The organism is Pseudonocardia yunnanensis (genome assembly GCF_039534065.1).
Lineage (GTDB): Bacteria > Actinomycetota > Actinomycetes > Mycobacteriales > Pseudonocardiaceae > Pseudonocardia > Pseudonocardia yunnanensis.
On record NZ_BAAAUS010000027.1, the window covers coordinates 1 to 113,653 of the forward strand.

101 protein-coding genes and 2 pseudogenes are annotated in these 113,653 nt (G+C 71.0%); 48 read left to right on the plus strand and 55 right to left on the minus strand.

Annotation, left to right across the window (positions count from 1 at the left end; genetic code table 11):
- Positions 1-65: 65 nt before the first annotated feature.
- Positions 66-860: a FadR/GntR family transcriptional regulator gene (locus tag ABD743_RS24765; protein WP_344724593.1), complete on the minus strand. Its 795-nt coding sequence runs from the start codon at positions 858-860 to the stop codon at positions 66-68.
- A 228-nt stretch (positions 861-1,088) separates the two neighbouring features.
- On the opposite strand from ABD743_RS24765, the gene ABD743_RS24770 reads away from it, so the two are divergent.
- From ABD743_RS24770 to fabG, 5 genes are all read left to right on the plus strand, one after another.
- Entirely contained in the window at positions 1,089-1,733 is a 645-nt protein-coding gene (locus tag ABD743_RS24770) for a PadR family transcriptional regulator (RefSeq protein ID WP_344724594.1), read from the plus strand.
- Between the two features lie 95 nt (positions 1,734-1,828).
- Positions 1,829-3,187 carry an MFS transporter gene (locus tag ABD743_RS24775; RefSeq protein ID WP_344724595.1) on the plus strand — a complete coding sequence of 453 codons (1,359 nt, stop codon included), beginning with the start codon at positions 1,829-1,831 and terminating at the stop codon, positions 3,185-3,187.
- A complete protein-coding gene (locus ABD743_RS24780) occupies positions 3,184-4,182 on the plus strand; it encodes a substrate-binding domain-containing protein (RefSeq protein WP_344724596.1) in 999 nt (332 codons plus the stop codon). Before ABD743_RS24775 ends, ABD743_RS24780 begins: the two co-directional genes overlap by 4 nt.
- Before the next feature lie 14 nt (positions 4,183-4,196).
- Complete coding sequence (gene phtC / locus ABD743_RS24785) at positions 4,197-4,910, plus strand: 3,4-dihydroxyphthalate decarboxylase (RefSeq protein ID WP_344724597.1); 714 nt, start codon at positions 4,197-4,199, stop codon at positions 4,908-4,910.
- 324 nt (positions 4,911-5,234) lie between these two features.
- A complete protein-coding gene (fabG, locus tag ABD743_RS24790; RefSeq protein WP_344724598.1) occupies positions 5,235-5,996 on the plus strand; it encodes a 3-oxoacyl-ACP reductase FabG in 762 nt (253 codons plus the stop codon).
- A gap of 16 nt (positions 5,997-6,012) precedes the next feature.
- On the opposite strand, the gene ABD743_RS24795 is transcribed toward fabG, so the two are convergent.
- The 7 genes from ABD743_RS24795 to ABD743_RS24825 form a co-directional block, all read right to left on the minus strand.
- Complete coding sequence (locus ABD743_RS24795; protein WP_344724599.1) at positions 6,013-7,344, minus strand: RNA polymerase sigma factor; 1,332 nt, start codon at positions 7,342-7,344, stop codon at positions 6,013-6,015.
- A gap of 6 nt (positions 7,345-7,350) precedes the next feature.
- The gene (locus tag ABD743_RS24800) at positions 7,351-7,698 is read right to left on the minus strand and encodes a YciI family protein (RefSeq protein ID WP_344724600.1); all 348 of its coding nucleotides are present in this window, start codon (positions 7,696-7,698) and stop codon (positions 7,351-7,353) included.
- 12 nt (positions 7,699-7,710) lie between these two features.
- Positions 7,711-8,316 carry a dihydrofolate reductase family protein gene (locus tag ABD743_RS24805; protein WP_344724959.1) on the minus strand — a complete coding sequence of 202 codons (606 nt, stop codon included), beginning with the start codon at positions 8,314-8,316 and terminating at the stop codon, positions 7,711-7,713.
- A 105-nt stretch (positions 8,317-8,421) separates the two neighbouring features.
- Entirely contained in the window at positions 8,422-9,042 is a 621-nt protein-coding gene (locus ABD743_RS24810) for a hypothetical protein (protein ID WP_344724601.1), read from the minus strand.
- Positions 9,039-9,794, minus strand: coding sequence for a MerR family transcriptional regulator (locus tag ABD743_RS24815; protein ID WP_344724602.1), 756 nt, complete (start codon positions 9,792-9,794; stop codon positions 9,039-9,041). Before ABD743_RS24815 ends, ABD743_RS24810 begins: the two co-directional genes overlap by 4 nt.
- A gap of 52 nt (positions 9,795-9,846) precedes the next feature.
- The gene (locus tag ABD743_RS24820) at positions 9,847-10,527 is read right to left on the minus strand and encodes a methyltransferase (protein ID WP_344724603.1); all 681 of its coding nucleotides are present in this window, start codon (positions 10,525-10,527) and stop codon (positions 9,847-9,849) included.
- 48 nt (positions 10,528-10,575) lie between these two features.
- Entirely contained in the window at positions 10,576-11,361 is a 786-nt protein-coding gene (locus ABD743_RS24825; RefSeq protein WP_344724604.1) for an SDR family NAD(P)-dependent oxidoreductase, read from the minus strand.
- A gap of 112 nt (positions 11,362-11,473) precedes the next feature.
- Here ABD743_RS24825 and ABD743_RS24830 point away from each other — a divergent pair, with 112 nt between their 5' ends.
- Positions 11,474-12,472: a zinc-dependent alcohol dehydrogenase family protein gene (locus ABD743_RS24830; RefSeq protein WP_344724605.1), complete on the plus strand. Its 999-nt coding sequence runs from the start codon at positions 11,474-11,476 to the stop codon at positions 12,470-12,472.
- 15 nt (positions 12,473-12,487) lie between these two features.
- On the opposite strand, the gene ABD743_RS24835 is transcribed toward ABD743_RS24830, so the two are convergent.
- Positions 12,488-13,669 carry an NAD(P)/FAD-dependent oxidoreductase gene (locus ABD743_RS24835; RefSeq protein WP_344724606.1) on the minus strand — a complete coding sequence of 394 codons (1,182 nt, stop codon included), beginning with the start codon at positions 13,667-13,669 and terminating at the stop codon, positions 12,488-12,490.
- Between the two features lie 156 nt (positions 13,670-13,825).
- Here ABD743_RS24835 and ABD743_RS24840 point away from each other — a divergent pair, with 156 nt between their 5' ends.
- Positions 13,826-14,788, plus strand: a complete 963-nt coding sequence (locus ABD743_RS24840; protein WP_344724607.1) for a LysR family transcriptional regulator — start codon at positions 13,826-13,828, stop codon at positions 14,786-14,788.
- Between the two features lie 221 nt (positions 14,789-15,009).
- Positions 15,010-16,065 (plus strand): hypothetical protein, encoded by a 1,056-nt coding sequence (locus ABD743_RS24845; protein WP_344724608.1) that lies wholly within the window; start codon positions 15,010-15,012, stop codon positions 16,063-16,065.
- A gap of 7 nt (positions 16,066-16,072) precedes the next feature.
- Here ABD743_RS24845 and ppk2 read toward each other — a convergent pair whose 3' ends face one another.
- On the minus strand, positions 16,073-17,059 hold the full coding sequence (gene ppk2 / locus ABD743_RS24850; protein ID WP_344724609.1) for a polyphosphate kinase 2: 987 nt from the start codon (positions 17,057-17,059) through the stop codon (positions 16,073-16,075).
- A gap of 305 nt (positions 17,060-17,364) precedes the next feature.
- Here ppk2 and ABD743_RS24855 point away from each other — a divergent pair, with 305 nt between their 5' ends.
- Entirely contained in the window at positions 17,365-17,889 is a 525-nt protein-coding gene (locus ABD743_RS24855; RefSeq protein ID WP_344724610.1) for a hypothetical protein, read from the plus strand.
- Positions 17,890-17,899: 10 nt separating this feature from the next.
- On the opposite strand, the gene phnE is transcribed toward ABD743_RS24855, so the two are convergent.
- The 5 genes from phnE to ABD743_RS24880 all read right to left on the minus strand — a co-directional run bounded on the left by phnE (position 17,900) and on the right by ABD743_RS24880 (position 24,506).
- Entirely contained in the window at positions 17,900-19,624 is a 1,725-nt protein-coding gene (gene phnE, locus ABD743_RS24860) for a phosphonate ABC transporter, permease protein PhnE (protein ID WP_344724611.1), read from the minus strand.
- Positions 19,621-20,400 (minus strand): phosphonate ABC transporter ATP-binding protein, encoded by a 780-nt coding sequence (gene phnC, locus ABD743_RS24865; RefSeq protein ID WP_344724612.1) that lies wholly within the window; start codon positions 20,398-20,400, stop codon positions 19,621-19,623. Before phnC ends, phnE begins: the two co-directional genes overlap by 4 nt.
- Before the next feature lie 41 nt (positions 20,401-20,441).
- Positions 20,442-21,392: a phosphate/phosphite/phosphonate ABC transporter substrate-binding protein gene (locus ABD743_RS24870; protein ID WP_344724613.1), complete on the minus strand. Its 951-nt coding sequence runs from the start codon at positions 21,390-21,392 to the stop codon at positions 20,442-20,444.
- Between the two features lie 189 nt (positions 21,393-21,581).
- A complete protein-coding gene (locus ABD743_RS24875; RefSeq protein ID WP_344724615.1) occupies positions 21,582-23,078 on the minus strand; it encodes a pyridoxal phosphate-dependent decarboxylase family protein in 1,497 nt (498 codons plus the stop codon).
- A gap of 45 nt (positions 23,079-23,123) precedes the next feature.
- Positions 23,124-24,506 (minus strand): diacylglycerol/lipid kinase family protein, encoded by a 1,383-nt coding sequence (locus ABD743_RS24880; RefSeq protein ID WP_344724616.1) that lies wholly within the window; start codon positions 24,504-24,506, stop codon positions 23,124-23,126.
- 207 nt (positions 24,507-24,713) lie between these two features.
- On the opposite strand from ABD743_RS24880, the gene ABD743_RS24885 reads away from it, so the two are divergent.
- Complete coding sequence (locus ABD743_RS24885) at positions 24,714-25,235, plus strand: NUDIX domain-containing protein (RefSeq protein WP_344724617.1); 522 nt, start codon at positions 24,714-24,716, stop codon at positions 25,233-25,235.
- Between the two features lie 33 nt (positions 25,236-25,268).
- On the opposite strand, the gene ABD743_RS24890 is transcribed toward ABD743_RS24885, so the two are convergent.
- Positions 25,269-27,902, minus strand: coding sequence for a winged helix-turn-helix domain-containing protein (locus ABD743_RS24890; protein WP_344724618.1), 2,634 nt, complete (start codon positions 27,900-27,902; stop codon positions 25,269-25,271).
- Positions 27,903-28,373: 471 nt separating this feature from the next.
- On the opposite strand from ABD743_RS24890, the gene ABD743_RS24895 reads away from it, so the two are divergent.
- The 5 genes from ABD743_RS24895 to ABD743_RS24915 all read left to right on the plus strand — a co-directional run bounded on the left by ABD743_RS24895 (position 28,374) and on the right by ABD743_RS24915 (position 33,513).
- The gene (locus ABD743_RS24895) at positions 28,374-28,922 is read left to right on the plus strand and encodes a hypothetical protein (RefSeq protein WP_344724619.1); all 549 of its coding nucleotides are present in this window, start codon (positions 28,374-28,376) and stop codon (positions 28,920-28,922) included.
- Positions 28,923-29,242: 320 nt separating this feature from the next.
- The gene (locus ABD743_RS24900; RefSeq protein ID WP_344724620.1) at positions 29,243-29,524 is read left to right on the plus strand and encodes a hypothetical protein; all 282 of its coding nucleotides are present in this window, start codon (positions 29,243-29,245) and stop codon (positions 29,522-29,524) included.
- Positions 29,525-29,642: 118 nt separating this feature from the next.
- Entirely contained in the window at positions 29,643-31,865 is a 2,223-nt protein-coding gene (locus tag ABD743_RS24905) for a phage holin family protein (RefSeq protein ID WP_344724621.1), read from the plus strand.
- Positions 31,858-32,148 carry a hypothetical protein gene (locus ABD743_RS24910; RefSeq protein ID WP_344724622.1) on the plus strand — a complete coding sequence of 97 codons (291 nt, stop codon included), beginning with the start codon at positions 31,858-31,860 and terminating at the stop codon, positions 32,146-32,148. The genes ABD743_RS24905 and ABD743_RS24910 overlap by 8 nt, the downstream gene beginning before the upstream one ends.
- 36 nt (positions 32,149-32,184) lie before the next feature.
- A complete protein-coding gene (locus ABD743_RS24915; protein WP_344724623.1) occupies positions 32,185-33,513 on the plus strand; it encodes a DUF2254 domain-containing protein in 1,329 nt (442 codons plus the stop codon).
- Positions 33,514-33,535: 22 nt separating this feature from the next.
- Here ABD743_RS24915 and cydD read toward each other — a convergent pair whose 3' ends face one another.
- Complete coding sequence (cydD, locus tag ABD743_RS24920; protein ID WP_344724624.1) at positions 33,536-36,958, minus strand: thiol reductant ABC exporter subunit CydD; 3,423 nt, start codon at positions 36,956-36,958, stop codon at positions 33,536-33,538.
- Between the two features lie 178 nt (positions 36,959-37,136).
- Here cydD and ABD743_RS24925 point away from each other — a divergent pair, with 178 nt between their 5' ends.
- Positions 37,137-38,486 carry a hypothetical protein gene (locus ABD743_RS24925; RefSeq protein ID WP_379658868.1) on the plus strand — a complete coding sequence of 450 codons (1,350 nt, stop codon included), beginning with the start codon at positions 37,137-37,139 and terminating at the stop codon, positions 38,484-38,486.
- On the opposite strand, the gene ABD743_RS24930 is transcribed toward ABD743_RS24925, so the two are convergent.
- The 9 genes from ABD743_RS24930 to ABD743_RS24970 all read right to left on the minus strand — a co-directional run bounded on the left by ABD743_RS24930 (position 38,473) and on the right by ABD743_RS24970 (position 48,503).
- Complete coding sequence (locus ABD743_RS24930) at positions 38,473-39,114, minus strand: class I SAM-dependent methyltransferase (protein ID WP_344724625.1); 642 nt, start codon at positions 39,112-39,114, stop codon at positions 38,473-38,475. The two genes, ABD743_RS24925 and ABD743_RS24930, sit on opposite strands and share 14 nt — an antisense overlap.
- A complete protein-coding gene (locus ABD743_RS24935; RefSeq protein WP_344724626.1) occupies positions 39,108-39,821 on the minus strand; it encodes a TIGR04282 family arsenosugar biosynthesis glycosyltransferase in 714 nt (237 codons plus the stop codon). Before ABD743_RS24935 ends, ABD743_RS24930 begins: the two co-directional genes overlap by 7 nt.
- On the minus strand, positions 39,818-40,471 hold the full coding sequence (locus ABD743_RS24940; protein WP_344724627.1) for a glycosyltransferase family 2 protein: 654 nt from the start codon (positions 40,469-40,471) through the stop codon (positions 39,818-39,820). The genes ABD743_RS24935 and ABD743_RS24940 overlap by 4 nt, the downstream gene beginning before the upstream one ends.
- A gap of 73 nt (positions 40,472-40,544) precedes the next feature.
- Entirely contained in the window at positions 40,545-41,615 is a 1,071-nt protein-coding gene (locus ABD743_RS24945) for an NAD-dependent epimerase/dehydratase family protein (protein ID WP_344724628.1), read from the minus strand.
- Positions 41,616-41,633: 18 nt separating this feature from the next.
- The gene (locus ABD743_RS24950; protein WP_344724629.1) at positions 41,634-43,052 is read right to left on the minus strand and encodes an NAD(P)/FAD-dependent oxidoreductase; all 1,419 of its coding nucleotides are present in this window, start codon (positions 43,050-43,052) and stop codon (positions 41,634-41,636) included.
- 41 nt (positions 43,053-43,093) lie between these two features.
- Positions 43,094-44,473, minus strand: coding sequence for a glucose-6-phosphate dehydrogenase (gene zwf / locus ABD743_RS24955; protein ID WP_344724630.1), 1,380 nt, complete (start codon positions 44,471-44,473; stop codon positions 43,094-43,096).
- Positions 44,474-44,501: 28 nt separating this feature from the next.
- A complete protein-coding gene (locus tag ABD743_RS24960; protein WP_344724631.1) occupies positions 44,502-46,112 on the minus strand; it encodes a GMC oxidoreductase in 1,611 nt (536 codons plus the stop codon).
- 536 nt (positions 46,113-46,648) lie between these two features.
- Complete coding sequence (locus ABD743_RS24965) at positions 46,649-47,749, minus strand: alkene reductase (protein WP_344724632.1); 1,101 nt, start codon at positions 47,747-47,749, stop codon at positions 46,649-46,651.
- Positions 47,750-47,777: 28 nt separating this feature from the next.
- A complete protein-coding gene (locus tag ABD743_RS24970; protein ID WP_344724633.1) occupies positions 47,778-48,503 on the minus strand; it encodes a DsbA family oxidoreductase in 726 nt (241 codons plus the stop codon).
- Between the two features lie 105 nt (positions 48,504-48,608).
- Here ABD743_RS24970 and ABD743_RS24975 point away from each other — a divergent pair, with 105 nt between their 5' ends.
- From ABD743_RS24975 to ABD743_RS25010, 8 genes are all read left to right on the plus strand, one after another.
- Positions 48,609-49,040, plus strand: coding sequence for a winged helix-turn-helix transcriptional regulator (locus ABD743_RS24975; protein WP_344724634.1), 432 nt, complete (start codon positions 48,609-48,611; stop codon positions 49,038-49,040).
- Between the two features lie 137 nt (positions 49,041-49,177).
- A complete protein-coding gene (locus tag ABD743_RS24980) occupies positions 49,178-51,019 on the plus strand; it encodes a glycoside hydrolase family 15 protein (protein ID WP_344724635.1) in 1,842 nt (613 codons plus the stop codon).
- Position 51,020: 1 nt separating this feature from the next.
- Complete coding sequence (locus ABD743_RS24985) at positions 51,021-52,406, plus strand: cytochrome ubiquinol oxidase subunit I (RefSeq protein ID WP_344724636.1); 1,386 nt, start codon at positions 51,021-51,023, stop codon at positions 52,404-52,406.
- A 12-nt stretch (positions 52,407-52,418) separates the two neighbouring features.
- Positions 52,419-53,657: a cytochrome d ubiquinol oxidase subunit II gene (gene cydB / locus ABD743_RS24990; protein ID WP_344724637.1), complete on the plus strand. Its 1,239-nt coding sequence runs from the start codon at positions 52,419-52,421 to the stop codon at positions 53,655-53,657.
- Between the two features lie 81 nt (positions 53,658-53,738).
- Positions 53,739-54,923 carry an AI-2E family transporter gene (locus tag ABD743_RS24995; RefSeq protein ID WP_344724638.1) on the plus strand — a complete coding sequence of 395 codons (1,185 nt, stop codon included), beginning with the start codon at positions 53,739-53,741 and terminating at the stop codon, positions 54,921-54,923.
- Between the two features lie 145 nt (positions 54,924-55,068).
- Positions 55,069-55,734, plus strand: coding sequence for a GAP family protein (locus ABD743_RS25000; RefSeq protein WP_344724639.1), 666 nt, complete (start codon positions 55,069-55,071; stop codon positions 55,732-55,734).
- 92 nt (positions 55,735-55,826) lie between these two features.
- Complete coding sequence (locus tag ABD743_RS25005; protein ID WP_344724640.1) at positions 55,827-56,495, plus strand: amphi-Trp domain-containing protein; 669 nt, start codon at positions 55,827-55,829, stop codon at positions 56,493-56,495.
- 255 nt (positions 56,496-56,750) lie between these two features.
- On the plus strand, positions 56,751-58,115 hold the full coding sequence (locus ABD743_RS25010; RefSeq protein WP_344724641.1) for a DUF2252 domain-containing protein: 1,365 nt from the start codon (positions 56,751-56,753) through the stop codon (positions 58,113-58,115).
- Between the two features lie 17 nt (positions 58,116-58,132).
- On the opposite strand, the gene ABD743_RS25015 is transcribed toward ABD743_RS25010, so the two are convergent.
- Positions 58,133-58,621, minus strand: coding sequence for a DUF2000 domain-containing protein (locus ABD743_RS25015; RefSeq protein ID WP_344724642.1), 489 nt, complete (start codon positions 58,619-58,621; stop codon positions 58,133-58,135).
- A 104-nt stretch (positions 58,622-58,725) separates the two neighbouring features.
- On the opposite strand from ABD743_RS25015, the gene ABD743_RS25020 reads away from it, so the two are divergent.
- Positions 58,726-59,184: an Lrp/AsnC family transcriptional regulator gene (locus tag ABD743_RS25020; RefSeq protein WP_344724962.1), complete on the plus strand. Its 459-nt coding sequence runs from the start codon at positions 58,726-58,728 to the stop codon at positions 59,182-59,184.
- A gap of 38 nt (positions 59,185-59,222) precedes the next feature.
- Here ABD743_RS25020 and ABD743_RS25025 read toward each other — a convergent pair whose 3' ends face one another.
- The 3 genes from ABD743_RS25025 to ABD743_RS25035 are packed head-to-tail and all read right to left on the minus strand — an operon-like array spanning position 59,223 to position 64,714.
- Positions 59,223-60,962 (minus strand): SulP family inorganic anion transporter, encoded by a 1,740-nt coding sequence (locus ABD743_RS25025; protein WP_344724643.1) that lies wholly within the window; start codon positions 60,960-60,962, stop codon positions 59,223-59,225.
- 18 nt (positions 60,963-60,980) lie between these two features.
- On the minus strand, positions 60,981-63,728 hold the full coding sequence (locus tag ABD743_RS25030; protein ID WP_344724644.1) for a cation-translocating P-type ATPase: 2,748 nt from the start codon (positions 63,726-63,728) through the stop codon (positions 60,981-60,983).
- Complete coding sequence (locus ABD743_RS25035) at positions 63,725-64,714, minus strand: polyphosphate kinase 2 family protein (RefSeq protein ID WP_344724645.1); 990 nt, start codon at positions 64,712-64,714, stop codon at positions 63,725-63,727. Before ABD743_RS25035 ends, ABD743_RS25030 begins: the two co-directional genes overlap by 4 nt.
- A 358-nt stretch (positions 64,715-65,072) precedes the next feature.
- Here ABD743_RS25035 and ABD743_RS25040 point away from each other — a divergent pair, with 358 nt between their 5' ends.
- The 5 genes from ABD743_RS25040 to ABD743_RS25060 all read left to right on the plus strand — a co-directional run bounded on the left by ABD743_RS25040 (position 65,073) and on the right by ABD743_RS25060 (position 69,451).
- The gene (locus ABD743_RS25040) at positions 65,073-65,552 is read left to right on the plus strand and encodes an SHOCT domain-containing protein (protein WP_344724646.1); all 480 of its coding nucleotides are present in this window, start codon (positions 65,073-65,075) and stop codon (positions 65,550-65,552) included.
- Between the two features lie 230 nt (positions 65,553-65,782).
- Positions 65,783-66,589 carry an ABC transporter ATP-binding protein gene (locus ABD743_RS25045; protein WP_344724647.1) on the plus strand — a complete coding sequence of 269 codons (807 nt, stop codon included), beginning with the start codon at positions 65,783-65,785 and terminating at the stop codon, positions 66,587-66,589.
- Positions 66,590-66,613: 24 nt separating this feature from the next.
- The gene (locus ABD743_RS25050; protein WP_344724648.1) at positions 66,614-67,654 is read left to right on the plus strand and encodes an aliphatic sulfonate ABC transporter substrate-binding protein; all 1,041 of its coding nucleotides are present in this window, start codon (positions 66,614-66,616) and stop codon (positions 67,652-67,654) included.
- On the plus strand, positions 67,651-68,493 hold the full coding sequence (locus tag ABD743_RS25055; RefSeq protein WP_344724649.1) for an ABC transporter permease: 843 nt from the start codon (positions 67,651-67,653) through the stop codon (positions 68,491-68,493). Before ABD743_RS25050 ends, ABD743_RS25055 begins: the two co-directional genes overlap by 4 nt.
- An 85-nt stretch (positions 68,494-68,578) precedes the next feature.
- Complete coding sequence (locus ABD743_RS25060) at positions 68,579-69,451, plus strand: alpha/beta fold hydrolase (protein WP_344724650.1); 873 nt, start codon at positions 68,579-68,581, stop codon at positions 69,449-69,451.
- 96 nt (positions 69,452-69,547) lie between these two features.
- Here the strand turns inward: ABD743_RS25060 and ABD743_RS25065 are convergent, their stop codons facing one another.
- The 4 genes from ABD743_RS25065 to ABD743_RS25080 form a co-directional block, all read right to left on the minus strand.
- Positions 69,548-70,297 carry a Clp protease N-terminal domain-containing protein gene (locus tag ABD743_RS25065; RefSeq protein ID WP_344724651.1) on the minus strand — a complete coding sequence of 250 codons (750 nt, stop codon included), beginning with the start codon at positions 70,295-70,297 and terminating at the stop codon, positions 69,548-69,550.
- A 94-nt stretch (positions 70,298-70,391) separates the two neighbouring features.
- Positions 70,392-71,018 carry a phosphoribosyltransferase family protein gene (locus tag ABD743_RS25070; RefSeq protein ID WP_344724652.1) on the minus strand — a complete coding sequence of 209 codons (627 nt, stop codon included), beginning with the start codon at positions 71,016-71,018 and terminating at the stop codon, positions 70,392-70,394.
- Between the two features lie 89 nt (positions 71,019-71,107).
- On the minus strand, positions 71,108-72,646 hold the full coding sequence (locus ABD743_RS25075) for a GMC family oxidoreductase (protein WP_344724653.1): 1,539 nt from the start codon (positions 72,644-72,646) through the stop codon (positions 71,108-71,110).
- Positions 72,647-72,849: 203 nt separating this feature from the next.
- On the minus strand, positions 72,850-73,560 hold the full coding sequence (locus ABD743_RS25080) for an SDR family oxidoreductase (RefSeq protein ID WP_344724654.1): 711 nt from the start codon (positions 73,558-73,560) through the stop codon (positions 72,850-72,852).
- A gap of 211 nt (positions 73,561-73,771) precedes the next feature.
- Between ABD743_RS25080 and ABD743_RS25085 the strand changes: the two genes are divergently transcribed.
- Positions 73,772-74,251, plus strand: coding sequence for an SRPBCC family protein (locus ABD743_RS25085; RefSeq protein ID WP_344724655.1), 480 nt, complete (start codon positions 73,772-73,774; stop codon positions 74,249-74,251).
- Between the two features lie 35 nt (positions 74,252-74,286).
- Here ABD743_RS25085 and ABD743_RS25090 read toward each other — a convergent pair whose 3' ends face one another.
- From ABD743_RS25090 to ABD743_RS25100, 3 genes are all read right to left on the minus strand, one after another.
- Positions 74,287-74,637, minus strand: a complete 351-nt coding sequence (locus ABD743_RS25090; protein ID WP_344724656.1) for a DUF1801 domain-containing protein — start codon at positions 74,635-74,637, stop codon at positions 74,287-74,289.
- Positions 74,638-74,770: 133 nt separating this feature from the next.
- The gene (locus ABD743_RS25095) at positions 74,771-75,523 is read right to left on the minus strand and encodes a PDC sensor domain-containing protein (RefSeq protein WP_344724657.1); all 753 of its coding nucleotides are present in this window, start codon (positions 75,521-75,523) and stop codon (positions 74,771-74,773) included.
- Entirely contained in the window at positions 75,523-76,329 is an 807-nt protein-coding gene (locus tag ABD743_RS25100) for a FadR/GntR family transcriptional regulator (RefSeq protein ID WP_344724658.1), read from the minus strand. The genes ABD743_RS25095 and ABD743_RS25100 overlap by 1 nt, the downstream gene beginning before the upstream one ends.
- 144 nt (positions 76,330-76,473) lie before the next feature.
- Between ABD743_RS25100 and ABD743_RS25105 the strand changes: the two genes are divergently transcribed.
- The 4 genes from ABD743_RS25105 to ABD743_RS25120 are packed head-to-tail and all read left to right on the plus strand — an operon-like array spanning position 76,474 to position 80,794.
- Positions 76,474-77,886 carry a (Fe-S)-binding protein gene (locus ABD743_RS25105; RefSeq protein WP_344724659.1) on the plus strand — a complete coding sequence of 471 codons (1,413 nt, stop codon included), beginning with the start codon at positions 76,474-76,476 and terminating at the stop codon, positions 77,884-77,886.
- Positions 77,883-79,439, plus strand: coding sequence for an FAD-binding oxidoreductase (locus ABD743_RS25110; RefSeq protein ID WP_344724660.1), 1,557 nt, complete (start codon positions 77,883-77,885; stop codon positions 79,437-79,439). The genes ABD743_RS25105 and ABD743_RS25110 overlap by 4 nt, the downstream gene beginning before the upstream one ends.
- Positions 79,440-79,495: 56 nt before the next feature.
- A complete protein-coding gene (locus ABD743_RS25115; RefSeq protein WP_241040667.1) occupies positions 79,496-79,723 on the plus strand; it encodes a hypothetical protein in 228 nt (75 codons plus the stop codon).
- 24 nt (positions 79,724-79,747) lie between these two features.
- On the plus strand, positions 79,748-80,794 hold the full coding sequence (locus ABD743_RS25120) for an LLM class flavin-dependent oxidoreductase (RefSeq protein ID WP_344724661.1): 1,047 nt from the start codon (positions 79,748-79,750) through the stop codon (positions 80,792-80,794).
- Positions 80,795-80,933: 139 nt separating this feature from the next.
- Here the strand turns inward: ABD743_RS25120 and ABD743_RS25125 are convergent, their stop codons facing one another.
- Positions 80,934-81,218, minus strand: coding sequence for a PASTA domain-containing protein (locus tag ABD743_RS25125; RefSeq protein WP_344724662.1), 285 nt, complete (start codon positions 81,216-81,218; stop codon positions 80,934-80,936).
- 229 nt (positions 81,219-81,447) lie between these two features.
- Between ABD743_RS25125 and ABD743_RS25130 the strand changes: the two genes are divergently transcribed.
- From ABD743_RS25130 to ABD743_RS25140, 3 genes are all read left to right on the plus strand, one after another.
- Positions 81,448-83,661, plus strand: coding sequence for an alpha/beta fold hydrolase (locus ABD743_RS25130; RefSeq protein ID WP_344724663.1), 2,214 nt, complete (start codon positions 81,448-81,450; stop codon positions 83,659-83,661).
- Between the two features lie 109 nt (positions 83,662-83,770).
- A complete protein-coding gene (locus ABD743_RS25135) occupies positions 83,771-84,037 on the plus strand; it encodes a hypothetical protein (protein ID WP_344724664.1) in 267 nt (88 codons plus the stop codon).
- A 59-nt stretch (positions 84,038-84,096) separates the two neighbouring features.
- Entirely contained in the window at positions 84,097-84,282 is a 186-nt protein-coding gene (locus ABD743_RS25140; protein WP_344724665.1) for a DUF2795 domain-containing protein, read from the plus strand.
- Positions 84,283-84,309: 27 nt separating this feature from the next.
- On the opposite strand, the gene ABD743_RS25145 is transcribed toward ABD743_RS25140, so the two are convergent.
- Positions 84,310-84,939: a protein-L-isoaspartate(D-aspartate) O-methyltransferase gene (locus ABD743_RS25145; RefSeq protein ID WP_344724666.1), complete on the minus strand. Its 630-nt coding sequence runs from the start codon at positions 84,937-84,939 to the stop codon at positions 84,310-84,312.
- Positions 84,940-85,827: 888 nt separating this feature from the next.
- Here ABD743_RS25145 and ABD743_RS25150 point away from each other — a divergent pair.
- Positions 85,828-86,727: a DMT family transporter gene (locus ABD743_RS25150; RefSeq protein ID WP_344724667.1), complete on the plus strand. Its 900-nt coding sequence runs from the start codon at positions 85,828-85,830 to the stop codon at positions 86,725-86,727.
- Positions 86,728-86,767: 40 nt separating this feature from the next.
- On the opposite strand, the gene ABD743_RS25155 is transcribed toward ABD743_RS25150, so the two are convergent.
- Positions 86,768-87,208 (minus strand): MarR family winged helix-turn-helix transcriptional regulator, encoded by a 441-nt coding sequence (locus ABD743_RS25155; protein ID WP_344724668.1) that lies wholly within the window; start codon positions 87,206-87,208, stop codon positions 86,768-86,770.
- 76 nt (positions 87,209-87,284) lie between these two features.
- Between ABD743_RS25155 and ABD743_RS25160 the strand changes: the two genes are divergently transcribed.
- Positions 87,285-87,659 (plus strand): VOC family protein, encoded by a 375-nt coding sequence (locus ABD743_RS25160; protein ID WP_344724669.1) that lies wholly within the window; start codon positions 87,285-87,287, stop codon positions 87,657-87,659.
- Between the two features lie 105 nt (positions 87,660-87,764).
- On the plus strand, positions 87,765-88,703 hold the full coding sequence (locus tag ABD743_RS25165; RefSeq protein WP_344724670.1) for an alpha/beta hydrolase: 939 nt from the start codon (positions 87,765-87,767) through the stop codon (positions 88,701-88,703).
- A 28-nt stretch (positions 88,704-88,731) separates the two neighbouring features.
- Here the strand turns inward: ABD743_RS25165 and ABD743_RS25170 are convergent, their stop codons facing one another.
- The 3 genes from ABD743_RS25170 to ABD743_RS25180 form a co-directional block, all read right to left on the minus strand.
- Positions 88,732-90,522: a CocE/NonD family hydrolase gene (locus ABD743_RS25170; protein ID WP_344724671.1), complete on the minus strand. Its 1,791-nt coding sequence runs from the start codon at positions 90,520-90,522 to the stop codon at positions 88,732-88,734.
- Positions 90,503-91,402 (minus strand): helix-turn-helix transcriptional regulator, encoded by a 900-nt coding sequence (locus ABD743_RS25175; RefSeq protein ID WP_344724672.1) that lies wholly within the window; start codon positions 91,400-91,402, stop codon positions 90,503-90,505. Before ABD743_RS25175 ends, ABD743_RS25170 begins: the two co-directional genes overlap by 20 nt.
- 565 nt (positions 91,403-91,967) lie before the next feature.
- Complete coding sequence (locus ABD743_RS25180) at positions 91,968-92,180, minus strand: hypothetical protein (protein ID WP_344724674.1); 213 nt, start codon at positions 92,178-92,180, stop codon at positions 91,968-91,970.
- A 1,158-nt stretch (positions 92,181-93,338) separates the two neighbouring features.
- On the opposite strand from ABD743_RS25180, the gene ABD743_RS25185 reads away from it, so the two are divergent.
- Entirely contained in the window at positions 93,339-96,077 is a 2,739-nt protein-coding gene (locus ABD743_RS25185; protein ID WP_344724675.1) for an ATP-binding protein, read from the plus strand.
- A gap of 512 nt (positions 96,078-96,589) precedes the next feature.
- Positions 96,590-96,934: pseudogene (locus ABD743_RS25190) on the plus strand (histone-like nucleoid-structuring protein Lsr2); the annotation flags it as partial.
- 261 nt (positions 96,935-97,195) lie between these two features.
- Here the strand turns inward: ABD743_RS25190 and ABD743_RS25195 are convergent.
- From ABD743_RS25195 to ABD743_RS25215, 5 genes are all read right to left on the minus strand, one after another.
- Positions 97,196-98,128: an alpha/beta fold hydrolase gene (locus tag ABD743_RS25195; protein ID WP_344724677.1), complete on the minus strand. Its 933-nt coding sequence runs from the start codon at positions 98,126-98,128 to the stop codon at positions 97,196-97,198.
- 228 nt (positions 98,129-98,356) lie between these two features.
- The gene (locus tag ABD743_RS25200) at positions 98,357-98,968 is read right to left on the minus strand and encodes a TetR/AcrR family transcriptional regulator (RefSeq protein WP_344724678.1); all 612 of its coding nucleotides are present in this window, start codon (positions 98,966-98,968) and stop codon (positions 98,357-98,359) included.
- Between the two features lie 129 nt (positions 98,969-99,097).
- Positions 99,098-100,615, minus strand: a complete 1,518-nt coding sequence (locus tag ABD743_RS25205) for a GMC family oxidoreductase (protein WP_344724679.1) — start codon at positions 100,613-100,615, stop codon at positions 99,098-99,100.
- A gap of 240 nt (positions 100,616-100,855) precedes the next feature.
- Positions 100,856-101,668, minus strand: a complete 813-nt coding sequence (locus tag ABD743_RS25210) for a hypothetical protein (protein ID WP_344724680.1) — start codon at positions 101,666-101,668, stop codon at positions 100,856-100,858.
- Positions 101,669-101,764: 96 nt separating this feature from the next.
- Positions 101,765-103,054, minus strand: a complete 1,290-nt coding sequence (locus tag ABD743_RS25215) for an MFS transporter (protein WP_344724681.1) — start codon at positions 103,052-103,054, stop codon at positions 101,765-101,767.
- Positions 103,055-103,153: 99 nt separating this feature from the next.
- On the opposite strand from ABD743_RS25215, the gene ABD743_RS25220 reads away from it, so the two are divergent.
- Positions 103,154-104,026 carry a LysR family transcriptional regulator gene (locus ABD743_RS25220; RefSeq protein ID WP_344724682.1) on the plus strand — a complete coding sequence of 291 codons (873 nt, stop codon included), beginning with the start codon at positions 103,154-103,156 and terminating at the stop codon, positions 104,024-104,026.
- Positions 104,027-104,053: 27 nt separating this feature from the next.
- On the opposite strand, the gene ABD743_RS25225 is transcribed toward ABD743_RS25220, so the two are convergent.
- Both ABD743_RS25225 and ABD743_RS25230 read right to left on the minus strand, forming a co-directional pair.
- Positions 104,054-104,986: an FAD-dependent monooxygenase gene (locus ABD743_RS25225; protein WP_344724683.1), complete on the minus strand. Its 933-nt coding sequence runs from the start codon at positions 104,984-104,986 to the stop codon at positions 104,054-104,056.
- 31 nt (positions 104,987-105,017) lie between these two features.
- Positions 105,018-105,596 (minus strand): annotated as a pseudogene (locus ABD743_RS25230) (FAD-dependent oxidoreductase); the annotation flags it as partial.
- A gap of 35 nt (positions 105,597-105,631) precedes the next feature.
- Here ABD743_RS25230 and ABD743_RS25235 point away from each other — a divergent pair.
- The 4 genes from ABD743_RS25235 (at position 105,632) to ABD743_RS25250 (ending at position 108,369) form a co-directional block, all read left to right on the plus strand.
- A complete protein-coding gene (locus ABD743_RS25235; protein ID WP_344724684.1) occupies positions 105,632-106,369 on the plus strand; it encodes a TetR/AcrR family transcriptional regulator C-terminal domain-containing protein in 738 nt (245 codons plus the stop codon).
- A gap of 154 nt (positions 106,370-106,523) precedes the next feature.
- Positions 106,524-106,718, plus strand: coding sequence for a hypothetical protein (locus ABD743_RS25240; RefSeq protein WP_344724685.1), 195 nt, complete (start codon positions 106,524-106,526; stop codon positions 106,716-106,718).
- A gap of 235 nt (positions 106,719-106,953) precedes the next feature.
- The gene (locus ABD743_RS25245) at positions 106,954-107,580 is read left to right on the plus strand and encodes a LysE family translocator (RefSeq protein WP_344724686.1); all 627 of its coding nucleotides are present in this window, start codon (positions 106,954-106,956) and stop codon (positions 107,578-107,580) included.
- 42 nt (positions 107,581-107,622) lie between these two features.
- Complete coding sequence (locus ABD743_RS25250; RefSeq protein WP_344724687.1) at positions 107,623-108,369, plus strand: type 1 glutamine amidotransferase domain-containing protein; 747 nt, start codon at positions 107,623-107,625, stop codon at positions 108,367-108,369.
- Between the two features lie 292 nt (positions 108,370-108,661).
- On the opposite strand, the gene ABD743_RS25255 is transcribed toward ABD743_RS25250, so the two are convergent.
- The 5 genes from ABD743_RS25255 to ABD743_RS25275 form a co-directional block, all read right to left on the minus strand.
- A complete protein-coding gene (locus ABD743_RS25255; protein ID WP_344724688.1) occupies positions 108,662-109,648 on the minus strand; it encodes an Acg family FMN-binding oxidoreductase in 987 nt (328 codons plus the stop codon).
- 15 nt (positions 109,649-109,663) lie between these two features.
- Positions 109,664-110,107 (minus strand): pyridoxamine 5'-phosphate oxidase family protein, encoded by a 444-nt coding sequence (locus ABD743_RS25260; protein ID WP_344724689.1) that lies wholly within the window; start codon positions 110,105-110,107, stop codon positions 109,664-109,666.
- Positions 110,108-110,206: 99 nt separating this feature from the next.
- Entirely contained in the window at positions 110,207-112,108 is a 1,902-nt protein-coding gene (locus ABD743_RS25265; protein WP_344724690.1) for a sensor histidine kinase, read from the minus strand.
- Positions 112,109-112,160: 52 nt separating this feature from the next.
- The gene (locus ABD743_RS25270; RefSeq protein WP_344724691.1) at positions 112,161-112,634 is read right to left on the minus strand and encodes a CBS domain-containing protein; all 474 of its coding nucleotides are present in this window, start codon (positions 112,632-112,634) and stop codon (positions 112,161-112,163) included.
- Complete coding sequence (locus ABD743_RS25275) at positions 112,631-113,527, minus strand: universal stress protein (protein ID WP_344724692.1); 897 nt, start codon at positions 113,525-113,527, stop codon at positions 112,631-112,633. The genes ABD743_RS25270 and ABD743_RS25275 overlap by 4 nt, the downstream gene beginning before the upstream one ends.
- Positions 113,528-113,653: the final 126 nt, after the last annotated feature.

Consider the following 113,653-nt stretch of genomic DNA (forward strand, 5'->3'; position numbering starts at 1 on the left):
ATCTTCGAACTCAACACCCGCCGCGTCTACCCCCGACTCGACGCCCAACTCAAAGCCGCGGGGCACTAACCGCCGTTGACCGAGCCCCCGTCCTGCACGGCCGAGCGGTCGTTGTGCCTCAGGCGCTGGGCCGTGCGGGCGAGGTGCTCGGTCATCACGGCGACGGCTGCGGTCTCGTCCCTGCGTTGCACGGCGAGGACGAACTCGCGGTGCTCCGCCGTGCCGCGGATCCCGACGTGGGGGTCCTCCTCCTGCGCGCGGATCAGCGACATCAGCATCGGTCCGTGGAACGACCGGGCGAGCATCTCGACGGCTGCGTTGTGGGTGGCGCGCGCGACCCGGACGTGGAACTCGGCGGAGAGCGCAGCGGGATAGGTCTTCTCCGCCTTCAGGTGGGCCTCCGCGCGATCGCAGATCTCCAACAGGTCGGCGATGTCCGCTTCGTCGGCGCGCTGGCACACGAGGGGCACGATCCCGACCTCGAAGACCTGCCGGGCCTCGGTGACGTCGCCGGGCTCGATCACGGAGAACGTCAGCAGGTCCGAGATGCCCTCTCCCACGAGGGCGCTCGTCGGTGCGGTGACGAACGCCCCGCCGCGGGCGCCCACGCGGATGGTGACGAGACCGTTGGCCTCGAGCCCTCGCAGCGCTTCGCGAACGGTCACCCGGCTCACGCCGAACCGCTCTCCCAGCTCCCGTTCGGAGGGCAGGCGATCGCCCGCCTTGAGTTGGCCGTCGCGGATCAGTAGGCGGATCTGGTCGACGATGAGCCTCGACACCCGCCCTGCGTTCACGCGGTTGAACATGTCGCCGTATCGGTCTGGCGCCGCCGTGTCAGGTGCGTCGGAGTGAGCGCTCATGGCCTGATGATAAGGCCACACTCACCTGGCAGAGGTCAGCCCGGCTCCGATCCCCGGTCAATCGGGCGGGTCGGCGATCTTGTCGCGGGCTTCGGTCGCCCGCCGACGTGGTGCGGCGTCACGCAGTCGTGGCGGGAAAAGCCCGGTCACACGGCTGTGGGCAACATGGGTGGATGTCGCTCGCGTGCCAGGATCGTGGCCCACGCGCGAGTGCAGGAGGTTCACCCCGTGGCGTTGCGGTATGCACTGCTGGCCTTGCTCGAGGCCACGCCGATGAGCGGCTACGAGTTGACCAGGCAGTTCGACGCCTCGGCCGCCTACGTGTGGCACGCCCACCATCCGCAGATCTACACGGAGCTGCGCCGGATGGAGGCCGACGGCCTGGTCGAGGCCGAGGAGGCGCCGCGGGGAGCCGGCGCGACGAAACGGCACTACTTCATCACCGACCCCGGCTGCGACGAGCTCCTGCGATGGGTCTCCGAGGTGGTCGAGCCCGCCCGCGAACGGGATGCCGCGTATCTCAAGGCCACCTACTTCGAGTTCGGCTCCTTCGACCTGGTCCGTCGCCACCTGCGCAGCCACCTCGAGCACTACGAGCGGATGGCGGTGCGGTGGCAGCTGCACGCCGACCAGCTCGAACGGCGCGACACGTTGCTGCTGCGCCAGCGCCTCGCGCATGCGCCACGGCATGCGCAGGCGGCGATCGTCGCGTTCAAGGTGCACGTGTACCGGGGCCTGACCGAGCGTGCCCACACCGAGGTGCGGTGGGCCCGGCAGGGGTTGGAGCTGGTCGATCGGCTCGAGAGCGAGGCCGGACTGCCGGCCGACGAGACCGTCTACCACCCGACCCCACCGAAACGGTCCACCACCTGATTCCGCCGTGGTCGCGGGTGCTCCGCCGCACTATTTTATGTACGTCTTTACGTATACGGTGACGTACATCGGCGACGGCAACGGGAGGGTCGACGATGACACGAACGGCGACCGTGAACGTCGGCGAGGTGATCGAGAAGGCCCGGCTCAACCCGGTCCGAGTGCTCTGCGTCGCGCTCTGCGCGCTGGTCGCCCTCTTCGACGGCCTCGATCTGCAGATCATCGGGCTCGCCGCCCCGTCCATCGCCGCGACGATGCACATCCCGGTGGGGGCCCTGGGCGCCGTCTTCTCCGTTGCTCTGGCCGGGTTGGCCGTCGGTGGTCTCGTGATCGCGCCATGGGCCGACCGCCTGGGTCGCAAGGCGGTGCTGGTGGCCGCGGTCGTGACCTTCGGCGTGTTCACGCTCGCCACCATCACCGCGAACACGGTGACGACGCTCCTGGTCTACCGCTTCCTCACCGGTCTCGGACTGGGCGCCGCGGTGCCCTGCGCGATCAGTCTCGCCTCCGAGGTGGTTCCGGTCCGGCGGCGCGCCGCGGTCGCCGGGCTGCTCTTCGCGGGTTTCCCCCTCGGCGGGGTGCTCGCCGGGCTGCTGGGCAGCGCCCTCATACCGGTCAGCGGCTGGCACAGCCTCTTCGTGGTGGGCGGCGTCGGCCCGCTTCTCACGGCCGTCGTGCTCGTGGTGGCGCTCCCCGAGTCGCTGATCTTCCTGGTGTCCCGCCGGGCACCACGCAGGCGGGTCGCGCGCTCGATGGCCCGGGTGGCGCCCGACGTCTCCGTCGATCCCTCGCTGCTCGTGGCCGACGCCCGCGATCGCACCGCCGGCGCTCCGGTGCGCCGGCTCTTCGCCGCCGACCGCCGGCTCGGTACCGCGCTGTTGTGGACCGCGTCCTTCGTGGCGTTCGGCGTGCTCGTCGTCAACACGTCGTGGGCGCCCACCCTGCTCGCACCCCTCGGGCTGCCGGTCGCCCGCACCGCACTGGCCCTCGCCCTGTTCAACGCCGGCAGTGTGATCGCCACGGCGGCAGGCGGCTGGTTGATCACCCGTTACGGCGCGCGCCGCGTGCTGCCCGCCGCGTTCCTGCTCGCCGCCATCGGACTCGTCGGGGTCGGTGTGCTCGCCCCGTCGGCGTCAGGGGTGGCCTCGGCGGAGGTGCTCGTCGGCCTCGGGCTGGGATGCGCGAGCTCGGGAGTGATCGCCCTGGCCGCCGTGGCCTACTCGACCGCGATCCGCTCGACCGGTGTCGGCTGGGCGCTGGGCATCGGCCGGGTCGGCTCGTTCGCCGGCCCTCTCGTCGTCGGCGCGCTCGCTGCCGCCGCGTGGGCCGTGGCCGGAGTGTTCGCCGTGCTCGCGGCCGCCTGCCTGGTGGGCGGCAGTGCGGCGGCCGCCCTCCGATCCGCCCCTGACGCCGGACCCCCCTCCCGTTCCCCCCTTCACGAAGGAGCCGCATGAGCCGCATCCCGCTGACCCTCGCCTGCTGGGACTACGACCGAACGCAGGCACTCGCCGACGGATCGGTCCGCCCGGACGGGCTGGACCTGACCTACCTGTGCCTGCCGGTGGAGGAGACCTTCTTCCGGATGCTGCGCCACCGCGAGTTCGACGCGGCGGAGATGTCGCTGGGGTCCTACGTGACGAACCTGGCCGCTGATCCCGACGGCACGGCGTTCGTCGCGATCCCGGTGTTCCCCTCGCGCGCGTTCCGGCACAACGGGATCTACATCCACAGCGGGAGCGGTATCGAGAAGCCGGCCGACCTGGTGGGCCGCACCGTCGGCGTGCCCGAGTACCAGCTCACGGCCGTGGTGTGGATCCGCGGCATCCTCGCCGACCACCACGACGTGCCGGTGTCCTCGGTGAAGTACCGGACCGGAGGGATGCACCAGCCGGGCCGGGTGGAGAAGCAGGCGCTGAACCTGCCGCCGGAGATCGACATCGCGCCCATCGCGCCGGACCGGACGCTCGCCGACATGCTGGTGACGGGCGAGATCGACGCCCTCTACGCCCCGCGCATGCCGCGCCCGCTGCTGGAGGGGCGGCCCGAGGTCCGGCGCCTGTTCGCCGACCCCCGCGCCGTGGAGGAGCAGTACGCCGCCGAGACCGGGATCTTCCCGATCATGCACGTGGTGGTGGTGCGCCGGGACGTGTACGAGGCACGGCCGTGGGTGGCGCAGTCGCTGTTCGCCGCGTTCGAGCAGGCCAAGGCGTTGACGGAGAGCCGGATGTCCGAGACCGCGGCCAACCGCTACATGCTCCCGTGGCAGTACGACGAGGTCGAGCGCACCCGGCGGGTCCTCGGCCCCGACTTCTGGCCGTACGGGCTCGAGCGCAACCGCGCCACCCTCGAGGTGTTCCTGCGCTACGCCCACGAGCAGGGCCTGACCGCACGCCGCCTCGCGCCGGACGAGCTGTTCGCCCGCGAGACCCTCGAGAGCTACGTGATCTGATGGGGACGGCGACGATGGATCTGGAGGCGGTCCGCCACGACATCGCTGACGCCTGTCGCGTGATGGCCGCCCGCGGGCTCGCCGACGGAGTGCTGGGACACGTGAGCGTGCGCGTCGACGCCGAGCACCTCCTCGTGCGCTGCCGCGGCCCGCGCGAGCGGGGCCTGGCGTTCACCGAGCCCGCCGACATCCGGCTCGTGAACCTCGAGGGGGAGGGCGACCTCGAGGGCGGCTACAGCGTCCCGAACGAGCTGCCGCTGCACACCGAGGTGCTGCGCAGCCGGCCCGAGGTCCGTTCGGTGGTGCACGCCCACCCCTTCGCGGTGGTGGCAGCCGACCTTGCAGGCCTGGCGATCCGGCCGATGCTCGGGGCCTACGACATCCCGGGCGCTCATCTGGCCGCGGGGGGCGTGCCCGTCCATCCGCGGGCCGTCCTGGTGCGCGACCGGCGCCTCGCGGCCGAGATGGTGGCGTCGATGGGCGACCGGCCCGTGGTCGTGCTGCGCGGGCACGGGCTGACCAGCACGGGGGACAACCCGGCACACGCGGTGCTGCGCGCGATCAGCGTCGACACCCTCGCCCGCATGGCGCTCGCCGTCGCGAACGCGGGCGGTACACCCGTCGATCTGCCCGACGCCGACCTCGCCGAGCTCCCCGACCTCGGCAGCGGGTTCACCGAGTCCACCGCATGGCGCCACGAGCTCGCCCGCCTCACCGGCGCTGAGTAACTCCGCGAGTCGCCCGGATGCCGGGCACGAGTCGCCTCCGGCCCGGCGATTGCTCCCGGAGGTCGTGCCCGGATCTCGCGGTCCCGTCGGTCAGTGGTCGTTGCGCGCTGACGAAACCGGTGATCTCGACCACGGCATATGGACCAGCGGCGCAGTGCAAGGTCTGATCCGGGACATACCGGCATGCGAGGCACGTGTCTCGCGCATCATCATGTCGTGGACGGCCGAGATCGAACACGGCCGCCTGGAGCTGTGCTGGAGCCTGCGACCACCGGGGCTGGACCCCCGCTGCGACGGCGCGCGGGGAGGACGAGAGGGAAGAGCATGACCACTGCGACGAACCGTGTCGCCATCATCACCGGAGCAGCGCGCGGCATCGGGGCCGCGACGGCGCAGCGGCTCGCTGCCGACGGGATGGCCGTCGCTGTGCTGGACCTCGACGAGCCCGGGGCGAAGGCCGTGGCCGAGCAGATCGTCACCACCGGTGGGCGGGCGCTCGGGGTGGCCGTCGACGTGTCCGACCCCGAGGCGGTGCAGGCCGCCGTCGACCGCGTGGCGGCCGAGCTCGGCGCGCCCACGGTGCTGGTGAACAACGCGGGCGTCACGCGCGACAACCTGCTGTTCAAGATGACCGAGGTCGACTGGGACACCGTGATGGGCGTGCACCTGCGTGGCGCGTTCCTCATGACCCGGGCCGTGCAGAAGCACATGGTCGAGGCGAAGTGGGGCCGGGTCGTCAGCCTGTCGAGCACGTCCGCGCTGGGCAACCGCGGCCAGCTGAACTACTCCACGGCCAAGGCCGGTCTGCAGGGCTTCACCAAGACGCTCGCGATCGAGCTGGGCAAGTTCGGCGTCACCGCCAACGCAATCGCGCCGGGGTTCATCGCCACCGAGATGACCCGCGCCACCGCGGATCGGCTGGGTGTGCCGTTCGAGGACTTCATCACCGCGTCCGCGAAGCAGATCCCTGTGGGGCGGGTCGGCCAGCCCGAGGACATCGCCCACCTGGTGTCCTTCCTCGTCAGCGAAGGCGCCGGGTTCATCTCCGGGCAGGTCGTGTACGCGGCCGGCGGCCCGAAGGCCTGAGAGCCGCCTCACCGGATCACCGGGGCCGGCCGCGGCGTCTGCGCCGGGGCCGGCCTCGACATATCACCACGTCAGGCCCTGCCTCTACACCCTGACCGACGTCGCCGCCGAGCTCCGGCTCGACGTCTACGTGGGAGAGCGCGACAGCCTGAAGTCGCAGGAACTCACGCTCGGCCTCGTTGCCGGTGCGGACGATCGCGGCCTCGTACGCCTCCGCAGCCTCGGCCTCGCGGCCGAGGCGGCGGAGCAGGTCGGCGCGGATGGCGTGGAACAGGTGGTAGCCGTCGAGGCCGAGATCGTCGACGAGCCCGAGCGCTGCCTGCGGTCCGTCCACCTCTGCGACCGCGACCGAGCGGTTGAGGGCGACGATCGGACTCGGCGTCAGCGCCAGCAACTGGTCGTAGAGCGTGCGGATCTGTCCCCAGTCGGTGGCGGCGGCGCACGGAGCGTCGCTGTGCACGGCGTTGATCGCTGCCTGGATCTGGTACGGGCCCGGCCGGTTACGCCGCAGGCAGCGCCGGACGAGAGCCTGGCCTTCGGCGACGAGGTCGGCGTCCCAGAGGTCGCGGTCCTGGTCGGGGAGCAGGACGAGGCCACCGTCGGCCGTGGTGCGGGCCGCACGGCGCGACTCGGCGAGGAGCATGAGTGCGAGCAGGCCGTCGACCTCCGGTTCGTCGGGCATCAACTCGGCGAGCAGCCGGCCGAGGCGGATGGCCTCGCCACAGAGGTCCTCGCGGACGAGCCGGTCGCCGGAGCCGGCCGTGTAGCCCTCGTTGAAGATCAGATACACGACGGCCAGCACGGCGTGGAGACGTTCCGGGAGATCGGGCTCGCGCGGCACCCGGTAGGGGATCCGTGCGTCTCGGATCTTGCCCTTCGCCCGGACCAGCCGCTGCGCCATCGTCGGCTCGGGCACCAGGAACGCGCGGGCGATCTCCGCCGTGCTGAGCCCGCCGAGGAGCCGGAGCGTGAGCGCGACCTGCGCCGGGGTGGCGAGCGACGGGTGGCAGCAGGTGAAGATCAGCCGCAGACGATCGTCCCGCACGGGTCCCTCCTCGGACTGCTCCGACGGCGCGTCGAGAAGGGCGGCCTGGGCGTGCCGGTCCTCACGGGACGCCTCGCGGCGCAGGCGGTCGATGGCACGGTTGCGGGCGGTCGTGATGATCCAGCCGGCCGGGCTCGGAGGGGGCCCTGTCGTGGGCCAGCGCGCCACGGCGGCGGTGAACGCGTCCTGCACCGCTTCCTCGGCGACGTCGATGTCGCCGAAGGCGCGCACCAGGACGGCCACCGCGCGACCGTGCTCCGCGCGGAACACACGCTCGATCTCCGCCGTGGACAGCACCGGCACGGAGGATCAGTCCTCGCCGTAGAGCGGCCGCACCTCGACGGGGAGCGTGAGCACCCGGGCGAGTTTGCGGCCCCACACGAGGGCAGCGTCCAGGTCGGGCGCCCTGACGATCGTGAAGCCGCCCAGGTGCTCCTTGCCTTCGGCGAACGGCCCGTCGGTGATGAGCACGTCGTCGCCCCGGGCGCGCAGCACGGTGGCCGTGCTTGCCGGGTGCAACCCCGCAGCGAAGACCCAGGCCCCTTCGGCTCTCATCTCCTCGTTGAGGGCATCGAGATCCCGCATGATCGGCTCCAAGACCTCCGGCGGGGGAGGCTCGCCGTCGGGCTGGTAGATGCTGAGCAGGTACTGCTTCATCGGAAAGCCCCCTCAGGCGTCAGCGCCGATCCGGCGGTAGGTCGCGATGAGGACGCCGGTGGTGGTCGGCACGGAGTCGACGAGCCGCAGTCTGGCGAATGCGGCGTTGTCCGTGAAGGCGCCGTCGGTGAACAGGCGCCGCCCGGAGCCCAGGACGAGCGGGTGGATCGAGAGCACGTACTGGTCGACGAGGTCGTGCCGGATGAGGGTGCGGCACAGCTCTCCGCTGCCGAGCACGACGAGGTCGTCCGCCGACTCGGCCTTGAGCTCGGCCACGGACTTCGCCGCGTCGCCGTGGAGCAGCGCGGAGTTGTTCCAGGGGAGCGGTTCGGTGAGGGTCCTCGACGCGACGTACTTCCGCCGAGCGTCGAGCACCGGGGTGAACGGGTTGTCCTGCTGCTTCGGCCAGAAGCCGGCGAAGTCCTGGTAGGTCCGCCGGCCGAAGAGAAGGGACACGTTCGGGGCGGTCATGCCCTCGCCCATCACACGGCCCATGACAGGGTCGCTGTAGGGCTGCGCCCAGCCGCCGTGCGCGAAGCCGTCGCGTTCGTCCTCGTCGCAGCGGCCCGGCGCCTGCATCACGCCGTCGAGCGTCAGGTTGCCGACCACGGTGAGCATGCCCACGGGTGGGACCTCCTCGCACTGTGGCGCCGGCCCGGTGCCGGCGTCCCACCCTCTGTACGAACGGTTCCGGGCCCGTTCGACAGATGCGGCGAGGAATTCTCAGACGGCTCGGCCCGGAATCACGTCAGCTTGCGCCCGGACCGCCGCCACGAGGCCCGCAGCATCGTCCGCGTGGAAGCGGAGCTCGGTGATCTCCGCCGTGCGGCCCCCTGTCAGCACGACGGTGACGGGCCGGTTCAGCGTGACCTCCACCGTGGTCTGGTTGGACACCACCACGTGCAGGGTGTCCCCGTCGACCTGCACCGTGTGGCCGTCGCGGCTGCGGCGCACCCGCCGGGCGCCCGCGACCGCCTCCCACGGGATGCGCACGTCGAGGCCTGCTCCGTATCGCACGCGCAGTCCCGACGGCCCGGCCGTGTGCGGGTGGACGATCACCCCGGCGAGCATCCCGAGCACGAGCACCGCGCCCCAGACGCCGAGGACCAGCAGCAGAATGCGCAACCACTGCCACGGCCACGGCACGATCAGGTCCAGCGCCACGACCTCGATGACCGACAGGGCGAGAATCACCACGATCGGCGCCAGCATCGGAGCGTGGTAGGCGAAGGCCGCGTCGCCCGGCCCGGTGTCGGGGCGCCGCAGCACCCAACGGGCGAGGCTGCGCCACCCGGCGGCCTCGAACTCTGCAGCGCGCTTCGCGAGAACCGGTAGGGGAGTCATCGCCCGCTCCAGATCCCGTACACGCGGCGGACGGCCTCGGCCTGTGCCGGGGCGAGGTCGCGGAGGAAGGCGGCGGCGAACGGATGGGCGTCGAGGTCCAGGCCCGGGTCGATTCCCGCCACGAGCTCGGCGGGGACGGCCGCGGCGAAGTCGCGCGCGAGTTCGGTGACGTCCGAGTCGTCGACCGACCGCGTGGCCAGCTCGTCGAAGCGGCGGTACAGCTCCGCCGTGCGCGCCACCACCTCCGGATCGTGCAGGACCTCTCGATACTGCTCAGCGACGAGCGCGGCGGCCCCGCTGGCGTCGAGGAGCGCGAGGAACTCGCGGTCGCGCCGGGCGGCGTCGCTGCCGGGGAACGCCGTGGTCATCCGGTCGAGCAGCTCGGCCGTGGGCATCGACACGGCGTCGTCGGCGTCCAGGGGGCCATCGGCCGCCCGGCGCAGCAGCTCCGCCAGCCGCTCTCTACGCCGCCGGATCTCCACCTCCTGACGGGCGAGGTCGGCGTCGATCTCGGCGAGGATCTCGCCCAGCTCCCGGCCCTCGTCGTCGGCGAGCACGTCAGCCGCCTCGTCCAGGCTCAGTCCCAGCTCGGTGAGGCGCCGCACCCGGGCGAGCCGCAGCACGTCACGCACGCCGTAGGTCCGGTACCCGTTGAACCGCCGTGGGGGCTCGGGCAACAGCCCGATCCGGTGGTAATGGCGGACGGTGCGGGTGGACACCCCGACCGCCTCCGCCAGCTCGCCGATGCGCATGCCGCAATCACAAACCCTGACGCTGCGACAAGGTCAAGCCCCGGGCCGGGGATCAGCGTGCGAGGCGGAAGGTGGAGTACGTCACCGTCGTCCCGCGCAGCGTCAGGTCGCGGGACGCGACCACCTCGGCCCAGAGCCCGGCCGCCGTCGCGAGGCCGAGCACATGGTCCTGGTCGCCGGAGGTGCCGAAGAAGAGCAGCACGCGACCGTCCGGCCGCAAGCGTGCATCGATGCCGGAGAAGAAGCGGCCCACCGCGGCGTAGCCCTCGTCGGCCATCGCGCACTCGAGCAGGTCCCGCGGGGCGAACCAGCGGAACGGCGGATCGATGACCATGAGGTCGAAGCTGCCCTCCACCTCCGAGTAGACGTCGCTGACGCAGAACGCGGCGCGCACCCGGTTGCGAGCGGCATTCGCCGTCGCCGCCTCGACAGCGGCCGGGTTGACGTCGACGCCGACGACGTCCGCCGCGACGCCGGCGGCGAGGATCGCGTTGACACCGGAACCGGTGCCCATGTCGAGCACGCGGTCGCCGGGGCGCACCTCGTCGAGCACGGCCCGGCCCAGCAGGTCGGACGTGGGGGTCGGGGCGAAGACGCCGGGCGGGACCACGAGGTCGAGGCCGAGGTAGGACAACCGCTGCTCCCCGACGTTGCTCAGCTCGCGGTAGGCACGCTCGTGCCAGTGTCGGAGTTCCGCGATCCGCTCGGAGGACATGGCGGGCCGGTAGGTCATGGCCGCGACGCTAGGGCGGCCACCGTCGGCGCCGCGACCGAATTGGCCTCACATGTGCATCCACCCGCCGTCGACGATCCACCGCTGGCCCGTGCAGGCCCGGCTGTCGTCGGCGGCGAGCCACAGCACCATGCGCGCGATGTCGTCGGGATGAAGGACGTGCGGCACGGCCTGGGCCGCGGCACGGTGGGCGTCCGCCTCGGGGGTCAGCCAGGTCTCCCGCTGGCGCGGTGTCATCACCGAGCCGGGCAGCACGCAGTTGACGCGCACACCGTCGGCGCCGAACTCGCGGGCCAGGGACCTGGTGAGGCCTTCGATGGCGGCCTTGGCCGTCATGTAGGCGGTGAGGTCGAGCAGGTCGATGTGAGCGCTGATCGAGCCGATGTTGATGATCGATCCGCGCCCCGCGGTGCGCATCGCGGGGGCGACGGCCTGCGCGGCGAAGAACATGTGGTCGAGGTTCACCCGCATCCGCTCGTCCCAGTACGCCGGCTCGACCTCGGTGACGGCATGGCGGGTGTCGTTGCCCGCGTTGTTGACGAGTACCTGCACGTCGCCCAGCTCGGCGGCGATCTCCCGGATCACCGCGCGGTAGGCGTCGAGGTCGCGGATGTCGCACTCGCGGAAGAGGGGCCGCGGGTGGCCGTGCGCGGTCACGTGCTCGACGAGCGCGTCCGCGGCCTGCGTCTGGATGTCGACGAATCCGACACGCGAGCCCTGCGCCGCGAACTGGGCCACGTACTCCGCGCCGAGCCCGCTCGCACCTCCGCTGATGAGGACCACTGTGTCGCGGAGGCTCGGGTAGGTCGCGTAGCCGGTCATGCCGGAACCCATCGATCGAGATTCACGGGTTGCGACTCTAACGGCGTGATCGACCCACGGCCTGGCGCTGATACTGCTGCCTGCGGTGATACAGCGCGGCGGCATCACCGGGCATGGTGGTGACATGCGTGCATGGGTGGTGGAACAGCCCGGGCCGATCGAGACCCGCCCGCTACGTCCCGTCGATCTGCCCGAGCCGGAGCCCGGGCCGGGAGAGGTACGGGTGCGGGTGCTGGCCTGCGGGGTGTGCCGCACGGATCTGCACCTCGCCGAGGGTGATCTCCCGCCGCGACGGCCGTCGACGGTGCCCGGCCACGAGGTCGTCGGAGTGGTCGACGCGCTCGGCGCCGGCGCGGATCGGTTCGCGGTCGGCGACCGCGTGGGGATCGCCTGGTTGCGGAGCACGTGCGGCCGCTGCCGGTGGTGCCGCACCGGCCGAGAGAACCTGTGCCCGTTCGCGACGTTCACCGGCTGGGACGCCGATGGTGGCTACGCCGAGCACGCCGTGGTGCCCGAGGCGTTCGCCTACCGGATGCCCGAGGGGATCGGGGACACGGAGTCGGCCCCGCTGCTGTGCGCGGGGATCGTGGGGTACCGGGCGCTGAGGCGCGCTGAGCTGCCTCCGGGCGGGCGGCTGGGGATCTACGGCTTCGGGGCGTCCGCGCACATCGTCGCGCAGGTGGCGATCGCGCAGGGAGCGACGGTCCATGTGCTCACGCGATCGGCGCAGGCACGGGGGCTCGCTCTCGAACTCGGAGCCGCTTCGGCCGGATCGTCGGACGACCCACCGCCCGAGCCGCTCGACTCCGCCGTGCTCTTCGCGCCGGCGGGTGGGCTCGTGCCGGTGGCTATGCGGGCCCTCGACCAGGGCGGCACCCTCGCGGTGGCGGGGATCTACCTGTCCGACATCCCGCGGATCAGCTACGCCGAGGAGCTGTTCCGGGAGAAGCAGCTGCGCAGCGTCACAGCCAACACGCGGGCGGACGGGGAGGAGTTCCTGCGGCTCGCCGTCGCGCTGGGGGTGCGGCCCACCGTGATGCCGCATCCCCTCGCCGAGGCCGACCGCGTGCTCGCCGATCTCGCGGGGGGCCGTGTGACCGGGGCGGCGGTCCTGATCCCGTGAGAGTGGCGAGAGGACTCAGCGGGTCGTTGTCCCGCCCCGGGACGCGAGCAGCCGCTGTGGAACGCGGAAGTGGCGGGAGAGCCGGAAGGTGATCGGCGGGCTGCTCGTCACCAGCTCCTTGTAGGCAACTGCTGCTCTGCCCGAGAGGTACCAACGGCGCGGGCTGTCGTCGGGGCGGGTGAACTGGATGACCGCGTCGCGCCGGCCGAGACTCACCGGCTGATGGATGTACCCGAACCGGAACGGGCGCCGAGTCCTGCCGGCGATCGTGCGTGCCACGTTGTCCGCCGCGTGGGCGGCGGAAGGGATCCCGCTCTGACAGGTTCCGTGCACCACGCCCCACGGCATGGCCACTGCGGCGGAGTCGCCTACGGCGAAGACCTCCGGATGTGACACGGAGCGCAGGAAGGCGTCGACGATCACCCGACCCTGCCCGTCGACGTGGAGTCCCGCCTCCCGGGCCAGGGGCGGGGCGACGAACCCGCCCGTCCAGAGGCACGCGTCGAACCGCACGAGCTCGCCGCCTGCCAGCTCCACCGCGTCCGGGAGGATCTTCCGTACCTCGACGCCGCTGCGCACGCCGATGTGCAGACGGTTCAGAGCCGCGTCGAGATGGGCGCGCGCACCGGCGCCCATCGTCGCGCCGGCTTCTCCGCGGCCGAGCAGCATCACCCGCAGGTGCGGAAACGACTCTGCGATCTCCGTGGCCGCCTCGACGCCCGTGAACCCGTTGCCGCACACCACGACGGACCCGCCCCGGGGCAGACCCCGCAAGCGGGCGGCCAGGGCTGCGGCGGCCCCCGGCCCGTCCAGCGTGTGTGCGTGCTCGGAGATCCCCGGTACGGCGGCACGGTCGGTTGCGCTGCCCGTCGCGCAGACGAGATGGTCGAAGCCGATCTGCGTGACTCCCTCGTCGGTGTCGATGTCGATACGCCGGGCGGCGAGTTCGATGCCTCGTGCCCGGCCCTGGACGAAGGTGGCGCCCGTTGCGGCAAGGAGGTCGGGCAGCGCGATCTCGGCGAGCTGTTGGCCGGTGGCGAGCTGGTGCATCCGCAGCCGTTCGGTGAACAGGGGCGACGGGTTCACGAGCGTGACCGCTCCCCTCCGCACACGGCGCGCCAGGCGGATCGCCGTCAGCGTTCCGGTGTAGCCGGCGCCCAGCACCACGGTGTGGACACGTTCGCCTCGCTCGGCCACTGGGCCACCTCCTCGCGGGTCGGGCGGACCGTCCCGGACCGCCGCGTCCAGCGAAGCAACGGTGAATGCGCGGCGTCCAACAGATCTCCGGCGGCTTGCACAACCAACGGTTGTCCGCGTAGACATCCGCCGGGCGGTGGCGGGGGGAGCAGCAGCGTGCGCGACGGCCAGGTGGATCTCGACCTTGCACAGGTCCGCGCTTTCGTCGCGGCCGCTGATGCACTGAACTTCAGCCGCGCGGCCGCTCATCTGCACCTCACCCAGCAAGCGCTGTCGAAGCGGGTGCAACGCCTCGAGCACGCGCTGGGCGGTCCGCTCTTCTCCCGCGGTGGCCGCAGCGTCGAGCTCACGGACGCCGGCAGACGATTCCTCCCCGAGGCGCGCAGGCTCCTCGTTCTCGCCGAGTCCGCGGCCGCGACGGCACGCAACGGTAACGCGCATTTGCGCGTCGACGTGTGGGGCCAGCTTCACGCGCCGCTGCGCATGGTCGGACGCGTGCTCGACGCCGACGAGGGTCTGGAGGTCGAGCCGAGCATGCGGCGTGGGCTCGCCGCGGCGACTGCCGCCCTCCTGCGCAGCGAGGTCGACGCCGCCTTCGGCCGGGTGCACGACCTCGGCACACCATGGCCACGGTCACTGCGGCACGCCCTGGTGCACCTGGACGCTCTCGGGGTTCTCGTACGCGCCGAACATCCGCTCGCCGGCACGAGCCTGCGCCCGGCCGACCTCGAGGGCACCACGTTGTGGGCGCCCGCCACCCGGGACGCCCCGGAATACAGCGGCTACATCCGCCGGTTCGCCGATTCGTTCGGGGCCCGGGTCGACGCGACGGGCACGAACCTGGGGATCGACCGTGTGATCATGCAGCTCGGCGAGCGAACGAACATGATGACGCTCGTACCGGCCGACATTCCCGTACCGGCCGGGTCGGGATGCCGCGTCGTTCCGCTCGTCGACCCGGTGCCTCGGTATCCCTGGTCCGTGGTGTGGCGACGCGACGACGCCGACCCGGCTCTCGCGCGCTTCCTGCGCTGTCTGCTCGCGGTCGGCCGCGCGGACCGGCGGTTCGACGCGAGACGCGACTGGCTACCCGAGATCGACCGCACTCCGCAACCGTGACCCGGGCGCTCCTACTGGCGGCCCACACGGTGAAACTCCGCCCCGCATCAGCACAGATTGCCGATTCATTGTGTGCAGGTGTACAGGCGTGAACGAGCCGTTGGCGGGCCGAGACCTGCCTTCTCGGCGCGCACCCGCGTCTGCTCTGCTCATCGAACCGGCCGCGGGGGATGCTGGGGGTGGGTGTGCTGGGTTCGGCGGTCCTGGACACCGTAATCGGATTGTCGTTCGTGTTCTTCCTGGTGGCGTTGCTGAGTTCGGCGGTCATCGAGTGGTGGGCGAATCTGCAGCGGAAACGTGCGAAGTTCCTGTTGCGCGGCGTGCAGGCGATGCTCGTCGAGGATCGCGGCCACCGCTCGCGGTACTGGTGGTCACCGCTCGCGTTGTGGGAGGCGGCCCGTGCGGAGGAGGCCCTCTACCAGTCGGTGCTCCGTCCGACGGTGGGGCAGGCGGCGGAGTCGGATCTGGTGCGGGTGATGGCCCATCCCCTGCTGCGGGCCCGCCGGCAGAGCGGTCCGGACGGCCGCTACACCCGGCTCCCGTCCTACCTCCCGGCCGCTGATGTGGCGACCGCCCTCGTGGACGTCCTGCTGGGCGGGCTGGCGGATGGCCGTATCGGCGAGCGGATCGCCGGGCTCCATCCGCCGGCGCTGGCCCGCTCGCTCGACGGGCTGTGGAAGCGCGCGCAGGGGGACCCGGAACGGTTCCTGACCGAGCTCGAACACTGGTACGAGGCGCAGATGGAGCGGGTGTCGGGCTGGTACAAGCGCTGGACGAAACGCGGAATCGTCGTGGTCGGGGTGCTGATCGCGATCGCGTTCAACGTCGACTCGGTTCGGATCGCCTCCGCCCTCTACGGCGACGGGATCGTCCGCGAAGCCGTGGCACAGGCGGCGGCCAACCCGGCCGTGTGCGGCACCCCGCCCCCAGCGTCAACCGACAGCGCGCCGGCCACGGACCCCGTCGGCGGAGAGGGGGAGGAGATCGCCGGGTCGGGCGCGGCCGAGTGCGCGCGGGGCGTTCTGGAGCAGCTCGACGCGGTCGGACTTCCTGTCGGGTGGCCCGCGGGCTGCCCCCTGGACCTTGCCGCGTGTGTCCGCGCTCCCGGAACGAGCCCCGCAGCGGCACCCGCCGTGACCGACTGGCTCGCCGCGGCACTCGGACTTGCCTTCACCGCGGTTGCGGCCGCCTTCGGCGCCCCGTTCTGGTTCGACGTCCTGAACCGGCTCGGATCGCTGCGCAACAACGGCACCAAACCGAAACCGGCCCGACGGTGAGCGCGGGTTACGAGGTGCGTTCGCTGACCTCGTAGACATCGGCGGGCGACCCGACGATGAGCGGGTCGGGGGTGCCGACGACGTCCGGATCCTTCGCCGGGTAGTCCAGGTTGGACAGCACCCAGCTCAGTGCGGCGATCCGACCGCGCTTCTTGTCGTTGCTCTTCACGACGGTCCACGGCGCCACTGCGGTGTCCGTGCGGGCGAACATCCTCTCCTTCGCCCGCGAGTAATCGTCCCAGCGCTCCAGAGCCGCCAGGTCGACCGGGCTGAGCTTCCACTGCCGCAGCGGGTCGATGACCCGAACCGTGAATCGCGTGCGCTGCTCGGCGCGGGAGACGGAGAACCAGAGCTTCACGAGATGGATGCCGGTGCCCACCAGCGCTTCCTCGAGCGCGGGCGTCTGCTGCATGAACTCTTCGTACTCGTCGTCGGTGCAGAAGCCCATGACGGGTTCGACGACGGCGCGGTTGTACCAGGAGCGGTCGAAAAGAATTATCTCCCCGGCTGAGGGCAGCTGGCTGAAATAGCGCTGGAAGTACCATTGCGACTGCTCGCGCGGCGACGGTTTCTCGAGGGCCACCACCCGGGCGCCACGCGGATTGAGGTGTTCCATGAATCGCTTGATCGTGCCGCCTTTACCGGCGGCGTCGCGGCCTTCGAACAGCACCACGATCCGTTGCCCGGTGTCCTTGGCCCAGGACTGCATCTTCAGCAGCTCGATCTGGAGCGCGCGTTTGCGGATCTCGTACTCGTCGCGGGTCATCCGCTCGTCGTAGGGGTAGTCCTGCTGCCAGGTGGCGACCTCGCGCCCGTCCCGCGACATGAGAAGAACCTCGTCGTCGTCGAGCTCCTGGATCGTCAGGTCGTCGAGGCCGTCGAGGAGGTCGACGGCCGCCAGTGCTTCCCGGAGCTCCCGGCGGGTCCGCTCGGAGTGACCCGCGGCCCGCGGCGTTTGGCGAAACGAGCTCACGATCTGGTCAACGGAAGTCAATCGAATCCCATCCTCGCTGCTTGAGCCGGCGACGCAGAGCCTGTGACGACCACGGCCGCGCTGTCAACAGCGGGCGCGCCGGCGTCCATGGCCGTTTCCCGTCGGGTCCGATGACCGACATAAAGGCGATCTGGCACGGACCTGCCGGCCACGGACAGGCGGAGTAGCACAATTTGTCCGAACGGCGCCACTGGTACTACCCCAGCCGGACAGTCCTACGTGTACTGATCGGACGCTTCCTGTCATCCATTGTTCAGCTTTCCCTCGTGGCATCTGCCCGTGCGGTCGTCATAATCTCACGCTTCGTGACCATTTCCTCATCACCGCCGGACCCGCGGGAACATCGACTGGCGGAGGTCACACGCGCCGTCCGGGGTGCAGCCGAGGGGTCGTCCGGCACCAGGGTGGCCGAGCATGTGCGGACGGCCCTCGACACCCTGCTGACGCACCTCGTGCGGGCCCACGACCGCTGCCAGGACGTCGCGGACCGGGACTGGGCCGACTATCGGACGCGTCTCGACATCGGCCTGGACGACCTGCGGGCCGAGATCGCCCGGAGCACCGACCCCGGCGATGAGGGGGCGGAGCTGGAGAAGGTGCTCTTCGTCCACTGCTCCCGGCTCGAACTCGACGGCTGGCGGCTCCACCTCGATGCCGTCACTCACGGCGTCGGCGATGGTGCGGGCGACCCGCGCAACGTCGAGGACCTGGTCACCTACGCGGCTCGCGAGCTCGACACGTATTCCCGAGACGGTGGCGCCACCGCCGAGCGCGCGGCGGACATCGATCGGATCATCGAGAGCGTGCGCGCCGGGTCCGCGACTCCGTAGCGCCGCAGGATCAGGAGACCGCACGGCGCAGCCACAGCGCGAGCAGTTCGACGGCCATGACCGTGGCGAACACCATCAACGTGATCGTGGTGACGACGCCGAACTCCATCACTCGCGAGGCGTTGAGCAGGTAGAAACCGATCCCGCCCGCGCCGACGATGCCCAGGAGGGTGGCCGAGCGGATGTTGACGTCGAGCTGGTAGAGCAGGTGTGCCGCGATGGCGGGCGCCGCCTGGGGCAGCGTCACCGCGACGAACACCTGCGAACGGGACGCGCCCGATGCCCGCACCGCTTGCTGCACGCGCACGTCGGTCTCCTCCAGGGAGTCGGCCACGAGCTTGCCCAGCAACCCCATCGCGCCGATCGCCAGCGCGAGCGCCCCGGCCACCGGTCCCAGACCGGTGATCACGACGAAGACGATGGCCAGTACGAGCTCGGGCACGCCCCGCACCACGACGATGACCATCCGGAACACGGCGGCGGTCTTCGGAGTGGGGCTCACGTTCCGCGCGGCGAGCGCACCGACGGGCAGCGCCAGAACGGCGCCGAGGAGAGTCGCCGCGAGCGCGATCTGCACGGTGACCGCCAGCTCGGCGAGCAGGGTGGGCAGAATCCCGCCCGTCGTCGGCGGCCAGAACAGGGCGAGCGTGGCGACCATGTCCGGGAGGCCCGTGACGATTCGCCACGGCGAGAGGTCCGCGCCGGCCGCGGACGCGACGATGACGAGCACGGTCACCCCGCCGAAGAGCGCGCCCCGTACGCGGTGCGGCGTCCACGGCGGGGTCACCCGTCGGGCATCGGGCACGGTCTCACCCGGCCCTGACAGCCCGTGCGCGCGCACGGCGTCGATGCGTCGCGCCACGGCGCGGGCCGCACCGCCTCGCCGGTGGCCCCGTTCACCGTGCCCACCGAGCAGGGACCGGCGGACGGCTCCGGACACGAGTTCCGCGGCCACGCACAGGGCCAGGACGACCAGCGCGAGCGCCGCACCCCGCTGGTAGTCGAGCCGGCGCAGCGCGTTCGCGATCTCGAAGCCCAGGCCGCCGACCCCGACGAACCCGAGCAGCACGGAGATCCGCAGGTTGATGTCGAACCGATGCAGGGCCGTGGCCACGAACGCCGGAAGCACCTGGGGAAGCACGCCGGCCACCAGCTCCTGCAGGGGGCGCGCTCCCGTCGCACGGACGGCGGTGCGCGGGCCTTCGTCGATCTGCTCGATCGCGTCGGCGTAGAGCTTTCCGACCATGCCCACCGAATGCAGCCCCATCGCGAGCACGCCGGCGAGCGCACCGAGTCCGAAGAGGCGGAAGAACACGATCGCGAGCACGACGTCGGGCACCGCCCTGGCCACCACGATCACGGTGCGGGCACCGTAGCGGGCGGTGGGCGCGGGCGTGGTGTTGCGTGCCGCCAGTACCGCGATCGGCACACTGACCAGCACCGAGAGCAGGGTCGCGCAGACGACGATCGCGATCGTCTGCCCGGTCAGCGCCACGAGCTCGCCCAGCGGCGGGAAGTCCAGCGGCAGGGTCCGGGAGAGGAAATCGGCGGCGTTGCCCATGCTGTCCACCAGCGTGGCGACATTCAGCCGGAGCTCGCCGACCGACCAGACGGCCGCACACAGCAGTGCGAGGAGAACGAGGGCGGCTGCGGTGCCCGTCCGCGAGGGCGGCGCGACCGTCGTGCCCGAATGGTGGGGACGGGGATCAGGTGGCGAGGTGTCGAGGGCGGTCACGGGCCGGATCGCTCCGTACCAGCGAGCACGGCGGGCAGCGGCGCGTCCGCGTACACGGCCATCGCGTCGGAGCGGTCGACGTCCTCGGCGGGCCGGTCGAGCACCACCCGTCCTGATCGCAACCCGACGATCCGCTCGCCGAACGCCAACGCCACCTCGACCTGGTGGAGGCTGCAGAGCACGGTGAGACCGTCCTCGCGGCTGACGTCGGCGATGAGCTGCATGACCTGTGCGGAGGACTCCGGATCGAGAGAGGCGACGGGCTCGTCGGCGAGCAGGATCCGGGGCCGCTGCAGCAGGGCCCGCGCCACTGCGACGCGTTGCTGCTGCCCGCCCGACAACGTGTCGGCGCGCTGGAACCGCTGGTCCGCGAGCCCGACACGGTCGAGCTGCTCCAGAGCGGCGCGGCGGATGCGGCGTGGGTAGCTCAGCAGCCCGAGACGCGGGCCGTACAGCCCGCCCAGTGCACCGGTGCAGACGTTCTCGAGGACGTTCGCGCTCCCCACGAGGTGGAACTGCTGGAACACGAACCCGATGCGAGTGCGCAAGCGGCGCAGCTCCGCCCCTCGGGCGCGGCCGACATCGCTGCCGAGCACCCGCACCGTCCCGGTCGTCGGCTCGTGCAGGCCGTTGATGTGCCGCAGCATGGTTGACTTTCCTGAGCCGGAAAGCCCGAGCAGTACCACGATCTCCCCGGCGCGGACGGTGAGCGTGACACCGTCCAATGCGATGACGTCCCGCGCGAATCGCTTACCGACATCCGTTAGTTCGATCATGCTGTCGCCGTGCATGCGAATCCCCTCCTGCGGCACCGGGCTCAGCCCAGGCTCGTGCAGGACTCGGCCTTGGTGACGTCGCAGACGCGGCGCACGCCGTTGTAGAAGGCATCGTCGACGGTGACGTAGCCCCAGCCGCCTTCCTCGCCGACCTCGCACGTGTCGGCCGAGGCGCAGAATCCGTTGGCGGTCAGGTAGTCGACGTTCGCCTTCTGCGTGAATGCGTCGGCGATCTTCTGCCGCAGTTGCGGGTCGACATCGCTGGCAACCGCCACGGGGGATCCGGCGATCGTCTCCGACTTCCACACCGTGCGCAGCTGGCCGGGCTTCAGCTGCCCGGACTCGATGAGCTGGGTGTCGACGATCGAGTCGTAGGCGAAGCCCGCCGCACATTGCCCGCTCGCAACGGCGAGGGCCGACGCGTCGTGCCCGCCGGCGAAGACGGGAGTGACCCCCGTGGCCGGATCCACCCCCGCCTCGATCAGGCCGGCCGTGGGGTAGAGGTATCCGGATGTGGAGTTCGGGTCGACGAAACAAACCGTCTGTCCGGCGAATCCGGCGAGATCGGTGATGGGGGAGTCGTTCACCGTGATCCCGTAGGACTGGTAGCCCGGCTCGTCGCCCTTGTTGTCGACCTGGGCTGCCACCGGCGTGATGCCGGCATCCTGGTTCTTGGCGAGGACGTAGGAGAAGGGGCCGAACCCGGCGATGTCGATCTGACCCGCGCGCATGCCTTCGATGACCGCCGCGTAGTCCGTGGCGTTCTGGAACTGGACTTTCTGGCCGGTCTCCTTTTCGAGCATGCTGATGACCGACCGATAGCTCTGCTGCAGCGATGTCGATTCCTCGGACGGCACGGCAGCGAACACCAAGGTGCCAGATTCGCCCCCGGCTGCCCCTGAACTCTCGACCGCGCTCTGACCGCAGGCGCTCAGCACGAGTAGCGCAGCGCCTGCTGCCGCGGCGACGGTACGTCGGACAGTGAATCTCATCGTGGCTCCTCCACGTCCGCTGCGCGCTGGTGGCGCGCCGGAGGCGGACGGCAGCGAGGGTGGAGCGGTCGCGTGCCCGGAGAGACACTGTGTGGTTACAGACGAACGAACGGATCAAGTCACTTCAACGGGGCAGTGAGAACAAATCAGACAAAACCTTCGGAGCGTCCGGAGCGGATCGCGCGCCGCTCATCCCGGCAGGGCGGCGGCGATCGCGTCGGCGCAGCGATCGATGTCGGCGTCTGACGTGGACCAGTTCGACACGGAGACGCGCAACACGTCCCGGTCGCCCCAGCGGGTGCCGCCGAGCCAGCACGTTCCGTCGCGCTGGATCGCCACCACCGCTGCCCTGTTGGCGGCATCGTCGCCGGGCAGGCGGACCAGCACCTGGTTGAGGACCACGTCGTTGAGGATCTCCACGCCCGGGATCAACTGCGTGAGGCGGGAGGCCATCCGCCGGGCCTGCGCGCAGTTGCGCTCGACGAGCTCGGCCACGCCCGTGCGGCCGAGGGAGCGGAGGGCGGCGTAGACGGGCACGGCCCGGGCCCGGCGCGAGGACTCGGGCACGTAGTTCGTGGAGTCGCGCTGCTCGCCGTCGGTGACGAGGTAGTCCGCGGCCATGCCCGTTGCGGCTCGGTGGGCCAGTGGGTCGGCGACGATCGCCATCGCGCTGTCGTAGGGAACGTTGAGCCACTTGTGGGCATCCACGGCCCACGAGTCGGCGCGTTCGACGCCGCGCACCAGCGCACGCGTGGCCGGTGCTGCCGCGGCCCACAGCCCGAAGGCGCCGTCGACGTGCAGCCAGGCTCCGTGCGCCGCACACGCCTGCACGACGGGTTCGAAGGGGTCGAACGTGCCGGTTGCGACGTTGCCGGCCTGCGCGCAGACGATCGTCGGCCCGTCGAGCCGGGAAAGGGTGGAGGCGAGGTCGGCGGGGTTCATGCGGCCCTGGTCGTCGGCGCTGATCAGGACTGCGGTGTCGGAGCCCAGGCCGAGCTGCCGCAGCGCGGTGAAGATGGTGGCGTGTGCCTGCTCGCCGCACACGACGTTCACGCGAGGGCCGCCGGCGAGACCCTGGCGCTCGACGTCCCAGCCGGCGCGGGCGAGCACACCGCCCCGTGCTGCGGCGAGCGCGGTGGTGTTCGCCGCCTGCCCGCCCGTCACGAAGCCGACGCTTGCGCCGGCAGGCAGCCCGAGCAGGTCGAGGACCCACTCCGCGGTGATCTCCTCGATGGCCGCGGCCGCCGGGGAGAGCGAGTGGAACGCGGCATCCTGGTCCCACGCGGAGACCAGCCAGTCGGCGGCCAGCGCGGCGGGCAGGGCTCCGCCGACGACGAACCCGAAGTACCGCGGCCCGGCGGACGCGACGATGCCCGGGTCGGCACCGACGGCGAGCGCATCGACCACGGCCTCGGCGGGAGCACCCTCGTCGGGCAGCGGCCCGCCGAGCACGGGACGTAGCGCGCTCGCATCGACCGCCGCGGCCACCGGTCGCTCGTCGAGTCCGAGGAGGAACCGCTCCGCATGCGCCACGGCCTCGCGGAGCCCGCGGGTGCGCAGGTGCGCGATCGTGCGTTCCGTCCCGCCGCTCAGGTGACCGTCCCGGCGCGGTTCCGGTCGTTGACCGTGTGTCGTCTCCGCAGCTCGCAGCCCGGCTCGTCCATCGAACTTCTCCTCGGGTCCCACGACGCCATCATGCGCTCGATCGACTGGCGGTCGTCCTCGACGAGGTCAGGCTCCCGTCGGAGCCGGCCGTCCCGCCGGGCGTCCGGCCAGCACTCGGGTGAGCGCGGTGGTTGCACCCCAGACCCCCGGCGCCGCAACGGCCGCGGGGGACGCACCCGGTGCATGCAGGGGCGTGCGCACGCGGAGCGCGCCCGGAAGCGTGCGGAAGACCAGCGGGGGTGGCAGTGCGAGCGCCTCCCCGTCGACGCCGACGTTGACAAGCTCGTCGCCGGAACGCACCACGAACTCCGGCACCGTCCACTCGTTGTAGCCACGGAAGTCCGCGATGCGTCCGGTGGCCTCGGCCGCGATCAGGCCAGGGACGTCCCGGGCGCGGTCGACCGTCATCGAGACGATCCCGAGGACGCCCGCGTCCAACCGCTCCCGGGTGCCGAAGCCGGCAAGCCGGTCGAGCCGGTAGACCCCGTTGGAGACGAGAACGATGTCGGCCGAGCGGGTGTCCGCACCGTCGGGGCCGGTGAAGCGCAGGTCGAAGCGCTGTGCGTTCGGTCCGAGCAGCTCGGGGAGCAGCTGCGCCGTGGTCGCGAGCTTGGCGTCACGATAGGCGTCGGACTGCACGACGGTGGCGTAGACGCCGAGCGAGGCGTTGTTGACGAAGACGCGCTCGCCGAGCATCGCGAGGTCGACGCGCCACTCCACCGCTGTGTCGTAGGCGTCCAGCGCGGCCACGACGTCCTCGCGGTCGAGCCCGAGGTCGAGCGCGAAGTGGTTGCGGGTGCCCGCGGGCACGCAGACGAATCCCACGTCGTGCTGTCGTGCCACGTCCGCGACCAGCGCCTGTGAGCCGTCACCGCCCGCCATGCCGATCACGTCCGCCCCGTCGGCGACGGCCTGCTCGGCCAGTGCCCGGAGGTCGTCGCCGTGGTGCAGCACGACCGGCCTGATGCCGCGGCGCAGCGCCTCGTCCTCCAGGGCGAAGTGCTTGACCTTCCCACCGCCCGACCACGGATTCATCAGGAGGACACCGTGGCGGGACGGCCCGACCGACCGGGCACCTTTCCGTACGGGAGCCAGATCTCGGCCGAGTGCGACCCGGGCGGAGACCGTCGAGAGGATCACCAGGCCGATCAGCACCGCGACCTCCACCACCGAGCCGATCAGCAGCACGACGATCCCGGCGAGCGCCAGGACCCCCGCGGCTGCGGCCGCGATCCGGCGCCAGCCCCGGTTCACCAACGCGGTCCATCCGGCGACCACCGCGATGACGACCAGCGCCAGCGCAAGCAGGACTCGCCCGGGGTTCTGCAGGATGTGCACGATCACGACCAGGAGTGCGGCGAGGAGCGCGCCAAGCGCCAGGGCGGCTGCCGCTCGTCGTCGGAGATCAGGGGGCGCGGCCGGCGTCCGGCCCGCCTTGCCGATCTGCATGGGTGCCGACCTCCTCGGTCCGAATGCCACAGATGCCCGTCGCGGGCCCCTGCTGCTACCGGATCCCACCGTGGCGGCTCCGATCCCCTCCGTCGTCACCCGGCTGGAATGAGCTGGAGAGTCACCTCAGATAGGGGATGTCCCGGTTCGCTCTCCGGACGACCGTTGCAGTACAGCCTCGTGTCGACCAGAGGGAGGCGGCAGGCGATGACGGAGATGGACGCGGGGCCCGAGTTCGTGTGGGACGACCAGGTGGCGGTGCGGAGCGTGCACTTCCACGACCCCGACGCTCCGGCGGCCACCATCGTCACGCCCTCGGTATTCGTCGCCGTCCAGGACGGGCAGGGCAGGTTCCTGCTCGTCCAGCGCCGCGACAGCGGCTCGTGGGAGTTTCCCGGAGGCCGCATGGACGTGGGGGAGACAGCCATCGAGGCCGCGGTGCGCGAGACCGCCGAGGAGTCGGGCATGCGCGTGCGGATCACCGGGCTGGTGGGGCTGTTCAGCGATCCGGCATTCGTCATCCAGCCCGTTGCGGGCGAGATCCGCCAGCCGTTCGTCGTGTGCTTCCAGGGCGTGGCCGAATGGGGATCGCCCCGCCCGGACGAGATCGAGACCACCGACGCCGGCTGGTTCGAACCGGCGCAGGTCGAGGCGATGACGCTGGAGCCCGGTGCTTGCCGCTGGATCCATCACGCGATCGCCGGGTCGAGCGAGCCGCACCTCGAATGACAGGAGTCGAATGACCACGAGCGGCCGGGCGGGTCACGCCTGGCGGACGCTGCCGCTCAACAGGCCGTGCTCGTGGGCCGCGAGCACCGCCAGTCGCCTGCTGCTCACGCCGAGCTTCGTGTAGATCGACCGCACGTGGCTCTTCACGGTGTTGACCGATACGGCGAGATCGGTGGCGATCTCGTCGAGCGACAGCAACGACGGAAGCAGCCCGAGGACGGTGAGCTCGCGCTCGCTGAGCATGGGTTCACGCTTCCCACGGCCACCCGCACCTGCGACGACCGCACGCTCGGCGAACGCGTCCGATGCCCCGAAGCTGCCCCGTTGGTGCACGAGAAGCTCCCGGATGTTCGGCCCGGCGTACGCGAACGGGCGGAGCGCGTCGAGCGGTTCGGCCACGGCCAGCGCCCTGCGGAGGGCCGCGCGGGCGGCAGATCGCTTGCCCGAGGCGACGGCGAGTGACGCCTCCAGCAGCCACGCTTCCACCACGGTCTGGGGGAGCACCATGGTGACTACCCCCTCCAGCACCGGCATGAGGAGTGATCGCACGTGGTCCTGGCGGCATCCGGCCGTCTCGGCCCATGCCTGCATCATCAGGAGCTCCGCGGTGTCGCCGGTGCGATCGGCGAGCCAGCTCTGCACGGTGCGCGCCGCCGCCGAGTGTCCGAGCAGCAGGGCCGTGCGGAACTCGAGCATGGCGAGCGCGGCGACCAGCTCCGCCGGTGCCGGACGGCCGCCGAACTCCGAGCGGGCCTGCTGCAGCTCGGCCAGCCCGCTGGCACGGCCACCGGCGTCGAAGGCAGCGGCGCCGTGTACGGCCTTCAGGGCGAACCGCAGCCGAGGGGAGGACGCCGTGACATCCAGGGCCAGCCCCTCCGCCGCAGATCGCTCGGCCTCGGCGGTGTCCGTGCGCATCAGAGCTGTGTAGGCCAGCATCGCTGTGGAGACCGCGGCCCAGATGGTGTTCTCCCAGCCGTGCTCGGCGGCGGTGGCCGAGGCCTCGATGCCCACCTCCCGCATCGAGTGCATGTCTCCTGTGCCGCCCTCGACGATGCCCAGCAGAGCCAGGCTCTGCATCGTCAAGTAGTCGAAATGGTGGATGCGGCTCAGGTACAGCGCCGCCTCCAACTCCACGCGGGCCCCGACCCGGTCGTCGCACTCGAGGTGGGCGGTGCCCTGGCTGAGGCGGGCGAGCGCCTCCAGTTCGGGCTCGGCGGGTAGTTCGCCGGTGTATCCGACAGCGGTATGCGACGAGCCCGGTGCGGGGTCGGCCACGCCCGCGGTGAGTTGCTCGGCCACGGCGCGCAGTACCGCCAGGTCGGCCGGGCCGTCGGTGGGCCACACCTGCCGGGCGCGCCGCAGATCGCTACAGGCAGCCGACAGCTCTCCTGCTTCGAGCCGGACCATGGCCGAGGTCAGGGCGAGCCATGGGTCCGCCGCCACGGTCTGGGCGCTGACGCAGGTCAGCGCCTCTCGCAGCGGGGTGTGGCCGCCGGAGAGGATGAGGGGAATCGCGAGCCGACGCAGCATCTCCGTCAACAGGTCGCTGTCGTGGCTCTGTGAGGCGTGATCGAGGGCCCGGACCGGATCGGGCTCGGCCGCCCACCACCGTGCTGCCACGGCGTGCAGCGCCTCGGCGCGGTTCATGCCCTGCCTGCGGAGGTCGGCGAGGAGGTAGGTGCGGAGGAGCTCCTGGATGGTGTAGGAGTCACGACCTCGGCCGATCGGCGACAGCAGGGACGTCTGGTGCTCGAGTCGGTCGAGCAGGCAGCCCGCATCCTCGCGGCCCGACAGCGCGGTGGCGAGGCCGGTGGGCACCGGCTGACTGATGCTGATCACCCGCAGGAACTCCTGCACGTCTTCCGGTAGCGCGCAGAGGATCTCACCGACGAGATAGTCGGCGACGGAGCGCTCGTCGCCGGAGAACTGCGCGAGGAACGCGTCACGATCCGCGGACTCGGCCACTCCGAGCGCGGCCAGGCGCAGCCCGGCCGCCCACCCGCCGGTGCGTCGGTGCAGCATCTCGACCTGGGTCGGCGTGAGCCGCAGGCCCGACTTCTCGAGCAGCGTGGCTGCCTCGGCGGGGGTGAACCGCATCTGCGACGCACGCAGCTCCCAGAGCCGACCCGCGAGCCGCAGCCGTGGCAGGGACAGCGGGGGATCGCGTCGGCTGGAGAGGACGAGCTGCAGGCCCGCGGTGCGGTTGCGGGTGAGGGCCCCGATGCTGTGCAGGGCATCGGGTTCGACCAGCTCGTGTACGTCGTCGAGAATCAACCGGATCGGCCGGGGCAAGGCCCCGATGGCTTGGACCAGTTCGGCGAGGCACTCCGGCAGCTCGTCGTGGCGCCAGACCCACGGGGCGTGGAGCCGGCTCCCGCCAGGGATCGACGGGCATGCGGAGAGCGCCGCCACGATCGCCGCCCAGAGCCGCCCCGGGTCGTTGTCGTCGCGGTCGAGCGACACCCACGCGGTGTCCACATCGGTGCTCGAGCGCGACCAGTCCGACAGCAGCAGCGTCTTGCCGTAACCCGCGGGGGCGCAGACGAGGGAGACGTCGGCAGCGGCGCCGGCGTCGAGGGCCGAACGGAGCGTTGCGCGCACGACGAACTCGGAAGGAAGTGGTGGAACCGCAATTTTTGCCTGCGGCACGTGCGGCACGGCGATCATCCCCTGACTGATCGTCCGGCCCCGCTGTCGGTGCAATCCCGTGGTGCGGCCTTCGAATAGATCTCTCGGCGGTCCGGATCAGAAAAGCGATCTCTACGAGCGGTAACCCCAGCGAGCAGGTTATAGCGATCCGGGAGTGATGTCCATGCATCAGAAAATTGCGACGTTCGGCCTATTGGTCGACATGGAAGTGCGGGGCGTTCGCTGTGAACTCGCAGGTCGGAGCGGGTGCGTTACTCGACGGTGGGACCCCTCCTCGCTTGCCCTCTCTGTCACTACGGGAACACTTTGCGTGCTTGACGATTCGCTGCGTAGTTCCTTTTGTCACGTTTCGGGACGACCGGCACGGGTGCTGCCGATGGGGTCTCACCTGACGTGGATGAGGCGTGGATGGCGGTATTCGGCAACCCTGGCCGCGCCGGCCGCCCGATCTCGCGGCTCTTGTCGGCCGGCCCGATGGAGGGGAGAGATATGAGTATCGGACCTGTTCAGTTGATCGTGCTGGGCTTCCCGGAGCCGAACTTCCACGGCGAGATCATCGCCGAGTTGGAGCGCCTGCGGGAGACCGACACCGTTCGCGTGATCGACGCGCTCGCGGTGCACAAGGACGCCGACGGCGAGGTCGAAGTGGCCCATCTCAGCAACCTCACCGAGGACGAGGCGATCGAGCTCGGCAGTGTCGTCGGCGCCCTGATCGGCCTGGGGATCGACGGCGAGGAAGGCATGCGTTCCGGTGCCGAGGCCGGTGCCATGGCTGCGGCAGAGGGCGGCGCCGACGTCTTCTCCGAAGAGGACGCATGGGACGTGATGGACGAGATCCCCAACGGCTCGGCGGCGGCGCTGGTGCTGCTCGAGCACACCTGGGCCATCCCGCTCCGGAACGCCGTGGTGGCCGCGGGCGGCTTCCGCATCGGCGACGGCTTCATCAGCCCGCTCGACCTCGTCGCGGTCGGGTTGGTGTCCGCAGCGGAAGCAGCGGAGATGCACGCCATGGAGACGGCCGGCGTCGGCAGTTCCTGAGTGCCTCGCCCGGCTCCGGCCCGACGGGACTCGAGAGGAGGTGGAACATGTTCGGATCACGCAGGGTCGCGCGACGCACGTCGCGAAGGACTGCCCGGCGAGTGAGCAGGCGCCGCGGGTGAGCGACTCATCCGCCGACGCCGTGTCCGCCATGCCGCATCTCGCGGGATCAGGCGCTCCTGACGATATCGCGTGAACGCCGCTCTCGGAGGATGACAACGTCCACCGTGAGTATGTCGTCCCGATGCCCGGCGCGGGGGACGCCCGCGCCGGGCCGGTGGTCAGGGCCGGCCGGATGGCAGAGCCCTAAGGAGCGCACCGTGAGCGAGAACAGCACAGGTCGGAACGTGTCGGTCGATGTCTACGCCCGGGCACGGGCTTACCAGTCGGTGCGGGCTGTGCTCTCCGACGACCACAACTACGCGGAAGGGGTCGCTGCGGCGCGTCGCGTCGCCGCCGCCGTCGTCGCGGAAGCCGGTGCCGTCGCGTTGGCGGACGTCGTCGTCGGGCTGTCGCTGGAGCTCGCATCCGCCCTCGAGCGGATCGCCGCCGAGCAGGGCATGGCGGCCGTCGACCTGGCCGACGTGTGGTTCGTGGACTGAGCACGGCCCCGGTCCGCCTCATCCGCCAGGGATGAGGCGTTCAGCGCTCCAGCGCCCCAACATCGGTCGCAGAGCGCGCGTGGCCGATCGGCGCGCCACTCCCGGGGAGGATCGCCGTGTGCCTTTTCACGTGGTGTCGCGTGGGGGCGACCTGACCGTGCGCTCCGACGGGTGGCCGGGGCGGCGCGAGTTCGGGGCCGCGGTGTTCCGGGTGGTCCTGCTCCTCCTCGCCGGATGGGGCGCACTCGCACTCACGATCGCGGTGATACCGGGGGTGTCCGCTCGGGCGGAACAGGACGTCCTGCTCGCCGCCGCGCTCCTCGGACTACTCGCGGCCGCGCTGCGGCCGATGTTCACGGCGGTCGCCGCGTGGCTCGGGTGGGCCGGCGTCTTCGTGGGCTGGCTCCTGACCCAGGCCGTGCTGATGTACCTGGTCCTGTCCGTGACGCCGGGCATACGGGTCGGCGGGTTCTGGGACGCCTTCTGGGCATCGTGGCTGTACGCGTTCGTGGTCAGCATCGTGAGCTGGTTCGTCACCGCCGGCGACGACGGCGCTGTCGCGGCGCACCTGCTGCGCAGCACACGCAGGTCCACCCGCACAGCCCCGAGGACAGACGTCCCCGGTGTCGTCATGATCCAGATCGACGGGCTCTCCGCGCCGCTCGCCCGCTGGGTCGTGCAGGCCGGCAATCTGCCGACGCTGAGCCGCTGGATCCGGTCGGGGAGCCACAAGCTCGCCGAGTGGCACGCCGAGCTGCCCGCGACCACGCCGGCGAGCCAGGCGGGACTCCTGCACGGTGCGAGCGCGCAGGTCCCGGCGTTCCGATGGTGGGAGAAGAGTCTGGGGCGGCTCGTCGTCACCAACCACCCGCGCGACAGCGCGCTGCTCGAGTCACGGATGTCCAACGGACGCGGGCTGCTCGCCGACGGCGGGGTGAGCCTCTCCAACATCTTCTCCGGCGACGCGGCCACCAGCATGCTGACGATGAGCACGGTCCGGGCGAACCGGGCGCGCCGCGGACCTGCCCGGTCGCTCTCGGCGTACGTCATGGACCCCTTCGGGCTGACTCGCTCGCTGGTGCTGACCAGCGGCGAGATGATGAAGGAGGTCTACCAGGGCCGTCGCCAGCGAGTGCATCGGATCGAGCCACGCGTCCACCGCGGCGGGACCTACGTGCTCCTGCGCGGAGTGACGAACGTGCTGCTGCGGGAGCTGAACACCTACCTCGTCGCGGAGCACATCCGGCGCGGCGTGCCGGTGTTGTACTGCGACTTCGTCGACTACGACGAGATCGCGCATCACGCCGGTCCGACACGTCCGGAGTCGCTCGCCTCGCTCGAAGGGATCGACCGGGTGCTCGGCACCTTGGAGCGCATCGCCCTGGCCGCGCCCCGGCCGTACCGGTTCGTCGTGCTGTCCGACCACGGGCAGAGCCAGGGCGCCACGTTCCTGCAGCGTTTCGGCGAGCGGCTGGAGGATGTCGTGCGGCGACTGCTCAGCACGGAGGCCGACGTGCTCGCCACGGCGCAGGAGGGGACGAGTGAACAGCAAGGACGGGTCAACACCCTGATCGACGAGCTGGGCGCGGAGGGCAGGGTCGCGGCCGGCTTGCCCCGGCGCGTCCAGCGGCGACGCCGCCCGCAAGAGGTGCCGGAAGCGCCCGCGGAGCGGTCGCCGGACGGTCCGCTCCCGGAGCTCGTCGTGGCCGCGTCCGGCAACCTCGGCCTCGTCTACTTTCCCCGGGTGCCGGGGCGCCTCACGCTCGAGGACATCCAGGAGACGCATCCGCGACTGCTCAGCGGGCTGACGGCGCATCCCGGGATCGGCTTCGTCATGGTGCGCTCCCGCGCCCACGGTCCGCTCGTGCTCGGCCCGGCGGGCCTCCGCAGGCTCGACGACGACCACGTGGAGGGCGTGGATCCACTCGCGCCGTTCGGGCTCTACGCAGCGGATGACCTGCGCCGCCACGACGGGCTTCCGCACGTCGGCGACATCCTGGTGAACAGCCGTATCGACCCCTCCACCGCCGAGGTGGCCGCGTTCGAGGAGCTCGTCGGCTGTCACGGCGGGCTGGGCGGCTGGCAGTCCCGCGCGGTGCTGATCCACCCGGCGGACTGGCCGGTCGACTGGTCCCTCGTCGGGGCCGACGCCGTGCATCACCAGCTCGTGGTCTGGCTCGAGGGGCTCGGGCTGCGACGTTCGCCCACCCGTCCGTCGCTGCGCTGGTCATCCCTGCCGGGTGATGCGGACCAGCGGCAGACGTTGCGAGGCTCGGACCGGCGGAGCGGGTCTGCCGCGCGTCGTGATGGTGCCGAAACAGAGGAGGCGGGAGATGAGTGACCGCAGGACCGACCCGTCCCTGCAGGACCTCGACGGCAGGCTGCTGCTCGGTGCCGGGGTGGCGCTCGCCGTGGCGAGCCTCGCCGGACTGGCCGGGTTCGTGATGTGTGGCATCGCGGCGATCACCGCGAGCAGACGCTGGTACCAGCGAGTGGACCTGCCGCCCCACGAGATCGCGAACCTGAAGTGGCAGCAGGCGAGAGCGGCGATGGGGGCAGGCGCGGGAGCGTGGAGCGATGCCGAGCGGTCCGGCTACTCGCCGCGGTCGCGCGGGAAAAAATGACGTGACGACGGCGGAGCGGGGCGTGGGAGTGCGCTGATGCCCAGGGCGCTGTCCTGGGCCACCCGCTTCGAGTTGCGCCAGTCGGTCAAGGGCAGCATGTGGGTGCTGCCGCTGCTCGGCCTGGGTGCCGGAGCCCTTCTCGCGCAGGCCGCCATCCTGGCCGACAGCTCGCTGCGGGTGCCGCCGGGCTGGACCTACTCGGCGTCGACGGCCAGTGGCGTGCTCACCGCGATCGTGGGGGCGATGGTCGCCCTGCTCGGCTTCGTCGTCACGATCGGCGTTCTCGTCGTGCAGCAGGCCACGGGCACGCTGTCCCCCCGGTACATGCGGCTCTGGTACCGCGACCGCCTGCAGAAGGTGGTGCTCGCGACGTTCGCGGGCACGTTCGCCTTCGCGTTCTCACTGCTGCGCCGCGTTGAGACCGACTTCGTTCCGGACATCGGCGTCACCACGGCAGGCGTCGCGGTGGCGGCGAGCCTCGCGCTCTTGCTGATCTACCTGGACCGCTTCACGCACCGGTTGCGGCCGGTCGCGGTCGCTGCGATCGTCGGGCAGGCGGGACAGGACGTGCTGGCCCGATTGGGAGAGCACGCCCACGCGCGGCCCGTCGTCGACCAGCCTGCTGCGGCACCGCGCGGTGAGCCGGTCCTGGTGGTGCCAGCGGGCCGGGCCGGAGCGGTGCAGGCCGTGAACGTGCCGGCGCTGGTCGCCATGGCCGAGCGGCTCGACTGCACGTTCGTGCTGGTCCGCACCGTCGGGGACTTCGTAGCTCGGGGGACCCCACTCATCGAGGTGCACGGCGCGGCGCCCCCATCGGACGGTCACCTCCAGGGCCTGTTCGCGCTCGGGCGGGAGCGCACGATCGAGCAGGATCCGTCCTTCGCGCTGCGCGTCCTCGTCGACATCGCGATCAAGGCGCTCTCCCCGGCCATCAACGACCCCACGACGGCGGTCCAGGTGCTCGACCACATCGAAGCGTTCCTCGAGGCCGTGGCCGGCACCCGGCTGCGCCGTCAGTACGTGCTCGCCGGTCGGGACGGGACCGCACGGGTGGTGCTGCCGGGACGCGACTGGGCGGAGTACCTCCAGCTGGCGGTCACCGAGATCCGGGAGTACGGCGCCGCGTCCACTCAGGTGTGCAGGCGGCTGCGGGCGCTGCTCGACGGCCTGCTCGACACGGTGCCGCCCGACCGTCGTCCCGCCGTGCTCGACGAGCTCCGACGGCTGGACTCCAGCGTCGACACCGCTTTCGCGGATCTTGCGAGACGCTCACTGGCGCGCTGCAGCGACCGGCAGGGCATCGGCGGCCGCGTCGCGGATGCAGCGGTGACCGCTCCCGATGGACGACGCACCTCCAGCGCCTGAAGCACCGACTCGCGGACGCACGCTAGTGGTGTCCCTGGCCGATCCCCGCGGGGGCGTCGTGTCGGACGGGCAGGCACACCCTCGGGAGTCCGGGCAGCTCCTGGGGGCGGTGGGTGACCACGAGTGCCGTGCGTCCGGTCGTCACGCGCAGCAGGTCGGCACAGACGAGCGCGGCGGTGTCCGCGTCGAGGTGCGCGGTGGGCTCGTCGAGCAGCAGCACCGGGCGGTCGGCGAGCAGCGCCCGGGCGAGCCCGATCCGCTGCCGCTCCCCGCCGGAGACGGCGCCGCCGTGGAGCCCCACCCGGGTGTCGAGTCCCTCGGGCAGGCCGGCGGACCAGTCGCCGAGCCCTGCGCGGCGCAGGGCGTCGGTGATCTCGTCCTCGCGGGCGTCGGGGCGGGCCAGCAGCAGGTTCTCCCGCAGCGTGCTGTCGAACAGGTGCGTGGCGGGGCCGCACCAGGCGATCCGGGCGCGCAGGTCGTCCCCGAGCACCTCGCGTGTGTCGACGCCGTCGAGGTGCACGGCCCCGGCCGACGGGTCGAGGGTGCGCAGGAGCGCGGCTAGCACGGTGGTCTTGCCGCTGCCCGTCGGGCCGGTGAGGAGTAATCGCTCGCCGTGGCCGAGCCGGAGGTCCAGACCGGTCACGGCGTCGCGATCCGAGCCGGGCCATCGGACGGCGAGGGCGCGGGTGTCCAGCCGCTGCCCGGGCGGGGCGGGACGGGGGTCGTCCGGTTCCGACACGGCGGCGGGGGCCCGCTCCAGCTCGGCCAGCCGACGCGCCGCCGGGAGCGCCGTGGCCAGGCGCATCGCGGCGTCCGGCAACGCCGCCACCAGCTCAGCGGTGGCCAGCGGGGTGAGGGCCAGCACGGCCAGCGCCGTGCCGGGCAGCACACCTGCCCGCAGCGCGGCCACCCCGAGCGCCGTGCAGCACACGGTGGCGACCCCGACGGCCAGCACTGTCAGCGCGATCCCGAGGCCGGTGGCGGTCGCCGCCCGACGATGGAGCGCGAGAAGCCGACCGTCGAGCGTGGCCACCGTGCGACGGCGCTCGCCCGCGGCGCCGAAGGCGATCAGGTCGGGACTCCCGTCGAGCAACTCGACGACGGCGCCCACGACCGCGCCCCTGGCCGCCGCGGTCCGGCGGGCGGCCCGCCGGGCGAGCGCCACGGTGAGGGCGGGCGCGATGATCCCGGCACAGACCAGGCCTGCCGCGAGCACGACTCCCGCCTCCGGAAGGAGCACGCCCAGGAGCGTCGCGGTGCCGACGCCCACCACCGCGGCCGACGCCGCAGGCACCAGCGCCCGGACCAGCACGTCCTGCTGCGCGTCGACGTCGCCGACCATCCGCGACAGCAGCTCGCCGGACCGCTGCCGGGCGCTCACCGCGGGCCCCATCCGCACGAGCGCGTCCCACAGCCGGATCCGCAGGCCGGCGAGCACCCGCAGCGCGACGTCGTGCGAGGCCAGCCGCTCGGCGTAGCGGAGGATGCCTTTCGAGAGCCCGAACGTGCGCACCGCGACGATCGCCACGATGAGCGTGAGCACCGGAGGGTGCAGGGCTGCGGCGGAGATCAGCCATGCCGAGGTGGCCGCGAGCGCGACGGCGCTCCCCAGCGCGCCGCTGCCTGCGAGCACCGCGACGGTGAGCCGCCCGCGGTGCGGGCGAACCAGGGCGAGCAGGCCGTTCCGGCCCGCTCGCTGTGCGTCCGGGGTGGGCGGGACGACGGCGAGGACCGGATCCGGCGGGCGGGCCGCAGCCGCCGTGTCCGGAGCGGGCGCCGGTTCGCGGGCAGCCAGATCCGGGGGAGCGGGCGAGCCGGGGAGCGCGATCACCCGGTCGCACAGGCCGAGCACCGTTGGCCGATGGCTCACCACCACGGCGGTGCGCCCGGCGAGCGCCGCAGGGAGGGCTGCGAGAAGTGCCGACTCGGTGTCGGCGTCGATACCCTCGGTCGGCTCGTCGAGCAGGAGCAGCGGACGGTCGGCGAGCAGCGCCCGGGCGAGAGCGACGCGCCGTTGTTGCCCTGTGGAGAGCCCCTCGCCGCGCTCGTGCACGGGGGTGTCGAGCGGCAGGTCCAGCGCGGCTGTCGCGGCGACGGCGGCCAGCTGGGCGTCGGTGGCGTCGGGGGCACCCAGCCGCAGGTTCTCCGCGACGGTGCCGGCGACCAGCACCGGGCGCTGCGGCACCCAGGCGACACGGCGCAGCCAGGCGTCGCGGTCGACGTCGGCGAGGTCGGTCCCGGCGACGGACACGACCCCCGAGTCCGGACGCCGCCAGCCGAGCAGGAGGTCGAGCAGCGTCGACTTGCCCGCCCCGCTGGGACCGGTGATGCCGAGCACCTCACCGGGGGCGATCGCGATCGTCACGGCGTCGAGGACCGGGCCGGACCGCCCGTTCACCCCGACCGCGTCCAGCCGCACCGGCCCCGTCGACGGGTCGGGTGCGGCCACCGCCCGTCCCGGTGCCGGCGCGTCGGCGGGTGTGTCGAGCACGGCGAAGACGCTTCCCGCGGCGGCGGCGCCCTCGGCACTGTCGTGGAAACGGGCGGCCACGGCCCGCAGCGGCTGATACACCTCGGGGGCCAGGACGATCACGAGGAGCCCCGTCGCGAGGTCCAGGTCCCCACCGACGAGCCGCAGCCCCACCGACACCGCGACCAGCGCCACCGAGAGCGTGGCCAGCAGCTCCAACGCCAGCGACGAGAGGAACGCCACCCGCAGTCCGCGCATCGTCTCGGCGCGGTAGCGCTCCGACATCTCCGCGATCTGCCCGCGCTGCCGCCGCGCGCGCCCGTACGCGGTCAGCACGTCGAGCCCGGCCACGACATCGAGGAAGTGGTGACCGAGCACGGAGAGCGCCCGCCACTGCCGAGCCGTCCGGGCTTTCGTGTGCAACCCGATCAGCACCATGAACAGCGGGATCAGCGGGATCGTGACGCCGACGACCAGCGCCGAGACCCAGTCGGCCGTGAGGATTCGCACGGCGACGACGAGCGGCACGATGGCGCCGATCACCAGCTGGGGGAGGTAGCGGCCGACGTACCCGTCGACACCGTCCACCCCGCGGCTCGCCAGCGTGGCCAGCTCCCCGGTGGGCGGGAGCCCGGGATGGCGCGGCCCCAGCCGCAGCACGTGGTCGAGCACGGCGGCCCGCAGCTGAGCGACCGCGCCCGCCGCCGCCCGCTGGGCCGCGACCTCCCCGCCCCAGCCCAGCGCCGCCCTGCCCACCACGACACCCAGGAGGGCCACGAGCGGCACCGTGAGCTCGCCGAGACCGGCGCCACCGAGGAACGCCCGGGCGACGGTGCTCGACAGCAGCTCGGCCTGGGCGATCACCAGCAGGGCTGTGACGACCCCGATCGCGGCGCCGAGCCCGACGGCGCCGCGGACGGCCGGGGCGTGGTGCAGCAGCCGCCGAGCCACCGCCCCGCTCCTGTTCGCCGCCATGCCCCTCCGCCTACCGGGGATGTGCCGCCCGACACAAGACCCGCGGAAGGCGGCTTGTGCACGGACGTGTGATGTCTCCCGTAGATGGAGACATCGACGGAGATCGGTGCCGTCGCAATTCCTTACGGATCGCTGGCGTGCGCGGCCTACCCCGGTGTTGCCGCATTAGCGTCCTGGTGTGAGTGCACCTGCCACCCGAGCCGAGCGCGTGACCCGGCCTCCGGACCTCCGGCGGGACCTGATGGCGGTCGTCGCCGCCGTCGGTCTCGTCGCCGCGGCGGCGCTGGTCGGGTGGCAGTTGCTGCACGCAGGCGTGAACATCTTCCTGGGCTTCCCGCCGCTGCTGGCGCAATGGCTGCCACACGTCGGCCCTGGCACTCCGGTCGCGCTGGTCACGGCCGTGCTCGTGGCCGTACACGGGCCGGGGCTCGCCGAGCGCATGCACTGGCGTCCGCTCGTGGCGTCCGCGTGGGGCGCGGCAGCGGTCTGGACCCTCTCCCTGGCGCTCGTCGACGGCTGGCAGCGCGGCGTGGTCGGGCGGCTGACCAGCGATCAGGAGTACCTGTACGACGTTCCCAAGGTGGGGAGCGTGCTCGGGATGCTCCGCACGTTCTCCGACCACATCCTCACGAACCAGCCGGTGCACTGGACGACCCATGTGGGCGCCCACCCGCCGGGCGTGTTCCTGCTCTTCGTCCTACTGGACCGGATCGGGCTCGGTGGCGGAGGGGCGGCCGGCCTGTTCGTGGTGCTGGTCGGCTCGTCGGCCTGCGTCGCGGTGGCGGTCGCGCTGCGCGCGCTCGGCGCCGAGGACCTGGCCCGGCGCACGCTGCCGTTCGGCGTCCTGCTGCCGGGTGCGGTGTGGGTCGGGGTCTCGGCCGACGGGATGTTCGCGGGTGTGCTCGCCTGGGGGGTGGCGCTGCTCGCGCTCGGCGCGACCAGCCGGGGGCGCCGCGCCGATGGGGCGGCGCTCGCGGGCGGGCTCCTGCTGGGCTACGTGCTCTACCTCTCCTACGGCCTGGCGCTGGGCGGCCTGCTGCCGATCGTCGTGGTCGCGCTGACCCGCGCGTGGCGGGCGGCGACCTTCGCGGTGCTCGGCGCAGCGCTCGTGGTGGCCGCGTTCACCGCGGCCGGGTTCTGGTGGCTCACCGGGTACGAGGACGTCCGCGTCATCTATGCGGCGAGCATCGCGCAGACCCGTCCCTACGGGTACTTCGTGTGGGCCGATCTCGCCGCGCTGGTGTTCGCCGTCGGGCCTGCCGTCGTCGCCGGCCTGCGCCGCGCGGCGGCGGCCCCGCGAGCCCTACCCGCGGGGCCGGCGCTGCTCGCGTCAGCCGCCCTGGCCGCGGTCCTCCTCGCGGATGTCTCAGGCATGTCCAAGGGCGAGGTCGAGCGGATCTGGCTCCCGTTCGCCGTGTGGCTGGTGGTGCCGTGCGGGCTGCTGCCCCGCCGGCAGATCGGGTACTGGCTCGCCGCTCAGGCGCTGCTCGCGCTGGCCGTGAACCACCTGCTGCTCACTGTCTGGTGACGGGACGGCCGCGGCCGACCGTCAGCTCCACGAAGCTGCGCGCCCCGGTGTGGCACCGGGTCAGGCGCAGGCCGGCCTCCGCGGCGATCAGGGTGACCGCGCGGGCGCCCACCGCCGCCCACGGCACGGGGGCGCCCGCCACGGCGGCGGTGTGGACGCGAGCCGTGCCGCGCCAGAACTCCTCCGGCCGTCCGCCGGTCTCCACGAGTACCGTGCCGCCCCTGCGCACGAGCTCGGCGGCCCGCCTGAGCAGGCGTAGCGGGTCGCCGCCGATGCCGATGTTGCCGTCGGCGAGCAGCACGTGGCCCCACCGCCCCTCCTCGGGGAGAGGGGCGAACACGTCGGCGCGCACCATCGGTGCCCGCCGCCTGCGGCACGCGGTCTCCGCCACCGCCGAGACGTCCACGCCGAGCGCCGGGAGACCACGCCTGACCAGCGCCTCGACGAGCCGGCCGGGACCGCAGCCCAGGTCGAGCGTCGGGCCTGTGCAGTGGTCGAGCAGCCACCGGTCCTCGCCGCCTGCCCGGTGTCGCCACCGATCCACGGCGAGCTCGACCTCGCTCCCATCGCTACGGACCAGTCGCGCCGCTTCGGCGACGAGTGCGGGGTCGAAGCCGGCGATCAGCACGAGCCCCTCGCGCTACGGAATGCCGGCATCGCCCCCAGGGCCGCCGCGAACCTCGTCCACGGCGCTGCCGAGGCCACGGCCAGAGCGTCGGCAGCGGTGTCGACGTCGGTGAGGGTCGGCAGCAGAGCGACCCGAAGCCCCGCGTCCCGCAACGCTCGCAGCGTGCGCTCACCGGTGTCGGCCCGGGACGTGGGCACGTCGGCGATCACGGCTGCGGCCCGTGGGTCTCGCAGACCGAGTGTCCACCAGCCGCCGTCGGCGGCCGGGCCGAGCACGGCATCGACCGGCCGCGGCCCGTCGGCGACCAGCGGGGCGGCGGCATCGCCGAGCAGGGCGGCATCCACCTGCGGGGTGTCCATCCCGAGCTGCAGCGTGGGCAGCCCGGGGGCCAGTGCGGCGGTGTCGGCGTGCGCGGCGGCGATGCGGTGTCCCAGGTCGCTGCCGCGCTGGATCACGATCGGGACGCCGCACAGTGCCGCGCCGACCTCCCGTGCCCGGGCGGACTCCGCGAGCTTCCCCGTCATCGCGACGACCGGGCACCCGCGGGGGACCGCGCGCACGGCGTCGAGTGTGTCCAGCAGCGCCGCGGCGGCCAGGTTCGCGGCCTCGTCGGGGGTGGCGGGGGGACAGAGCCGGGTCTTCACGCGGTGCGGCTGCGGTGCCTTGGCGAGCACCAGGAGCGCGACACCGGGTCTCGCAGGGCTCACCGGAGCAGCCCGGCCATGTCCCTCGCGGCCCGCAGGGAACCGCGCACCGACCCCGACACCTTCGACCGCCCACCGGCGCGTGCCCGGTACGGCACGGGCATCTCTGCGATTCGCCAGCCGGCCGCCCCGGCCCGCAGCAGCATCTCCAGCGGGTAGCCGAAGGCGCGGTCCATGACCTGCAGGTCGAGCAGGGACTGCCGGTGCGCCACCCGCACCGGCGCGATGTCGTGCACCGGAACGCCACGGTGCCGCAGCACCGCGGCGATGGCCGCATTCCCGGCACGCGCGTGCCACGGCCACACCGACGCCGAGTCCGGAACCCGGCGCCCCACGGCGAGGTCGGCCCGACCGGACAGGACGGCGTCGGCCATCGCAGGTAGAGCACCGGCGTCGAGCGAGCCGTCGCCGTCGAGGACCGCCACGACGTCGGCGCGCGCCGCGAGCAGGCCCGCGTGGACCGCGGCGCCATAGCCGCGGTGCGGCTCGACCACCACACGGGCACCGCAGGCGCGCGCGACGTCGCCGGTGGCGTCGGTGGAGCCGTTGTCGACGACGAGGACCGGCCAGCCATCGGGGAGTCCGGCCAGAGCGGCCGGCAGGGCTTCCGCCTCGTCGAGGCAGGGCAGGATGATCTCGAGAGAGCCGTGCACGACCCCGATGGTGGACGTGATCAGAGTCTGGTGTGGCCGTTCCGCCCTTACCGATCCGTGACGTCTGCGCTGGTCATGCCCCTGCTGATGATCCAGCCGGGGCTCGCATCGGATCACGGGCGAACTGCGTGACGCCCTCGGCGAAGGTCGTCTCCGCCCGCACGCCCAGCACGGCGGCTGCCTTCGCCGGGTCCGCAACGACGTGCCGGACGTCGCCCGGCCGGGCGCCTCCCGCGATGACGGGCGGCGGGCCGCCCATCGCCGCGGCGAGGGCAGCGGCGAGCTCCCCGACGGTGTGCGGCTCACCCGAGCAGACGTTCACGGCGTTCACGCCGGGTGCGGGCGGCTCGGTGCCGAGGGCGGCCACGTTCATGGCCGCCACATCCGTGACGTGGACGAAGTCGCGCCGCTGGCGGCCGTCCTCCAGCACCCGAGGCGCCTCACCCCGTTCCAGCGCGGAGCGGAAGATCGAGGCCACGCCCGCGTAGGGGGTGTCGCGTGGCATGCGTGGGCCGTAGACGTTGTGGTAGCGCAGCGACCAGACGCTGCCGCCGGTCTGCCGCGCCCACGCTCCCGCCAGGTGCTCCTGGGCCACCTTCGTGGCTGCGTAGGTGCTGCGTGGGTCGAGCTGGGCGTCCTCCGGCACGAGCCCCGGCACGAGGTCGCGGCCGCAGCGCGGGCACCTCGGTTCGTAGCGGCCCGCGTCGAGGTCTTCCTGGGCGCGCGGGCCGGGCCGCACGACGCCGTGCTCCGGGCAGTCGTACCGGCCCTCGCCGTACACCACCATCGACCCGGCGAGCACCAGCCGGCGCACTCCGGCGTTGTACATGGCGGTGAGCAGCACCGCGGTGCCGAGGTCGTTGTGCGCGACGTAGTCGGGTGCGTCCCCGGGGTCGACGCCGTGCCCCACCATCGCGGCCTGATGGCAGACGGCGTCCGTACCCGGGAGCAGCCGGCCGAGCAGCTCGGCGTCGCGGACGTCGCCGTGCACGAGCTCGTGGCCCTCGACCCACGCCGGCGGCGCACCGGCGTGCGCCTGGGGCAGGAGAGCGTCGAGGAGCAGGACGTCGTGTCCGTCGGATGCCAGGCGATCAGCGACGTGCGAGCCGATGAAACCCGCTCCGCCCGTGACGAGTACGCGCATGTTCCGGAGGCTAGGCGCCTACTGGCTGCGCGCAGGCCGCTCCGGAGTGTTCGACGGGGCGGGCCGGGGTGCCGGTCCGGCCGCGGGCCGGTCCTGCCCCGACTGCGCCTGATAGACGTCGCGCAGCTGGTCGATCTGCTGCGTGGTGTAGGTGCGCTCGTGGCGCTGGTCGCGGATGAAGGACGAGGCCCAGGTGATCACGGCGCTGAGCCGGTTGCGGTAGCCGGTGAGGAAGGCGAGGTGGATGAACAGCCAGGCCAGCCAGCCCGGGAGCCCGGCGAAGCGCAGCGGCCCGGCGGAGACGACCGCGTTGCCGCGGGACAGGTAGGCGGCCGATCCGAGGTCGTGGTAGCGGAACCGGCCGACCTCCCGGGCACCGGGGTTCTCGACCTTGTGCTTGACCCGGCGCCCGGCATACAGCCCGGCCTGCATGGCGACCTCGGCCACCCCGGGCAGCTCGTCGCGGCTCATCATGTCGCCGACGACGGAGATGTCGGGATGTCCGGGAATCGTGAGATCCGGCTCCACCTGGATGCGCCCGGCGCGGTCCTGCTGGGCGTCCGTGGCGGCGGCGAGCGCCGTGGCGAGCGGTGGCGCCTCCACCCCCGCGGCCCAGATCACGGTGCCCGCCTCGTAGCGGGCGGTCGTTCCGTTGGCCTTGTCCCGGACGTCGATGCCGCGGGCGTCCACGTTGCTCACGATCGAGCCGAGGTGCAGCTCCACGCCCATCTCCTGCAGCGCCGCGGCCGCCTTGCCCGACAGCGACCTGCCGAAGGACGCGAGCGGTGCGGTGCCGCCGTCGAAGAGCAGGACGCGGGCGTCCTCCGGGCGGATGCGCCGGAACTCCGACCGCAGCGTCCGGGCGGCGAGCTCGCGGATCTGCCCTGCCAGCTCCACCCCGGTGGGCCCGGCACCGACCACGGCGAAGGTGAGCCAGCGCCGCTGCTCGTCGGGGTCCGATGCGGTCTCGGCAAGCTCGAACGCACCGAACACCCGGCGCCGGATGTCCAGTGCGTCGGCGATGGTCTTCATCCCGGGTGCCCACTGCGCGAACTCGTCGTGCCCGTAGTACGACTGCTGCACGCCTGCGGCCACGATCAGGTCGTCGTAGGGCAGCGTCATCCGCTCGCCGCCCGGGCGCAGGGCAACGACCTCGCGGCCCGCCGGGTTCACGTCGACGACCTCCGCCAGCACGCACTCGACGTTGGTGTGCCGCTTCAGGACGTCGCGCAGGGGAGAGGCGATCTGGCCCTCGGACAGGATCCCGGTGGCCACCTGGTAGAGCAGCGGCTGGAACAGGTGGTGCTGGGCGGAGTCGACGAGCGTGACGGAGATGTCCCCGCGGCGCAGCGCACGGGCAGCGAACAGCCCGGCGAAGCCGCCCCCGACGATCACGACCCGGTGTGCGGTGCTCCGACTCAGATCATCTGCCGACACGGTGTCCTCCGGTCTCGTCCCCGTACTCCCTGCTCTGCCCGTCAACCCGTGGGGTCGTGCCAGTCGTCGCCATTGGACAGCAGGCTATCTGCCTCCTTCGGGCCCCACGTGCCCCGCTGGTAGGAGTGCACCGGGACGACGTCGCCCAGCACCGGGTCGACCACCCGCCAGGCGGCCTCCACGGTGTCCTGACGGGCGAACAACACGCGGTTCCCGTCGAGCGCAGCGCCGATGAGGCGGTCATAGGGTCGCATGTCCGCCCCGCTGTCCTCCGCGAACACCAGGTCCTGCAGCTGAGGCTCGCGTCCGGCGCCGGGCTTCTTCCCCGCGAGGGCGAGTCCGATCTCGGTGTTCGGCCAGATCCGGAATCGCAGGGTGTTGCGCAGGCGGGTGCGGCTGACCCCGAAGACGTCGAAGGGAACGGGCCGGAACCGGATGCTGACCTCCGTGGCGGTCACGGGCATCGTCTTGCCGGCGCGGATGAGGATCGGCACGCCAGACCAGCGCCACGAGTCGAGGGCGAGCCGGACCGCGACGTAGGTCTCCACCGTCGACAGCGGGTCGACGCCCTCCACCTCGCGGTAGCCGTCGTACTGGCCGCGGACGGCGTCGGCGGGGGTCAGCGGGCGGAGCGCGGAGATCACCCGCGACTTGGCGTCGAGCCACGAGTCCGGCCCCGAGCCGTCCGGTGGATCGGCGATGACGGTGGCGAGCACCTGCAGCATGTGGTTCTGCACGACGTCCCGGATCGCGCCGGTGTGGTCGTAGAACCGGCCGCGGTCGGCGACGTCGAACGCCTCGGCCATCGTGATCTGGATGCTCTCCACGTGGTCGCGGTCGAGCAGGGGTTCGAACATCGAGTTGGCGAACCGGGCGACGAGGACGTCGTTGAGCGGGTCCAGGCCGAGCCAGTGGTCCACCCGGTAGATCGCGTCCTCCGGGAAGTGGGCGTGCATCGTCCGGTCCAGGGCGATGGCGCTGGCCAGGTCGGTGCCGAACGGCTTCTCCACCATCACGCGGGCTCCGTCCGCCCGGCCCGCGCCCGCGATCCCCTCGGCGATGCGCCCGAACAGGACGGGTGGCACCTCCAGGTAGAACAGGGCACGCCGGCAGTCCTTGCCCATCTCCTGCGACATCGCCTCGTAGGTGGCGGCATCGTCGAGATCGCCGTCGACGTAGCGGAGCAGGCCGAGCATCGTCCGGGCCGGCGGTGACTCCGGGTCCATGTTGTTGTCGCGCAGTGACTGCGCCGCGTACTCGCGGAACCGGTCCAGGTTCCACCCGCTCTTCGCCACACCGATCACCGGGACGGTGAGCACGCCCCGGTCCACCAGCCCGACGAGTGCGGGGAAGGTCTCCAGCTTGGCCAGGTCGCCGGTCGCCCCGAAGATGACCAACGCGTCGACTCGGTCCGTCGCCATGATGTGTGCTCCTGTCCGTCCGATGTGGTCAGCCGAGGCGTTCGAGCACGTGGTCGCCGACGCGTAGGGCGTTCGCCATCGCCGTCAGCGACGGGTTCACGGCTCCGATGCTCGGGAAGAAGCTCGTGTCGACGACGTAGAGGTTGTCGACCTCGTGCGTCCGGCAGTTCACGTCCAGCGCGGAGGCGAACGGGTCCATGCCGAACCTGACCGTGCCGGCCTGGTGCGCCGTCGCGCCGATGGGCATGCCCTTGTGAAGGTAGATGCTGTGGTGCAGCAGGTTCTCGTGCATCCCCAGGTCGCAGAGCCGTGACTCGAGCTCCTTGCGCAGCCGTTTCAGCCCTTCGAGGTTGTTGTTCTCGTCGAGCGTGAGCCGGATGCGGCCGTCGCGGTCGAGGGTCACCCGGTTCTCGGGCAAGGGGAGGTCCTCGCCGCAGAGCCAGAAGTCGACGGCGTGTCGGGCGAGCTCGTCGAAGGGCATCTCCGGGCTGATCCGTCCCGCCCAGTGCGGGGCGTTCGCCCGGATCTGCTCGGCGTCGGACTTGCCGAGCATCTGGATGCCACCCATCGGGTGGTCGAAGTCGTCGGAGCCGAGGTACCAGTCGTGCAGCGCGAGTGTCTTCTGGAAGCGGGTGGGGTTCGGCTCCTTCGACACGGCCATCAGCGCCAGGTTGTTGTGGCGCATGTAGTGCCGCCCGACCACGCCCGAGCCGTTGGCGAGCCCGTCGGGGTGCCGGTCGTTCGCCGAGCGCAGCAGGAGGACCGCAGAGTTCACCGCGCCGCAGGAGACCACCACGATGTCGGCGGTGAAGCGGACGACCTCGCCGTCGCCGAACTCGGTGACCACGGCGGTGACCGTGCGCCCGCTCGGATCCGTCTCCAGCCTGGTCACATGGGCGCCGGTGACGAGCTGGACGTTCTCGTGACGCAGCGCCGGGTCGACGCAGATGACCTGGGCGTCGGACTTGCCGTCGACCAGGCACGGGAACCCGTCCACCCGGTCGCAGCGGATGCAGATGCTGCCGTGGGCGGCGGCGCCGTTCGGCTCCTGGGTCAGCCGTACCCCGATCGGGAGGTGGAACGGGTGCAGGCCCTGCTTCTCGAGGTCGTCGGCCAGCTGCTGGATCCGGGGTGCGTGCATGACCGGAGGGAAGGGGTAGTCCGAGGTCGCCTCGCCGCAGGTGGGGTCCTCACCGTGGCGGCCGTGCACGTCGTAGAGGTGCTCGGCCTCGGTGTAGTACGGCTCCAGGTCGGAGTACGCGATCGGCCACGCCGGGGAGATGCCGTCGTAGTGGTGCAGTTGGCCGAAGTCCTGCGGGCGCAGCCGGAACAGCGCGGCCCCGTAGAACTTCGTGTTGCCCCCGACGTAGTAGTTCACCTCGGGCGGGAACTCGTTGCCGTTCGCGTCCAGCCAGAACTCCGGCGCCCGGTAGCGGCCCTTCACGAACACCTCGGTCGAGTCCCAGTTGGCCCGCTCCCGCGGCAGATAGCCACCGCGCTCGAGCATCAGGATCCGCTTGCCCGACGGGGCCAGGCGATGCGCGAACGTGCCGCCGCCGGCACCCGTGCCGATGACGATGACGTCGTAGTGCGTCGTGACGCCGGAGCGCGTGATGTCGGAGCGGGGATCCTCAGGCACCGGGACCTCCTCGTGGTGGGCGCGCCGGCGAGTGGCGCGGCGCGCCCACGGTGCGACGGGCCGCGAGGTGGCACATCACCTGCGTGAGGTGAGCGGGATCCGGCAGCTGGAGGCGGCGTCACCGGCCCATGGCAGTGGGGTTCCCGCCCTGCGTGGAACCGGACCGTGACGTGCCCCCGCGCCACCGTGGTGGTGGGGTACCCCACCACCACGGACGTGGGTTCACCCCGACGAACCGGGTGCGGCCTCCCTCCTCGCGAGGTGCGGCGTCGAGGATGCTCGTTCCCTACCTGGGCGACGGCGGAACCGGCGGGTCCGTGACGTAGTCGGCGAGAGCGAGAGGGAGGCGGTCGTGACAGCTCGAATCGTCGCGCATTGGCACTGCGGGTCCTGTGACGTCGCGGGCCGTGATCCCGAATCGGAGCCGAGCTGCTGGAACTGCGGCGGCGCCGTCACCGTCACGGCACGGCCGTCACAGGTGTGGTCGGAATCCGCGGACTGAGCGGTCGGTTCGAGGCGTGCACCGCTGGTTTCGGCTAACCGGTCTGCCCGTCATCGTCAGGCGTCGCCTGCGACAGGGTCGGGTAGTCGGTGTAGCCCCTGTGGTCGCCGCCGTAAGCCAGGCTGAAGTCGGGGGTGTTGAACGGTCCGCCGCTCTGCAGTCGTAGCGGCAGATCCGGGTTGGCCAGGAACAGCGCGGCGTAGGACACGAGGTCGGTCGCGCCGGTCTCGATGAGCTTCAACGCCTCCGGTCCGGTGTAGCCGCCCGGGGTGTACGGATTGAGGATGAACGTTCCGTTCCAGCGTTCCCGCAAATGGTCGGTGAACTCCGTGTCGATTCCCTCGGCGATGTGCAGATAGGCCAGGCCGATCGGGCCGAGCGCATCGAGCAGCGCGAGATAGGTGTCGCGGTGGTTGTCCTCGACGATGTCCTGGTAGCCGCTGACCGGCGAGATCCGCACTCCCAGCCGGTCGGCGTCGATCGCGTCCGCAATCGCCGTGGCCACTTCCACCGTGAATCGGATCCGTCCCTGGACGGTGCCGCCCCACTCGTCGTCACGCCGGTTGGCATTCGTCGACAGGAACTGGTGCGGCAGGAAGCCGTAGCCCGCGTGCACCTCCACGCCGTCGAAGCCTGCTGCGATCGCGTTGCGGGCCGCCGCCGCGTAGTCCTCGATCGTTGCCCGGATGCCCGCTGCGTCCAGCGCTCGCGGGGTGACGAACTCCTGCGGACCGTCCGGGGTGAACGTCGTCCCGGCAGCTTTCACCGGCGACGGGCCGACCGGAATCAGGTTGTCCTCGTGCAGGCTGGGGTGCCCGACGCGGCCGGCGTGCATCAGCTGCGCGAAGATCAGGCCGTTCTGCTCGTGGACACCGTGGGTCACCGCGCGCCACGCCTCCACCTGTTCTCCGGAGTGCAGGCCCGGTGTGTTCGGATGGGCCTGGCCGATCCGTGACGGTTGAGCGCTCTCGGCGATGATCAGCCCAGCGCCGGCTCGCTGGGCGTAGTAGGTCGCCATCAGCGGGGTCGGGCCGCGCCCCGGCCCGTATGCGCGGTTGCGCGTCATCGGCGCCATCACCATGCGGTTGCGCAGGGTGTAGCGGCCGACGGTGGTCGGTTCGAATGCGAGTGACACGTCTCAGCTCCTTGGTGGGCGGGCCGGCTCAGTGGCCACTGGCGGCGGGCGTCGCGCAGCCGTCCGGGGTGCACACCCCGTCGGCTCCGGTCACGGGCAGCAGCGGCGTGCCACCGGTCGAACGGCCCTCCTGCCAGACAGCGGCCATGGCCGAGTGGAGTTCGTCGGTTCCGACCGCGCCGGGGAGGGAGTACCGGCCGTCCAGGACGATGAAGGGCGTGCCGCGAGCACCGAGTCGTTGGGCTGCGAGCTGGTCGGCTTCCACCTGCGCGCGGTAACGCCTGCTCTGCAGTGCCTCGGCCGCGCCGTCGCGATCCAGGTGCACCTCCTCGGCGAAGTCGAGCACCTGCTCGGATGTCCACAGCTTCCGGGCCTGACCGAAGTGGACCCGGAACATCGCGGACCAGATCTCGTCGCCACGGCCCTGGTCGGTCGCGTACGCGAGCAGTTCGTGAGCGAAGTCGGTCGGACCGAGCGTGCGGTCCAGCGCGTAGTAGGGCGTAAGGCCTTCGGCTGCGGCGAGCTTCTCGATCGATCCCACGACCTGTTCGCCGGCGCCGCGTTCGACTCCGAACATCCCGAACAGCCGACGTTGCGTCACCCCTTCCCGTGGCAGGTCGGGATGCAGCTGGAACGACCGGTGGGTGATCCGTACGTCCGCGGCGTGTTCGAAACGGTCAACGGCTCGTCGCAGCCGGTGGTCCGTCAGGCCGCACCAGGGGCAGACGATGTCCGACCAGAATTCGATGTTCATCGGGCTCCTTACTTACGATTTGTGCGTAGCCGCATCCTCCATTAGTTTCAGGACGCCTACAAAAGGCACATTCATGTGCGTGACGTCGACGAGCGGGGAGCGGCTGTGAGTGGAAAGACCGTGCGAACGGCACGCACCCGCGTCCGGACGGCCGTGCGAGAGGTGCCGGGTCCCTGTGCGCACTGGAACGACGAGGACGCGGACTTCATCCGGGAGATTCTCGACCTGGTCGGCGACAAGTGGAGCGTGTTGATCATCGGCTCCCTCGAGCGGGGCCCGACCCGCTACTCCGACCTCGCCGACCTGATCCCCGGCATCTCGCAGCGCATGCTGACGCTCACGCTGAAGCAGTTGCAGCGCAACGGGCTCGTCACCCGAACCGCCTATCCCGAGGTGCCGCCGCGCGTCGAGTACGCCCTGACGGAGCTGGGCACCTCGTTGCTGTCCACCGTGCTGGCGCTGGCCGCGTGGTCGGCCGAGCGCCACTGCGAGATCCGTCGCCACCAGCAGGAGTTCGACGCCGACACGACGTCCTGAGCGTCGCGGACCCGCGGCAGATTGCGGCGGGTCCCGCAGCGGTGTACGCGCTCCGGTCTCCTCCTTATCGGGTGATGCATCGGTGCACGGGCAACCGCAACGGTTGGCCTGCCGGCTCCACCACGCAGGAGGCCACCATGACCGAGGCAGCGATCGCCGACCACGGCCTGATCGGTGATCTCCAGACAGCCGCACTGGTCAGCACGGACGGTTCCGTCGACTGGTATTGCTGCCCGCGCTTCGACTCGCCGAGCGTGTTCGGTGCCCTCCTCGACGACGAGAAGGGTGGCCACTTCCGGATCCGGCCGCAGGCCGACTACGACTCGCGGCAGCTGTACCTACCGGACACCGCCATGCTCATCACCCGGTTCACCACCGAGAGCGGGATGGGCGAGGTGGTCGACTTCATGCCCCCTGCAGGCAACGTCGCCACCGCGAACCACAAGCTCGTCCGGATGGTGCGGTGCGTGCGCGGAGAGATGACCTTCGACTTCGACATCGCGCCGCGTTTCGACTACGGCCGTAAGGCCCACCGCACGGACATGACGCGCAACGGGGTGGTCTTCAGCACCGACGCGATGACGCTCACCCTGCACGTCGTGCGCGAGCCGGGTGACGAACTGCTGGCCCAGGTCCGCATCGACGAGAACGACCTGCACGTCACGCTCACGCTGAAGGCCGGTGACGTCAGGGGTGTGGTGCTGGAGTCGGCCGCGGAGGGGCCACCGCGAGAGATCCGGGTGGCCGAGTTCCAGCAGATGCACGACGAGACCGTCCGGCACTGGCGCAACTGGCTCTCCCGCTGTACCTACACCGGGCGATGGCGAGAGACCCTGTATCGCTCGGCGATCACCCTCAAGCTCATGACCTACGCCCCGAGCGGTGGTCTGGTGGCCGCGCCCACGACCGGGCTGCCGGAGCAGGTCGGCGGCGAACGCAACTGGGACTACCGCTACACGTGGGTGCGCGACGCATCGTTCTCGGTCTACGCGCTGCTGCGGCTCGGGTTCCTGCAGGAGTCCGCGCAGTTCAGCCAATGGCTGCGAGACCGTGCCGACGAGCGGGTGGGCGGGGAGGGCGGCCCGCTCAACATCATGTACCGGGTCGATGGGTCCTCGGACCTCAAGGAGGAGTCGCTGGACCACTGGTCGGGCTACCGGGGCTCGCGCCCGGTCCGGATCGGCAACGGCGCAGCCGACCAGCTCCAGCTCGACATCTACGGCGAGGCGCTCGACAGCATCTTCTTCGCCGACAAGCGCGGCCTCGAGGTCGGGTACCGCGGCTGGCTAGCGGTGCGGGAGCTGCTGAACTGGCTCACGGAGCACTGGGACCAACCGGAAGAGGGCATCTGGGAGACCCGCGGCGGGCGCAAGGACTTCACCTACGGGCGGCTGATGTGCTGGGTGGCGTTCGACCGCGGCATCCGGATGGCGGCCGTGCACGGACGCCCGGCACCTCTCATGCGGTGGACCGAGGCGCGCGACGCCATCTACGAGCAGATCATGGAGAAGGGCTGGAACCGCGAGAGCCGGACGTTCGTCCAGCACTACGGCAGCGAAACGCTCGACTCCTCGTTGCTGCGGATGTCCAGCGTCGGGTTCATCTCCCCGTACGACCCCATGTGGGCCTCCACACTCAGGGCGATGGAGGACGAGCTGGTCACCGACAGCCTCGTCTACCGGTACAACCCGGAGGCCTCGCCCGACGGGCTGCGGGGCTCGGAGGGCACGTTCTCGCTCTGCTCGTTCATGTTCGTCGACGCGCTCGCGCGGGCGGGCAGGCTGGAGGACGCGCGGCTCGCGTTCGAGAAGATGCTCACCTACGCCAACCACGTGGGGCTCTTCTCCGAGGAGATCGCCCTGTCCGGTGAGCAGATCGGCAACTTCCCCCAGGCCTTCACCCACCTCGCCCTGATCGACGCAGCGATCACGCTCGACGAGGCGCTCGACCGGGGCCGTCCGGCACTGATGGGGGACTGAGGTGGACGCGGTCGACCTGGCGCGCCTGCAGTTCGCGAGCACGTCGATCTACCACTTCCTGTTCGTGCCGCTCACGATCGGGTTGGCACTGCTCGTCGCGCTCCTGCAGACGCAGTGGTATCGCACCGACCGGCCGGAGTACCTGCGCCTGACCCGGTTCTTCGGCATCCTGCTCGTGATCAACGTGGCGGTGGGGGTGGTCACCGGCCTCGTGCAGGAGTTCCAGTTCGGGATGAACTGGTCGGGCTACTCGCGGTTCGTGGGCGACGTGTTCGGCGCCCCGCTCGCCATGGAAGGGCTCGCCGCGTTCTTCCTCGAGTCGACGTTCCTCGGGCTGTGGCTCTTCGGCTGGAACAGGCTGTCGCGACGCGTGCATCTCGCGACGATCTGGATGGTCGCGCTCGGAGGCGTGCTCTCGGCCGCCTTCATCATGGCGGCGAACTCGTGGATGCAGAACCCGGTCGGCTACAGGATCAACCCGGACACCGGACGCGCGCAGCTCACCGACATCGGGGCCGTGCTGACCAACCCCGTGTTCCTGCGCAGCTACCTGCACGTGCTGCTCGCGTCGCTGATCACCGCGGCCGTCGTCATGCTCGCGATCTCGGCGTGGCACCTGCGGCGGCGGCCTGACGACCCCGGTTTCCGCAGCTCCGCGCGGCTCGCCCTCGTGGTGCTGGTGCCGGCCACGGTGATCAACCTGCTGGTCGGCAGCGAGCTCGGGGTCGCCGAGGGCGAGTTCCAGCCGATGAAGATCGCGGCGGCCGAGGCGCAGTGGGACACCTGTCAGCCGTGCTCGTTCTCGATGTTCCAGATCGGCGGCGGCAACAACGACCAGACCCCGGACAAGATCATCGCGATCCCGCACCTCCTGTCGCTGCTCGCCACGAACTCGTGGGACGGCCAGGTGGTGGGGATGAACGACCTACAGGCCCAGTACGAGCAGCAGTACGGGCCGGGCTACTACGTCCCCAACGTCTTCATCCAGTACTGGGCGATGCGGGTGATGGCCTATCTCGCGACCCTCATCGTCCTGGTGGGGCTCTGGGGCCTGTGGCGGTGGAACCGCCTCGGGTCGTCGACATGGTTCCTGCGGGCGGCGCTGTGGAGCCTCCCGCTGCCCTTCCTGGTCAACACCGCAGGCTGGATCCTCACCGAGAACGGCCGCCAGCCCTGGATCGTGCAGGGGCTGCAGCTCACCCGGGACGCCGCCTCGCCGTCGGTGGGCACGGCCACGATCGTCGTCAGCCTGGTGGTCTTCATCGTGCTCTACGGGGTGCTCGCCGTCGTGGACTGGCTGCTGATGGCGCGCTACGCCCGTCGGGAGCTGGAGCCCGAGACACCCCCGGCCGAGGTCGAGCAGCCGGTCCACGCGCCGAGCTACTGAGCGGGAGGCCCGATGGCGCTGGTGATCTTCTGGTTCATCGTCCTGGTCGTGGTCTGGACGGGGTTCCTGCTGTTGGAAGGCTTCGACTTCGGCGTCGGGATGCTGCACCGCGTGGTGGGCCGCGACGAGGAGGGCCGGTCGCTGGCCATCCGGACGATCGGCCCGGTGTGGGACGGCAACGAGGTCTGGCTGATCGTCGCCATCGCGGCGACGTTCGCCGCGTTCCCCTCCTGGTACGCGACGGCGCTCTCGGCCTTCTACCCGGTGATCCTCATCGTGCTGGTGGCGCTGATCCTGCGCGGGGTGTCCTTCGAGTTCCGGTCGCACGCGGAAAGCCGGCGGAGCCGGAACATCTGGTCCGGCGCCCTGGTCGTCGGGAGCCTGGTCGCCCCGCTCGGCCTCGGGATCATGCTCGGCGGCTTCCTGGGCGGGATCCCGATCGACGCCCGAGAGGAGTTCGTCGGTGGGTTCGGCGACCTGTTCCGGCCCTACGCCGTGCTGACCGGCGTGACGATCACGCTGGTCAGCCTGCTGCACGGCGCTGTGTTCCTCGCCATGCGGACCACCGATGACATGCGCCTGCGGGCGCTTCGCATCGCGAAGGCCCTCGGGCCCGTCGTGGCGCTGGTCGTCATCGCCTGGGTCGCCCTGACCCGCTTCGACTCGGGGGGCGCGCTGTTGTCGGTGATCGAGCTCGCCACTGCGATCGTCGTGATCGCCGCCGCGCTGCTGGTGCACGCGGAGCGGGAGGTGGCGGCGTTCGCGGCCACGTGCGCCACGACGGCGGGCGTGGCTGTGTCGCTCTTCTCCGAGCTCTACCCGCGGGTGATGGTGTCGAGCCTCGGCCCCGCGAACGACCTGACCGTCGCGAACACGGCATCGGGGTCCTACGCGCTGGCCGTGATGACCGTCGTACTCGTCGTGCTGTTGCCGATCATCCTGCTCTACCAGGGCTGGACCTTCCATGTGTTCCGCAGCCGTGTGACCCGGGCCGACGTGTCCGAGCACAGCGGCGGGTACGGTCCGCCGCCCACCGCGCCGGCCGTCGTGGGTGCCGAGCATGACGGCGGTCGGCACGATGGCCAGGATCCGCCCCGGGCGGAGCCCATGAACTCCTACCGGGGTGGGGTCCGGTTCGCCGCGTGGGTGCTGTCGTGGGCGGCGGCGCTGGCGGTCGCCGTGCTCAGGGGGCGCGGTGGCAGTGCCGGTGCGGGTCGCACTCCGGGGCCACGGCCGGCAGCCCAGCGGTAGGGGAGCGGGAGACTCCGCCGGTACCCGGTTCGCCCGTCGCGGGTGACGTAGGCGGACAGGCGCCGGTCCTACCGTTTCGCGGTGGCCACACCTGTCGTCCCGAACGCTCCTCCCCCGAGCGAGGAGAGCGGGCATCGGAGTGTGTTTCCCCGTGCTCTCGTCATCCTGCTCGGCATCGCGGCCGCGGTCATCGTCGCCGCAGGGGTCCAGGCCGTCGCCTGGCTGATCGGTCCTGCGTTCATGGCGCTCATCATCGTGATCGCGGTGGCGCCCGTGCAGGGCTGGCTGAAGCGCCGCGGCTGGCCGGGCTGGGCGACGACCGTGGTGGTGATCCTGCTCGTCTACGGGATCCTGATCGTGCTGGCCCTCGGGATCATCATCTCGGTGGCCCGGCTGGCCACGGAGGTGCCGCAGTACGCCGACAGGTTCGACGGTCTGGTGACCTCGGCGACGGCGGAGCTCGCCAAGTGGGGCGTGGGCCCGGAGCAGCTACACAAGGCGGCGAGCTCGCTGAACATCAGCAACCTGGCGGGCGTGCTCACGACGCTGCTGGGCAGCGTCGCCGGACTGGCGACCAACCTGGTGTTCCTGCTGGCGCTGCTGTTGTTCCTCAGCGTCGAGTCCGGCGGATACGGCCAGCGCCTCGCCCAGATCGAGGCGGACCGCCCGCGAATCACCGCGGCGCTGGAGCACTTCGCGTGGGGCACCCGGCAGTATCTGCTGGTCACCACCGTCTTCGGGCTCATCGTCGCGGTCCTCGACACGATCGCGCTCGCGCTGCTCGGCATCCCGCTCGCGGTCACCTGGGGTCTGCTGTCGTTCATCACCAACTACATCCCGAACATCGGGTTCATCCTCGGTGTGGTGCCGCCTGCGCTCCTGGCGCTGTTGATCGGCGGCCCGAAGCTGATGGTGATCGTCATCGTCATCTACTGCGCGATCAACTTCGTGGTGCAGTCGATCATCCAGCCCCGATTCATCGGGGACGCGGTCGGGCTGTCGGTCACGGTGACGTTCCTGGTGCTGTTCTTCTGGGCGTGGCTGTTGGGCCCGCTCGGCGCGATCCTGGCGATCCCGCTGACCCTCCTGGCGAAGGCACTGCTGGTGGACATCGATCCGCAGGCCAAGTGGGCCGCCGTACTGCTGCGCGACAGCCCGACGGAACCGGATCCGGAGGCTCCTCCGAAGAAGTCGCGCCGCGAGCGGCGACGCGAACGACGCGGGACCGAGCCGGATCTGCCGCCCGCGCCGCCCGCGCCGACCTGACCCGCACGGTCGGTGCGACAGCGGAAGAGTGAGGAGAGCCTGAGGTCCTGACACCCATCGGGGCGGCGTGAGCGAGCTTGCGAGCGAGCCATCAGACACAGCAGCTTTGCGAACGCGACCGACGAGCGTCAGCGAGGAGGGCGACGTGAGCACGGAGGCGCTCGTCCTCGCTCTGACCACCGTGGTCCGTCCGATGAGCGCGGCCGCCGTGGTTGCGATGCTCTCGACGCCGCACCCGCGGCGCCTGCTCGTGTCCTACATCGTCGCGGGCCTCGCCTTCAGCCTGGCAGTCGGCACGCTGGTGGTCCTCGTCGCCCAGGGGCTCGGCCCGGCGACGGATGCGGGCGGACGTCCCTTTATCGACACCGCCTTGGGCGCGCTGGCACTCGCCTACGCCGCAGCCGTCGCGTTCGGGTGGCTGCCCCGGCGCCGGGGCGGTAACGGGTCCGGCTCGGCCTGGATGCGCAAGCGTCTGCAGCATCTGTCCCCGGCGGCCGCCGCGACGGCGGGTGTGGTGACCCATCTGCCCGGTCTGGTGTACCTGGCCGCCTTGAACGCGATCGTGAACGATGCCGTGGGAACGGCGGACGCGGTGGTGCAGGTGGTGCTCTACAACGCCATCTGGTTCAGCCTTCCGATCACGGCGCTGATACTTGCGCATTACCACCCGGCACTGGCGAAGCAGAGCCTCGCGGAGGTGGGCACGTGGATCCGGCGCCACCAGCGCGTGATCACCATCGTGTTCCTCGTCGGGCTGGGCGGCTACCTGCTCGTCATCGGCGTGCTCGGCCTGATGTATCCCCCCAACTGACGCTCGACCATCCGTCGCAGGCGATGCCGCCGGGCGCCGCCCGGCCGACACTGCGGGGTCCGGAAGCCCCAGAACGCGGAACGGAGCACCCGATGTCGGACGTCGAAGTCAGCCGCACCGAGACCCTCAGCCGCCGGCAGGCGGCCGACAGGCTCTCGGCGCTCGCCGCCGCGCTCTCCGGGGGCGCAGGCGTCGAGGTCGAGCTGGGTGCGAGCGCTCTCAAGGTGCATGTCCCCGATCAGGTCCGCTACGAGGTCGAGGTGGAGGTCGATGGCGATGAGGTGGAGTTGGAGATCGAACTCACGTGGACGCGGGCGAAACCGGCGGCGGCTGCCAAGCCTGCAGCGACCCCGGCTAAGCCTGCGGCGGCGGCGCCCAAGCCCGCAGCGACCCCGGCTAGGTCTTCGGCGGCTGCCAAGCGTGCGGCGGCGAAGCGCGCGCCCGCCAGGAAGCCTGCGGCGGCTGCGGCTAGGCCTTCGGCGGCTGCCAAGCGTGCGGCGGCGAAGCCCGCGCCCGCCAGGAAGCCTGCGGCAGCTGCGGCGAAGCCTGCCGCAGCGGCACAGCCTGCGACGGCCTCGGCGAGGCCTTCGCCCGCCGGGAAGCCTGCGGCGGCTGCGGTCAAACCTGCTGCGGCGGCGAAGCCTGTGACGGAGCCGGTCGCCGCGGCGGAGCCTGGCCGCGCTTCGTCCGGATCGTCCCGGGCCCGCAGCACGAAGAACGTCGTGGCGGCTCGCTCCCGGCGCACGGTCGGCCGGGCCTGAGCGGCGCCTGCCTGAACTTCGCATGCATCGCCACGACCCTCACCCGGTGCGGAGGATGCCGTCGACCGGTTCGTGGCCCACCGTGGGGAACCCGCGCGTCCGGTGTGGGAGCGCCCGCCCCCGAAGCCGCCGGGCGAACGGCGGCGCGCCAGCGCTCGACCGAGGAGGGACCCGGCGATGGGCCAGGCGACGAGCACACGATTATCCGAGGTCTCCGACACGGAGGGAACGGCCCGCCCGACGCGGGACGAGCGGATGGATCGGGGACGGTCCGCCCGCCGGGCCGTCCCGCGGGCCGGCCAGGCGGAGTTCACTCCTGTCCCCGACCGTCCCGACCCGCTGAGCCTCCTGGAGAAGCAGGCACAGCAGCGTGTGCAGGAGCTGCTCCCGATCCGCTACGGGCGGATGGCTGCCTCCCCCTTCGCGTACTTCCGCGGAGCCGCACTGCCGATGGCGAGCGACCTCGCCGGCACACAGAGCACCGGGCTCGTCGTCCAGTGCTGCGGTGACGCCCACATGACGAACTTCGGTGTGTTCGCCTCCCCGGAGCGGCGCCTCGTCTTCGACGTCAACGACTTCGACGAGACCCTGCCCGGGCCGTGGGAGTGGGACGTCAAACGGCTCGCGACGAGCATCGAGATCGCCGGACGTGACAACGGCTTCCCCACCAAGGCGCGCCGGGAGATCGTGACCGCCACCGTGGCCGCCTATCGGCGGGCGATGCGCGAGTTCGCGGATGCGACCACACTGGAGGTCTGGTACGCCCACGCCGACATGGACAGCGTGCAGGCCCGCGTCGACGAGCATCTCGACCGTGAACGGCGCAAGCGGCTCGCCCGCAGCATGGCGAAGGCGCGCACGCGGGACAACCTCGGAGCGCTCGGCCGATATGCCGGAGTCAAGGACGGCCACGCCGCGATCATCGCCGACCCACCGCTGGTCGTCCCCATCACCGAGCTCGCCGGTGCCGGGACGGATCCGGCACAGCTGTTGAGCCAGCTGCGCGACATGCTGATGGAGTACAGGGAGTGCCTGGAACCGGAGCGGCGCGCGCTGCTGGATCAGTACCGGCTCGTGGACTTCGCCCGCAAGGTTGTCGGGGTGGGCAGCGTGGGCACCCGTGCGTACATCGCGCTCCTGCTCGGCGACGACGACCGTGACCCGCTCTTCCTGCAGGCGAAGGAGGCCGGCCCGTCGGTGCTGGAGGAGTTCGTCGGGGCCAGCGACTACGACCCCGGCCGCCGGGTGGTCGTCGGGCAGCGTCTCATGCAGGCGGTCAGCGACATCTTCCTCGGCTGGGTGCGCGTGCAGGGGTTCGACGGGCAGCCCCGGAGCTTCTACCTGCGCCAGCTACGGGACTGGAAGGGCTCGGCCGACGTCGAGGTGATGGCGCCGAAGGGGATGCTCGCCTACGGCGAGCTCTGCGGCTGGACGCTGGCCAGGGCGCACGCCCGCACCGGCGACCGCGTCGCGATCGCCTCCTACCTCGGCGCCGGCACGACGTTCGAGCGCGCCATCGCGGAGTTCGCCCGTGCGTACGCCGACCAGAACGAGCAGGACCATCAGGAGCTGGTGGACGCGATCGCCTCGGGCCGGATCGAGGCCGAGTCCGGCGTGTGAGTGTTCGGGAGCGCGGTTCAGGCGAGGAGCGCGAGCCTTTTGACCAGCTTGCCGACCCGGTTGCGTGGCCCGATGATGCTGACGGCGCTGCACGCGAGCTTCTCCGGCTCGGTCTCGGCGAGCTCGGAGAGGTAGTCGTCGTAGACGCGGTGTGACTGCGCCGCCTCGGGCATGTCCACCACGAGCACGCCCTCGGCGCAGGCCGCGGCGGCGCGGGTGGTGGCCAGCGCGTCCGGCGTCGCGGCCAGGATCGTGCAGCCCGCCCAGGGCAGGCCGGGGTGCTCGTCGCCGGATGCGTCCGGCCCGCCGTGGGCGATCAGCCCCTCCACAGTGGCGCCGGTGGTGGCGGCGACACAGGCGACAGCGTTGGCCGCGCGCCCCGCCGAGAGCGTCTCGTCGACCACGATCACCCACTTCAACCGGGTCGAGCGCGTCGGCTCGCTGGTGACGACCTCGTCGGGCGCGTACCCGAGCCGGTGACGAGCAGGCACAGGCTCAGCTCCCACGGTGACCTCCATATGTACGGGATACCAGCTCGATGCTATGAACACATGCGGATTGACAGCAATGATTCCGTACTTAATCCGGCAAGGAGCTCGTGGTGGCGCACTTGGACGAACTTGATAAGGCGATCCTGGCCGAGCTGCAGGCAGATGCACGGCGCACGAACCGCGACGTCGCCGCGGCAGTGGGGGTCTCGCCGACCACGGCGCTGGACCGGACGCGGGCACTGCGCGAGCGCGGCGTGATCCGGGGGGCCATCCTCGATCTCGACCTCGGCAAGATCGGGAGGCCGGTGCAGGCCCTGATCGCGGTGCGGATCCGGCCGCCCTCGCGCCGCAACATCGACGCCTTCCGCAACTGGGTCAGCACTCTTCCCGAGACGATCGGCGTCTTCGTGGTCACCGGCGGCGAGGACTTCCTCATCCACGTCGCCGTCGCGGACAACGAGAATCTCTACGCCTTCGTGATCGACCGGCTCACCGAGCGGCCGGAGGTCGCCGACGTGCGCACGAGCGTGGTCTACGAGCACCTGCGCAACAACACGATCGCACCGGTGACCGGCTGAGGCCGTCGGACGCGCGTTCCTCGGACTCCCGGGCCGGTTCATCTCCCCGGTCGCGGGGAGACCCACTCCGCTCCCGTTTCTCTCCGGAACGCCTCGATCGCGTCGTCGAGCGTCGGGAAGAAATGCGACGGCCCGATCGCCGGGATGAGCCCGTAGCGGTCGAGCTTGCGCCGGACCGGATCCTTCAGCTCGGCGAAGACGAGGGTGGTGCCGCAGGCGTCGAGTGTGCCGTCGAGGTCGCTAAGCATGTCCGCGGCGGTGACGTCGACGTCGGTGATCGGCTCTGCGGCGATGATGATCCATGTCGGATGGGGGTCCGACCGGGCGATCTCGGTCAGCTGCTCGCGGAACGTGCGTGCGTTCGCGAAGAAGACCGGCGCGTCGAAGCGGAAGATCCGGCATCCCGTGAGTTGCTCGGCATGCGGATAGCTGTTGATGTCGTGGTATCCCGCAATTCCGGGAACGCGGCCGAGGATCGCCTCGTAGGGCCACCATGCCCGGCGGAACACATTGCCGATCGAGAGGGCGACGGCCACCAGGATGCCGACGAGCACGCCGAGTGCCACGACACCGGCGAAGGCCGCGATCGACAGGTAGAACTCGGTTCGCCGGAGACGGAAGAGGCGGAGCGTGCCCGGGATGTCCGAGAGCGAGAGGGACGCAGCGATCACCACGGCGGCGAGCGTCGGCTGGGGCAGGTTGCGGAGCAGCCCGGGGGCGAGCAGCAGGATCAGCGTGATCGAGGCCGCCCCGACCAGCCCGGTGACCTGCGTCTTCGCGCCCGCCTGTTCCGCCACCGCCGTGCGTGACCCGCTGGTGCTCACCGGGAACCCCTGGAACAGCCCGGCGGCGATGTTGGCGACCCCGATCCCGGTCATCTCCCGGTTCCCGTCGACCGTCCGACCGGCACGTGCTGCGAACGCGGTGGAGGTCGAGATCGTGTCGGCGAGCGACACGAGCGCGATCCCGAAGGCGCCACCCACGAGCAGCGCGAGGTCGGAGAGCCCGACGTGCGGCACCGTGAGTGGCGGGAAGCCCTGGGGAAGCACGCCCACGAGTTTCACTCCGCGTGCCGCCAGACCGAACACTCCTGCCGCGATGATCGACAGCACCACCACGACCAGAACACCGGGGATCCGCGGAGTAACGCGCTGGAGCACCAGGATCAGGATCAGCCCGCTTGCGCCGATCACCAGGGCGGCCGGCACCATCTCGCCACTCGACACACCGCCCACGAACGCCGCGATCTCGCCGAGGAAACCCTCGGCGTCCACCGAGAATCCGAAGATCTTGGGGAGCTGGCCGACCAGGATCGTCAGGGCCAGGCCGTTCATGTAACCGATCATCGTGGGCTTCGAGATCAGGTCGGCGACGAACCCGAGTTTCCCGATTCCCGCGAGCATCGTGATGGTTCCGGTCATGAGCGCGAGCGCAGAGGCGAGCGCGACCGCGCGCGCGGGATCCCCGTTCGCTCCGACGAGGGGCAGCACCGTGGCCGCGATCATGGGGCCGAGCGCGGAGTCCGGTCCCAGCACCAGGATCCGCGAGGGTCCGAAGAGCGCATATCCGAGAAGGCACAGGATCGACGTGTACAGACCGGTGATCGCGGGCAGGCCGGCGAGTTCCGCGTAGGCCATTCCCTGCGGGACCAGGAGGGCGGTCAGGACCAGGCCTGCCACCACGTCCTTCGGCAGCCAGCGCGCCTCGTAGGAGAACAGCGTCGCCAGCCCCGGGACGAAGGTCGACTCGAACCTGCCGGCCCTCCTGTGACCCGTCACCGGCTGCACAGCGCCCGGTCACGCTGCGGCGGGCCGGTGCTCGGTCGTCCGCCGGCCCGATCGCCGGGCGACGAGCTTCCCGGCCTCCCAGAGGATCAGCAGTCCGACCGGAGGTACCAGGGCCCACAGGAACTGCCGCACGTTGATGTCGGTGGTGCCCAGGAGCCGTTGGAACCCGTCCATCTGCGTGACCAGCACCGCCAGCACGACCTCGGCGAAGATCGCCCAGTTCATCTGCTTGCTGTCGAACGTGGACGTGGTCAGCACGGTCTCCGTCTCGCTGCGGCATTCCAGGGCCGCGACGACCAGGCAGAGCGCGAAGGACGTGAAGGCGATGGAACGGCCGATCTCGAGGTCACCGTAGAGCGACGTGCCGACGACGATCAGCCCAAGCAACCCGACCGCGATCGCGAGGCCGGTGAGGCCGACGGTGATCATCAGGCTCGGGGTCAGCACGGACTGGCCGCGTGGTCGCGGCTGCATCCGCATGAGCCCGGGGGTCTCCCGGTCGAAGCCGAGTGCGAACCCGAACGCGGCGTTGACGAAGAAGTGGATCCAGAGCACCTGGGCGGGGGTGAACGGCTCGCCGGCGGCGATGTTGAGCAGGCTGGCGCCGAGGAACGTGAGGACGAAGACGACCAGCAGGATCAGCACGAAGCGGATGTACTTCGTCAGGTTGTCGTAGATCTTGCGGCCCTGTTCCACCGCGAAGACGATCGTCGCGAAGTTGTCGTCGGAGAGGATCATCCGCCCGGCGTTCTTCGCCACCTCGGTGCCGGTGCCCATGGCGATGCCGATGTCCGCCGCCTTGATGGCGGGCGCGTCGTTGACGCCGTCGCCGGTCATCGCGACGACATCACCTTTCTTCTTCAAGGTGTCGACGAGGAGGACCTTGTGCTCCGGGGCGACCCTCCCGACCACACCGATCTCGTCGATGCGGGCGAGCCGTACGTGCTCGGGCAGCGCGGCGAATTCGGCGCCGAGGACGGCCTCACCGGGAATCCCGAGCTGGTCGGCGATGGCCGCACCGGTGGTGACGTCGTCGCCGGTGACCATCCGAACCCGGATGTTGGCGGCCTGCGCGCTGGCCACGGCCCCCTTCGACTCGTCCCGGGGTGGGTCGACCATGCCGACCAGGCTCGTCACCTCGAGATCCCGGACGCACGCGAGCAGGTCGCCGTCCGGGTCGAACGCGGCAGGGTCGACGTCCCGCACGGCCGCCGCCATCACCCGCCTGCCGTCCTGCTCCATGCGGTTCATGTGGGCGTTCATCCGGTCCTTGAGCCCGCCGTCCCACGGGATGCTCCCGTCTGCGCACAGTGCGGTGGCCGCCCGGGCCATCACGGCCGGTGCGGCCCCCTTCACGAAGCACCGCACGACCGGGCGTCCCGTGGCATCGGTCGCGGAGACGAACGTGGCCATCAGCTTGTAGGTCGGGTCGAACGGCAGGGTGGCGAGGCGGGGCAGCTTCTCGCGCGTGGCGTCGGTGTCGAGCCCGGCCTTGTGGGCGAGCACGAGCAGCGCCCCCTCCGTCGGGTCGCCGACGACCCGGCCGTCCACCAGTTGGGCATCGCTCGCGACGAGATACGGCAGAACGGCGGCCTCGACCGACGGCGCCGTCCCGACGGCGTGGTGGACCTTGCCCTCCAGGTTGTAGCCGGTTCCGGAGACGGTGTACCGGTCGCTCGGGGTCACCACCTCGGCGGCCGTCATCTGGTTCATCGTCAGCGTCCCGGTCTTGTCCGAGTTGATCGCCGAGGTGAACGCGAGCGTCTCGACGGACGGCAGCTCCTTCACGATCGCGTTGCGCTTGGCGAGGTCGACACCGCCGAGCGAGAGGATCATCTGGGTGACGGTCGGCAGCGCCTCGGGGATGGCCGCGATCGCCAACGCGACGGCGCTGATGAACAGCACGTCCCAGGCTTCACCGCGGGTACGGCCCAGCACGAACATCACGACCATCGTGATGCCCGCGGCCGCCGCGATCCACAGGGTCAGACGGTCGAGCTCCCTGGTGAGCGGCGACTTCTCCCTGGCAGTAGCGGAGAGCATCGCCGAGATGCGGCCGAGCTCGGTTGCCGAGCCGGTACCGGTGACGATCATCGCGCCGCCGCCGTGGGTCACCGGCGTGTTCATGAACGCCATGTTCGTCTGGTCGCCCGGGCCGAGTCTGCTGCCGTCGATGGTGCGTGCGTCCTTGGCCGCGGGCGTGCTCTCGCCCGTGAGCGATGACTCGTCGATCTGCAGCGCACTGGCGTCGACGATGCGCCCGTCCGCCGGCACCTGGTCCCCGGCGGCGATGAGGACGACGTCCCCGACGACCACCTGTTCGGCCGGGATCTCCGCCGCGTCTCCGTCGCGCCGCACCCTGGCCGTGGCCTTCATCATCGACCGCAGGGCGTTCATCGCGCTCTCGGCCTTGCCCTCCTGGCGCAGCCCGACCACCGCGTTCAGCACGGTCAGCACGACCAGGAGCAGAGCCGTGCCCCATTCCGCGATCACGGCGGACACGACGGCTGCGGCGATCAGGATGATCTGCATGTAGCTGCGGTACTGCTCGAGGAACCGTTGCCAGCCGGGCTTGCGGCGTTCCTCGGGAAGTGCGTTGGGGCCGTTCGCGCGCAGCCGCTCGGCTGCCGTGGCCGAGGACAGTCCGGTCCCGGGGTCGACTCCGACGGCCTCGGCCACGGCGTCCGGCGATCGCGCGTACCACTCCTCGCGGTCGGCGCTGCCGGTCTCCGGCGCGGACCGGACCGGCCCGGTCATGTCCGTACCTTCTTTTTCTTCTCGGCCTTCCCGTCACGTGACCCGCCCTCGTGGTCCGCGAGGTAGGGATCGGCCGCGGCGCCGCGCGGGGCCTCCGCCTCGAGCTCCTTGCGGGCCTCGGCGAGGTCGTGGCGGACCTCGTCGCTGACGGTCGGATACTGCGGATCGAGCCCGATCAGGGTGTGCGCGAGCACCGCGGCCGCGCAGATCCGTGCGAGCCACTTGCGGTCGGCCGGCACGACGTACCAGGGCGCCCACGGCGTGCTGGTCGCCGACAGCATCTCCGAGAAGGCCCGCTGGTAGTCATCCCAATACCCGCGTTCGTGCACGTCGGCGGCCGAGAACTTCCAGTTCCGCTCCGGCACGTCGATCCGCTTGAGGAACCGCGTGCGCTGCTCCTCCTTCGACAGGTTCAGGAACAGCTTCACCACGGAGAACCCGTTGTCGCTCAGGTAACGCTCCCAGTCGTTGATCTCTCGGTAGCGCCGCTCCCACACGTCCGCACCCTTCGCCGCCTTCGGCAGCTTCTGGCGGTCCAGGTTCTGCGGATGCACCCGGACGACGAGGACCTCCTCGTAGTGCGACCGGTTGAAGATCCCGATGTCGCCGCGCGCGGGCAACCGGCAGGCGTAGCGCCACAGGTAGTCGTGGTCGAGCTCCTCGGCCGACGGCACCTTGAAACCCTCGACATGCACGCCCTGTGGGTTCACCCCGCTCATGACGTGCCGAATCGTGCCGTCCTTGCCGCCGGCGTCGAGTGCCTGGAGGCAGAGGAGCACGCCGTGGGTGTTCTCGGCGGCGAGGCGCCGCTGGTAGTCCGCCAGAAGCGCGATGCCCTGGTCGAGCAGCCCGACGGAGTTCTTCCGGCGGAGTCCGAGCGGCCGGAAGGAGGGGTCGAAGTCCTTCGCCAGGTTCACCCTTCTCCCCGGCCGCACCCGCAGCGGCTCGATGAACTCCGCGATCCGCCTGGCCTGTTTGCCGGTCATGCCAACCAGCCCCTCCCGCTGACACCGGCCGGCCAGCTTCCGCCACTGCATCCGGTGGCCGCCTCGTCCGGGCCGGGTGAAAGGGGTCCACGCACGGTCCCAGCTCGTGACGAGACGAGGATCTGCACCGGGCGACCCGTTCGGCCTCACCCGCTGCGGGTGACCGCTCCGGCACGGAGCGCGCGCATCCCGGGAGACCGACTATCGGTGTGTCCGGTTCGGCCCTGGCCCGTGCGGGCGATACGAGCCGCGGAATGTTCCCGCCGGGTGCCGGAACCGTGATTCCTCCGTTGCGGGTGAGGTCGGGTCGACGTATGCGCGGCCATCCTGGCGCGAGGCGAAACCCGCCTACGGCTCAATGGCTGGAGTGATCGAGATGGTGCTGGCGGCGAACCAGAGCAGCAGCTACCCGTTCCTCGAACTGATCTGGACCATGTTCGTCCTGTTCGGCTTCGTGCTGTGGTTCTGGCTCCTCATCGTCGTGTTCGGTGACCTGTTCCGCCGGCACGACATATCGGGCTGGGCCAAGGCGGCCTGGACCGTCTTCGTGATCGTGCTCCCGTTCATCGGGATCCTCGCGTATCTGATCGCGCAGGGCCGGTCGATGGCCGAGCGGCGCGGAAAGGAGTACGCGGCTGCGCGTGAGGCGTACGAGACCGATGTCCGGTCCATCGCCGGAAGCGCCGGCCAGCCGGCCGACCAGATCGCCACGGCTAAGCAGCTGCGCGACTCCGGGGACATCACCGCCGAGGAGTACGAGGTGCTCAAGCGGAAGGCCCTCGGCGCGACCGCCGCAACCAGCGGGGACACCCCGGCAGGCTCGGGTTCCGTTCGCTGAGAGGTCCTGAGCCGGGGTGACTGCGTGCTGAGCGGTGCCATGGCAGGTCCGTGTCTTGCGCCGCTCAACACCCACCCCATAGCGTGATCACGTGGCGCACACGGTTCGGGGAGTCGGCGAGGATCTCGCCGCCCGGCTCTGGCTGGATCTGGGTTACGCCGCCAGCGCTGCCTGTCGGGCCTGAGGCACGTTCTCGCTCCCCCTCAGCACTCCCCGACAAGGAACCCCTCGTGCAGACCACCGCCACGCGAGTGGCCGCTGTGACCGTGACGCTGCGTGGCGTCGACCGGACGTTCGGCGCGGCCGACGGCGCTCACCACGTCCTTCGCGGGATCGATCTCGACGTCGAAGCGGGCGAGGTGGTGGCGCTGCTCGGGGCCTCGGGCTGCGGTAAGTCGACCTTGCTGCGCCTGGTCGCGGGGCTCGACCGGCCGTCGGCCGGCCAGGTGATGATCGACGGGGCCAGGGTCGACGGGATCGAGGCGCGGGCGGCGGTGGTCTTCCAGGAGCCGCGGTTGCTCCCGTGGCGCACGCTCGCCGAGAACGTCGCCTTCGGACTGCCGGACGGTTCCCCGCGGGGCTCGCGCCGCGGCGAGGTGGCCCACGCGCTCGACACCGTCGGGCTCGGGTCGTTCGCCGGGTACCGCCCCCGGGCCGTCTCCGGCGGGATGGCGCAGCGCACGGCCCTCGCCCGTGCGCTGGTGCGGCGTCCCGGTGTGCTGCTGCTCGACGAGCCGTTCGCGGCGCTCGACGCGCTCACCCGGCTGCGGATGCAGGATCTCGTCGACGACCTGCAGCGCACCACCGGCGCCACCGTCCTGCTGGTCACCCACGACGTGGACGAGGCGCTGCAGCTGGCCGACCGGGTGGTGGTGCTGGCGCCGGGCCCCGACCGCGCGGCCGGGTCCGGGATCGCGCATCTGCTCGAGGTGCCCGGAGCGCGCCCGCGCGACCGGGCGGACCCGGTGCTCGCCGCGCTCCGCGTGGAGCTGCTCGACCGTCTCGGGGTGCCCCGCCAGCGCCCCCTCCCCGCCTGACCCGCCTCCACCCAGGAGACAGTGATGCCCCGTGCCATGCCCGTCCTCGCCCGCTTCGGCGTGTTCGCCGTGCTCGTGGGGGTGCTCGCCGGCTGCGTCTCCGGTGAGAACTCCGACGGCTCCGTCGGCGCACCCGCCCCGTCCGGGGTCCAGGTGCGACTCGACTACGCCTACTACAACCCCGAGAGCCTGGTGATCAAGGAACAGGGCTGGCTGGAGCAGGAGCTCGGCCCCGGTTCGGTGGAGTGGGTGCTGTCGCAGGGCAGCAACAAGGCCAACGAGAACCTGCGCGCCGACGCGATCGACATCGGCTCCACGGCGGGCACCCCGGCACTGCTCGCGAGGTCCAACGGCTCGCCGATCCGCGCGATCGACGTCTTCAGCCGGCCGGAGTGGTCGGCGATCGTCGTCGCGAAGGACTCGCCGATCACCGAGCCCGCACAGCTGCGTGGACAGAAGATCGCGGCGACCCAGGGCACCGACCCGTACTTCTTCCTGATGCAGACCCTCGCCGCGGCGGGGCTCTCCGCGTCGGATGTCGAGATCGTCAACCTGCAGCACTCGGACGGGAAGCTCGCGCTCGAACGCGGTGACGTCGCCGCGTGGGCAGGCCTCGACCCGTTCATGGCCCAGACCGAGCTGGAGGCCGGGTCGCGGCTGATCTACCGCAACCTCGACTTCAACTCCTACGGCCTGCTGAACGCCAACGAGAAGTTCCTGCAGGAGAAGCCGCAGGTCGCCCAGTCCGTCGTGACGGCATACGAGCGGGCCCGCGCGTGGATCACGGAGAACCCCGACGCGGCTGTCCAGACGCTCGCCACCGCAGCGAACATCAAGCCGGAGATCGCCCGCCAGCAGCTGTTGACGCGCACCGACCTCGCGATCGACCCGGTGCCCGGCGAGCCGCAGCACGCCGTCCTGTCGCGGCTCCTGCCGCTGCTCGTGGCCGAAGGGCTCGTGCGCTCGGAACAGGAAGCGACCACCGCGCTCGCGTCGCTCTTCGAGCCGCGCTTCGCGGAGCAGGCGAAGGGCACCTCGTCCGCCGGGGGAGCGGCCGGATCGTGACGCTCACCGATCCCGACACCACGGCGCCCGCACCGAGCACCCCGCGGGCCCCTCGCGATGCGGCTCCCGGATGGGTGCGCCGGGCCAGGGGAGCGGCGGGCTCGGTCGTGCTCGGAGCGCTCGTCCCGCTGCTCTTCGTGCTGGGTTGGCAGATGCTCGCGACGTCGGGGGAGTTCTCGCCGTCCCAACTGCCCACCCCGGGTGCGGTACTGGCGGCGCTCGTCGAGCTGGTGACACGCGGGGAGCTCTGGCAGCACATCGCGATCAGCACCCAGCGGGTGCTCCTCGGCTTCGCCGCCGGTGCCGGATTCGGGCTCGTGCTCGGCGGTGTGGTCGGCCTCTCCGGTCCGGTCCGGGCGCTGCTGGCACCCTCGATCCAGGCGCTCCGGGCGGTGCCGTCGTTGGCCTGGGTGCCGTTGTTGCTGCTCTGGCTGGGCATCGGCGAGACCCCGAAGATCGTGCTCGTCGCGATCGGCGCCTTCTTCCCGGTCTACACCACCGTGTCGGCCGCGCTGGCGCACGTCGACCGCCACCTCGTCGAGGTGGGCCGCGCCTACGGACGCTCCGGTGTGCGGCTGTTCCTGCAGGTCCAGCTACCCGCGATCGCCCCGGCCGCGCTGTCGGGGCTGCGCCTGGGCCTGGCCCAGGGATGGCTGTTCCTGGTGGCGGCGGAGCTGATCGCGTCCTCGATCGGGCTCGGGTTCCTCCTGATCGACAGCCAGAACACCGGGCGCACCGACATCCTGCTCCTCGCGATCGTGCTGCTCGCGGTGATCGGGAAGGTCACCGACGGGCTGCTCGGCCTGGCCGAGCGCCGGCTGTTGCGCCGCTGGAGCTGAGTTCATCGAGGCAGCCGGCGTGACCCTCGGTGCCCTCGCATCCTGTTCTTGGGGCCGTTCGCCACGCACGACCTACGGTGAGGGGATGCCGCTGAGCAATGCCGTCGACGGGTTCCGGCTGGCCTATGACGATCACCGTCCGCACGGATCTCCGGAGGTGGCCGCCGTCGTGCTCCTCCACGGATGGCCGGGGGACCGGCGCGACTTCCGTGACGTGGTGCCGCTGTTGGCGGGCCGGTGCCGGGTCGTCGTTCCCGACCTGCGCGGCTTCGGCGAGTCCGAGATGCCGGACGGCACCGCCCCCGCCGACTACGCGGCGGCCGCACAGGCACGCAGCGTCCTGGGCCTGATCGACGAGCTGCAGCTGGGGCCCGCCGTCATCGCCGGCTACGACATCGGCTCGCGAATCGCGCAGGCCGCCGCGCGGGCACGCCCCGATCTCGTGCGTGCGCTCGTCGTGTCGCCGCCGTTGCCGGGCGCGGGTGACCGCGTGCTCTCACCCGACGCACAGCGCGAGTTCTGGTACCAGGCTTTCCACCGCCTCGGCCTCGCCGAGCAACTGTTGGACGGGAACCGGACGGCAGTGCGCTCGTACCTGGAGCATTTCTGGTCGCACTGGTCCGGACCGGGTTACGTGCCCGCCGCCGCCGAGCTGGATCGGCTGGCCGACGTCTACGCGCGGCCGGGTGCCTTCGTCGCCTCGATCAACTGGTATCGCTCCGGGTCGGGAACCGTCTCGATGTCGCTCGCCGAGCGGCCGCTCGCGCCGTCCGAACGCATAGCGGTGCCCACGACCGTGCTGTGGCAGGAGCACGACCCGCTCTTCCCGCGCGCATGGTCCGACCGGCTCGATGACCACTTCGCCGACGTGCAGGTGCGGTCGCTCGACGGCGTCGGGCACTTCACGCCTCTGGAGGCGCCGGGCGAGCTCGCCGACGCGATCCTGGAACGGATCTGACTCAGAGCCTGGCACCGGCTGACGCCGCCGTCTGGGGCGGCTATCAGCGCGTCGCGGCCCTTGACCGCGCCCGACGCGCTCCCTTTCCGGCGGCGATCAGGCCCGCCCGACGCCGACGTGGCGCTCCAGAGCGGTGAGCCTCTCGGTGAGGGGGGCGAGTTCGCGGCGCACGGCTTCGGCGACGAGGCCCGCCGCGGCCGCGGGGGCGGCCGGGCTCTGGGCGCGGAGATGGACGTAGCCCGCGAGGGCCGCGACGACCGCGCGCCGGAGCGTCTTGTGCTCCGCTCCCTGCGCGCGCAGCGCCCGTCCGGCGATCCCGTCGGTCTCCGCCGCCAGCCCGAGGAGAAGGTGCTCGCATCCGATGTAGTTGTGGTCGAGGGCGATCGCCTCCGTGACGGCTGCCTGCAATGCCGAGGAGGCCGGGGCGCTGAACCGCCGGACGTCGTCGTCGGCATCGCCCGACAGCGGTTCGGCCGTCGGCCGCGAGGCGAGATCACTCGAGAGCTGGTCGAGGTCGACATCGACGGCACGCAGCACGTGGAGGGCCAGGTTGGTGCCCTCGGACAGGATCCCGCCCAGGATGTGCCCGGTGTCGAGGCTGGGCGCCCCGTCGGCCTGGACCTGTTCGATCGAGAGCGTGAGTGCCTGGCGCGTTCGTGGCGTGAGCGCGGTCAGCCGACCGACCGCATCCTCGGGGGACAGTTTCCCGGCAACGGCTGCACGCACGTCGGCGACGCGGCGCACCGCCTGCTCCAGTGACCTCTGGCAGATCGCGGAGACGGGGATCCCCGCCTCCTTCACCGCATCGGCCAGGTCGTCGGGTAGGTACACGTTGATCTTGGGCATCGTCGGCCACCTCCGTGGCGACTATACCCCCAAGATATGACCCCAAAATGGGGGTATGCGAATGGGCAGTCAAGTAAGCGTGTGTGGCCGCGGCCTACTGCGGGGCCTCGAGCGGTTCACCGGTAGCGCACCTCGGGCAGCGGCCCGGTTTCCAGATCTCGGTCGGCCGGGTGCCGAGCGCCTCGAGCGGAAGACCGGCGTCGGCGGCGACCGTCGCGGGGGTGGAGCCCAGCGTCAGGAGCGCACCGAGCGCGACGACTTCGGCTCCGGCGGCGCCCACCGCGGCGAGGGTGGCGCGCACGGCCGAGCCCGCGTTCACGACGTCGTCGACGATCGCGACGCGCGTGCCGGCGAGCCGGGAGCGGAGGACGTCCGGGACGTGGTAGGTCGCGGCGTAGAGCCCCGACCCGGTCGCGGTGCGTTCGGTGTAGCAGAACCCGGCACCGAGCCGTGCGGCCACGGGCTGGGCGAGCAACGCCCCGCCCACGAGCGGTCCGCACACGACGTCCACCTCGTAGGGTCGGATCCGCTCGGCGAGCGCCGCGACCAGCGGTTCGACCGCCTCCGTCGACCAGAACAAGCCGTCCAGCTCGAGCCAGAGGTCGCCGTGATGGCCGGACTCCAGGAGGAAATGGCCAGATCGAGCGGCCAGGAGGGCCATCACCGCGGCAACCGGCTCGTCGGAAGACTCGGGTTCGACGGGAGCCTGTGGACTGATCACACGGCGAAGCTAGTTGCGGGCAGAAGGTGGGGCATCGGGATTCATCGAGGTGCCCACGACCGGCGCGAACGTGGCACGCCGGCGTATCCCTAGAGAACCTGGTCGGGGCTTCTGCCGAGGATGAGGTCGGCCGCCTTCTCGCCGATCATGATCGAAGGCGCATTGGTGTTCCCGGATGGCACCGCGGGCATGATCGACGCGTCCGCGACCCGCAGGTTCTGCAGCCCGTGCACGCGCAGGTCCGGGTCGACGACCGAGAGCGAGTCCTGGCCCATCCGGCAGGTGCCGCACTGATGGTGATAAGTGGAGACGGTGCGGCGCAGGAACTCGCGCAGGTCGTCGCGGGTCTTCGCCTCGGGGCCCGGCGCCACCTCGGTCTTGCGCCAGTCCTTGAACGCGTCGGCCCGGCCGATCTCCCGGCAGATCTCCAGTGCGTCGACCATCCGCTCCAGGTCGTGCGGCTCGCCGAACATGTCGGGGTCCACCAGTGGTGGGGTGTCCGGATCGGCGGAGGCCAGTCTCAGCGTGCCGCGGGACAGCGGCCGGACCATGCCGGGCGCGATCGTGTATCCGTGCTCGGGCACCGGGTATCCGTCCGCCGGGTAGGCGAGGTGGAGGAACAGCGGCTGCAGATCGGGCGCGACAAGCCGTGGGTCGCTCTTCCACAGCAGGCTGCTCTCCATACTGCTGTACCGCCCCGCCGGCATGGGCTGCTTCGACTCGTAGAGGTTCGAAGCGAGGGTGTGGTCGTGCAGGTTCTCCCCGACGCCGGGAAGATCGTGCCTGACCTCGATGCCGACCTCGCGCAGGTGGTCCGCCGGCCCTATTCCGGACAGCATCAGCAGTTTCGGTGATCCCATCACGCCGGCGCTGAGCACCACCTCGCCGGACGCATAGGCCTGGCGCCTGTCGCCGTCGACGATGTACTCGATACCGACGGCGCGGGTGTCGTCGAACAGCACTCGATGCACCTGGGCGTTCGCTGTTACTTCCAGTGAGGGGTTTGCGCGCACCGGTTCCACGAATGACACCCACGCGCTCGCTCGTTTTCCGTCCCGGATGGTGAACTGGTGATACCCGACGCCCAACGGTTGCTCGCCGTTGAAGTCGTCGGTCAGCGGGAACCCGAGCGACGTTCCGGCCTCGACGAACGCCGCTGACGTCGGGTGCGGGTCGGTGACCCGGCTGACGTGCAGTGGGCCTCCGCTGTGGTGCCACGGCCCGGGCCCGTCCTCGTAGTCCTCCGAGCGGAGGAAGTACGGAAAAACCGAGTCCCAGTCCCACCCGGTTGCGCCGCCGTAGGCCCATGTGTCGTAGTCGCTGCGGACGCCACGGATGTAGATCATGCCGTTGAGGGAACTGGATCCGCCGACGATCCGGCCCCTCGGAAAATGCAACGACCGTCCGTTGGTGTGCGTCTGCGGCGTGGTCATCACCGCCCAGTCGAACTCGCTGCGAAAAAGAGCCGGCCAGCTGGCCGGGTTGGTCACCAACGGGCCCTGGACGTCCGGCCCGGCTTCGATGACGTGGACCGAGTGGCCGTGGTCGAGCAGTCTCCGGACGATCACGCTTCCCGATGAGCCTGCGCCCACCACCACGTATTCATGCTCGGCGCGTGCAGTGACCATCGTGCTCCTTGTCTCCCGCGACCGTTCCGGTCGCCAGCGGATCACCTCTCCGCCTTACGACGTGCTTGTGCGGGGAGGTCTCGCTGATAGCGGATCGACCGAATTGAGAACTAAACGACTAGTTTAGTTTAGGCCTGGGAGGTGGAGCCTATGAATGAGCTGTGGTGGAACTCGTCGCGTGGCGGCTCGGGAGCGTCGAACGGCTATCGGGTTGTAGCGCCGATCAGTTCGCCGCCCTGTACCGCGTGGGACAAGGCTGCCTTGACGCTCCGCGTGGTCTCGTCGGCGAGAACCTCCGGCTGGTCGTGGAGGATCGCCTGCATCGTCTGCTCGGCCACCGACTCCGCCGAGATCTTGGGTCCGTCGACGTGGGACACGAGCTCTGTGTCGACATATCCGGCGTGCACTCCCACCACGAGCGTTCCCTGCTCCCGCAGTCCGGTACGCAGCGCGTTCGTGAGTGCCCACTCGGCGGACTTGGACGCCGCGTAGCCCAGCATCTCGACTCGGGTGCGCCACGACGCGAGGGACAGCATGTTCACCAGTGCGCCGCCTCCGTTGCGGGCGAGCACGGGCGCGAAGGCGCGGGCGACGGACCAGGTGCCCAGGTAGTTCACTTCCATCTCTCGCCGGGCCCCGTCCAGTTCGCCCTCGAACAGTCCGGTCCCACTCGAGATCCCGGCATTGTTGACCACGATGAGTGCATCACTCACACGCTCGGCTGCCGCCGCCACCTGGTCGGGATCGGTGATGTCCAGGGCGAGCGGAACGAGACGTGGATCCGTGACGGTGGAGGGATCGCGGACGCCTGCGTAGACGGTTGCTGCGCCGTGGTCCAGCAGGGCCTGTGCGAACGCCCGGCCGATGCCGCGGTTGGCTCCGGTCACCAGTGCTGTCGCACCTTCGATACGCATCTGACGCTCCGCTTCTCCTGGTCGGTCCCGGCACTGCTCGTGCTGAGTACTACTTCGAAACTCAGCGGTGATCTCCGTTCTTCCCGGCCGGGGCGACTGTGGCGAGGGCGACTGCGGCGCGACCCTCGCTCCCGCTCGCCGCGAACCACGGCGGACCACCGGCGCGAGAGGTCGGTAGTGCGCAAGGCCCGAGGCTTTAGGGTCGTCGACCATGTATTCGACGCAGATCTCCCGCCACGTGAAAGCGCCTCGGTCGGCTGTCTATCGGGCACTCCTGGATGCCGACGCGATCGCGCGATGGCGCGTCCCGGCCGGGATGAGCAGTCACGTCCACGAATTCGATGCCCGTGAAGGTGGCTCGTTCCGTGTGTCGCTCACCTATGACGCGCCGAGCGGGACCGGCAAGTCGGACTCGAACACCGACACCTATCACGGGCACTTCGCCAGGCTCGTGCCGGATGAGCAGGTGGTCGAAGTGTTCGAGTTCGAGACAGCAGATCCCGCACTCGGCGGCACCATGACGATGACGACCAGCCTTCGCGATGCCGACGGCGGCACGGAGGTCCTCATCGTGCACGAGGGGATTCCGGACAGCGTGCCTGCCGCCGACAACGAGACGGGAACGCGGATGGCGCTGGACAACCTCGCGACTCTCGTCGAGGAGAGGGAAGCGATGCCGCGAGGGCGTTGACCCCGACGCCGAACTTCACGGACTGATGGGCGCGCTCACCCCTTGTCGAGGGCGAGTGCCTGCCGGATGTAGTCGCGCAGTGCGTCGGCGTTCACGGCGTCGGGATTCTTGAGCTTGACGTGCCGCGTGGTCTTTCCGACGCCTTCCAGGAGGCCGTGGGAGTCCTCGAATTCCGCGCCGCGGGCGAAGGCCAGGGTGATGTGCGTCTTGCTGCGGCTGATGATCGCCAGGATGTTGGTCGCCTTCCAGGCCGGTGAGCCGCGGCTGATCACCTCGTTCGCGTCCGGGGCGGTCTCTGCGACGAGCTTGCGTACCACTCCGACGATGGCCTGGTGCTGCGGCGGCAGCTGCGTGCTCACGTACTCGTCGACGTCAACGCTCGCCATGTGATGCTCCCTGGTGCTCGTGGCGGGTGGTGTGAGATCCGAGACCGTAGCGATCGGCGCCGTTCTCACGCCGGGCGGCGCAGTCCATGTCGGCGAGGTTCCCCCCCGCCCTGACGCGCGGGAAGCCGACCGCTCAGCCGGGGAAGACCACGACCTGCCACGGCGGATCGGCCAGAGTCACCGTCCTGACCCTGGCCGCATCCAGCATGGCGGCGGGGGTCGCGAGCGATCCCGCCAGCCATCGCGCCGACGTCGACAGCACCACGCGGTCCTCGGGATTGACCACCACGACGTCGACGGCGAGGTCGCCCAGCTCTCTCAGCACCAGAGTCTCGAAGCGCCCCACAGGGATGTCCGCTCCTGCGACGCCGACGAACTCCCCGTCCGCGACGACGGGCACGGTGAGCGTCAGCAGGTACCGATCCGTGCCGTGCACGTCGACGTACGGGCCGACGACGTGCCGGTGACCCGTCCGGCGCGGCACGACGAACCAGTCCGCCGCGGCGTAGTCGTAGAAGCCGACGCTGTGGGGGTTGAGGTCGACGTCGAGCCGTCTCGGGTCGCCCCGCTCGGGCTCGCACTGCCACCACTCCACGCGCAGCGGCTGATCGGCGAGGAAGCCCGGCGCGACGATCACACCCATCCCGACCGCGATCTCGCGCTTGCTGCGGAGCAGGTCCACCAGCGTGTCGCGCATCGCGGTGACGTCCCGGTCGGCCATCGGCTCGCCGCGCTGCCGCGCCGCGCGGTGAGCGTCCAGCACGCCGTCCCGCACAGCCGCCACGGAATGGAAGACGCGCTCGACGACGGTGCCGATCAGCGTCGCCGCCTGCCGGGCAGCGGCGTCGTCCACGCGGTCGGACGTGCTTACTCGATGCTCACCCATCACCCTGCCCCTGCCGCTGCGGGAGGAAAGTGCGAACCCTGCCTGGCGCTGCGTTGCTGTCCTCGGCGGGTCAGGCGCAGGTGCACGTCGATCAGGTGCGCGGTGACCTCGCCGATGTGGTCCTCGGTGATCCGCCGGGCGAGCGCACCGTCTCGCGCCTCGATCGCGTCGACGACCTGCCGGTGGTTCGCCACCGTCGAGGCCAGCTCGGGGGCCGAGAGGGGGGTGCCCCACAACAGCTGGCCCAGCTCGGCCTGCAGCTCGATCTCCTTCCGCGCGAGCCGGACGGACTGGGCGGCGGCTGCCGTGTCGATGTAGTAGCGGCTCTCGATCCGGCGCTGCTGGATGCCCTCCGGGGAGGCTGCCATCCGGTCGAGGATCTCGCGTAGGCGGGCGATCTCGCTCGCGGTGGCCCGCTGGGCGCACAGCCGCGCCGCGGTGCCCGCCACCGCGGCGTGGACGTCGCCGAGCTCGCGCAGGTCGGTGCTGCCGATCTCGTGCAGCCGGCCGAGCGACAGCTCGGTGAGAGCCTCCTCGGAGGCGCGCACGAAACTGCCCCCGCCTCGGCCGCGACGTGTCGACACCAGGCCGCGGGCCCGCAGATCCGACAAGGCGTCGCGCAGGGTGACGGTGGAGACGTTCAGCATGGCGGCCAACTGCGTCTCGGACGGCAGCTGTTCGCCGTCGACGATGATGCCGAGAGCGATCGCGCTCCCGAGCCGGCGGACCACCGCCTCGCTGCGTCCCGAGCCGTCATCGAGTGGTGCGAACACCGCTTGTCGCGCATCGCCGGAGAGCAGCCGCATCAGCGCACCTCCCCGCACATTTCGTCTCGCGGTGGAGTCTGGCACGAGAGTGGGCGCGGGCAGGGGGCGGGCGGGGCTTGACCGTTGAAATGTGATCTCATAGGTTTCGCGTGCTCGTGTCCTACCTCACATCCAGGAGACCTCGTGACTCCGATCGACCCCGATGCGCATCCCGGTGGGGACGCGCTCACGCGGCCGTTCACTCCCGGGATGACGGCCAACGAGCCCGGTCTCGCCGCGTACCCCGAGTCGGTTGCGGTTCCCGTCGACATCGAGATCGTCGATCGTGAGACGCGTGAGTTCGTCGAGGAGTGGCGTAACGCCTCGTACAACTGTTATTCGTCGGGTCACAAGTTCTGCCGCGAGGTGTGCCCGGTGATGCAGGTGACGCGGAACGAGTCCTGGACGCCCACGGCGTTTCACGCCAATGTCGTGGCGTTGGAGCGCGGTGAGCTCGAGGTGGCCGACATCGCCGCGGACTACGTGAACTGCACCCAGTGTGGTGCGTGCGAGTTGCGGTGTCCGAACACGCTGTTCACCGGGGACTTCTACCGGTTCCGCACGCGCACGGTCGATGTGGTCAAGGCGGTGCGCGCACTGGCCGTGGACAAGGGGGTTCACCAGCCGGGGTGGCGCAGCTGGAACGCCCGCACCGACGAGCGGACCCACGAGCCGGTGCTCGGGGATGTCGAGGTCAGCCAGGACGACGTGCGTGACTGGGCCGACGGCCTGGAGCTGCCCGTCGGTGGTGAGACGGTGTTGTTCGTCGATTGCGAGGCGGCGTTCTACCGCACGTCGGTACCGCGGGCGGTGGCGCAGATCCTGCAGCGGGCCGGGTACGAGTTCGGGTTGATGGGTGAGCAGTGGTGCTGCGGCGGCCCGGCGGCGGAGATGGGCTATGTCGAGCAGGCGCAGCGGTTCGCCCGCCACAATCTGGACAACTGGCGGTCCACGGGCACGCGGCGGGTGCTGGTGCTGGATCCGCACGACTACATCTCCTTCACCGAGGACTATCCGAAGTACTTCGGGGAGGAGTTCGATATCGAGGTCGTGCTGGTGGTGGAGCTGCTGGCCGAGTTGTTGCGGGACGGTCGGATCACGCCGTCGGTGCCGGTGCCACGCACGATCACCTATCACGACCCTTGCCGGCTCAACAAGCGCAAGGGGATCTGGCAGGAGCCTCGGGAGATCCTGCGCGCGATCCCGGGGCTGACCTTCAACGACGTGGACCGTGTGACGCAGTGGTCGTTCTGCAGCGGCGGGGGTGGGGGCCTGCCGGTGGAGAAGCCGGAGCTGGCGGCGGCGATCAGCGACACGAGGCTGGACGCCGCCGCCACTCTGGGAGTCGACACGTTGGTGAGTGCCTGCCCGTGGTCGGAGCGTCCGCTCGCGGCGGCCGGGGACGCGCGCGACATCGACGTCGTGGACATCCATGAGCTGCTCGCCGAGTCGCTCGGGATCACCGTGGGCGGCAGCCGCGGCGAGGTGGGGGACCGGCGGTCGGGCGGCGGTTGCGGCGGCGGGAGCTGCGGCGGCGCCGGGGGGTGCGGATCGTGACGATCACCCCGGAGCGCCTGTCCACCGAGCAGGTCGACCGCGTCGTCGAGCGGCTGCGCACGGTGTTGCGCGAGGAGCAGATCCTCACCTCGAAGACCGACCGCTACAACCGGGCCCGCGTGCCGGCGCCGTTCCCGGTGCATCGGTGGGCGGAGCGGGTGCCGGATCTGGCGGTGCTACCGACCTCCACCGAGGAGGTGGCGGCGGTCGTCCGGATCGCCAACGAGCTGAAGGTGCCGGTCGTGCCGCGGGACGGAGGGACCGGCCTGACGGATGGGGCGGTGCCGCTGCGGGGCGGGATCGTGGTGGACGTCAAGCGGCTCAACCAGATCCATGAGCTGGACCTGGACAACCGCACGGTGACCGTCGGCGCCGGGATCAACATGCTCAAGCTGAACGAGCAGTTGGCCGCGCACGGGCTGATCTATCCCGACAATCCGGCGTCGTATCCGTGTTCGCTGGTGGGTGGGCGGATCGGCACCTCGGGCTGGTCGCTGATCGGTGCCCGTTACGGGCACACCCGCGATCTGGTGCTGTCCTTCGATCACGTGCTGCCGTCGGGGGAGGTCATCCACGTCGGTGACGGGATCGGCGGCAAGATCTCCAAGTCCTCCTCCGGGTATCAGCTCAAGCACCTGTTCATGGGGCATCAGGGCACGCTGGGCATCGCCACCCGGGCGACGTTGAAGCTCTACCCGAAGCCCGAGGCGGAGCTCTCGCCGTTCTGGGCGTTCGACAACTACGACGACGCCTACCGCTGCGTCGGGGCGCTGGCCCGGGCGGGGGTGGCCACGTTCGCCGGAGCGGTGTTGTTCGACGAGTGGAAGGTCGCCTACCTGCGTCGCGACGACGAGGCCTACATCCCCCAGCCCGCCGACGTGCGCGCGCTGGTGTGCGCGGTGATGTACGGCTACGAGGATGAGGTCCGCCCGGCCGGGCGGCGGCTGTTCCGGATCGCCAAGGAGCACGGCGCCCGCTACCTGGGCGATGAGATCTCGCAGGGTGACTGGGCCGCGCGGCACGACCGCTACGCCACGCCGTTGCACGGTCGCACCAAGGCCGGCCAGGTGGTGCCCATGAGCTGGCACTGCGAGGACGCCGCCATCAGCTACACCCACGTCCCGGCCGTCACGAAGGCCTGGCACGAGATCGTCGCCGACCTGCGCAGACGCACCGACGTCTTCGACGACTGGGGCATGTTCGCCTACACCTCCGCCGACACCGGCGTGGACTACCTGACGGAGATCGACGTCGGGATCTGGGAGCAGCAACTGGGTGATCAGGCCTGGGACATGTGGGTGAGGGCCAAGCGCGACATCGCCGCGGCCGCGTTGCGTCACGGCGGCTCGATCAGCGCCTGCCACGGCTCGTGCCGGGAGGGTGAAGTGGATCTCGTGCCGCAGGAGCTGGGCGGTGGTTTCGAGGTGATGTTGCAGGTCAAACGGGCTCTGGACCCCAACAACATCATGAACCCCGGCAAGTACCACCTCGATCTCGCCTACGCGGCCGACGCCGCCGTGGCACTGGCGGCACTACGGGGAGGGTCAGGATGAATGGGACGAACGGGTACCGCTACGGTGAGCAACACACCCCACCCGCACCGTACCGAGTGAGTGATGTCGCGCTTACCACGTTCGAGCACGTGTTCGAGGTCGACCCTCGACTCATGCAGCGGTGGGTGCTGCAGCAAACCTTCCCGAACTGGGACACGCTGCGGATCATGAATGCACGCCACGACCACCTCGACTGGATGCACCGGCACTTCGCAGACAAGGTCCTCTCCGGATCCGAACTGCTCGCGGAGGTCGACGGCGAGGACGGCTCCCCTGATTCCTGACACACCCCCCACCAGGAGATCATCGTGAAGTTCAGCTACGCCATGTTGCCCGACTACCCGCTGACCGAATCGATCGAGTCGATCAAGCTCGCGGACGAGCTCGGCTTCCACGCCGTGTACGCGGCGGACGAGACGTGGCACAAGGACCTGTGGCTGCTGTTCGCGGCTGCTGCCGACAAGACGAGCAACATCCGCATGGGCCCGAGCGTCTCCCCGGTCGTGCTGCGCGAGCCGAGCCTGATCGCGCAGGCCGCGGCCACCCTCGACGAGCTCACCGGCGGCCGTGCCGAGGTCGTGCTGTCCTCGGGCAACTTCGGGCTGCTCGCCCAGTACGGCATGGACTGGAGCACGCAGAAGCCGCTGTCGCGGACGAAGGAGGGCGTGCAGGTCGTCCGCACGCTGCTCGACGACGGCGCGATCACCTTCGACGGGGAGTTCTTCAGCTACAAGGGCCTGTTCAGCTTCGCCCGCCCGGTGCAGGAGCGGCTGCCCGTCAAGATGGGCGCGATGCGTGGCCCGAAGTCGTTCCAGGCCGCGGCGGAGATCTCCGACGGCTGCCACCACGCGCTCAGCTACACCAAGGGCGCGTACGAGTACATGTACGAGAACATGAAGATCGGTGCCGAGCGCGCCGGGAAGAACGTCGACGACCTGGACATCGGCGCCTGGGTCGTGTTCGCGACGGGCGAGGACTCCGCGATCGCCAAGGACGCGGCCCGCTCGATGGTCGGCCTGTACGCCTCGGCCATGCCGGACGAGCAGCTCGAGCGCAACGGCGTGTCCCCGGCCTCGATGAAGCCGATCATCGACGCGCTGGGTGCGGGTGACCTGGCCGGCTCCATCGACGCGACCACCCCGGAGATCGGGGAGACGCTCTCGATCGCCGGCACGCCCGAGGAGTGCGTGGCGAAGCTCAAGGAGATCCAGGCCGCCGGTGTCAACCACATGATCCTGGCGATCACCGACGCCACGCTGGTCAAGACCTTCATGGGCCGCGAGATCGAGGGTGTCGCCGACGTGAACACCCAGCTGCGGCTGATCCACGACCGGATCATGCCCGAGTTCGCCTGAGCGAACCGCCACAGCCGCACGATGGGCGGCGTCCTGAGTGAAGGGCGCCGCCCATCGGCGTTCCGGCGCAGTGCCGTCGCGGCGCAGCGACCGGGGGAGCGATCGCTCGTCGTTCGACCTGCGCCGGTGGCTCCGCGGCCTACTTGGTTCCGGCCGGATCCATCGGTCCCGGCGGCGGCTCGACCAGGCTCCCGCCGCCACCACCGCCGCTGCCACCGGGGTCGACGGCGATGACGACCGGCGCGGCCGGCACCACCCGGGTGCCGGGCGCCGGGGCCTGAGCGGTGACCGTGCCGGTGATGGGCAACGGATTGTCGGGGTCGGGCGCGACAGCGACGACCCTCGCCGTGAAGGCGAGCTGGTGGGCGTCACTGACCTCCAGCCCGACGAGCGCCGGCACCAGAACCTTCTCCTGCTTCCTCACGGCTCCCCCAGCAGGTCATATCGGGCGCGCTCGCATTGCCGCGCGAGCGCTGAGCTGGTCTACCCACTCGGCGCTGATCGAACACGCCCGGCAACAGGCTTCTGACGGCCCGTCGGACAGCATCGGAACTTTGGCGCCCGAGAGCCCGCCTGTCGGCGTAACCCGTCGGGGCTTCCCGCGCCCGGGTCGTTCCTCCCATAGGTTTCGGACGGCGCGACGTCGTCCACGGATGACCGGAGCGGGCCGAGGAACCGGATGGGGGCATGTGGTGACGGTGCTGGAGCTGACCGGCCGGCCGAGGACGCGCGACGGCATCGCGAGTCACTGGACGCAGGTGGACGGACTGCGGATGCACGCCAGGGTGACGACGGCCGCTCCGGACGGTGCGCCGGATGTCGTGCTGCTGCACGGGCTGGGCGTGTCGAGCCGCTACATGCTCCCGCTGGCCCGGGAGCTCGCACCGCATTTCCGTGCGTCGGTCCCCGACCTTCCCGGGTTCGGCCACAGCGATCACCCGCCCGCGGCGCTGGACGTGCCCGGCCTCGCCGACGCCCTGCTGGCCTGGATCGACGCTGCCGGGCTCACCGCGCCCGCGCTGGTCGCCGACTCGGTGGGCGCTCAGGTGGGCGTCGCCGCGATGCGACGCTCACCGGAAGCGTTCGGGCGGGCGGTGCTGATCAGCCCCACGGTCGACCGGCGCGGCCGCAACCCCGTGGCCCAGGTGGGCCGGCTGCTGCGCACCGGGCTGCACGAGAATCCCCGCCTGGCCGTCGTCCTGGGGAGGGACTACCTGGCGTGCGGCGCCCGACGGGCCCTGGCCACGGCATGGCACGCACTCGCCCACCCGCTCGAGGACGACCTGTCGGAGATCGAGGTCCCTGTGCTGGTGGTGCGAGGCGGCGCCGACGCCGTCGTGTCGCAGCGGTGGGCCGAGGAGGTAGCCGAGACGCTGCCGGACGGACGGCTCGCCGTGTTGCCCGGACGGAGTCACAGCCTCAGCTACTCCGCTCCGGGGCCGCTCGCAGCGGCTATCGGGCCGTTCCTCGGTGGCCCACCTCCTGGTCCTGACGCGCCCACCACCCGGCAGGCGGCCGACAGCATCTCCCGGTTCGACTCCGCCACGGTCGTCCTGCGCGCGGCGGCCACCGCCCTGCACGGCAACGACCTGCCTGCGCTCGATGCCGTGCCGCGGCCACTCGGCCCGCTGGTCGAATCGGCGCTCACGCTGGTCGACGCGCTGCCTGCCCCGGTGCGGGAGCAGGTGCACCGGCTCGGCCGTGGCAGCGAGGCCGTGCCGCCCGCCGAGCTGCACGCCGTCAGCGCGGAGGCGGTGGCGCGGTGGATGGTGGCGCAGTACCCGCGGCGGTCCTATCCCGTGGCGATCGTCGGCTCGTCGAGTGGGGCGCTGGCGCACCTGGCCGCCGCGCTCGGCGCGCCCTTCCTCCCGCAGACCTTCCTGCTCCCCGTCGCGCGGCCGGACGTGGATCCGGACGATCCACGCGGTGGCATGACCGCCGGCATCGGTCCGGCCGAGCTGTTGCTGGACGCCAACCCCGAGGTGGCGCTGCACCACACGCACGATCCGAACCAGGATCGGCTGTCGCACGCGCGAATGACGTACTTCCGTCTCAAGCGGCGCCGTCTCGGCGCCGCGTTCACCGGGTTCCTCACGGAGACGCTGCCGCCGGGAGCCACACTGCTCGTCGCCGACTGCCGGCTGAGGTGGCCGGTCACCCGGCTCGGTGATCAGCACGTCTTCCAGTTCGGGGCGTCCCGCGGCATGCCACCAGAAGAGTTCCGCAGCGAGAGCGAGCACCGCGGGTGGGACGTGCCGCCGGCCGACGAGGAGGCCCCGGAGGCCGAGTGGGGTTTCGATGAGGCGCTCGGCGACGACCTGGCCGCCCTCGCGGCCGCACGGGGATGGCGGTTGCGCCGCGTGGCCTTCGACGAGCCCGCAGCGCTGAGCCCGCTGATCGCCGACCTCTACCGCTGGTGGTACCTCCGCCGGGGACGCCCTGCGCAGCGCCTGCTCGTCGAGTCGTTCCTGCTGCTCGACCCGCACCTCGCACTGGCGACGGGTTCGGTGCCCTACTGGTCGCAGTTCCCCGTGGAGCCCGCGGCCGACGCGGTCGAGCGCTACCTCGACCACGCCGATCCCTTCGAGGAGATCCTCCTGACGCTGTTCCCGCCCGGAACGCAGGACGTCGCAGTGGCCCCGGCGAAACGGTGGCGGGACCTGCTGGGCCGCGCTCGCCGTCACGGTGCGTTCCTCGGCATCGATCCGGACGCTTTCCCCCGGGGCCCAGGCAGCTTCGGGCGCTTCCACCGCGAGCTGGCCGCCCTGCCCCGGGTCGACCCACCGGCGCCCCTCACCCTGTCCGAGCTGGACGTTTTCCTCGCCGAGCGCACCTCGTCGGACGGGCCGCCGGTCCACTGGGAGTGATCCGCTCACGATCGAGGGACGTCGCTGTTGCGCGGGCCGGGCGCGGGTACCCCGGTCCGTGCCGCAGCGCGGAGGCGTGCGGCTCGACCGAGCGAACGGAGGCACCGTGATGGCTCAGTGCGAGGTGTGCGGGAACGACTACGACATGGCGTTCGAGGTGCACGCCCAGGGCGCCGTGCACGTGTTCGACAGCTTCGAGTGCGCGATCCACCGGATGGCGCCGGTGTGTGAGCACTGCGGATGCAAGGTGGTCGGGCACGGTGTGCAGGCAGACGGCCGGTTCTTCTGCTGCGTGCACTGCGCGCAGGCCGAGGGCGTGGGGTCGCAGCTGCGCGACCGCGTGGACGAGCCCCAGGCGGCGGGCAGCGCCCGGTGAGCACTCGACCACCAGGCCGCATCGGGCGCGGCAGCCGGGGGTAAGGCATCGGCATGGCGATGACGGCGAGCACCGTGGTGCAGAAGTACCTCATGGGCGAGTACCCGGCGAGCCGGGACGAGCTGGTGGACCGTGCGCGGAGGCAAGGGGCGGACCAGGCGATCGTGAGCCTCGTGCGCAACCTGCAGAACGAGCACTTCACGTCCGCTGCCGATGTCGAGCGGGCACTGGGGGAGGAGCACTGATCGTCGGCGTGCTGTCGGCGGTATGTCTCACCGTCTCGCCGGCAGCCCGCTCACCAGCGGAACGAAGACGACCTCGGCGAGCTCTTCGGCACGGCCGTCGCGGTACCGGACGAGAACCCCCTCCTGGCCGTGCCCGACCGGGCAGAGCAGCGCCGCACCCGGCGCGAGCTGGTCGAGGAGCGCCGGTGGCGGCTCGGTGTCGGCCATGGCGGTGACCACGATGCCGTCGAACGGGGCGCGGTCGGGTGCGCCGAGAGACCCGTCTCCCGTGCGGACCTCGACGTTGGTGCAGCCGGTCATCGCGAGCGATGCCCACGCCCGTTCGGCGAGCTCCGCATGACGCTCGATCGTCACGACCGAACGGTGGCACCGCGAGAGCACTGCGGCGCCGTAACCGGAGCCGGTGCCGATCTCGAGAACGTGGGCGTCGGCGCGAGCCCCCAGAGCGGCCGTGCTCAACGCGACGATCATCGGGGACGAGATGGTCTGGCCGAGCCCGATGTCGAGTGGTTCGTCCTGGTAGGCCATGGCCGCGAGACCGGCCGGAACGAACAGTTCCCGCGGGAGCCCGCGCATCGCGCAGAGCACCCGGGGATCGTCGATCCCGTCGGCACGCAACCGCTCGACCATCAGGGCACGATCTCGTTCCGCGCTCACAGCACCTCCGGTTCGCGCGCTTCGGGCCACTATGACCGCGGCGTACCCGCCGTGGTGTGCCGCAATTCGTGTGCCGGCCCGGCCGGTGTGCTATCCGCGCGGATCATCCCCGTTCGAGCACGGTCGCATCCGCGGGTCGTGCCGGCGGCGGTGGCGGACCGGCCCATCCAGGCCCCGGTTCCGGGCCGGGGCGGGGAGGCGGGATGGGCGGTGTGGGCCGCGGTCCGGGGCCTGGCGGCGGTCCCGGTCGGGGATGGGGCGGTGTGGGCTCCGGGCCTGGGTCGGGTGGAGGGACCGGCGCCGGCCCTGGACCGTGCGGTGGCGGTGGGACCGGTGTGGGTACTGGTCCGGGGCCGGGTGGTGGCGTCGGGACGGGGGGTGTGGGCTCTGGTCCGGGGCCGGGTGGAGGGAAGGGTGCCGGCCCCGGGCCGGGTGGCGGCGTCGGCACGGGTGGTGTCGGCTCAGGTCCCGGCCCCGGAATCGGTGGCGGCTTCGGGATGGGCGGTCCTGGTTCCGGACCCGGGCCAGGAGGTTCGGGCGCCGGGATCGGCGGTCCGGGTTCCGGACCGGGGGGCGGCACCGGTACGGGCACCGGCCGCGGCTGCGGGTTCGGCCCGGCACAGGCGGCTCGGACGCCGTGGGAGTTCGCGACGGCGTGAGAGGCGGGGTGACTGTGGGCGCACGAGTGGTTGCGTTCATGCCCCCGGCTACCCGCGTCGGCCGTGGCGGACTCATCCGCCCGGTCGCCGCGGTGCCGCCCGGCTCCGACACCCCCGTGTGCAGCAGCTGAATCTCGGCCACGGCTGTTTCGATTGCACTCGGGCGAGGGAAGGGACGCCACGTGGATCTTTCCGCGCACTGTCGTGGGAGCGGGCGGAGCGGCCGCCGATGCTGAGCATCGTCCTCGCCGTTCTCGCCTCGATCGGCAACGCGGTCGCCTCCGTGCTGCAACGCCGGGCCGCCGCCGCTCTGCCGGAGGACCAGCCCGGCGGCCCGATCGCGATGCTCTGGAGGCTCGCCCACCGCCGTGACTGGCTCGGTGGCATCGCCGCGATCATCGCGGGGTTCCTGTGTCAGGCGGCGGCGCTGGCGACCGGTCCCATCGCGCTCGTGCAGCCGATCCTGGTGCTGGAGTTGGCGTTCGCCCTGATCCTCGCCCAGGTGGCGTTCCGATCGCGGCTGCACCGGCGCGAGTGGGGCGCCGTCATCGGGATGTCCGCAGGGCTCGCCGTCCTCCTCTACGCACTGCAGCCCAGTGGAGGAGATCCGGCGCGTGCCGCCGCAGGCGCGTGGGTCCTGGGCATCGGGGTCACGTTCGCGGTCAGCGCCATCTTCGCTGTCATCGGGTACCGCTCCACGGCATCGCGGCGAGCGGCGTTCTTCGGACTCGCCACGGGAGTCGGGTTCGCCTTCACCGCCGTGCTGCTCACCAGTATCAGCGCGGTCTACGCCACGTGGGGCTGGAGCGGTGTCATGAGCTCACCGCAGACCTACCTGCTGATCGTGCTCGGCCCGGCGTACTTCTTCCTGCTGCAGAAGAGCTTGCAGGCGGGCAGTCTCGTCGCCGCCCAGCCGGCACTGACGCTGTCGAATCCCGTGGTCGCCATGGCGTTCGGGGTGGTCGTGTTCGGTGAGCGTGTCCGCACCGGCGGCTGGCTCGCCCTCGCCGTCGCCGGCGCCCTGGTCATCGCCGCGTCCACGGCGGTGCTGGCCCGGTCCCCGCTTCTGCGCAGTGGCAACGCCTCGGCTTCCGGCATCGGCCGGCGTGACGCACGTCCTTCGGGATGAGCGGTGCTGATCGCCCGGCCCGCCGTGCGTCATCCCGTGCTCAGGCTCCGACCTCCGACGCCAGTCGCTGCAGATAGCCGGCGAACTGCGCGCGGTCCTTCTCGTCCCAGGAGGCGGTGAGCTCGGCGAACGTGTCGCGCTGCCAGCGGTGCGATGAGTCGATCAGGGCGCGCCCCGCGAGGGTGAGACGCAGGACGCTGCGTCGCCCGTCGGCGGTTGCTCGCGAGCGCTCGACGTACCCTGCGGCCGCCGCGGCAGCCACCATCCGGCTCGCTCCCGACTGATCGAGGCCGAGCCGGCGGGCGACGTCACCGACCGTGGCGCCGTCCCGGTCGCCTGAGCGGCAGCGGGTGACGACGGCCTCGACGGTGAGTACGTGCTGTGCGGTGTCGCCCGCTCCTGCAGCGACACCGCGGGCCCATCGTCGGGACCAGAACCTCACGAGCCGGAACAGCGCCGGCCCTCCGTCCGCGCTCGTCATGATCACACCCTAGCCATCGTGTGCGTATCGCATCTAATATTCATGCGATACGCACACGATGTGCCGAGAGGGAACCGTGACGCTCATCCTGAACCACACGCTCGTCCGCTCCGGTGACAAGGAGCTGGCCGCCCGGTTCTTCGCCGATCTGCTCGGCCTGGACGTCGGCGCTCCGGCCGGTCCGTTCACCCCGGTTCGGGTCAACGACGGCCTGACACTGGACTTCGACGACCGTGGGCCGGTGGTGGCAAGCCACTTCGGATTCCTCGTCGACGACGCCACCTTCGACGCATTGCTGGGGCGGCTTCACGACCGTCCGCAGATCCCGTTCGGATCCGGACCCGAGGGCGGGTGGGACCGCCGGATCAACCGCCTGTGCGGCGGCCGGGGCGTCTACGTGGGCGATCCTGACGGCCACAGCTACGAGTTCTTCACCGCGGTGCCCGAGTGAATCCTCGCAATCATGAAGGAAATTTCCGGCGTGTGGTGGATGCGGGTGGTGACGGGAGGCGCGCATGATCGGGTCGTCGCGTGATCGATCTGGAGGAACCCCCGCATGACGTACGCCTTCGACCCCGAGCTCGCTGCCGCCATCTCGATGCTGCCGGTTCTCGACGTCAACGATCTGCCCGCTGCCCGCGCTCGCGGCGCCGAGCTCCGGGCGGAGCTTCCCGCGCCCGACGCGACAGGTGTGCACGTGGAGGACCGGGCCGTCCCCGGTCGCGACGGCGACCCCGATGTGACCCTGCGGATCTACCGACCCGAGCGGCAGGCGGCCCCGGCGGCGATCTACCACGTCCACGGCGGTGGGTTCATCATCGGTGACCTGGAGATCGACCACGCGCGCAACCTCGAGCTCGCTCGCGAGTTGGGTGTCGTCGTGGTGTCGGTCGACTACCGGCTTGCGCCGGAGACCCCGTACCCGGGGCCCCTCGAGGACGTCTACGCCGGGCTGGTCTGGACGGCGAAGAACGCCGCCGAGCTGGGCGTCGATGCGCAGCGGATCATCATCCACGGGGTGAGCGCCGGTGGCGGGCTGTGCGCCGGTCTGGCTCTGCTCGCGCGCGACCGCGGAGGGCCCGACATCGCGTTCCAGTTCCTCGCGATCCCCGAGGTCGACGACCGGCTGTCGACCTCGAGCATGGTCGCCTACACCGACACCCCGGTCTGGAACCGGCCCAACGCGGTGGTGAGCTGGGACTCCTACCTCGGTGCCGGCGTGCCGGGCAGCGCCGACGTGCCGCCCTACGCCGCACCGGCGCGCGCGACCGACCTGGCCGGACTGCCGCCTGCGTACGTCTCGGTGATGCACTTCGACCCGCTCCGGGATGAGGGGATCGCCTACGCGCTGGCGCTGCTCTCCGCGGGGATCACGGTGGAGCTGCATCTGTTCCCCGGGACGTTCCATGGCTCCGCGATGGTGGAGCAGGCGGCGATCGTTCAGCGCGAGCGCGCCGAGGAGGTCGCTGTACTGCGCCGGGCGCTGGCGCTGTAGCGACAGGCCGGCGCAGTCCCTGCTGTCCTCAGCGCCTCGGCGTGGGGAACGGTCCGCGCCGGGTCGCGGTGGGGCTCCCGGGAGTGCGGGGGATGACGGGCAGCAGAAGGTAGGAGGGCTGGTCGGGGCCGGAGACGAGGGTGGTGGTGCCGCCGTAGATCTCGGCCGGGCGGTCGTCGGGGTCGTTGTGCACGAACATGCCGTGACCTCGCATCGGCACGCCGTACGTCTCGGGCCAGGGTCCGTCACCGGGTACCTCGAAGTCGCGCCCTTGGATGGTGACCGCGAGCCGGTGGCCGGCCGGGACGACGACCGAGGTGGGCCAGATCTCGATGTCCAGTGCCTCCGTCTCCCCGGGAACCAGCGGAGTCGGCTGGTCGTGGGCGTGCCAGGGACGGTGGGGGAGGCTGCGTTCGGGGTCGGTGGCGCGGTGGGATGCGCGTAGCCAGCCGGCGCCGACGACGCCTGCGGGATCGAGGGCGCTGCGGAAGGTGATGTCGGTGCCGTCGGGGTCGAGCACGCGCAGGGTGAGGAAGAGGTCGGCGTCTGTGGTGCTGGACGAGACGTGGAGGTGGGCGGCGGCGGGGCCGGTGATCTCGGTGTCTTCGCCGAGGGGCTCGGTGGTGAAGGTCAGCCCGTCGCCGAGTGCCTCGAACCGCGCGCTGGTGGCGGCGGTCGGTGGCTGTGTGGCCAGGCGGTGGTCGTCAGGGTGCAGGTGGAGTTCGGCCCAGCGGGTGCGAGCGAGGGGCCACTCCTGCTCGGGGCGGAGTTCGAAGCTGCCGTCGACGTGGCGGACGTTGAGCTCCACCGGCGGCTGACGGTCCCAGCCGGTGTCCTCGCCTTTGAGGAAGTGCCCGAAGAACCGCTTCTGCAGGGCCACGCCGTAGTCGGTGTAGAACTCCGTGAAATGTTCGAGGCCATGGACCTCCAGCCACTTGCGCTCCGAGCCCGCGCGGCGGTACCCCTCGAAACCGCCGCGGGTGTGGAGATGGTGGGCCCAGTTGGTGGCCGAGAGCACTGGGACGGTGATCTTCTCCAGTTCTGGGGAGCGATCCCGGTAGTACTGGTCGTCGAATCCGTGGATCAGCAACTCGGCCGCTGAGTCCTCGCGGTTCGCGACGAGATCCTCGGCCGAGAGTGTGGCGGACCCGGCGATCGGTTCTCCGGTGTTCGGGTTCCGGTCCCCTCGGCCGCCGCCACCGTGTTGCACCGCGGACACCTGCACCGGGTACCAGACGGAGACGAAGGTGTTGAGGATGCCCGCGTGGTGGGTGAACTCCCGGTAGTAGTCGCTGGCTCCTTCCCACGGACAGATCGCCGCGAGGTGCGGGGGCTGCAGCGCGGCGACCTGCCACTGGTTCATCGCGTAGTAGGAGATGCCCAGCAGCCCGACCTTGCCGTTGCTCCACGGCTGGGTGCCCGCCCATTCGATGCACTCGTAGTAGTCGCGGGTCTCCTGCGGGGAGAAGATGTCGAGGTAGCCAGGGGAGCGGCCGGCGCCGCGGGAGTCCACACGGATGCAGACGTAGCCGTCGGGTACCCACTTCTCGGGGTCGGCGGTCTCCCAGTTCTGATACTTGTTGGTCGTTCCGGTGACGGCGTCGGGGTATCTGGTGGACAGCGCCTCCCACATGCCTGGGAAGCCGTCCTGGAATGACAGCCCTTTGGCGTACGGGCCGTGCGTCATGATCACGGGATAGCGGCCGTCCGCGACCGGGCGGAACACGTCCGCCCGGAGCACCACGCCGTCGTCCATCCGTATCGGTACGTCCCACTCGATACGCATCCCGTCGCGGATCTCACTCTTGTTCTCGGTCATCGCTTCTTTCGGCCGTCGATGGGATGGACTGCAGATTCGAGATGTTCGTGGCGAGCAGTCGCCTCAGCCGCTCGGGGGCGTCGGTGGTCAGCACCGGTGTATAGATCAGCAGACGCACATGCGGGTGGTCCGACGGTGCGAGGCGGTGCTGCTCCAGATGGAGGTCGCCCACGATCGGATGGCGAAGGAGCCGTTCCCGCGAGGAGAACCCTTCGATGTCGTGGTTCTCCCAGCCGGCGCGAAACTCTTCACTCGCCTCCATTAGTCGCTTCACCAGCCGTGCGCACGACGGGTGGCCCAACCGCGGTCCGGCCTCGGCGCGGAACTGAGCGAGGTGGCTGCGGCTCACGCGATCCCAGTCCGGCGTCATCTCGCGCACGTAGGGGTCGGTGAAGATCAGCCACAGCAGGTTCCGGTCCGCGGTCGGGATGCTCGAGAGGTCCCGATACAGGGCGGCGTAGGCGGCGTTCCAGGCCGAGATCGACCAGTCCGGAGATATGGCATAGGCAGGAAATCCGCCGAGCGCCTCGAGCAGCCGCTGCACAGGTGCGGGGGCGGCGTGGGAATCCGGCTCGGGCACGGGTTGCGGGGCTGAGTAGCCGGCCAGCGACAGGATGTAGTTGTGCTCGGTGGCCGACAGGCGCAGGGTGCGGGCGAGTGCATCCAGCACCTGCCGGGACGGCTTGATCTCGCGGCCCTGTTCCAGCCACGTGTACCACGTGACACTCACGCCGGACAGGTAGGAGATCTCCTCACGGCGTACGCCCGATGCGGTCTTCCCCACGACCGGGGGCAGGCCCAGTTGGGTGCGCACGAGTTGCCGGCGGCGTGCCTTGAGGAAGGCGCCCAGTTCGTGACGCTGTCGTGCTTCGGGATTCACGCGCGGCGCCCCGGCTCGCCCGTGTCGCAGGGGAGAACCCCGCGATGGGCCGGAAGCACGACGGAGTCGTCCTCCGCCGCCACGACATTGCCACGACGCATCCTGTTCTCCTGTTTCCAGACGGCTCGGGTCCTGGTTCTCGACTCGTCACTCGAGCCCGCCGGCCATGCGGGTCCCACAATGGTGCCCGCGACAGCTTTCCCACCCCGGAGTTGTCCCTGGTGGATACCCTGGCGGGCCGGACCAGGGTGTCGGGCGGCCGCCCCGGCGCAGCCGCGCCCTGGCCGGGTGCAGCCCTGCCCGGCGTGAACAGCACGACGAGAGTCGCCCTGGTGGACACCACGTTCGCGGCACCGCGGTTCTCGGTCGATCACCCGCCCGGTGCGCATGGACTCGGCCCCCGTCGGCGAACAGCACGAGTGGCGGCCCGTCGTGGCGACGGGCCGCCGGGTGCATGCCGATCCCGATCGCGGTGACCGCGCCGGAAGCGGGCAGAGATGCCTTTCTTCCGTTCCGGGACGGGACCAGGGGGAACTCGGGCGTGCCGATGTGACCCGGCGCGGAGTCAGCGCGCCGGGTGGAGCCGGCGATGCAGCTCTCTGCGGGTCAGTTCGAGTTCGTGCGTCACTTCGGCGGAGATGAGCTCGGCATGTAGCCCGCTGTGCAGTTCGGCGGTTTCCCCACCGCCCAGAGAGAGGGTTCGATGCCGCTTTACGAGTCGTTCGAGCGAGCTGAGCAGATGGTCGGCCACGGACGCCTCGTCGGATTCGCGGTCCATGGGAGGAGTTGTTTGTGGCATCGAGCGGGATCTCAGCTCTGGCATGTACCCAGAATTCATTTCGATTTGCTGACGGGTGAAGACGGCCCTAGTGCTAGTAGTGCGAGCAACAGGCTGAACGGGCAGTCTCGAAAACTTCCGAAATTCTCCTCGTCGGAAAGGTGGCGATCGGTCCTGCGGTTCCGGATACGAGGATCATCGCGACCGGCGAATGAACTGTCTCATCAGAGGTACCAGTAGGCACAGCAGTCCCGCGAGCCCCGGGGCGGTGAGGACGACGAGCGCGGTCTCCAGGACGTCTGAGCGGTCGAGTTCGAGCGCCAACCGGTCGAGGCCGTGCTGAGCACCAGTCACACCACGATCTCGCAGACCGTTGCGATGAGGTGGACCAGCAGGTCAGGGGAGTGGCTGTAGTGCGGATACTCCTCGTCCTCTGGGTAGGGCATCGGATCGGCGACGGGTGTGACGTCCGTGGCCGGGATCGGCTCGGGGGCGACATGCGCGGTGCCCCCGTTGCCTCCGAGCCGGTCGACGGGTGTGGCAGGGCGTGCAGATCGACCTTTTCCGTGGAGTCACCGTAATGGCGGCGGGAGCCGTTCCCGCGGCTGGACGGAAATAGCGGTGGGTTCGGGCTGCGCGGTGCGGTGCGCACGCGCAGTAATAGCTCATCAGCGCTCTGATACCTGATGTCGGCTCGAACCTGTCGACCACGGCCGCAGTGACGTCCGGCACGTGCCGGAGCGCGGATTCGATCTCGGCCGGATCGATGCGGTGACCCCGGATATCGGCCTGAAGGTCGATCCGGCCCAGATATTTGATCTGCCCGTCTTGGCCGAGCCCCCGAGATCGCCTGCGGTAGATCCGGCCCGACGGGTTCTCGGCAATATCGGGGAGATCGGGGATGAAGGCGCTGTCGGTCGGGTCGTCGCGAGACGACCGAACTGTTCGGCAGGGCATGGTGAGGGTCCCCGCGGTCCAGGACGGGGCGGTCGGGACCAGTACCGAAGCTGCTAGATCGACGCAGCAAGATCGACACAGCAACATCGACACACAGGACCGACGCGGCGGTCCCCACTCTGGGTCGAGCCGAGATCGCGGCATCGCGCAGCCGCGGGCGTCCGGTTGCCCGGGGAGCAGGCCTCGCTCCTACCATCGGGCATGGTGAGGCCCATCAGCTCACCCGGATCCGGGTTGCGCGGTCGGCGCCGCGAGTGCGAGGCGCTGGATCAGTTGCTGGACGCGGTACGGACCGGCCACAGCTGTTGCCTGGTCCTGCGCGGTGAGCCGGGGGTCGGCAAGACCGCGTTGCTCAACTTCGTCAGCGAGCAGGCGTCGGGGTGTCGCGTCGCACGTGTCGCGGGCGTCGAGTCGGAGGCGGACCTCCCGTTCGCAGGCCTGCAACAGCTCTGCACACCGATGGTGGATCGGCTGGACGGCCTGCCCGGTCCGCAGCAGGATGCGCTGCGCGTCGCGTTCGGGCTGCGTGACGGGGGTGCGCCGGATCGGTTCCTGGTGGGTCTGGCCGTCCTCACTCTCCTGTCCGAGGCGGCCGTCGAGCGACCGCTGGTGTGCCTGATCGACGACGCACAGTGGCTGGACCAGGCTTCGGTGCAGGCGCTGGAGTTCGTGGCGCGGCGCGTGATGGCCGACCCCGTCGCCATGGTGTTCGCGGTGCGTGAGCCCGCCGATTCCCCTGTGCTGCTCGGACTCCCGGAGCTCGTCGTGTCCGGGCTGGGCGATGCGGATGCACGGCTGCTGCTGGAGTCGGCGCTCCAGGGCGGATTGGACGAGCGGGTCCGTGACCGGTTCATCGCGGAGACCCGCGGCAATCCGCTGGCCCTGTTGGAGTTGCCCCGGGGACTGTCGGCGAACGAACTGGCGGGCGGATTCGCGGTGCCGGCGGGACAACCGCTGGTGAGCCGGATCGAGCACAGCTTTCACCGCAGGCTCCGGGCGCTCCCCGGCGACACGCAGCGGCTTCTCCTGACGGCGGCCGCCGAACCGATCGGGGATGTGGTGTTGCTCTGGCGTGCGGCTGGACTGCTCGGCATCACGCCCGATGCCGCGACGGCTGCGGAGGACGCCGGGCTGATCGACTTCGGCGCGGCCCGGGTGCGGTTCCACCACCCGCTGGTCCGGTCGGCGGTCTACCAGGCGGCGTCCACCGGAGACCGGCACGCGGTGCACCGTGCGCTGGCCGAGGCCACCGATCCGGAGGCCGACCCCGACCGCCGGGCCTGGCATCGCGCATCCGCGACCGTCGAGCCCGACGAAGAGGTGGCCGGCGAGCTGGTGCGCTCGGCCGCGCGGGCCGAAGCCCGCGGCGGCGTCGCGGCGGCGGCCGCGTTCCTGGGACGCGCGACCGAACTGACGCCCGACGCATCCCGGCGAGGGGCTCGTGCAATCGCCGCTGCGCCGGCCAAGCTGGAGGCAGGCGCTCCGGACCGTGCGTCCAGCCTCCTCGCGACGGCCGAGATGGGACCGCTCGACGAACTCCAGCGCGCCCAGATCGGTCGGCTACGGGCCCGGATCGCGTTCGCCGTGAACCGCGGGCGGGACGCTCCGGCGCTGTTGCTCGCCGCCGCTGAGCGTCTCGCACCACTCGACGCGGCGCAGGCACGCGAGACCTATCTCGAAGCACTCGAGGCGGCGATCGCCGCAGGCCGGCTCGGGGTCGTCGACGGAGTCGTCGCAGTGGCCGAGGCCGCCCGCGCCGCGCCCCCGGCTCCGTCACCACCGCGCCCGGCCGACCTGCTGCTGGACGGCCTGACGACACGGTTCACCGAGGGTTACGCAGCGGCCCTGCCATCGCTGCAACGAGCGTTGCGGGCGTTCCTGCACGACGGGTGCCACAGCAAGGACGACCTGCGCTGGTACGGGCTGGCGTCCCGGGTGGCGCCTGATCTGTGGGACGACGAGTCGTGGGAGCGGGTCGCGAGCCGCCAGGTCGAGCTCGCGCGCGCTGCCGGCATGCTCACCGTCCTCCCGCTGGCGAGCTCGATCCGGGCAGGTGTGCACGTGTTCGCCGGAGAGTTCGCCGCCGCCTCTGCGCTGGTCGACGAGGTGGAGGCGATCCAGCGGATCACCGGGAACGCGCCGGTGAGGCACTCGTCCGTGCTGCTCGCGGCCCTGCGCGGCCAGGAGGGACAGACGCGGCAGCTGATCCGTACCGTGATCCAGGACACCACCGCGAGGGGCGAGGGACGTGCCGCCGCGCTCGCGGACTACGCCGCCGCGATGCTCGACAACAGCCTCGGCCGCTACGAGGAAGCGTTCGTCGCCGCCCGGCGGGCGAGCGAGCACGAGGATCTGAGTCTGTACGGCTGGGTGCTCACCGAGCTGGTGGAGGCGGCCGTCCGGAGCGGGCGGCCCGAGGTCGCGGCCGACGCGCTCGGACGTCTCGCCGAGCGCACGCGCGCCAGCGGCACGGACTGGGCCCTCGGGACGGAGGCCCGCAGCCGCGCTCTGCTGACCGACGGCCCGGCCGCGGAAGCGTCCTACCAGGAGGCCATCGACCGGCTCGCCCGCACCCGCGAAGTGCTCTCACTCGTCCGGGCCCACCTCGTGTACGGCGAGTGGCTGCGCCGGGAGAGCCGGCGCCGCGCCGCGCGCGAGCACCTCCGCCATGCACACGACGCTTTCCGTGAGATGGGGGCGGTGGCCTTCGCCGAGCGTGCCCGCCGGGAGTTGCTGGCTTGCGGCGAGGCGGTGCCCCCGAGCAGTCCCGAGGCGCGCGACGAGCTGACCGCCCAAGAGGCACAGATCGCCCGGCTGGCCCGGGAGGGCCGCACGAACCATGAGATCGGCGCCGAGCTGTTCCTCAGTCCTCGGACGGTCGAGTGGCACCTACGGAAGGTGTTCACCAAGCGCGGGATCAGCTCCCGCCGAGAGCTCTGAGGGGCCCTCGCCGAGGAGCGTGCCCCACATTCTCGGACTATCGGTGCTGTCGATAGCCCGCATGGGCCACCGTTAGTCCGAGAACTGGCCGGACGACTATCGTCGGATGCGCACCGGTTCACGAATCCCGTGTGCAACATCTACTGTCATGTCGTGTCGGCGCGCTGCCGAGGGGGCCCCTGTAGTGTCGGCGGCCTCCGTCACACCTCGACGCCGGGTTCGCCCACCGACGTTCGTCCGGATTGGCTGGGCCGCAATTGTGTCACCGGTACCACGAGGTCGTTCATCTGCCCGTCTGACCTGCGGGAACGTACTCCGCCGCGAGCACCGTCTTCGGCACGTCGCCACCACCGTCGTCGCGCATGATCGGCGGCTTTGGGCTGTCGGAGTTGCCGTTGCTCGGTGTGCTGCTGCAGGGCGCGTACCGGGTGTCGCTATGCCAACTTGACGTTCTCGGCGTTTTCCGGAGAGTATCGGCCGGTCTGGACAGATCTAACCGAACGGAAGTGACCGTGGCGCAGCACGTTGAAACCCGGCTTGTCGACGACCTGGATGGTTCCGAAGCCGACGAGACGGTGACCTTCGCTCTCGCAGGGCGCCAGTACGAGATCGACCTGTCGGGCGAGAACGCGGCGAAGCTTCGCGAGTCGTTGGCTTCGTTCGTCGCTGCCGCCCGGCGTAGCGGTGGCCGTCAGCGCCCCACCTCCACCCGATCCGCTGCCCGAGCCGTGAGCCCGGTTGCGAGCGACCGCGAGCACACGGCAGCGGTTCGGGAGTGGGCCCGGCAGAACGGCCACGAAATCTCCGACCGTGGACGAATCCCCAACTCCGTGCTCGAGGCCTATGAGCAGCGGAATGCGGCTCCGTCGGCCGCGGCGGAGGACGTCCCTGCGGAGAAGGAAGCCCCTGCGGAGAGGCGCAAGTCGGCGCCGGCCGTGGCCAACCCGTTCGCGGTCGGTCAGTAGGTCGGGCTCAACCGGCGGCCGACCGGCCCCGGCCTCGGGGCCGGTCGGCATCTCAATGGTGCGGCGAGATCCGTGGCGATCCGGTCCGGATCCTGAATGGGCCGACAGCGGCCCGTCAATGGCCCGTCGCGCGTAGCGGGAACAGATCGCCATTCACCGTCGGGCAGTTTGCCGGACAGTGAACGGATAGCGACGGACGAACCCCTCGATCGTCCGTGCAACCGCAACCGGATCCTGCAATGGCATTGCATGCGTGACGCCAGGGACGCACACGTGATCGGCATTCGGAAGTTCGCAGGCGAGTGCGCGATTGCGTTGCGAGTACGCAGCGGTGAAGTACACGCTCTCGGCTCCGTCGACGAGGAGGACCGGTTGCCGGACGGCCGCGATCTCCCGTATCCCGAACGTCCATTCGGACAACGCCGGGAGGTCGTGGCCGAAGAAGTACGCGCTGCTGCCCATCGCTTCGGCGAGCCCGTCCGGGCCGAGTTGCCGCACGAAGGCCTCGCGGTAGCCGGGCCCGCACGTCGCCCGCAGGAAAAGGTCGAACCCGTCGTCGAACCGTCCGCCGGCGACCGCGTTCATGGCGCGGGGCATTGCCGGAACGGGTGGTTCGTCCGGAGCGTGCGGACGAGCCGGCTCGATCAGTACCAACGACCGGACCAGCTCCGGGTGTGTGACGGCCATCTGCAGGGCGACGCTGGCGCCACTGGAATGTCCCACCACGTGTGCCCGTTCGATGCGCAGCGATCGCAGCGCCTCGGCGCAGTGGCGTGCGTGGTCGAGGACGGTAAGCGTTCCGGTCAGGTTCCGGCTGCGGCCGTAGCCCGCGCGATGCGTGCGGACCACGCGGTACCCCTGCAGCTCCCGGGCGACCGGCAGGAACCAGTCGGCGCACAGGCCCCCGTGCACCAGCAGTAGTGGTTCACCCGTCCCGCTCTCCCAGAACGCGATGCCTGCGTCGGGGAACTCCAGCTGGTGCACGGTGGGTGTCAGGTCGAGAGCGGTGCGGGACGCCCCCCGTGCGAGTCGTCGGACACGGGCATGCAGGAATCGGTGTGTGAGGGTGTCGACCTGTTGGTCCATCTCGGCATTTCCATCGTAAGGTCCATTTCTACGGATCGTGCACCTCGTGCAGGCCGGGAGTTCTGAACGGCGTCGAGACGCTGCACGGGAACGAAATAGATGTCCTCGGGGCGTCGGTGGCCGGATCGAGACGTGCTGAGTATTGCGGCACGACCGCCCGCACACCACGGAGTGTGATCTAGATTCCTACTGCTCGGTCGGAAATTGACTTCGCGAGCTGTGCAGAAGTCAGGCGCTCCGAGCGGCCATCCGCAGGGAGAGGCCGTCGAGGGCCCGATGTGCGGAATTCTCCAGCTCCGCGCGTGGCACACCGTCGCACGCGAGCACGGCGAGGCCGTGCCGCACGACGCTGATGTAGCGGGCGAGCGACGCCGGATCTTCGTCCGGAGGGAGTTCTCCCTCGGCCTGGGCCCGTTCGTACCGTTCGCGGAGAGCGCGTTCCGCTGCAACGCGCAGCCCCACCATGTGATCGGCGACGTCGCGGTTCTCCGGCCCGCACACGAAGGCGCCTTGGAGGACGAAGCATCCCATCGGGCGCTCGGGATCGGTGAGCTGCTCGACGCTGCGCAGGAGGTACTGCCTCGTGACCTCCTGTGCGGTCGGCGCCTCCAGCGCCTGGAAGGTGTGCACGGCGTCGACGGCGTAGTAGCGGTCCAGCGCTCGGAAGAAGAGTTCCTTCTTGCTGCCGAACGCGGAGTACAGGGCCGGGCGGTTGATGCCCATGGCCGTGGTGAGGTCGGTGAGGCTCGTGCCCTCGTAACCGTGCCGCCAGAAGACCTCCAGCGCGGCGTCGAGCGCGCGCTCGGGGTCGAACTGTCGGGGCCTGCCCACTGCAGCCATGACCAACTCTCTCTTGCGACCCGCCAACCGCCCACGACAAGTCGCGACAAGAGACATGTTATTCCACCGTCCGGGGCACGTTCTGCGATCCACGCGTGCGGCGGGCGCGACCGTGACGACGCCATTTCGTCAGGTTCCTCCCCTGACCAGCTGCGCTCCCCGTTCCGCGATCATGAGCGTCGTGGCGTTGGTGTTCACACAGACGATCCGGGGCATGACGGACGCGTCGATGACCCTCAGGTTCTCCACGCCCCGCACCCGCATGTCCGGGTCGACCACGGCCTCGTCCCCGGTCCCCATCGCGCACGTTCCGACGGGATGGAAGTAGCTGCCGGTTCCGCGGCGCACGAAGGCCTCGACGTCCTCGACACCCGTCACCGAGCGCCCTGGGTGCACCTCGGGGCCGCGCCAGTCGTCGAATGCGCTGTCGGCGACGATCGCGCGCGCCACCTCGACCCCGTGGACGAGGCGGTCGACGTCGCGAGGTTCGCTCAGATACTGCGGATCGATGAGCGGCGGGGAATCCGGATCGGCGTTCTGGAGCCGGATCGTGCCGCGGCTGTCCGGCACCGCCGCGATCCCCAGGGTGAAGGAGTTCGGCGGTACCCGCAGGGCGGCCACATGGAACGGGACATGGATGCACATGATCTGCATGTCGGGCCCGGCGAGTGACTGGTCACTGCGCCACAGCAGCGAGGACTCGGCGAGGTTTGTCATTCCGCGTGGAATCTGTGTCCTCCCCTCGTAGATGACCGAGGTCAGGGGATGATCGTGCAGGTTCCGGCCGACGCCCGGAAGGTCGTGCACCACGTCGATGCCGACGTCATGCAGTTCCGTTCCCGGACCGATTCCGGACAGCAGCAGCAGGCGTGGAGAGTCGACGGCGCCGCACGCGACAATGACCTCACGGGCGGCCCGCATCTGCGTGGTCTCACCGCCGTGGCGCACCAGCACCCCGTCGCAACGGGCACCCCGGAGCAGCAATGTCATCGCGCGCGCCTCGGTGAGGACGCTCAGGTTCGGTCGTCCCAGCACGGCGGGGGTCAGATAGGCGGCGGCCGTGCTCTGCCGCTGCCCGTGCGTGATCGAGAGGTCGTGCCACCCCACTCCCTCCTGTTCGTCGGCGTTGAAGTCGGGGGTGAGCGGGTGGCCGAGGTGGACGGCCGCGTCGACGAAGGCCGCCGACACCGGGTTCGGATCCTGTGCCGGGGCCGGTCGCATCGGCCCGTCCGTGCCGCGAAAGCATGGATTGCCCGTGGGCACCGATTCCGCTCGCCGGAAGTAGGGGAGCAGATTGTCGAAATCCCATCCCGAAGCGCCTGCCCTGGTCCACTCATCGAAGTCGTTGCGATGTCCGCGCAGGTAGACCATTCCGTTGATCGAGCTGCTACCGCCGACCGTATTTCCGCGCGGCCAGTCGTGCCGGACGCCACCCATCTCGGCTTGTGGGCTCGTCCGGTACGAGTAGTCGATCTCGCTGCCCAGGAGCGTCGGCCACATCGACGGCGTCCGAATCTCGGGCAGGACGTCATAGGGGCCGTTCTCGAGCAGGAGGACGTTGATGTCGCCCTGCTCGGAGAGCCGGGAGGCGAGAACGCATCCCGCTGATCCTGCGCCGACGACGATGTAGTCGAAAGTGGATGTCATCAGAAGCCTTCCGATGGCTCGAGCCGCGCGGCCGGCCGCGACGGTGGGAGCGGGCGTGGCAGTCCGCGGGCCCGCCGCGTCGACGAGACCGTGTGAGGTGGCGGAGTGGCGCCGTATTTCCGACTGTTCGGTAGGAAATGAAGCTAGCACGGTAACGCCGCGCTGACAATGGCCCGGAATTGTGCGGGCAGGATCAAGTCCAGTGAGAAATGGGGCTGATCCGACGGTGTCGTTGTTTCCTTACAAACCGGTGAGAACGGCCACGATGACGACCATCGCCACGTAAGCGACGGCGGCTGCGGCGACCGCCCGCACGCGACGGCGCTCACTCCACCTCGTGCGTCCGAGCGCCCATGCCAGCGCGGGCAGCACCAGGATCGCGTGCAGGGCCACCCCGTGCACCGGCTTGAGGGTGCTCATCGCGCTGTAGGCGAGTTGCGCATTGCCCGTCCGCGCCTCGGTCACACCCGAACCGATCATCACGCCTCCGACGGCCAGCCCGACGACCAGCAGGGCGAACCCGGAGTGGACGGCCAGCCGCATGCTCGGGGAAAGACGGCGGGCGGCGCCTCCCACCGCGCCCGCGGCGAATCCCAGCACCGTCACGATGATCAGGCCACCGCCTCCGGCGAGGGTCATCGAGACAGCGGTGTCGAAGCCGGTCGCGAAGTTGAGGTGAGACGGGACGCCGCGCCAGGCCTGCATCGTGACCAGCGCCGTCTCCAGCACGCTCACCGCGGTGAACGTTGCGAGCAGCACCGTCCGGGTCGCCGGCCGCAGCGCCAGGGACGACGTCACCCAGGTGACCGCGGCCAGCGTCAGTCCGAACGACAGCCCGAACGTCAGGGCCTTGCGCAGGGACACCGGCCCCAGCCAGGGCCCGCCGCTGACGACCAGCACGCCCAGGTGGACGAGCCCACTCGCGACGAGCAGCGCGGCGACGACGTACGCACCGCGCTCGATGTCGCGCGCTCCGGTCCCGACGCCGAGCGAGGCCCGCGAGTGCGCGGGCCCTCGCTCGTCGAGCGCGGTCGGCTGCCCGTCACCGTCCATGGCGGCGACGCTAGGACCGGGCAGGCGATCAGCGCCTCCTCTCGGCGGAGGCTTCGTGGGTACCACCACGGGTGTAGCTCCGCCGGCGGTCCTCGGTCACCCCGCTGTCTGCGGCACCGGACCTCGCTGCGCGAGTCGCCCGCGCGCCTTCAGCCACAGCATGAGGCCCACGACCACCGCGGCGAGCGCCGGGACGATGCCGCAGAACGCCATGGCGACGCGCGGTCCGTACGCCGTGGTGATCCACCCGATCATGGGGGCGCCCAGCGGCGTGCCACCGACGAACACCAGCATGTAGAGACCCATCACCCGGCCCCGTACCTGCGGGTCGACCCACGACTGCACCGATGAGTTGGCCATCGCCTGAAAGATCAGGTTGACCATCCCCAGAGCCACGAGCGCGGCGAGGAACGTCGCGACCCCGGGGGCCAGCGCGGCGGCGGTCTGCGCGAGACCGAACCCCACCGCGCCCAGGACCAGCGTGCGCAGGCGCGTGTCGGTGCGCCCGCCCGCGATGAGCGCACCGGCAACCGAGCCGACCGCCAGCACGGCGTTGAACAGGCCGTAGAGATCGGCGCCGCCGCGAAAGGTCTGGTCGGCCATCGCGGTCAGCACAACGGGGAAGTTCAGGCCGAAGGTCCCGATCACGCCGACGAGGAAGATCGTCCAGACGATGTGCGGACGGGCCCGCACATAGCTCAGGGCCATCCGGAGCTGTCGCGGTGCCCGAACCGCGGCGGGAGCGCGCGTGAGCTCGGCCGAGCGGATCAGAGCCAGGCCGATCACTGGCGCGGCGTAGGACGCCGAGTTCGCGGCGAACGCCCACCCCGTGCCCACCGTGCCGATCAGCACACCGGAGACGGCGGGGCCGATCAGCCGGGAGGTCTGGAACACCGCCGAGTTGAGTGCGATCGCGTTGCGCACGTACGGCGCCGGCACGAGTTCGTTGACGAACACCTGGCGCGTCGGGTTGTCGACGACCATCACCAGGCCCTGGGCGAGTGCGAACGCGTACACGAATTCGACGCGCACGTGCCCCGTGAGCGTCAGGACGGCGAGGCTTCCGCTGAGTGTGCCGTTGAGGGACTGGGTGATGATGAGGATCGTTCGTTTCGGGAAGCGATCCGCGAGCATGCCGCCGTGCACGCCGAGCAGCAGCATCGGCAGGAACTGCATCGCCATCGTGATGCCGACGGCGGCGGAGCTGCCCGTCAGCTCCAGTACCAGCCAGTCCAGCGCGATGCTCTGCATCCACGTGCCCGTGCTGGCGACGACGTGACCGGCGACGTAGATCCGGTAGTTGTGCACCCGGAGCGCGGCGAACGTGCCCCTGCGGTGCGTCGTAGCGGTGGTGCTTGCGGGTATTTCGGCCGTAGCCGTTGTCACAGAGAGCCCTTCATAGCGTCGAAAGATCACCTCCAGTCTGGAAGGAGAACGGGATATTGTGAACGTCGATCAGCCGACTTACTGTTATTGCGGGGCGTTATGGCCATCACGTACGACCCGATCCAGCTCCAGACCTTCCTCGCCGTCGCCCAGACCCGCAGCTTCACGCAGGCGGCGGCTCGCCTCGGCATCCGCCAGCCCACCGTGAGCCAGCACATCCGCAAGCTCGAGGAGGCCACCGGCCGGGTGCTCGTGCAGCGCGACACGCACTCGGTCACGATCACCACGGACGGCGAGGCCATGATCGGCTTCGCTGGCTCGATCCTCGCCGTGCACGAGCAGGCGGCCGCCTATTTCGGTGGCGAACGCCCGCACGGCAGGCTGCGCATCGGCATGTCCGACGACCTCGCGCTGACCCGGCTGCCGCAGATCCTGCGCGACTTCCGTCGTGACCACCCCCTCGTCGATTACGACCTCACCGTCGACCAGAGCGGCAACCTGCACCGGAGGCTGGAGAACGACCGGCTCGACCTGTTCGTGGGCAAACGGCCCCGCGGCGAACATCGCGGCCAACTCGTGCGCCGCGACCGCCTGGTGTGGGTGGGCAACGGCTCCACCAGGCTCGATTTCGGCAAGCCGCTCCCACTCGTCGTCTACCCGACACCGAGCCTGAGCCGCTCGGCGATGCAGAACGCGCTGGAGCGCACCAACACCGCCTACCGCAGCGCATGTATCTGCCGGGGCGTCAACGGGCTGATCGCCGCCGTCGCGGCCGGCATCGGCATCTCCGCACTGGCGAGCAGCCTCGTCCCGGTGCAGCTGACGTCGCTCGGTCCGCAGCACCGCCTTCCCGAGCTCGGCTACATCGATCTCGTGCTGCTCACCAACCCCCGCACGGAGCAGCGACCGGCCGCGAAAGCGCTGGCCGCGGCCGTGCTCGCGAGCGGTCCCACCAGCCTGTCGGCCACCTGAGCACCGCACGAACGGCGCTGTCGTCCGCTACGTCCGGACCGGCGTGCCGCTCGTGCGGTGGCGCTCGGCGGCGCCCGTCAGGAGTCTGCGAAGAACGTCGGCGGGTGCTGTGGGATCCGTGCCGCGCCAGCCGACGACATGGTCGGGGCGCAGCAACAGCGCGCACCCCGCCGGGAGGAACCCGGCCGTCAGCCGGTGCACCGGCAGGGGCCGCGGCGCGGCCGCGGCGCCACGCTCCCAGGCGGCCGGGTCGCCGTTCACGACGAGCGCCCATCCAGGGCCGGCCAGGTCGAGCGTGGAGCGCGTGTGGGCCTCGTCGAGCCATTCGTGCGGTACCCGCGTGCCTACGCGGCCCGCTGGTGCGAACACGTCGACGGGTTCGATCTCGCCGCCCTCGTCCGGGCCGCCCACCAGGGCGCCGCACGGGTACTGGAACCCGCCCGCGGCCAGCACGAACGGGTGCGCGAGGGTTCCGTCGGACGTGGGCGCCGAGCGCAGGTCGGCCGAGCGCCTGCTCGACTGGTCCGCGGCGAACCACCCGGCGGGCCGCCGCTCGGCGTCGTAGCTGTCGAGGAGATCGGGTGTCGAGGCGCCGCTCAGCACGGCCGCGAGCTTCCAGCCCAGGTTGTGCGCGTCGGCGATGCCGGTGTTGGCGCCGGTCGCCGCGAACGGTGGCATGACGTGTGCGGCGTCGCCCGCAAGGTGCACGCGCCCGGCCGAGAAGCGGTCGGCGACGAGCATCTCCGGCTGCCAGGCCAGCACGCTGAGAACCTCGAGATCGGGAGCGGGCACGCCGAGCACGGTCCGCAGCAGCGTCGGCCAGTCCCGCTCGGTCTCGCCACCGGCCATGAACACCCAGCGGGAACGACCGTCGACGGAGGCGAGAGCTCCGGGAGCGTACGGGTGCTCGATCTGGCAGAGGTAACTCCCGGCCGCGCACGACGTCGGCGAGGTCCGCACGGAAGTAGACGTTCATCGCGGGGCCGCCGATCGCCCCACGCCCGGAGCGACCGATCCCGAGCGCGGTGCGTACCGGGCTGCGTGCGCCGTCCGCCGCGACGAGGAACGGCACCTGCAGCTGCTCGTGCCGGCCGCCCGCCCGGTCGTGGATCTCGGCGACCACACCACCCGTCCCGGATGTGAGGCCGATCAGCTCCGTGCTGAACCGGACGTCGGCTCCGGCCTCGGCCGCCGCGCGACGCAGCACGGGCTCGAGGACGTCCTGGGCGACGAGGCAGGGGGGCTCGGGACCGGGCTCCACGTAGGTCCCGTCGGGAGTGGACGGCAGCCAGAGCGGCAGCTGCTCGGACTCCACGAGCGTTCTCCCCGCGGCCATGTGGCGGTGCTCGGCCAGGTCGCGGGCGGCCTCGTGCACGAGGCCCGCGATGCCGAGCTCGCGGAACACCTCCATCGTCCGCGTGTGGAACCGGCGGGCCTTGGGCTGTGGCGACGTCGTGGCCCGTCGCTCCACGAGGGTCACCTCGACGCCGTGGTGGCGCAGTACGAGGGCTGTCGTCAACCCGACGAGCCCGCCTCCGACGACCAGAACCTGTGTACTCCGTACATTCACGGTGTACTTAGTACACGACGGCTAGGATCCCGGCAATGTCCTCGTCGACCGATCCGAGTCAGGCACCGGGCGGGCTGGTCTGGTTCGACGAGCCCCCGCCGCCGCGCGCCACGGAGCAACTCAGTCGCGAGAAGGTCGTGGCGGCCGCGATCGCCGTCGCGGACGCCGAGGTGCGCGGCGACGTCACGATGCGCGCGGTCGCGGGCCGCCTCGGCGTGCGCAGTCCGATGGCCCTGTACCGGTACGTCGGCAGCAAGGACGGGCTGGTCGACCTCATGGTCGACGAGGTGTACGGCGAGATCGACGTGCCTCCGGCCGATGACTGGCGGGAGTGCCTGCGTGGCCTGGGGTGCTCGACGTGGGAGGCCGTGCAGCGGCACCCCTGGTTCGCCCGGCTCGCCTTCAGTCGTCCGCCGCTCGGGCCGCACGCCCTCGCCACGTACGACGCGGCGCTCGCCGGGCTCGCCGGGCTTCGCCTGGACGCTGCGACCCGAATGGGATTCATCGACACGGTGCTCGGCCAGGCGCTGGCGTCCGGGCTCGCGCTGCTCGAGGAGCGGGCCATGCGCGAGCGCGTCGGCCTGCTCACCGACGAGCAGCTCGGCGCCGCCGCTCGTCCCTACTTGGAGCGGATCACGGCCGAGGGCCGCTATCCGCACTTCATCGCGTGGGCCAACGACCCCGGTCGCTTCCAACCGCCGCCGAACTCCTTCGAGCAGGTACTTGAGTGGCTTCTCGACGGCCTCGCCCGCCTCGCCGGCGATCGCGCCTGACGCGCGGACGCCCCTTTCGTTCGCTCGTGCACAAGCGTTGATGCCGAGATGTGACCAACGCAGCAACCCTGATCACATCGGTGCAACGCAGGGCGAGGTGGTGCCGATGGATCGGTGGCGTCCACGGCAGGGCGCACCGTGATGTGTGGAGGCGATGGTGCAACACCTGGTGGCGACGCGGTTGCTGCAGAACCCGCTGGGTCAGCCGGCGGCGCCCGGGACCCGTGGCGACTTCGTCCGGGTGAGCGACGGGCGGGCCTCGGTGTACCTGCTCCCGCACGAGTACGAGGCCGCTGACGACCGCTCGCTGCGGTGGTTGCTGGCCCAGAAATCCACGCGCGCCTCGTAATCACTCGGGCCGCTTCGTCCGGATGATCGCCCTGATCCGACAACCGACGGCTGAAAAGCGACATGAGAAGCCGATGGGTGATGAGTGGGATTGGCCGGGCGAATTACGATCGCTTCTCGACAAGATATGTGCGTACACTGAGCATCTCCGGTTATCACCCCTGAATGCGGATCGGCCCGAAGATGTAGCCGAGTTGATCAACCGGATTCGAGTCGGACAGATCCGGGTGGGACGCATGAGCTTGTCGATGATGGGTGGTTTCCTGCTGGCGGTCGTCGTCGGCGCAATGGTGCCCGGTGCGACGACTGCGCTGGTCGTCCGCCGCAGCGCGCTGCACGGTCCGGCCGCCGCGGTCCCGGTGATCGCGGGCGTGGAGCTGGGGCTGTTCGCGTGGGCGTTCGCGACCGCGGTGGGCACGGCTGCCCTGGTGGCGGTCAGCGAGGCTGCGTTCCTGGGGCTGAAGATCGCCGGTGCCTGCGTGCTCGTGTACCTCGGGGTGCAGGCCTGGCGGGCGGCCCGTAAGGACGTCGTCGACGAGCTGCCGCAGACCGCGGCGTCACGCGGCCGCTGGCGGGACGCGGGCGCCGGTCTGCTCACCAACCTGGCCAATCCCAAGGTCGCGGTGTTCACCTTCGCGTTCTATCCCCAGTTCGTCGCAGCCGGGCCCGGGATCGTGCACCGCACGGTGCTGCTGGCCCTGGTGCAGGTGGTCGTCGACGGCTCGTGGTTCCTGCTCGTCGCGATGACGGTGGGGCGGATCCGCGGGCTGTTCTCCCGGGCGAAGGTCCGGCGCGTCCTGGAGCGCGTCACGGGCACTGTGCTCGTGGCGCTCGGACTCGGCGTGCTCGCCGAGAACGGTTGATGTCGTTTCCCAGCGGTTGCGAGAGAAAGCGGTGAAGAGACGATGACCGACCGTCCACGTCGCATCCTGGTTCCGCTGCCGGACCGCGACTTCGACACCACCGAGAGTTCGGTGGTGTGGGACGCGCTCGACAGGGCGGGTCACGAGGTGGTTTTCGCCACCGAGCACGGTGCTGTGGCGGAATGCGACAGGCACCTCCTCGGTCCGGGTTGGCGCAATCCGTTCCCGGCGGAGCCCGCGGTGGTCGCCACGTATCACCGCATGACGGCGTCCCCGAACTTCCGACGACCGATCCGCTACTCGGAGATCGACGTTTCGGATTTCGACGCGGTGCATCTGCCCGGCGGCCACTCGCCGGGCATGAAGCAGTATCTGGGCAGCGGGCTCCTGCAGGCGAAGGTGGCCACATTCGACGCTGCAGGAAAACCGATCGGCGCCGTGTGCCACGGGGTGCTCGTCGCGGCGCGAGCACGCAACCAGGAAACGGGAAAGAGTCTGCTCGCCGGGCGTACCGTGACCACGCTGATCAAGCCGATCGAGCGATACGCCTTCCGCAGGACGTTCTATCGAGTCGGGCGCCGCTACCGCACCTACCGGACGTACACCGAGGACGAGGTGCGTGCGGCCGTCGGTCCCGCCGGCCGTATCGAGCACGGTTCCTCGTGGCAGGAGCCGCTGGTGGTGGTCGACGGATTGATCGTGACGGCCCGGTATCCGGTCGACGTCGAAGCGTATGCGGAACGGTTCGTGCGGTTGGTCGAGAATGTGAGGTCGAAGCCCATTTCCTGACGATCGGCGTCGACCGGGTAGTTGCACCTGGTGAGTAGGGACTTTCGCCTCTGCTCGTTTCCGGCCCGATCCAGCGATTCTCGACGTGCCGGAGGGAACGCAGCACCCGCCGGCCGCCGGCCGGTCGCGTCAGCGTCCCGGCCGGAACGGCGCAGGATGCGTTACGTGCCGCGAGACGTGACGGACGGATCGCGGCGCACCTCCGGCAGGCCCGGGGGCTGTGCTTCGTGTTGGGGAGCGACGGAGCGCAGCCCCCGGGCACCTGGCCTCTCGCTCCCGATCCGGACGACCATCACGTCAGAAGGAGATCGGCGACGTCCCTGCGCTGTGTGGCCGGCACGGGCCATCCGCGGCCGATCCGCAGCCCTGCCTGCGGCGGCCTGCTGTCGCCCACGAGGCGGCCCAGCTCCGCGCGCGCCTGCGGCACCTCGACGACATGCGACAGGAGCGACACGGCCAGACCATCGGCCGTCGCGGTGAGCAGCACACGCTGGAGGGCCTGTCCCGCCTGCACGTCCCCTGCCGGGCCGGGCAGGCTGGTGGTCAGTACGGCGATGAGCGGTTCGTGCTCGAAGTCCTTGCCCGGTGCACGCACCCGGCCCGAGCCCGCCGTGAAATCGCGTAGTACCCAACGGTCCTGCGGCTCGGGAAGCGGGCCGCCTGCCGGTAGGGGCACCCCGTCCGATCGGTCCGCAGCGACGCCCGTCCATCGTGCGGTCTCTGCCTGGACGAGGGGGTCGGCCAGCTGGATGCGGTGTGCCTCGGCTGCGATCCGCTGCATCTGCGCCCGCTGTCCGCGGTGCTCGATGATGTGCAGGCGGCCGCCTTCCTCGGCGGCGGCGCGGCACAGTTCCCGCTGCTCGGCCGCGGAGACCCGCACGTCGCTGAACGGGTGGCGGTTGCTCCGCCGTTGTGGGATCGCTCGGAGCAGACGGAGCTGTTCCGGCGAGGGTGGAGCCGCGGCGCCACGGTGTACGAGGGCGACGAGGCCTGGCCGATCGTGGTCGGGGAGAACCGTGACCCGCGGGCGGAAGCCGAAACCGTGCACGGCGATGCGGAGGTTGAACAACGCCGCGCCACACGCGAGACGCAGTTCGCGGTCGTGTGGGTCGGTCGCGGGGAGACGGCGGTCCGGATCGGCGTGCACCTCGATGACATCGTCCGTCACGCGGAAGAGCCACGGCTGGGAGTTGTGCAGCGAGGGCGCTCGCCCCGCCGCCCGCAGCACGTCGGCGACCTGAGCCGGGGTGAGGCCGAGTGCGCCGGGAACCGTGGTCATCGGATGTCCGCGCGTTCAGCCCGCGGCCGCGCGCCGCGGGCAGAGGCGGTGGCCGGTGAGGTGCTGCAGCGGGACGGCGACGACGTGTGCGGCGGGGCCGGGAGCCCACCCCTCGGGCACGCCGCCGGTGATCATGGCGAGTCGTGCGGAGTCGACCACCTCGTACGCCTGTCCGACTCCCAGCACACTCCACCCGGTCCGCGTCGCCGGGTCGAGGTTGTCGACCTGGAAACCGACGACGGCCGGGCGGGCCGCTGTGAAGTACCGCCCGCCTCCGGCGCGGAAGAGGACTTCCTCACCCTCGAGGAGGTAGTGCACGGGCACCGCGGCAGGCATCGCGGCCTCGGTGAAGACGATCCGGCCGACGTCGACCTGGGCCAGCAGCCTCAGGCATTCGCTGCGGTCCAGCTCCACGAGTTCCGCGACGGCGGCTGTGCCGCGCGGGTCCGATCGGGTCACACCGTCGAGCTTCCCGGACCGTCACCGAGCGGTGGTAGGGCCGGACGCCTCTGTCGATGGTCCAACGGGCCCGATCGGGGCTGGGATCGTGTGCTCGCCTCAACCGTTCGGGATCGACCAGGTGACCACGGTGCCGCTGGGCTCGCGGGCACCGGTCTCGAAGATGCCGCCGTGCCGCTCGGCTCGTCTCTTCATGTTCGCGAGCCCGCTGCGGCGGGTGGCGTGCACCATGCCGGTGCCGTCGTCGCGGACGGTGAGGACAAGCCGGTCGGGCCGGACGACGAGGTCGACCTCCGCCGTGCGGGCGCGGGCGTGGCGAGCCACGTTGGTGAGCGCTTCGCGCACCACCGCGACGAGGTCCTCGGTGACGTCGGTCGGCAGCGCGTCGACGGTGCCGGTGAAGCGGACGGCCGGGTCGAAACCCAGTGCGGGAGCGGCGTCGGCGGCCACGGCGAGTATCCGGGCACGCAGACCGGCGGGGTCCGTCCTCGGAATGTCGTGGAGCTGGAAGATCGTGGTGCGGATCTGTCCGATGGTGGCGTCGAGGTCGGCCACGGTGCAGAGCACGCGGTCGGTCATCGGCCCCGGCCCGAGCCCCATGGCGACGCTCTGCAGGGACAGACCTGCGGCGAAGAGCCGCTGGATGACGTGGTCGTGCAGGTCGGCGGCGATGCGGTCGCGCTCGTCGAGCATGGCGGCGCGTTGCTGCTCGGCCCGGGCCTCGGCGAGCTCGATGGCGACGGCGCCCTGGTTGGCGAAGCTGCCGGCCATGTCCAGGTCGGCGGCGGTGAACGCGGTGCGTCCGCGAACCCGGGCGGCGCTCAGCACGCCCTGGACACGCCGTGAACCGACCAGAGGCAGGATCATGATCGGGCCGACGTCCAGAACGTCCGGGGCGACCGACCCGAGGCGGGTGTCGCCGTCGGCGCGGGAGAGGCGCAGTGGCTCTCCGGTGAGGAGCACCTGCCCCTCGAGTGATCCGTCCACCGGCAGGGACCGGCCGGTCAACCGATCCGCTCCGACCCCGACGGCGACGTCGACACTCAGCTCGCCGACCGCGTCCCGGTCGCCCGCAGGGAGGGCGACGGTCACCAGGTCCGCATCGGCGATCTCTCTGGTCCGCTCGGCGATCATCTGGAGCGGGTGGACGGCCTCGGTGTTCGTACTCGCGTCGGGGGAGGCCAGAAGCTTGCGGGTGATCGCGGCAGAGGCCTGCAGCCACTCGCCGCGGGTGCGAGCGGAGGCGTAGAGCCGGGCGTTGTCGACGGCGACCGCGGCCGTGGCGGCGATCGCGGTGGTGAGCTCTTCGTCCTCGGCGCTGAACGCACCCCTGGTGCTCTCGGCGAGGTAGAGGTTGCCGAAGATCTCGTCGCGGATCCGGATGGGCACGCCGATGAAGCTGCTCATCGGCGGGTGTCCGCGCGGGAAACCGCAAGAGCGGGGGTCCTCGGCGATACGGAACAGCCGGATGGGGCGGGGGTCCTGGATGAGCGCACCCAGGAGCCCCTTGCCCTGCGGGAGGTGGCCGATCTGTTCGACGGCGTCCGGGGGCATCCCGATGTGGATGAACTCGGACAAGCCGCCCGCCGGGGAGATCACGCCGAGGGCGGCGTACCGGGCGCCGACGAGATCCCGCGCCGCCTCGACGATCCGCCGCAGCACGACCGGGAGCGTCAGATCGGTGGTGATGAGCTGGTTGGCCTGGAGCAGCCCGCGCAGCCGCCCCTGCGTGGCCATCACCTCCTGGGCGCGATCGACGAGCTGACCCAGCAACTGGTCCAGCTCCAGCCTCGGCAGGTCGGGGAAGGTCAACCGGGCCCGGGCGCCGTCCGCGCTGCCCGGCCCGTCCGCACGCGGCGCGGGCGTGTGAGCCGGCCGGTGGGCGTCAGGATCCGGTGCACCGTGGTCGGTCGGCACGAGCACCTCCTGCGCTCGGTGGACGCCCACCTGGGCCGGTAGGGCGGCGATGCGAGCCGAGGCGGGACTGCCTGTGCCGTCCACCGTACCGGCCTGCCGGTCGCGTGCACGGCCGACGACCTGGTCAAACGGCGGATCAACCCCCTTCCTCCCGGTCCTCGTCGGCGGGTTCCGAGCCGGCAGCGGCGAGTGAGCGCACGAGGTCCGTGGCCGTCACGATTCCGACGAGGCGGCCCTGGTCGGAGACCAGGACGGCGTCGCCGTGCTCGTCCTGCATGCGGCGGGCGGCATCGGAGCGGCGAGCCGTCACGGGCAGTGGCGCGGCGGGTCGGGTCAGGTTTCCGACACGCAGCGTCGTGCACAGCGGCGAGCCTGCCCCCGAGGCGAAGTGCGCGAGGTCGATCTCGAAGACGACACCGCAGCAGCGGTTCCCGTCGAGCACGGGCAGGTGCCGGACGCCCGTTGCGGCCATCAGATACAGGGCCGTCGAGCACGGGGCGTCGGCGGTGATGGCCACCACGCGGGTGGTCATGAGGTGCGTGAGCAGCGGGTCCTCGTCCGCTGTCTCCGGGGTTGCCGCGAGCCGTCGGCGGTCGGTTGTCACGGTCACGCCACCAGGTCGGCCGGATGGGGGCGGACGACGGCCACCGGGCAGGGCGCGTGCTGCAGGACCGTGTCGCACACCGAGCCGAACACCCGCTTGCGGAAGGTGCCTCGCCCCCGTGAGCCCACGACGACGAGCTGGGCGAGAGCGGCCTGTTCGAGGAGGGCGTGAGCGGGACGGTCCCTCGCCACCACCCGGCGGATCTCGACGTCGGGTTGCTTCTCGCTCCACTGCGCCAGCCGCGCCGCAAGCATCTGGTCCTGGTCGGCGTCGATCGCACCCCATTCCTGCACCGGCCACACCGCTGGGTCGGCGATGTACTCCATCCAGGCGTGCACCGCCACCAGCGGCACCCCACGGGCGGCAGCGACCTCGAGCGCGAAGATGAGTGCCGCGTCGCTCGTCGCGGAGATGCCGATGCCCACCACGACGGGCCCGTCGGCCGCGTGCTCGCCACCGCGGACGACGACCGCGGGGCAGCGTGCCTGGGTCGTCAGGCCGACGGCCACCGAGCCGACGAGCAGCCCGCCGTACCCACCGAGGCCGCGTTTGCCGACCACGATCGTCCCGGCGTGCTGCGACTCGGCGACGAGCACCGAGAGTGGACGGCCGTCGACCACGTCCTCGACGACCTCGATACCGGGCGCCGTGGAGGCGGCAACCGTCGCCGCCTCCGCAACGGCCGCCCGCGCGCCCTCGAGCATCACCTCGCGGTGACCGGGGTCTGGTCCGGGCGCCCCGATGCGCTTGGACGGCCGCTCGAGAAACGCCTTGACCACGCGCAACCCGACCCGCCGGCGCTCGGCCTCACGCGCTGCCCACCGGGTGGCCGCGAGTGCGGGACCGGACCCGTCGACGCCGACGACCACCGGTTGGGCGAGTCGCCATGCGCCCGCCATGACCCCTCCTCGGCTCGACGGATCCAGGTTCGCGAGTGAGCATGCTCCCCGGCAGCGGCGGTGGTCCCGGATCTGTAGGTCGTTCGGCCTATCGGGGGCGCAGCGTCCGGACCCCGGTGCTCGGCT

What these genes read in the sequence shown, in the direction of transcription:
- ABD743_RS24765 (WP_344724593.1), bottom strand. Translation starts at nt 860, where the DNA reads ATGAGCGCTCACTCCGACGCACCTGACACGGCGGCGCCAGACCGATAC.
- ABD743_RS24775 (WP_344724595.1), top strand. Translation starts at nt 1,829, where the DNA reads ATGACACGAACGGCGACCGTGAACGTCGGCGAGGTGATCGAGAAGGCC.
- ABD743_RS24780 (WP_344724596.1), top strand. Translation starts at nt 3,184, where the DNA reads ATGAGCCGCATCCCGCTGACCCTCGCCTGCTGGGACTACGACCGAACG.
- phtC (WP_344724597.1), top strand. Translation starts at nt 4,197, where the DNA reads ATGGATCTGGAGGCGGTCCGCCACGACATCGCTGACGCCTGTCGCGTG.
- fabG (WP_344724598.1), top strand. Translation starts at nt 5,235, where the DNA reads ATGACCACTGCGACGAACCGTGTCGCCATCATCACCGGAGCAGCGCGC.
- ABD743_RS24800 (WP_344724600.1), bottom strand. Translation starts at nt 7,698, where the DNA reads ATGAAGCAGTACCTGCTCAGCATCTACCAGCCCGACGGCGAGCCTCCC.
- ABD743_RS24805 (WP_344724959.1), bottom strand. Translation starts at nt 8,316, where the DNA reads ATGCTCACCGTGGTCGGCAACCTGACGCTCGACGGCGTGATGCAGGCG.
- ABD743_RS24810 (WP_344724601.1), bottom strand. Translation starts at nt 9,042, where the DNA reads ATGACTCCCCTACCGGTTCTCGCGAAGCGCGCTGCAGAGTTCGAGGCC.
- ABD743_RS24815 (WP_344724602.1), bottom strand. Translation starts at nt 9,794, where the DNA reads ATGCGCATCGGCGAGCTGGCGGAGGCGGTCGGGGTGTCCACCCGCACC.
- ABD743_RS24820 (WP_344724603.1), bottom strand. Translation starts at nt 10,527, where the DNA reads ATGACCTACCGGCCCGCCATGTCCTCCGAGCGGATCGCGGAACTCCGA.
- ABD743_RS24825 (WP_344724604.1), bottom strand. Translation starts at nt 11,361, where the DNA reads ATGGGTTCCGGCATGACCGGCTACGCGACCTACCCGAGCCTCCGCGAC.
- ABD743_RS24830 (WP_344724605.1), top strand. Translation starts at nt 11,474, where the DNA reads ATGCGTGCATGGGTGGTGGAACAGCCCGGGCCGATCGAGACCCGCCCG.
- phnC (WP_344724612.1), bottom strand. Translation starts at nt 20,400, where the DNA reads ATGATCGAACTAACGGATGTCGGTAAGCGATTCGCGCGGGACGTCATC.
- ABD743_RS24870 (WP_344724613.1), bottom strand. Translation starts at nt 21,392, where the DNA reads ATGAGATTCACTGTCCGACGTACCGTCGCCGCGGCAGCAGGCGCTGCG.
- ABD743_RS24880 (WP_344724616.1), bottom strand. Translation starts at nt 24,506, where the DNA reads ATGCAGATCGGCAAGGCGGGCCGGACGCCGGCCGCGCCCCCTGATCTC.
- ABD743_RS24885 (WP_344724617.1), top strand. Translation starts at nt 24,714, where the DNA reads ATGACGGAGATGGACGCGGGGCCCGAGTTCGTGTGGGACGACCAGGTG.
- ABD743_RS24890 (WP_344724618.1), bottom strand. Translation starts at nt 27,902, where the DNA reads ATGATCGCCGTGCCGCACGTGCCGCAGGCAAAAATTGCGGTTCCACCA.
- ABD743_RS24895 (WP_344724619.1), top strand. Translation starts at nt 28,374, where the DNA reads ATGAGTATCGGACCTGTTCAGTTGATCGTGCTGGGCTTCCCGGAGCCG.
- ABD743_RS24910 (WP_344724622.1), top strand. Translation starts at nt 31,858, where the DNA reads ATGAGTGACCGCAGGACCGACCCGTCCCTGCAGGACCTCGACGGCAGG.
- ABD743_RS24915 (WP_344724623.1), top strand. Translation starts at nt 32,185, where the DNA reads ATGCCCAGGGCGCTGTCCTGGGCCACCCGCTTCGAGTTGCGCCAGTCG.
- cydD (WP_344724624.1), bottom strand. Translation starts at nt 36,958, where the DNA reads ATGGCGGCGAACAGGAGCGGGGCGGTGGCTCGGCGGCTGCTGCACCAC.
- ABD743_RS24945 (WP_344724628.1), bottom strand. Translation starts at nt 41,615, where the DNA reads ATGCGCGTACTCGTCACGGGCGGAGCGGGTTTCATCGGCTCGCACGTC.
- zwf (WP_344724630.1), bottom strand. Translation starts at nt 44,473, where the DNA reads ATGGCGACGGACCGAGTCGACGCGTTGGTCATCTTCGGGGCGACCGGC.
- ABD743_RS24970 (WP_344724633.1), bottom strand. Translation starts at nt 48,503, where the DNA reads ATGAACATCGAATTCTGGTCGGACATCGTCTGCCCCTGGTGCGGCCTG.
- ABD743_RS24980 (WP_344724635.1), top strand. Translation starts at nt 49,178, where the DNA reads ATGACCGAGGCAGCGATCGCCGACCACGGCCTGATCGGTGATCTCCAG.
- cydB (WP_344724637.1), top strand. Translation starts at nt 52,419, where the DNA reads ATGGCGCTGGTGATCTTCTGGTTCATCGTCCTGGTCGTGGTCTGGACG.
- ABD743_RS25005 (WP_344724640.1), top strand. Translation starts at nt 55,827, where the DNA reads ATGTCGGACGTCGAAGTCAGCCGCACCGAGACCCTCAGCCGCCGGCAG.
- ABD743_RS25010 (WP_344724641.1), top strand. Translation starts at nt 56,751, where the DNA reads ATGGATCGGGGACGGTCCGCCCGCCGGGCCGTCCCGCGGGCCGGCCAG.
- ABD743_RS25030 (WP_344724644.1), bottom strand. Translation starts at nt 63,728, where the DNA reads ATGACCGGGCCGGTCCGGTCCGCGCCGGAGACCGGCAGCGCCGACCGC.
- ABD743_RS25035 (WP_344724645.1), bottom strand. Translation starts at nt 64,714, where the DNA reads ATGACCGGCAAACAGGCCAGGCGGATCGCGGAGTTCATCGAGCCGCTG.
- ABD743_RS25040 (WP_344724646.1), top strand. Translation starts at nt 65,073, where the DNA reads ATGGCTGGAGTGATCGAGATGGTGCTGGCGGCGAACCAGAGCAGCAGC.
- ABD743_RS25050 (WP_344724648.1), top strand. Translation starts at nt 66,614, where the DNA reads ATGCCCCGTGCCATGCCCGTCCTCGCCCGCTTCGGCGTGTTCGCCGTG.
- ABD743_RS25060 (WP_344724650.1), top strand. Translation starts at nt 68,579, where the DNA reads ATGCCGCTGAGCAATGCCGTCGACGGGTTCCGGCTGGCCTATGACGAT.
- ABD743_RS25065 (WP_344724651.1), bottom strand. Translation starts at nt 70,297, where the DNA reads ATGCCCAAGATCAACGTGTACCTACCCGACGACCTGGCCGATGCGGTG.
- ABD743_RS25075 (WP_344724653.1), bottom strand. Translation starts at nt 72,646, where the DNA reads ATGGTCACTGCACGCGCCGAGCATGAATACGTGGTGGTGGGCGCAGGC.
- ABD743_RS25080 (WP_344724654.1), bottom strand. Translation starts at nt 73,560, where the DNA reads ATGCGTATCGAAGGTGCGACAGCACTGGTGACCGGAGCCAACCGCGGC.
- ABD743_RS25085 (WP_344724655.1), top strand. Translation starts at nt 73,772, where the DNA reads ATGTATTCGACGCAGATCTCCCGCCACGTGAAAGCGCCTCGGTCGGCT.
- ABD743_RS25090 (WP_344724656.1), bottom strand. Translation starts at nt 74,637, where the DNA reads ATGGCGAGCGTTGACGTCGACGAGTACGTGAGCACGCAGCTGCCGCCG.
- ABD743_RS25095 (WP_344724657.1), bottom strand. Translation starts at nt 75,523, where the DNA reads ATGGGTGAGCATCGAGTAAGCACGTCCGACCGCGTGGACGACGCCGCT.
- ABD743_RS25100 (WP_344724658.1), bottom strand. Translation starts at nt 76,329, where the DNA reads ATGCGGCTGCTCTCCGGCGATGCGCGACAAGCGGTGTTCGCACCACTC.
- ABD743_RS25130 (WP_344724663.1), top strand. Translation starts at nt 81,448, where the DNA reads ATGACCGGAGCGGGCCGAGGAACCGGATGGGGGCATGTGGTGACGGTG.
- ABD743_RS25135 (WP_344724664.1), top strand. Translation starts at nt 83,771, where the DNA reads ATGGCTCAGTGCGAGGTGTGCGGGAACGACTACGACATGGCGTTCGAG.
- ABD743_RS25140 (WP_344724665.1), top strand. Translation starts at nt 84,097, where the DNA reads ATGACGGCGAGCACCGTGGTGCAGAAGTACCTCATGGGCGAGTACCCG.
- ABD743_RS25150 (WP_344724667.1), top strand. Translation starts at nt 85,828, where the DNA reads ATGCTGAGCATCGTCCTCGCCGTTCTCGCCTCGATCGGCAACGCGGTC.
- ABD743_RS25155 (WP_344724668.1), bottom strand. Translation starts at nt 87,208, where the DNA reads ATGACGAGCGCGGACGGAGGGCCGGCGCTGTTCCGGCTCGTGAGGTTC.
- ABD743_RS25165 (WP_344724670.1), top strand. Translation starts at nt 87,765, where the DNA reads ATGACGTACGCCTTCGACCCCGAGCTCGCTGCCGCCATCTCGATGCTG.
- ABD743_RS25170 (WP_344724671.1), bottom strand. Translation starts at nt 90,522, where the DNA reads ATGACCGAGAACAAGAGTGAGATCCGCGACGGGATGCGTATCGAGTGG.
- ABD743_RS25180 (WP_344724674.1), bottom strand. Translation starts at nt 92,180, where the DNA reads ATGGACCGCGAATCCGACGAGGCGTCCGTGGCCGACCATCTGCTCAGC.
- ABD743_RS25185 (WP_344724675.1), top strand. Translation starts at nt 93,339, where the DNA reads ATGGTGAGGCCCATCAGCTCACCCGGATCCGGGTTGCGCGGTCGGCGC.
- ABD743_RS25195 (WP_344724677.1), bottom strand. Translation starts at nt 98,128, where the DNA reads ATGGACCAACAGGTCGACACCCTCACACACCGATTCCTGCATGCCCGT.
- ABD743_RS25200 (WP_344724678.1), bottom strand. Translation starts at nt 98,968, where the DNA reads ATGGCTGCAGTGGGCAGGCCCCGACAGTTCGACCCCGAGCGCGCGCTC.
- ABD743_RS25205 (WP_344724679.1), bottom strand. Translation starts at nt 100,615, where the DNA reads ATGACATCCACTTTCGACTACATCGTCGTCGGCGCAGGATCAGCGGGA.
- ABD743_RS25210 (WP_344724680.1), bottom strand. Translation starts at nt 101,668, where the DNA reads ATGGACGGTGACGGGCAGCCGACCGCGCTCGACGAGCGAGGGCCCGCG.
- ABD743_RS25220 (WP_344724682.1), top strand. Translation starts at nt 103,154, where the DNA reads ATGGCCATCACGTACGACCCGATCCAGCTCCAGACCTTCCTCGCCGTC.
- ABD743_RS25235 (WP_344724684.1), top strand. Translation starts at nt 105,632, where the DNA reads ATGTCCTCGTCGACCGATCCGAGTCAGGCACCGGGCGGGCTGGTCTGG.
- ABD743_RS25240 (WP_344724685.1), top strand. Translation starts at nt 106,524, where the DNA reads ATGGTGCAACACCTGGTGGCGACGCGGTTGCTGCAGAACCCGCTGGGT.
- ABD743_RS25245 (WP_344724686.1), top strand. Translation starts at nt 106,954, where the DNA reads ATGAGCTTGTCGATGATGGGTGGTTTCCTGCTGGCGGTCGTCGTCGGC.
- ABD743_RS25250 (WP_344724687.1), top strand. Translation starts at nt 107,623, where the DNA reads ATGACCGACCGTCCACGTCGCATCCTGGTTCCGCTGCCGGACCGCGAC.
- ABD743_RS25255 (WP_344724688.1), bottom strand. Translation starts at nt 109,648, where the DNA reads ATGACCACGGTTCCCGGCGCACTCGGCCTCACCCCGGCTCAGGTCGCC.
- ABD743_RS25275 (WP_344724692.1), bottom strand. Translation starts at nt 113,527, where the DNA reads ATGGCGGGCGCATGGCGACTCGCCCAACCGGTGGTCGTCGGCGTCGAC.